Origin of the sequence: Pseudomonas sp. ARP3 (assembly GCF_001029595.1) — a bacterium.
GTDB classification, from domain to species: Bacteria; Pseudomonadota; Gammaproteobacteria; order Pseudomonadales; family Pseudomonadaceae; genus Aquipseudomonas; species Aquipseudomonas rhodesiae.
This window is the reverse complement of record NZ_LEKF01000027.1, coordinates 1-87,241: the sequence shown is the minus strand read 5'-3', so window position 1 is coordinate 87,241 and position 87,241 is coordinate 1. Positions and strand designations below refer to the sequence as shown.

General features: G+C 60.2%; 80 protein-coding genes, 4 tRNA genes and 1 riboswitch. Of the genes, 65 read left to right on the top strand and 19 right to left on the bottom strand.

Translation table 11 applies throughout. The annotated features are described in order from the left end of the window. The coding region (locus tag ABX75_RS24525) for a ribonucleotide-diphosphate reductase subunit beta (RefSeq protein ID WP_047882824.1) at positions 1-805 on the bottom strand (805 nt) is incomplete at its 3' end. Positions 806-1,315: 510 nt separating this feature from the next. After that, on the bottom strand, positions 1,316-1,585 hold the full coding sequence (locus ABX75_RS24520; RefSeq protein WP_034099955.1) for a DUF2790 domain-containing protein: 270 nt from the start codon (positions 1,583-1,585) through the stop codon (positions 1,316-1,318). 399 nt (positions 1,586-1,984) lie between these two features. On the opposite strand from ABX75_RS24520, the gene acs reads away from it, so the two are divergent. The 7 genes from acs (at position 1,985) to argR (ending at position 9,989) form a co-directional block, all read left to right on the top strand. After that, positions 1,985-3,940, top strand: coding sequence for an acetate--CoA ligase (acs, locus tag ABX75_RS24515; RefSeq protein ID WP_034099953.1), 1,956 nt, complete (start codon positions 1,985-1,987; stop codon positions 3,938-3,940). Between the two features lie 694 nt (positions 3,941-4,634). Beyond that, positions 4,635-5,420 (top strand): ABC transporter substrate-binding protein, encoded by a 786-nt coding sequence (locus ABX75_RS24510; protein ID WP_034099951.1) that lies wholly within the window; start codon positions 4,635-4,637, stop codon positions 5,418-5,420. A gap of 91 nt (positions 5,421-5,511) precedes the next feature. After that, a complete protein-coding gene (locus ABX75_RS24505) occupies positions 5,512-6,201 on the top strand; it encodes an ABC transporter permease (protein ID WP_003193627.1) in 690 nt (229 codons plus the stop codon). Further along, positions 6,198-6,896 carry an ABC transporter permease gene (locus tag ABX75_RS24500; protein WP_034099949.1) on the top strand — a complete coding sequence of 233 codons (699 nt, stop codon included), beginning with the start codon at positions 6,198-6,200 and terminating at the stop codon, positions 6,894-6,896. The genes ABX75_RS24505 and ABX75_RS24500 overlap by 4 nt, the downstream gene beginning before the upstream one ends. Position 6,897: 1 nt before the next feature. Continuing rightward, on the top strand, positions 6,898-8,010 hold the full coding sequence (locus ABX75_RS24495; protein WP_034114875.1) for a succinylglutamate desuccinylase/aspartoacylase family protein: 1,113 nt from the start codon (positions 6,898-6,900) through the stop codon (positions 8,008-8,010). A gap of 27 nt (positions 8,011-8,037) precedes the next feature. Then, positions 8,038-8,802: an ABC transporter ATP-binding protein gene (locus ABX75_RS24490; protein WP_010208310.1), complete on the top strand. Its 765-nt coding sequence runs from the start codon at positions 8,038-8,040 to the stop codon at positions 8,800-8,802. 206 nt (positions 8,803-9,008) lie between these two features. Then, on the top strand, positions 9,009-9,989 hold the full coding sequence (argR, locus tag ABX75_RS24485) for a transcriptional regulator ArgR (protein WP_034099944.1): 981 nt from the start codon (positions 9,009-9,011) through the stop codon (positions 9,987-9,989). An 8-nt stretch (positions 9,990-9,997) separates the two neighbouring features. Here argR and ABX75_RS24480 read toward each other — a convergent pair whose 3' ends face one another. Beyond that, complete coding sequence (locus tag ABX75_RS24480; RefSeq protein WP_047882823.1) at positions 9,998-15,928, bottom strand: dermonecrotic toxin domain-containing protein; 5,931 nt, start codon at positions 15,926-15,928, stop codon at positions 9,998-10,000. A gap of 304 nt (positions 15,929-16,232) precedes the next feature. Between ABX75_RS24480 and ABX75_RS24475 the strand changes: the two genes are divergently transcribed. The 7 genes from ABX75_RS24475 (at position 16,233) to astE (ending at position 24,053) form a co-directional block, all read left to right on the top strand. Next, complete coding sequence (locus tag ABX75_RS24475) at positions 16,233-17,453, top strand: aspartate aminotransferase family protein (RefSeq protein WP_034099940.1); 1,221 nt, start codon at positions 16,233-16,235, stop codon at positions 17,451-17,453. 206 nt (positions 17,454-17,659) lie between these two features. Next, on the top strand, positions 17,660-18,679 hold the full coding sequence (aruF, locus tag ABX75_RS24470; protein ID WP_034099938.1) for an arginine/ornithine succinyltransferase subunit alpha: 1,020 nt from the start codon (positions 17,660-17,662) through the stop codon (positions 18,677-18,679). A 48-nt stretch (positions 18,680-18,727) separates the two neighbouring features. Beyond that, positions 18,728-19,753 carry an arginine N-succinyltransferase gene (gene astA, locus ABX75_RS24465; protein ID WP_034099936.1) on the top strand — a complete coding sequence of 342 codons (1,026 nt, stop codon included), beginning with the start codon at positions 18,728-18,730 and terminating at the stop codon, positions 19,751-19,753. Then, positions 19,750-21,219, top strand: coding sequence for a succinylglutamate-semialdehyde dehydrogenase (gene astD / locus ABX75_RS24460; protein ID WP_177329711.1), 1,470 nt, complete (start codon positions 19,750-19,752; stop codon positions 21,217-21,219). The genes astA and astD overlap by 4 nt, the downstream gene beginning before the upstream one ends. Before the next feature lie 156 nt (positions 21,220-21,375). Further along, positions 21,376-22,722 carry an N-succinylarginine dihydrolase gene (gene astB / locus ABX75_RS24455; protein ID WP_034099933.1) on the top strand — a complete coding sequence of 449 codons (1,347 nt, stop codon included), beginning with the start codon at positions 21,376-21,378 and terminating at the stop codon, positions 22,720-22,722. Between the two features lie 23 nt (positions 22,723-22,745). Continuing rightward, positions 22,746-23,036, top strand: a complete 291-nt coding sequence (locus ABX75_RS24450; protein ID WP_034099931.1) for a hypothetical protein — start codon at positions 22,746-22,748, stop codon at positions 23,034-23,036. Positions 23,037-23,048: 12 nt separating this feature from the next. Beyond that, positions 23,049-24,053, top strand: coding sequence for a succinylglutamate desuccinylase (gene astE / locus ABX75_RS24445; protein ID WP_047882821.1), 1,005 nt, complete (start codon positions 23,049-23,051; stop codon positions 24,051-24,053). A 120-nt stretch (positions 24,054-24,173) separates the two neighbouring features. Here astE and ABX75_RS24440 read toward each other — a convergent pair whose 3' ends face one another. Next, positions 24,174-24,683 carry a 6,7-dimethyl-8-ribityllumazine synthase gene (locus ABX75_RS24440; protein WP_003193604.1) on the bottom strand — a complete coding sequence of 170 codons (510 nt, stop codon included), beginning with the start codon at positions 24,681-24,683 and terminating at the stop codon, positions 24,174-24,176. A 114-nt stretch (positions 24,684-24,797) separates the two neighbouring features. Next, positions 24,798-24,967, bottom strand: a riboswitch (FMN riboswitch). 190 nt (positions 24,968-25,157) lie between these two features. Between ABX75_RS24440 and ltaE the strand changes: the two genes are divergently transcribed. The 8 genes from ltaE (at position 25,158) to mgtE (ending at position 32,898) form a co-directional block, all read left to right on the top strand. After that, positions 25,158-26,162, top strand: a complete 1,005-nt coding sequence (ltaE, locus tag ABX75_RS24435) for a low-specificity L-threonine aldolase (RefSeq protein WP_047882820.1) — start codon at positions 25,158-25,160, stop codon at positions 26,160-26,162. A gap of 146 nt (positions 26,163-26,308) precedes the next feature. Further along, positions 26,309-28,927, top strand: a complete 2,619-nt coding sequence (gene alaS / locus ABX75_RS24430) for an alanine--tRNA ligase (protein WP_040269234.1) — start codon at positions 26,309-26,311, stop codon at positions 28,925-28,927. Positions 28,928-29,022: 95 nt separating this feature from the next. Beyond that, positions 29,023-30,264 (top strand): aspartate kinase, encoded by a 1,242-nt coding sequence (locus ABX75_RS24425; protein ID WP_034099923.1) that lies wholly within the window; start codon positions 29,023-29,025, stop codon positions 30,262-30,264. Positions 30,265-30,450: 186 nt separating this feature from the next. After that, a complete protein-coding gene (gene csrA, locus ABX75_RS24420; RefSeq protein ID WP_003175645.1) occupies positions 30,451-30,639 on the top strand; it encodes a carbon storage regulator CsrA in 189 nt (62 codons plus the stop codon). Between the two features lie 62 nt (positions 30,640-30,701). After that, positions 30,702-30,792 (top strand) — tRNA-Ser (locus ABX75_RS24415). 108 nt (positions 30,793-30,900) lie between these two features. Further along, positions 30,901-30,977 (top strand) — tRNA-Arg (locus tag ABX75_RS24410). A gap of 72 nt (positions 30,978-31,049) precedes the next feature. Then, a tRNA-Arg gene (locus tag ABX75_RS24405) sits at positions 31,050-31,126 on the top strand. A 329-nt stretch (positions 31,127-31,455) separates the two neighbouring features. Next, complete coding sequence (gene mgtE / locus ABX75_RS24400) at positions 31,456-32,898, top strand: magnesium transporter (RefSeq protein WP_034099922.1); 1,443 nt, start codon at positions 31,456-31,458, stop codon at positions 32,896-32,898. 128 nt (positions 32,899-33,026) lie between these two features. Here the strand turns inward: mgtE and ABX75_RS24395 are convergent, their stop codons facing one another. From ABX75_RS24395 to ABX75_RS28790, 3 genes are all read right to left on the bottom strand, one after another. Then, on the bottom strand, positions 33,027-33,353 hold the full coding sequence (locus ABX75_RS24395; protein ID WP_017849200.1) for an Arc family DNA-binding protein: 327 nt from the start codon (positions 33,351-33,353) through the stop codon (positions 33,027-33,029). 399 nt (positions 33,354-33,752) lie between these two features. Then, positions 33,753-33,932 carry a PA3371 family protein gene (locus tag ABX75_RS24385; RefSeq protein WP_047882818.1) on the bottom strand — a complete coding sequence of 60 codons (180 nt, stop codon included), beginning with the start codon at positions 33,930-33,932 and terminating at the stop codon, positions 33,753-33,755. Positions 33,933-33,942: 10 nt separating this feature from the next. Further along, a complete protein-coding gene (locus ABX75_RS28790; protein WP_082136203.1) occupies positions 33,943-34,173 on the bottom strand; it encodes a hypothetical protein in 231 nt (76 codons plus the stop codon). 324 nt (positions 34,174-34,497) lie between these two features. Between ABX75_RS28790 and ABX75_RS24380 the strand changes: the two genes are divergently transcribed. Together ABX75_RS24380 and ABX75_RS24375 are read left to right on the top strand one after the other, a co-directional pair. Next, positions 34,498-34,574: transfer RNA gene (locus ABX75_RS24380), tRNA-Arg, on the top strand. Between the two features lie 286 nt (positions 34,575-34,860). After that, entirely contained in the window at positions 34,861-36,240 is a 1,380-nt protein-coding gene (locus ABX75_RS24375; RefSeq protein ID WP_047882817.1) for an MFS transporter, read from the top strand. A 58-nt stretch (positions 36,241-36,298) separates the two neighbouring features. On the opposite strand, the gene ABX75_RS24370 is transcribed toward ABX75_RS24375, so the two are convergent. The 4 genes from ABX75_RS24370 to flgA all read right to left on the bottom strand — a co-directional run bounded on the left by ABX75_RS24370 (position 36,299) and on the right by flgA (position 38,879). Further along, positions 36,299-37,048, bottom strand: coding sequence for a flagellar brake protein (locus ABX75_RS24370; RefSeq protein ID WP_034099917.1), 750 nt, complete (start codon positions 37,046-37,048; stop codon positions 36,299-36,301). Between the two features lie 95 nt (positions 37,049-37,143). Next, on the bottom strand, positions 37,144-37,614 hold the full coding sequence (locus tag ABX75_RS24365; RefSeq protein WP_034099916.1) for a flagella synthesis protein FlgN: 471 nt from the start codon (positions 37,612-37,614) through the stop codon (positions 37,144-37,146). A gap of 48 nt (positions 37,615-37,662) precedes the next feature. Next, on the bottom strand, positions 37,663-37,983 hold the full coding sequence (gene flgM, locus ABX75_RS24360; RefSeq protein ID WP_034099915.1) for a flagellar biosynthesis anti-sigma factor FlgM: 321 nt from the start codon (positions 37,981-37,983) through the stop codon (positions 37,663-37,665). Between the two features lie 140 nt (positions 37,984-38,123). After that, positions 38,124-38,879, bottom strand: a complete 756-nt coding sequence (gene flgA, locus ABX75_RS24355; RefSeq protein ID WP_034099914.1) for a flagellar basal body P-ring formation chaperone FlgA — start codon at positions 38,877-38,879, stop codon at positions 38,124-38,126. A gap of 81 nt (positions 38,880-38,960) precedes the next feature. On the opposite strand from flgA, the gene ABX75_RS24350 reads away from it, so the two are divergent. From ABX75_RS24350 to ABX75_RS24320, 7 genes are all read left to right on the top strand, one after another. Then, positions 38,961-39,893: a chemotaxis protein CheV gene (locus ABX75_RS24350; RefSeq protein ID WP_034099913.1), complete on the top strand. Its 933-nt coding sequence runs from the start codon at positions 38,961-38,963 to the stop codon at positions 39,891-39,893. Positions 39,894-39,934: 41 nt separating this feature from the next. After that, positions 39,935-40,762: a protein-glutamate O-methyltransferase CheR gene (cheR, locus tag ABX75_RS24345; protein WP_034099912.1), complete on the top strand. Its 828-nt coding sequence runs from the start codon at positions 39,935-39,937 to the stop codon at positions 40,760-40,762. A 295-nt stretch (positions 40,763-41,057) separates the two neighbouring features. Beyond that, entirely contained in the window at positions 41,058-41,465 is a 408-nt protein-coding gene (gene flgB, locus ABX75_RS24340; RefSeq protein ID WP_003175633.1) for a flagellar basal body rod protein FlgB, read from the top strand. A gap of 3 nt (positions 41,466-41,468) precedes the next feature. Further along, positions 41,469-41,912, top strand: a complete 444-nt coding sequence (gene flgC, locus ABX75_RS24335) for a flagellar basal body rod protein FlgC (protein WP_024076985.1) — start codon at positions 41,469-41,471, stop codon at positions 41,910-41,912. Between the two features lie 15 nt (positions 41,913-41,927). Next, positions 41,928-42,653: a flagellar hook assembly protein FlgD gene (flgD, locus tag ABX75_RS24330; protein WP_034099911.1), complete on the top strand. Its 726-nt coding sequence runs from the start codon at positions 41,928-41,930 to the stop codon at positions 42,651-42,653. A gap of 31 nt (positions 42,654-42,684) precedes the next feature. Further along, positions 42,685-43,995 carry a flagellar hook protein FlgE gene (gene flgE / locus ABX75_RS24325; RefSeq protein ID WP_034099910.1) on the top strand — a complete coding sequence of 437 codons (1,311 nt, stop codon included), beginning with the start codon at positions 42,685-42,687 and terminating at the stop codon, positions 43,993-43,995. A gap of 143 nt (positions 43,996-44,138) precedes the next feature. Then, positions 44,139-45,245: a hypothetical protein gene (locus ABX75_RS24320; protein ID WP_047882816.1), complete on the top strand. Its 1,107-nt coding sequence runs from the start codon at positions 44,139-44,141 to the stop codon at positions 45,243-45,245. A gap of 91 nt (positions 45,246-45,336) precedes the next feature. Here the strand turns inward: ABX75_RS24320 and ABX75_RS24315 are convergent, their stop codons facing one another. Next, on the bottom strand, positions 45,337-48,231 hold the full coding sequence (locus ABX75_RS24315) for a ribonucleoside-diphosphate reductase subunit alpha (protein ID WP_034099909.1): 2,895 nt from the start codon (positions 48,229-48,231) through the stop codon (positions 45,337-45,339). A gap of 786 nt (positions 48,232-49,017) precedes the next feature. On the opposite strand from ABX75_RS24315, the gene ABX75_RS24310 reads away from it, so the two are divergent. Together ABX75_RS24310 and ABX75_RS24305 are read left to right on the top strand one after the other, a co-directional pair. Then, on the top strand, positions 49,018-49,743 hold the full coding sequence (locus ABX75_RS24310) for a response regulator (RefSeq protein ID WP_034114870.1): 726 nt from the start codon (positions 49,018-49,020) through the stop codon (positions 49,741-49,743). Continuing rightward, a complete protein-coding gene (locus ABX75_RS24305; protein ID WP_047882815.1) occupies positions 49,740-51,356 on the top strand; it encodes an ATP-binding protein in 1,617 nt (538 codons plus the stop codon). The genes ABX75_RS24310 and ABX75_RS24305 overlap by 4 nt, the downstream gene beginning before the upstream one ends. On the opposite strand, the gene ABX75_RS24300 is transcribed toward ABX75_RS24305, so the two are convergent. Beyond that, on the bottom strand, positions 51,357-52,082 hold the full coding sequence (locus tag ABX75_RS24300) for a 4'-phosphopantetheinyl transferase (RefSeq protein ID WP_034099906.1): 726 nt from the start codon (positions 52,080-52,082) through the stop codon (positions 51,357-51,359). Positions 52,083-52,217: 135 nt separating this feature from the next. Between ABX75_RS24300 and ABX75_RS24295 the strand changes: the two genes are divergently transcribed. Genes ABX75_RS24295 through ABX75_RS24285 form a run of 3 tightly spaced genes read left to right on the top strand, consistent with a single transcriptional unit; the run spans position 52,218 to position 54,565 of the window. Continuing rightward, complete coding sequence (locus ABX75_RS24295; protein ID WP_047882814.1) at positions 52,218-52,526, top strand: hypothetical protein; 309 nt, start codon at positions 52,218-52,220, stop codon at positions 52,524-52,526. A gap of 18 nt (positions 52,527-52,544) precedes the next feature. Further along, on the top strand, positions 52,545-53,222 hold the full coding sequence (locus ABX75_RS24290; RefSeq protein ID WP_034099904.1) for a response regulator: 678 nt from the start codon (positions 52,545-52,547) through the stop codon (positions 53,220-53,222). Next, entirely contained in the window at positions 53,219-54,565 is a 1,347-nt protein-coding gene (locus tag ABX75_RS24285) for an ATP-binding protein (protein ID WP_034099903.1), read from the top strand. The genes ABX75_RS24290 and ABX75_RS24285 overlap by 4 nt, the downstream gene beginning before the upstream one ends. Before the next feature lie 99 nt (positions 54,566-54,664). On the opposite strand, the gene ABX75_RS24280 is transcribed toward ABX75_RS24285, so the two are convergent. Beyond that, positions 54,665-55,663, bottom strand: a complete 999-nt coding sequence (locus ABX75_RS24280; protein WP_034099902.1) for an AraC family transcriptional regulator — start codon at positions 55,661-55,663, stop codon at positions 54,665-54,667. A 340-nt stretch (positions 55,664-56,003) separates the two neighbouring features. Between ABX75_RS24280 and ABX75_RS24275 the strand changes: the two genes are divergently transcribed. The 3 genes from ABX75_RS24275 to ABX75_RS24265 all read left to right on the top strand — a co-directional run bounded on the left by ABX75_RS24275 (position 56,004) and on the right by ABX75_RS24265 (position 59,039). Further along, positions 56,004-57,335, top strand: a complete 1,332-nt coding sequence (locus ABX75_RS24275) for a dicarboxylate/amino acid:cation symporter (RefSeq protein ID WP_034099901.1) — start codon at positions 56,004-56,006, stop codon at positions 57,333-57,335. Between the two features lie 136 nt (positions 57,336-57,471). Continuing rightward, positions 57,472-58,458 carry an XdhC family protein gene (locus ABX75_RS24270; RefSeq protein ID WP_034114868.1) on the top strand — a complete coding sequence of 329 codons (987 nt, stop codon included), beginning with the start codon at positions 57,472-57,474 and terminating at the stop codon, positions 58,456-58,458. Next, on the top strand, positions 58,455-59,039 hold the full coding sequence (locus ABX75_RS24265) for an NTP transferase domain-containing protein (protein WP_047882813.1): 585 nt from the start codon (positions 58,455-58,457) through the stop codon (positions 59,037-59,039). Before ABX75_RS24270 ends, ABX75_RS24265 begins: the two co-directional genes overlap by 4 nt. Positions 59,040-59,098: 59 nt before the next feature. Here ABX75_RS24265 and rne read toward each other — a convergent pair whose 3' ends face one another. After that, complete coding sequence (gene rne, locus ABX75_RS24260) at positions 59,099-62,299, bottom strand: ribonuclease E (protein WP_082136202.1); 3,201 nt, start codon at positions 62,297-62,299, stop codon at positions 59,099-59,101. Between the two features lie 767 nt (positions 62,300-63,066). Here rne and rluC point away from each other — a divergent pair. The 3 genes from rluC to ABX75_RS24245 are packed head-to-tail and all read left to right on the top strand — an operon-like array spanning position 63,067 to position 65,680. Beyond that, positions 63,067-64,026 carry a 23S rRNA pseudouridine(955/2504/2580) synthase RluC gene (gene rluC / locus ABX75_RS24255; protein WP_034114867.1) on the top strand — a complete coding sequence of 320 codons (960 nt, stop codon included), beginning with the start codon at positions 63,067-63,069 and terminating at the stop codon, positions 64,024-64,026. Beyond that, a complete protein-coding gene (locus ABX75_RS24250) occupies positions 64,013-64,675 on the top strand; it encodes an HAD-IA family hydrolase (RefSeq protein ID WP_034114866.1) in 663 nt (220 codons plus the stop codon). The genes rluC and ABX75_RS24250 overlap by 14 nt, the downstream gene beginning before the upstream one ends. A 21-nt stretch (positions 64,676-64,696) precedes the next feature. Then, the gene (locus ABX75_RS24245) at positions 64,697-65,680 is read left to right on the top strand and encodes a S49 family peptidase (protein ID WP_034099896.1); all 984 of its coding nucleotides are present in this window, start codon (positions 64,697-64,699) and stop codon (positions 65,678-65,680) included. Between the two features lie 133 nt (positions 65,681-65,813). Here ABX75_RS24245 and ABX75_RS24240 read toward each other — a convergent pair whose 3' ends face one another. Beyond that, entirely contained in the window at positions 65,814-66,392 is a 579-nt protein-coding gene (locus ABX75_RS24240) for a nucleoside triphosphate pyrophosphatase (RefSeq protein ID WP_047882811.1), read from the bottom strand. A gap of 105 nt (positions 66,393-66,497) precedes the next feature. On the opposite strand from ABX75_RS24240, the gene ABX75_RS24235 reads away from it, so the two are divergent. From ABX75_RS24235 to ABX75_RS24140, 20 genes are all read left to right on the top strand, one after another. Continuing rightward, on the top strand, positions 66,498-67,028 hold the full coding sequence (locus tag ABX75_RS24235) for a YceD family protein (protein WP_034099894.1): 531 nt from the start codon (positions 66,498-66,500) through the stop codon (positions 67,026-67,028). Between the two features lie 13 nt (positions 67,029-67,041). Continuing rightward, complete coding sequence (rpmF, locus tag ABX75_RS24230) at positions 67,042-67,224, top strand: 50S ribosomal protein L32 (protein WP_003179396.1); 183 nt, start codon at positions 67,042-67,044, stop codon at positions 67,222-67,224. 4 nt (positions 67,225-67,228) lie between these two features. Beyond that, on the top strand, positions 67,229-68,239 hold the full coding sequence (plsX, locus tag ABX75_RS24225; RefSeq protein WP_082136201.1) for a phosphate acyltransferase PlsX: 1,011 nt from the start codon (positions 67,229-67,231) through the stop codon (positions 68,237-68,239). A gap of 127 nt (positions 68,240-68,366) precedes the next feature. Next, entirely contained in the window at positions 68,367-69,305 is a 939-nt protein-coding gene (fabD, locus tag ABX75_RS24220; RefSeq protein WP_047882809.1) for an ACP S-malonyltransferase, read from the top strand. Positions 69,306-69,336: 31 nt separating this feature from the next. Then, positions 69,337-70,080 (top strand): 3-oxoacyl-ACP reductase FabG, encoded by a 744-nt coding sequence (fabG, locus tag ABX75_RS24215; protein ID WP_034139026.1) that lies wholly within the window; start codon positions 69,337-69,339, stop codon positions 70,078-70,080. Between the two features lie 193 nt (positions 70,081-70,273). Continuing rightward, complete coding sequence (acpP, locus tag ABX75_RS24210; RefSeq protein ID WP_016973676.1) at positions 70,274-70,510, top strand: acyl carrier protein; 237 nt, start codon at positions 70,274-70,276, stop codon at positions 70,508-70,510. Positions 70,511-70,638: 128 nt separating this feature from the next. Further along, positions 70,639-71,883 (top strand): beta-ketoacyl-ACP synthase II, encoded by a 1,245-nt coding sequence (gene fabF, locus ABX75_RS24205; protein WP_034099890.1) that lies wholly within the window; start codon positions 70,639-70,641, stop codon positions 71,881-71,883. Next, positions 71,883-72,698 carry an aminodeoxychorismate lyase gene (gene pabC, locus ABX75_RS24200; RefSeq protein ID WP_047882808.1) on the top strand — a complete coding sequence of 272 codons (816 nt, stop codon included), beginning with the start codon at positions 71,883-71,885 and terminating at the stop codon, positions 72,696-72,698. The genes fabF and pabC overlap by 1 nt, the downstream gene beginning before the upstream one ends. Before the next feature lies 1 nt (position 72,699). After that, positions 72,700-73,809, top strand: a complete 1,110-nt coding sequence (gene mltG / locus ABX75_RS24195) for an endolytic transglycosylase MltG (protein WP_034099888.1) — start codon at positions 72,700-72,702, stop codon at positions 73,807-73,809. Positions 73,810-73,828: 19 nt separating this feature from the next. Further along, entirely contained in the window at positions 73,829-74,461 is a 633-nt protein-coding gene (gene tmk, locus ABX75_RS24190; RefSeq protein ID WP_047882807.1) for a dTMP kinase, read from the top strand. Continuing rightward, positions 74,454-75,443, top strand: a complete 990-nt coding sequence (locus ABX75_RS24185; RefSeq protein WP_034099886.1) for a DNA polymerase III subunit delta' — start codon at positions 74,454-74,456, stop codon at positions 75,441-75,443. The genes tmk and ABX75_RS24185 overlap by 8 nt, the downstream gene beginning before the upstream one ends. Positions 75,444-75,508: 65 nt before the next feature. Further along, the gene (locus tag ABX75_RS24180) at positions 75,509-76,294 is read left to right on the top strand and encodes a TatD family hydrolase (protein ID WP_034099885.1); all 786 of its coding nucleotides are present in this window, start codon (positions 75,509-75,511) and stop codon (positions 76,292-76,294) included. A 443-nt stretch (positions 76,295-76,737) separates the two neighbouring features. Beyond that, complete coding sequence (locus ABX75_RS24175; protein WP_034099884.1) at positions 76,738-77,397, top strand: TetR/AcrR family transcriptional regulator; 660 nt, start codon at positions 76,738-76,740, stop codon at positions 77,395-77,397. 107 nt (positions 77,398-77,504) lie between these two features. Beyond that, positions 77,505-78,473 (top strand): GTP 3',8-cyclase MoaA, encoded by a 969-nt coding sequence (locus ABX75_RS24170; RefSeq protein WP_047882806.1) that lies wholly within the window; start codon positions 77,505-77,507, stop codon positions 78,471-78,473. 87 nt (positions 78,474-78,560) lie between these two features. Further along, a complete protein-coding gene (locus tag ABX75_RS24165; protein WP_025854156.1) occupies positions 78,561-79,166 on the top strand; it encodes a DUF4823 domain-containing protein in 606 nt (201 codons plus the stop codon). A 27-nt stretch (positions 79,167-79,193) separates the two neighbouring features. Then, complete coding sequence (locus tag ABX75_RS24160) at positions 79,194-79,754, top strand: DUF1285 domain-containing protein (RefSeq protein ID WP_034099882.1); 561 nt, start codon at positions 79,194-79,196, stop codon at positions 79,752-79,754. 70 nt (positions 79,755-79,824) lie between these two features. Then, positions 79,825-80,538 carry a GntR family transcriptional regulator gene (locus ABX75_RS24155; RefSeq protein WP_040269210.1) on the top strand — a complete coding sequence of 238 codons (714 nt, stop codon included), beginning with the start codon at positions 79,825-79,827 and terminating at the stop codon, positions 80,536-80,538. Then, positions 80,535-81,536, top strand: coding sequence for an ADP-ribosylglycohydrolase family protein (locus ABX75_RS24150; RefSeq protein ID WP_047882805.1), 1,002 nt, complete (start codon positions 80,535-80,537; stop codon positions 81,534-81,536). The genes ABX75_RS24155 and ABX75_RS24150 overlap by 4 nt, the downstream gene beginning before the upstream one ends. 102 nt (positions 81,537-81,638) lie before the next feature. Continuing rightward, positions 81,639-83,105 carry a cytosine permease gene (locus ABX75_RS24145; protein ID WP_047882804.1) on the top strand — a complete coding sequence of 489 codons (1,467 nt, stop codon included), beginning with the start codon at positions 81,639-81,641 and terminating at the stop codon, positions 83,103-83,105. After that, the gene (locus tag ABX75_RS24140) at positions 83,098-84,015 is read left to right on the top strand and encodes a PfkB family carbohydrate kinase (protein WP_047882803.1); all 918 of its coding nucleotides are present in this window, start codon (positions 83,098-83,100) and stop codon (positions 84,013-84,015) included. Before ABX75_RS24145 ends, ABX75_RS24140 begins: the two co-directional genes overlap by 8 nt. Positions 84,016-84,066: 51 nt before the next feature. Here the strand turns inward: ABX75_RS24140 and ABX75_RS24135 are convergent, their stop codons facing one another. The 3 genes from ABX75_RS24135 to ABX75_RS24125 are packed head-to-tail and all read right to left on the bottom strand — an operon-like array spanning position 84,067 to position 85,148. Next, positions 84,067-84,447 carry a termination factor Rho gene (locus tag ABX75_RS24135; protein ID WP_047882802.1) on the bottom strand — a complete coding sequence of 127 codons (381 nt, stop codon included), beginning with the start codon at positions 84,445-84,447 and terminating at the stop codon, positions 84,067-84,069. A gap of 50 nt (positions 84,448-84,497) precedes the next feature. Continuing rightward, positions 84,498-84,764 (bottom strand): hypothetical protein, encoded by a 267-nt coding sequence (locus tag ABX75_RS24130; RefSeq protein ID WP_034114858.1) that lies wholly within the window; start codon positions 84,762-84,764, stop codon positions 84,498-84,500. Between the two features lie 51 nt (positions 84,765-84,815). Then, on the bottom strand, positions 84,816-85,148 hold the full coding sequence (locus tag ABX75_RS24125; protein ID WP_034114857.1) for a hypothetical protein: 333 nt from the start codon (positions 85,146-85,148) through the stop codon (positions 84,816-84,818). Positions 85,149-85,367: 219 nt separating this feature from the next. On the opposite strand from ABX75_RS24125, the gene ABX75_RS24120 reads away from it, so the two are divergent. The 3 genes from ABX75_RS24120 to ABX75_RS24110 form a co-directional block, all read left to right on the top strand. Continuing rightward, the gene (locus ABX75_RS24120; protein ID WP_034099874.1) at positions 85,368-85,847 is read left to right on the top strand and encodes a GNAT family N-acetyltransferase; all 480 of its coding nucleotides are present in this window, start codon (positions 85,368-85,370) and stop codon (positions 85,845-85,847) included. Between the two features lie 167 nt (positions 85,848-86,014). Beyond that, positions 86,015-86,836, top strand: coding sequence for an SDR family oxidoreductase (locus ABX75_RS24115; protein WP_034139010.1), 822 nt, complete (start codon positions 86,015-86,017; stop codon positions 86,834-86,836). A 38-nt stretch (positions 86,837-86,874) separates the two neighbouring features. Next, on the top strand, positions 86,875-87,241 hold a 367-nt coding region (locus tag ABX75_RS24110), incomplete at its 3' end, for a substrate-binding domain-containing protein (protein ID WP_047882801.1).

The following is an 87,241-nucleotide window of genomic DNA, read 5'->3' as shown; positions in this document are numbered from 1 at the left end:
AGCCGCAATAGAAGAAGATGCCTTCCAGTACGCAGTAGTAGGCGACCAGGTTGCGCAGCAGTTCTTTGTCGGTGTCGACGGTGCCGGTTTCGAACTTCGGATCGGAGATCGAACGGGTGTACTTCAGGCCCCAGGCGGCTTTCTTCGCCACCGATGGGATCTCGTGGTACATGTTGAAGATCTCGCCTTCATCCATGGCCAACGATTCGATGCAGTACTGGTAGGCGTGGGTGTGGATCGCCTCTTCGAAGGCCTGGCGCAGGATGTACTGGCGGCACTCCGGGTTGGTGATCAGGCGGTACACGGCCAGCACCAGGTTGTTGGCGACCAACGAATCCGCAGTAGAGAAGAAGCCCAGGTTACGCATGACGATACGGCGTTCGTCGTCGGTAAGGCCTTCGGGGTTTTTCCACAGGGCGATGTCGGCGGTCATGTTGACCTCTTGCGGCATCCAGTGGTTGGCGCAGCCGTCGAGGTACTTTTGCCAGGCCCAGTCGTACTTGAAGGGCACGAGTTGGTTGAGGTCGGCGCGGCAGTTGATCATGCGCTTTTCGTCGACGGCGACGCGGGCGGAGGCGCCTTCGAGTTCGGCGAGGCCTTCGGCGATGTCGAGTTTGTCCAGGGCGGCCTTGGCGCGCACGATGGCGGCGGAGTCATTGGCGGTGACGGCGCGGGCTTCAATGGCGGCGGCGGCGCCGGCACCGTCGAGGCGGTCCATGTTGGCTTCGGTGGCGTGGCCGGCGTTGGCGCCTTTGGTGGCTACTTCGCCTTCATCTTCTTTGTCGAATTCGTCCCAGCTCAGCATGACGTGTCGTCTCCTGCGTGAGGGCTCCAAGGTGCCCGTGTGAAACCGGATGGTTGGGTATTCACACGGCCCGAGGGCCGCGGTGGATCTTAAGGAATCGTTTCTTGCAACAGCTCGCGCAGGCATTAAACGGAAATTGCGTAACGGGTGCGCTGCGTGAGGCTTGAGGGGCGGAGCGGTCGGTGCTGGCTCCGGCGATGGCCTCAGGTCTGGCTCTTCGTCCCTGTGTAAAGGGATATTGCAGGCCCGATTTACCCGCGCATTATAGGGAAAAAATCGGCTTTGTGTTGCGGCGGATGGTCACGATTGGCCGCTGTGAGGCCATGGTTTTCGGTCAAAGCGCGTGTTTGCAAGGCTTTGCTGGGGTAGGAATTTTTTGACGGGCGGTGGGATGTTTTGGGTAGGCGAGGGTGAGGGCGCAGAGTAGGGCTTTGTAAGGCAGGTTCTTGGCCGCAGAAACGATTTTCTGCGGCGGCCAAGATCCGAGTTTATATCTGAATAATTATGTTATTAGCCGTTAGAGCAGCCATTGCCCATTACATGGTAATTAAGAATATGACGCTGACCTTGGGAGTCTTCATATTCCATTTTTACCGGTACAACTTCGCAGACATTCGGCACGTTGCTCATGGACAGTACTTTGGCGATGTCCAAATGAGTGCTGTAGGTGTAGTCCTCGACAATCGGTGCGTTCTTGCCGGCCAGTTCGGTCGGGGCTTCGTCGGCCAGGGCGGCAGTGGCACACACGCTGCTGAGGGCCATCACTACTAACGCTTTCATTACTTTATTTACCTTCTTCAGGGCGAAAGGGGTCACGGGGCCCTTGTGAGGCCGCGTGTGTAACTTAAAAGTTGGGAAGTTCGGATTAACGTTGCCTTCGTGGGGGCTGTTGCGTTGTTAATCACAGTGCCTTGTTGGCGGAGTTGATTTTAGGCGTGCCGGTTATATTCATATACCCGTGCTTTTGATAAACACTTTTGGCGGTTTTTGTAACAATCGCAAGGTGAAGGATTTTTCATAGGCCGGTAAAGCCCCGTAGGCTGCGGGCCAGAGCGGTGTAAGGGGATAGCAGGGCAATTTGTAGGGTCTTGTTACTACCATCGTCGAATGGTTCTATAGGCTCACCCCGGCTAAAACAGGGGCCATACAAAAACAACTATTGTCACCGAGGTAAGAAAGATGAGTGCGGCTTCCCTGTACCCCGTTCGCCCCGAAGTAGCAGCCAACACGCTGACCGACGAGGCGACCTACAAGGCCATGTACCAGCAGTCGGTGGTCAACCCTGATGGTTTCTGGCGCGAGCAAGCCAAGCGTCTTGACTGGATCAAGCCTTTCACCACGGTGAAGCAGACGTCGTTCGACGATCACCACGTCGACATCAAGTGGTTCGCCGATGGCACCTTGAACGTTTCCTACAATTGCCTGGACCGTCATCTCGCCGAGCGCGGCGATCAGGCAGCCATCATCTGGGAGGGCGATGACCCTGCCGAGAGCCGTACCATCACCTACCGCGAGCTGCACGAAGAAGTCTGCAAATTCGCCAACGCCCTGCGTGGCCAGGATGTGCATCGCGGCGACGTGGTAACCATCTATATGCCGATGATTCCCGAAGCCGTGGTCGCCATGCTGGCCTGCGCGCGCATCGGTGCGATCCATTCGGTGGTGTTCGGTGGTTTTTCGCCGGAGGCCCTGGCCGGTCGCATTATCGACTGTAAGTCGAAGGTGGTGATCACCGCTGACGAAGGCATCCGCGCCGGTAAGAAGATTCCGCTCAAGGCCAACGTCGACGACGCCCTGACCAATCCGGAAACCAGCAGCATCCAGAAAGTTATCGTGTGCAAGCGCACCAACGGCGCGATCAAGTGGAACCAGCATCGCGACATCTGGTACGAAGACCTGATGAAAGTGGCAGGCGCGGTCTGTGCACCGAAAGAGATGGGTGCCGAAGAAGCTCTCTTTATCCTCTATACCTCCGGCTCCACCGGCAAGCCCAAGGGCGTGCAGCACACCACCGGCGGTTACCTGCTGTATGCGGCCCTGACCCATGAGCGCGTCTTCGACTACCGCCCAGGTGAGATCTACTGGTGCACCGCCGACGTCGGCTGGGTCACCGGCCACACCTACATCGTCTACGGCCCACTGGCCAATGGCGCGACCACGCTGCTGTTCGAAGGCGTGCCGAACTACCCGGACATCACCCGAGTGGCAAAGATTGTCGACAAGCACAAGGTCAATATCCTCTACACCGCCCCGACCGCGATTCGCGCGATGATGGCCTCGGGCACCGCCGCCTGCGAAGGCGCCGACGGCAGCAGCCTGCGTCTGCTCGGTTCGGTGGGCGAGCCGATCAACCCGGAAGCCTGGGACTGGTACTACAAGAACGTCGGTCAATCCCGTTGCCCGATTGTCGACACCTGGTGGCAGACCGAAACCGGCGGCAACATGATGAGCCCGCTGCCGGGCGCCCATGCGCTCAAGCCGGGTTCGGCGGCGCGGCCGTTCTTTGGCGTGGTGCCGGCGTTGGTGGACAACCTCGGCAACCTGATCGAAGGCCCCGCCGAAGGCAACCTGGTGATCCTCGACTCGTGGCCAGGCCAGGCCCGTACCTTGTACGGCGACCACGACCGTTTTGTGGATACCTATTTCAAGACCTTCCGTGGCATGTACTTCACCGGTGACGGCGCGCGCCGTGACGAGGATGGCTACTACTGGATCACCGGGCGCGTGGACGACGTGTTGAACGTCTCCGGCCACCGCATGGGCACCGCCGAGATCGAAAGCGCGATGGTCGCCCACCCTAAAGTCGCCGAAGCGGCGGTGGTGGGTGTGCCGCACGACATCAAGGGGCAGGGCATTTATGTCTACGTCACCTTGAATGGCGGCGAAGAACCGACCGAAGCCCTGCGCCTGGAGCTGAAAAACTGGGTGCGCAAAGAAATCGGGCCGATTGCTTCGCCGGATGTGATCCAGTGGGCACCGGGCCTGCCGAAAACCCGCTCGGGCAAAATCATGCGCCGCATCCTGCGCAAGATCGCCACGGGCGAGTACGACGGGTTGGGGGATATCTCCACCCTGGCGGACCCAGGTGTGGTGGCGCATTTGATTGAGACGCACAAGACCATGAACGTCGCGTAAAGCGGGGTAGATGGGAACAGCCCCATTCGGCGTAAGCCGAGTGGGGCTTTTTTATGATCTCTCAAAACCACTGAGAACCAATGTGGGAGGGGGCTTGCCCCCGATGCCGGTAGGTCAGCTAAAGATTAACTGAATGATAAGTTGCTATCGGGGGCAAGCCCTTTCCCACATTTGGAGTGCAGTTCAAGGCGGGCATGGCGGAGGGGCTGACGGCCCGACATAAGCACCAGACCAATAAATATCGATTTATTGTGTAGGAGGTTTCTGAATGTTACCGAGCGGTGCAAATGTGTAACCCGCTGCCCACACCTGAGGCGAACGGCTACGCGAATGCCCCGAAAAACCGCGTTTTAGACACCCCTGGAAATAAGATTAAACGCTAGACTTGCCGTGCTAGAAGGGTTTGCGAATAATAGGCCCGCAATTTGCAGCATCAACAGGTTTAATATCTTTTGTCTCTGCATAAATTTCAGGGGCTGTCAATGAGCTGGAACCGCTTTCTCGGTGCTTCTGTAAATTGTTGTCGCATTGAGGAAATATCGGCTTCCGGCCTGTCGTTAGAATGCCGATCACTCGCTCGTCGTCGCAGGTAGTCACCGGCGTAGGACGCTGCAACGCTATTCGGTTTTACTCAATCGCATCATGGGCCATGGCTCATACTGCTGTTTCTGCCCTATACCGATGGAGTCCCAAGATGAAGAAACTCGTGCTGTTGGGCGCCCTGGCGCTGTCCGTGCTGTCCATGCAGGCTTTCGCTGAAGGCAAGCCACTGAAAATTGGTATCGAAGCAGCTTACCCTCCGTTTGCGTCGAAAGCGCCGGATGGCAGCATCGTCGGTTTCGACTACGACATCGGCAACGCGCTGTGCGAAGAGATGAAGGTCAAGTGCACCTGGGTTGAGCAGGAATTCGACGGTCTGATCCCAGCACTCAAAGTGCGCAAGATCGACGCGATCCTGTCGTCCATGTCCATTACCGAAGACCGTAAGAAGTCTGTGGACTTCACCACCCGCTACTACCTGACCCCAGCACGCCTGGTGTTGAAGGAAGGCACGACCGTCAGCGACAGCCTGGAAGAGTTGAAAGGCAAGAAGATCGGTGTGCAGCGCGGTTCGATCCACGATCGCTTCGCCAAGGAAGTGCTGGCCCCTAAAGGCGCCACCGTGGTTCCTTACGGCACCCAGAACGAAATCTACCTGGACGTGGCCGCCGGTCGCCTCGACGGTACCGTGGCTGATGCGACCCTGCTGCAGGACGGCTTCCTGAAGACTGACGCCGGCAAAGGTTTCGCCTTCGTGGGCCCTGCATTCACCGACGTCAAATACTTCGGCGACGGCGTAGGCATCGCGGTGCGCAAAGGCGACAAGGAAAACCTGGACCGCATCAACGCGGCTATCGCGGCGATCCGTGCCAACGGCAAATACAAGCAAATCCAAGACAAGTACTTCGACTTCGATATCTACGGCGCCGACGCCAAGTAAATCGTCGCAGCTGTCTGTCCAGAATGGCGCAAGCAACAGAATTCCTGCGGTTTGCGCCATTTTTTCATCCCCCTTTTCGAGGACCTGAATCATGTTGAAAGGCTACGGGGCCGTTATCCTCGATGGCGCATGGTTGACGCTTCAGCTCGCCTTGTCGTCCATGGCCTTGGCCATTGTTCTGGGTCTGATCGGGGTCGCCCTGCGCCTGTCGCCGGTGCGCTGGCTGGCTTGGCTAGGTGACTTGTACTCCACGGTGATCCGCGGGATCCCCGACCTGGTGTTGATACTGCTGATTTTCTATGGCGGTCAGGACCTGCTCAATCGCGTCGCGCCGCTGCTTGGCTTCGACGACTATATTGACTTGAACCCCTTGGCCGCCGGCATCGGCACCCTGGGTTTCATCTTCGGCGCCTACCTGTCGGAAACCTTCCGCGGCGCCTTCATGGCCATCCCCAAAGGCCAGGCCGAAGCCGGGCTGGCGTATGGCATGAGTTCGTTCCAGGTGTTTTTCCGGGTCATGGTGCCGCAGATGATCCGCCTGGCGATCCCCGGGTTCACCAACAACTGGCTGGTACTGACCAAGGCCACCGCGCTGATCTCGGTGGTGGGCCTGCAAGACATGATGTTCAAGGCCAAGCAGGCGGCCGACGCCACCCGCGAACCTTTTACCTTCTTCCTCGCAGTGGCGGCGATGTACCTGGTGATCACCAGCGTGTCGTTGCTGGCCTTGCGTTACCTTGAAAAGCGCTACTCGGTAGGCGTAAGGGCGGCTGATCTATGATCTTCGACTACAACGTCATCTGGGAGGCCATGCCGCTGTACCTCGGCGGTCTGGCAACCACCCTGAAACTGCTGGCCATCTCGCTGTTCTTCGGCTTGCTCGTGGCGGTGCCCCTGGGTTTGATGCGGGTGTCCAAGCAGCCGCTGGTCAATGGCGTGGCCTGGCTCTATACCTACGTGATCCGTGGCACGCCGATGCTGGTGCAGCTGTTTTTGATCTACTACGGTCTGGCCCAATTCGAAGTGGTGCGCGAAAGCTTTATGTGGCCGCTGCTGTCCAGCGCCACGTTCTGCGCGTGCCTGGCGTTTGCCATCAACACCAGCGCCTACACCGCCGAAATTATTGCCGGCAGCCTCAAGGCCACACCTAACGGTGAGATCGAAGCGGCCAAGGCCATGGGCATGTCGCGCTACAAGCTGTACCGCCGCATCCTGCTGCCGTCGGCCCTGCGCCGCGCGCTGCCGCAGTACAGCAACGAAGTGATCATGATGCTGCAGACCACCAGCCTGGCCTCCATCGTCACCTTGATCGACATCACCGGCGCCGCGCGCACCGTGAACGCGCAGTATTACCTGCCGTTCGAAGCCTACATCACTGCTGGCGCGTTCTACCTGTGCCTGACCTTTATCCTGGTGCGCCTGTTCAAGTTGGCCGAGCGCCGCTGGCTGAGCTACCTGGCTCCACGGAAGCACTGATATGCAACGTATCGATCACCTGTTGCCCTGGGGCCACCTGGGCTGCGAGCGCCAGTTGAGCGTGTTCCGTTTCGGCAGCGGCGAGCGCAAGGCTTATATCCAGGCCAGCCTGCACGCCGATGAACTGCCGGGCATGCGCGCCGCCTGGGAGCTGAAAAAACGCCTGACCGAACTGGAGCAGCAAGGCGCCCTCAACGGCGTGATCGAGCTGGTGCCGGTGGCCAACCCGATGGGCCTGGGCCAGTTGCTGCAAGGCAGCCATCAGGGGCGTTTCGAAGTGGGCAGCGGCAAGAATTTCAACCGCGATTTTGTCGAGTTGAGCGAGCCGGTCGCCGCGCTGCTGCACGGCAAATTGGGCGATGATCCTCACGCCAACGTGCGCTTGATCCGCCAGGCGATGGATCAGGCGCTGGACGCACTGCCCGAGCCCAGCAGCCAGTTGCAAGGCATGCAGCGCGTGCTGCTCAAGCATGCGTGCAGCGCCGATATCGTGCTCGACTTGCACTGCGACGCCGAAGCCGCGCTGCACATGTACGCGCTGCCTCAGCACTGGCCGCAGTGGCGCTCACTGTCGGCGCACCTGAATGTCAAAGTCGGCCTGCTCGCAGAAGATTCCGGCGGCAGTTCGTTCGATGAGGCTTGCTCACTGCCGTGGCTGCGCTTGTCGCGGGCGTTCCCCGAGGCGCAGATCCCGCTGGCGTGCCTAGCGACCACCCTGGAGCTGGGCGGGCAGGCCGATACCGGTCGCGCTGAGGCGATCTTCCACGCCGAGGGCATACTCGCGTTCCTCGCCGAGCAAGGCCTGATCAAGGGCCAATGGCCGGCGCCGCAGCACGAGCCGTGCGAAGGCGTGCCGTTCGAAGGCACCGAATTGCTGTTCGCGCCCCATGCCGGGGTGATCAGTTACCTGCGCAAAGCCGGGGACTGGGTCGACAAAGGCGAGCCGATTTTTGAAGTGATTGATCCCCTGACCGACCGCGTGAGCATTATCTGCGCGGGGACGTCGGGGGTGTTGTTTGCCGTTGAACGGCTACGTTATGCCCAAGCGGGTTTCTGGCTGGCCAAGGTGGCGGGGCGCGAAGCGCTGCGACACGGGCGCTTGCTCAACGACTGACCACCTGTTTTTGTGAGAACCGACCGCATGTACAAGCTTGAAGTCCAAGACCTGCATAAACGCTATGGCAGTCATGAAGTGCTTAAAGGCGTATCCCTGGCCGCTGCCGCCGGTGATGTGATCAGCATCATCGGTTCCAGCGGTTCGGGCAAAAGTACCTTTTTGCGCTGCATCAACCTGCTGGAGCAACCCCACGCCGGCAAGATTCTGCTCAATAACGAAGAGCTGAAACTGGTGGCCAACAAGGACGGCGCCATGAAGGCGGCCGACCCCAAACAGCTGCAACGCATGCGTTCGCGCCTGTCCATGGTGTTCCAGCATTTCAACCTGTGGTCGCACATGACCGCGATTGAGAACGTGATGGAAGCCCCGGTGCATGTGCTGGGCGTATCGAAGAAAGAGGCCCGTGAAAAGGCCGAGCACTACTTGGCCAAGGTCGGCGTGGGCCATCGCAAGGATGCGTTCCCCGGCCACATGTCCGGCGGCGAGCAGCAGCGCGTGGCGATTGCTCGTGCCTTGGCGATGGAACCGGAGGTAATGCTGTTCGACGAACCCACCTCGGCGCTCGACCCGGAATTGGTCGGCGAAGTGCTCAAGGTGATGCAGGACCTGGCTCAGGAAGGCCGCACCATGGTGGTGGTGACCCACGAAATGGGCTTTGCCCGTGAAGTGTCCAACCAGTTGGTGTTTTTGCACAAAGGCATCGTCGAAGAGCGCGGCAACCCCCGTGAAGTGCTGGTGAACCCGCAGTCCGAGCGTTTGCAGCAGTTCCTTTCCGGCAGCTTGAAGTAGCCACTCCTTGTGAGCGCTGCTTTATGTGGGAGGGGGCTTGCCCCCGATAGCTGAGTGTCAGTCAGCACATCTGATTCTGATACGCCGCAATCGGGGGGCAAGCCCCCTCCCACATTGGATGTTCATCGTTTTTGAGATTTGTGTTCATTTACGGGCTAGCATTGGCCCACGGCTTCTTTCACTGTTTTTGCTTCGGATAGCCCTCCATGACTGCCCATCGAATTGGTTTCCTGATCTGGCCCAGCACAAAAGCACTCACGCTTGCGCTGGCTGAGGAGGCCTTGCGCGTGGCCCAGCGGGTGCATCCGGAGGTGGTGTACGAACTCTCGTTTTTGCAGGCAGAACCGCCAGTCGACGGTGCCTGGCAACTACCGGGTGAGCCCTGGGCCGGTAAGCTGGAGGGCTTTCAAAAGTTGTTCCTGCTGGCGGACGAGCCACCGGCCGTCATCGCTTCCCAACTCAGCACCGCCCTCAAGCAACTGGTGCGCACCGGCTGCGTGATCGGTGGGCTGTCGGCCGGGGTTTATCCATTGGCCCAGCTCGGCCTGCTCGACGGCTACCGCGCCGCCGTGCATTGGCGCTGGCAGGACGATTTCGCCGAGCGTTTCCCCAAGGTCATCGCCACCAGCCATTTGTTCGACTGGGATCGTGACCGCCTGACCGCTTGCGGCGGCATGTCGGTGCTCGATCTGCTGTTGGCGGTGCTGGCCCGTGATCACGGCGCCGAACTGGCCGGTGCGGTGTCGGAAGAGCTGGTGGTCGAGCGTATCCGCGAAGGCGGCGAGCGTCAGCGCATTCCGCTGCAAAACCGCCTGGGCTCCAGCCATCCGAAGCTGACCCAGGCGGTGCTGCTGATGGAAGCCAACATCGAAGAGCCGCTGACCACCGATGAAATCGCCCAGCATGTCTGCGTGTCACGACGACAACTGGAGCGCATCTTCAAGCAATACCTCAATCGCGTTCCCAGCCAGTACTACCTGGAACTGCGCCTGAACAAGGCGCGCCAGATGCTGATGCAAACCAGCAAATCGATCATCCAGATCGGTCTCTCCTGCGGCTTCTCCTCGGGGCCGCACTTCTCCAGCGCCTACCGCAATTTCTTCGGCGCCACCCCACGCGAAGACCGCAACCAGCGCCGCAGCAGCAGCCCGTTCGAGCTGTCCTCGGTGCCGGCCGAACGCGGCTGAAAACTACCTCACGTCTCCATCGGCTCCGGTGTCCCCGGCGGCGGCAGCGGCACGCCATGCTCGTCGAACATCGCCGCTTCCACGCCGAGTTCGTAGCCAGTCTGCTGATAATACTGGCGCAGCAACTCGATGCTCTCGTCCGACAATGGGTTGCCACTCAGGTCGGAGTCGTCGTTAATCGGCAGAGGCATTTCCAGCAGATCGCTGGGCAGGTGCTCGATTAGGTTGTCGCTGGCATCCAGAATGCGCAGTCGCCCAAGGTTGAACACGCCGATTGGCACTTCGGTCAGGCCACAGTTGTGCAGGTAAAGGGTGGTCAGGCGCTGCAGGTTGCGCACATCCGGTGTGATGCCCAGGGTGTTGTCGCTCAAGTCCAGATAAATGAGATTTTCCAGACTGGCCAGTTGGCCCGCGCTCTGTGGGGTCAGGCGGATCATGTTTTCCGTCAGCGTCAGGTTACGCAGCGAATGCAAGGCGAACACCGGCGCGGGGATGTCGCCCAGAACATAGCGTTCGATCACCAGATGCTTGAGATTAGGGAAGCACCGCAACAGGCCGTCGACGCTTTGGCTGGTGCCTTCGCCGATCAATTCAAGCAAGGTGACGTGGCCGAAGTGGGCGCGTAGCGTCGGCAGCGGCCCGAGTAACTGGCCGTGGAACACCAGTTTGTAAGTGTGATACGGCGGGACGTTGCCCGCTTCATCCGGTTCGACTTCCCGGCGCCAGCAGCTTTCCAGCAGCGTTTTGAAGTGCATGCGCCGCAGTTGTTCTTCGGCGCGGGCACCCACGTCCAGTACCGTATCGAGCAGCGGATCGCGGGTGGGCACATTGAGTGCCCATTCCTGCAACTGGCTGCGCAGCTGTTCGTACTCTTGGCCCAGGCGCGTGATCTGGTGAACGGCGCCATCGATGTCGCCAGGCAGATCGAAATAGATGCGTGCTTGTTCGGTGTCCGAGATTGCCGGATATAGCGCCCTGATCCGTTGCAGGTCCTCGGCGGGCGGAGTCGCCAGCCAGAACTCTCCGGTGGCCTGGTAGTAGGCTTTGATGCGGCGCAACGCTGGGCGCGACAGCGGGTTGGCGGACAGATCGACCCTGGCCGCTACGTTGACGGGCAGGGTGAAGGCTTGATCCGGCAGGTTCTCCAGGGCGTTGTGGCTCAGGTCCAGATAGGTGCGGGGCGGCAGCGACAGCAGGTCGGCGGGAATCTCGGTCAGGCCGGTATTGCTCAGTGACAGTCGGGTGAGCCGCGTCAGACGGCGCGTATCGGGAATATGTTCGAGGGGGTTGTCGCTCAAATCCAGCTGTTCCAGGTTGACCATCCCCGACAGTGCATTGGCGGCCAATGGGGTCAGGCGCAGCCGCGTGCGGTTCAGGCTCAATTGGGTGAGCTGGCGCAGGTTGGTGATGCTCAAGGGCAGCGCGTCCAGGGAGTATTGCCGCACGCTCAGCCGTTTCAACGCGGGGAAAGCTTGCAGGAACGCTCCCAGGCGCAGCTCGGCACCGGCACCGTGCAGGCTGAGCGCTGTGACGTGGTCGAAGGTGGTATGCAGGCTTGGCAGTGTGCCGCTGACCGGTTTGCGCAGGGTCAGTTCATAGCCGGTGGTAAGGCCCTGGTGCTGCGCATCGAGGGGGATTTCGCGCCGCCAGGCCGCCTCCACGTCCTGCAGAAACAGGTTGCGGTAGGTGCGCTCGGCCGTGGACAGCAGGGGCGCGTCGGCCCAGTCCTGCATGTCGCCACGGATGCCCAGGTACTCAAGTTCGAGACGGGTCAGGGTGATCCTGCCGGCCTCCAGATTGCCAGGCAGGGCAAAAATGAAGCGATTGATTTCGTCGCTGCTGAAAGTGGGGTACAGCTGTTGGGCCTGGGCCACATCCGCCGGATCGGCGCTGATGCCCCAGTGCCGGGCGGTGCGTTGGAAATGCGCCTTGACCCGCTCCAGCGACGCGCGCGACAGGGGGTTTTCGGACAGGTCGAGCTTGTCGCTGATGCGCGCGGGCGCATCGAACAGCTCGGCGGGCAGTGTCTGGATACGGTTGTGCGACAGCAGCGCCAGGGTCAGGTCCTGGCGAGTCAACAAGCCCGCAGGCAGTTCGGTGATGCCGGTGTGGTTGAGGTCAAGGTATTTCAGGTTCGGCATGTGCTCGACCGTGGGGGTGCGGCCCAGCGGGTTGTTGTACAGGTCCAGCGTGACCAGGCGGCTCAGAGCGCTGAGGCGGCCATAGGCTTCCTGGTTCAGACGCAATTGGCAGTCGCTGAGGATCAGCTCGTTGAGGTTGGGCATCGCGGCGATGGTTTCCGGAAGCCCCTCAAGCGCCAGGTGGCGAAGGGTCAGGTTGCGCAGCCGGGGAAACAGTTGCAGGAACGTATTGATCTGTAACGGCTGGCCGTCGCCGACCACTTCCAGGCGCGAGATGTGTTCCATGCGCGCCGACAGGCGCGGCAGTTCACCGATGATCGGCGCGGTCAGTTTGAGTACATGGCCGTTGCGCGACATGGCTTCGTAGTACTGATCCACCTCGGTTTCCTGGCGCCATGCGCGCCGGATTTCTGTGGCCCACAGCTCACGGTTGCGCCGCGCGTAGTCATACTCGGCTTCACTCATTGGGGCTTCGCTGACCGCGCGAAAACGTGGGGTGCTGGACACCCACAGCGACAGGCCGACATCCAGCCTCATGTATTCGTTTTTCAGCGTCACCAGGGTGGCCAACGCTCCGCCGGGTCGGTTCTCCAGGGTCTGTACCAGATCGCGTACCTGTTCGGCGGACAGCGTCGGCAGTAAGTCGTGGGCGCGTTGTTCGAGGGTCAACTCCTGGCTGGAGCCGGGTTGCGGCGCATCGGCGGGCCGATAGCCGTCCATGCCGCCACGCAGGCGCATAAAGGCTGGGTTGTAGGGTGGCTTGATCAGCGGATCTGCGTGCAACAGTCGGCGCAAGGGTTCGCGCCCGAGTGCGTGGGCGGCAATCGCCTGCTTGAGCCGTTCGCCTTGACCGATATGGATGTTCAGCGCATCGCGGCGGGCGTCCGGCAGGGCCTGGAGGAGGGCGGTGTAAAAGTCGCTGCTGCCAAAGAGCGCGTTCTGCTGATCATAGGGAACGTAGTCGCCTTCCACGGTGTGCACCAGGACGCGGCGCACTTCGGCATCCTCGGGACCGATGGCGTCAAGCAGCGTGCCGTTGACCTGGTAGCGGCGAACTTCCAGGCGCGTACTGGCCTGCCATCCTGGCAGGTTTTCCAAGGAGTGCAGGGCCAGCCTGGGGGTGTCTGGGCTGTCGCTGGCTTCCAGGTACAGGCCTTCGTAGGCGCGGGTGGTCCTGACTTGCAGTTGCGCCCAGTCGGCCAGTTCTTTCAAGCGGGCGGGCACGGTGGCCCGGTCCAGTGCGCGCAGCTCGTCGCCGTCGGCACCGGCGAGGATTTCTTCGGCGACGCTGGTGGGCAAGCCGGGGTTCGGTGCGGCGTCGATGATGCGCTGCACGCGGGCATTGCGCGCGGTTTCCAGGCCGCGATAGTGGGCGTCGAACAGCGCAAAGCGCTTATTCCATGCTAGCCGCGCGAGGCGTTTGCGCCACGCGTTCGCACGGGTTTGCGCCGAAGACGGCGGCGTGCCGAATGGCTCCTCCAGCAGGCTTTTGCGCTCAGATTCGTCCAGGCTTTCGATCAGTACCCGCAGCAGGTCACCGTTCTCCAGTTGCGCCTGATGCACCTGCACCACGCTGGCCTCACCGTTGCGAGCAAACTCCCACAGGGTGTTGCCCCGAGGATCGAGGAATCGCAGGGTTCGGGTTTGCGGCCACGGTTCGTAGGTGACCACCAACTGCAGTTGGATACGCGGATCGGCCTGTCGATAGACCGCCGGGTCGTCGCTGTTCATCTGGGTGACGAAGTCTTGCAGGCGCTGGTCGAGGGTGAAGCGCTTGAGGCTGTCGGCCAGCAGCGGCGGCGGGGGTTGCTGGTTGATGTGCATGTGGCGCAGCAGGTTGTCGTGGGTGGCGCTGATGTCCTGGGCCTGTTGCAGGCGCGTATCGCTGAGGTTGTCGACCTGATGACCCAAGCGCCTGAGCAGGGTGGGCGTGTCCCAACTCAGCGGGCGTTCCAGCTCGGTGAGCCAGGCGCCGTGGCCATTGGTCATGACGCTGGGGCGATAGGCGTCGGCGCGCGTGGGATGCTCAAGGGTATGGCGCCCGGATGTCGCGTCTGTGCGCAACTGGTAGTACCCATCGCCAAGGCGCAGCACGGGCTTGCCGTGGTGCCAAAGGATGCCTTGTGCGTCCGGGCGCAGGTCCTTGGGAATGCTCAGGTCATGGCGATAGGGCGCCAGGTCGGGCTTCCACAAGCGGGTATCGCCGCTGGGCCTGGTGACCGGACTGAGCGCGTCGATAAAGCCCAACACATTGGCCGGCAGGGACGCGCGCAGCAGGTCGGCTGCAATGGGCAGGCCGACGCCGAACATCCCCAGTTGCACCAGTTGCTCGGAAAACGACAACGCGTGGCCAAGCGCCTCGCGCCTTTGGCCTTCGGCCCAGTCGACAATCCCCTCAAACGCGTCGTCGAGTAGTTGATAGGCGCTGTAGCCCAGTACCAACGCTCCCAGCGGCGGCACGAACGGCGTGGCGATAAACGCGAGGATTTGCAGCAACGTGCTGCCGATCTTTTGCAGCACCGCCCAGCGTTCCCAGCGCGCTTGCTGATCGACACTGGCCGTGGACACCGCCTGGGTGCGCGCATCGTTGAGCAGTTTATTGAGCTTGACCTTATACAGGTGCTCAAACAGATCGCCGGCGATGGGCATCGGACGAAACTGCAGGTTCGGCCGGACCACTGCGGTTTCGCGCCAGCTGGCGGTCGATTCGCCAGGGATGTGCGCATGCCAGGTGACCTGGGTAAGGCGTTGGTTGAGGTCGGCAAAGAACGTACCGAGGTCCTCGTGAGCGACAAAGCGGCTGAAAAAGCGCTGGTAATCCGGATCGCGCAATTGCTCGCACAGCGCGCGCATAAACGCCTGGCCGCTGGGGTAGTGCTTGATCGGGTGCTGCGGGTCATCCGGGATCCAGGCGATCACCGGCACCACGCTGCGGCTGGTCGCCAGATCGTCGGCGAACAGCACGATGCCGGCCAGTCGGGTGGACAGGATACTCAGCTCATACCGCAACAGAGGCTGGCAACCGTTAGCGCCGTGGGCTTGGCCATTGAGCAGGCCGATAACGCTGTCATAGCCACTCTGCGGCAGGTCTTGCTTGAGCAGGGCCATGTACAGCGCGCGTTTCAGGGCGCTCATGTGGCTGTGTTGGAGACGTTGCCGCAGGCGGGCCTGGGCCACGGCGTTATCCAGGTCAAGGTAGTCGCGCAGGTAGCGCTGATACGCCGCGCCGATGTCGAGCTGGCGGCACAGCGCCGTGAATTGCGCGACTGTGATCTGCGCGGCTACCCCAGGCAGCGCTTCAAAGTGCCCGGCGGCCGTGGGTCGGGTGCTGAAGGTGGAGGCGCTGTCATAGGCATCGACTGTGGTTTCGCTGGCTTCAAAGTTGTGCAGCGCCGCCTCGATCAATGACACCGACCAGGTGCGCGCGGCGCCGGGCTTGACGGTTAAGCCGGCGATTTTCAGCGGGATATAAAGCTGCAGCCAGGTGCTCCTCACGTCGATGCTCACGCCGTATTGCGCCTTGAGCGCCGCTTGCAGGCGCTCGGCGCCAAAAGCCTGGGGGCTTTTGAGCTGCGCCATGGCAGTGTCCACCGAGTTCTGGGCAATCCAGGCCTGGTCATTGAGGCGCTTGAGCGTTCGATGCTGCGCCGCGTTGGCATTGTTGTACCAGTCGGCGACTATCGATTCGGGCTGGGCCAGGTCGCTGCGTCTGTCGGGTGTGATGTCGGCCAGCCATGGGGGCAGGGCGTTTTTCAGGATGTCGTAGTGGGGAACGGAGGAGGTGGGGAGTTCAGTCACAAGGGCTCCAGGGCAAGGTCAAGAAGCCCTCAGCAAACCAGTTCGCGTCGTGCAGCCTGTGGTAGCCGGTTAGGGCTGCGCGAAATTTGCCGATGGGCCGTGATCGAACCTGCCCACGGAGCGGGCGCACGGTTTAAACTGCGCCATTGCGACGCTATATGTCGCATTGCCGTAAACCCGCGTAAAACCGGGGTTGGCGCTATAAGAAGTTGTCGCTTGGCGGCAAGGTCGCGCTGAAAACTGTCCTTACAATCCCTGCATCGCCCGCCAGTTCCAGGCAGGCGTTCCTCTTCAGGAGACTCCGATGTCCGTTGAGCAAGCCCCGGTGCAACGTGCCGATTTCGACCAGGTCATGGTTCCCAACTACGCACCTGCCGCGTTCATCCCTGTGCGTGGCAAAGGTTCCCGCGTCTGGGACCAGGCCGGTCGCGAGCTGATCGACTTTGCCGGCGGCATCGCGGTCAACGTTTTGGGCCATGCCCACCCGGCACTGGTCGGCGCGTTGACCGAGCAGGCCAACAAGCTGTGGCATGTCTCCAACGTATTCACTAACGAGCCGGCGCTGCGCCTGGCCCATAAGCTGATCGACGCCACCTTTGCCGAGCGCGTGTTCTTCTGCAACTCCGGCGCCGAGGCCAACGAGGCCGCGTTCAAGCTGGCGCGCCGCGTGGCGTTCGACCGCTTCGGCAGCGAGAAGTACGAGATCATCGCTGCACTCAACAGCTTCCATGGCCGTACCCTGTTCACCGTCAACGTCGGTGGCCAATCCAAGTACTCCGATGGTTTCGGGCCTAAAATCACCGGCATCACCCACGTTCCTTATAACGACCTGGCTGCACTGAAAGCCGCCGTTTCGGACAAGACCTGCGCCGTGGTGCTGGAGCCGATCCAGGGCGAAGGCGGTGTGCTGCCGGCCGAGCTGGCCTACCTGCAAGGCGCCCGCGAGCTGTGCGATGCACACGATGCGTTGCTGGTGTTCGACGAAGTGCAGACCGGCATGGGCCGTAGCGGCCATCTGTTCGCCTACCAGCACTACGGCGTGACCCCGGACATCCTCACCAGCGCCAAGAGCCTGGGCGGCGGTTTCCCGATCGCGGCGATGCTTACCACTGAAGCGCTGGCCAAGCACCTGGTGGTCGGCACCCACGGCACCACTTACGGCGGCAACCCGCTGGCATGTGCAGTGGCCGAAGCGGTGATCGACGTGATCAACACCCCTGAAGTGCTGGCGGGCGTAACGGCCAAGCACGCACTGTTCAAGGCGCGCCTGGAGCAGATCGGCAAGCAGTACGGCATCTTCACCGAAGTGCGCGGCATGGGCCTGCTGATCGGTTGCGTATTGAGCGATGCATTCAAGGGCAAGGCCAAGGACGTGTTCAATGCGGCCGAAAAAGAAAACCTGATGATCCTGCAAGCCGGCCCCGACGTGGTGCGTTTCGCCCCGAGCCTGGTGGTGGACGAAGCAGACATCAACGAAGGCCTGGATCGTTTCGAGCGTGCGGTTAAAACGCTGACCCAAGCCTGATACACATCTGTCTGTCGGACCGGATCAAGTGTGGGAGGGGGCTTGCCCCCGATGGCGGTGTATCAGTCATAGATGTATCAACTGACAGACTGCTATCGGGGGTAAGCCCCCTCCCACACTGGAATATGCCCACTTGAAGATATGTGGTGTTCCTGACCTGTTCGGTATTTTTTTTTCTGTGAGTTCTAGAGTTAAGGAGTGACACCATGCTGGTGATGCGCCCCGCGCAAATGGCTGACCTGGGCGAGGTACAGCGTCTGGCTGCGGACAGCCCGATTGGTGTCACCTCCTTGCCGGACGATGTGGAACGCTTGAGCGACAAGATCGCCGCCAGCGAAGCCTCCTTCGCGGCCGAGGTGAGTTTCAACGGTGAAGAAAGCTATTTCTTCGTGCTTGAAGACACCGAGACCGGCAAGCTCGTCGGGTGTTCGGCTATCGTCGCCTCGGCCGGCTATTCCGAGCCGTTTTATAGTTTTCGCAACGAGACCTTCGTGCACGCCTCCCGCGAGCTGAAGATCCACAACAAGATCCATGTGCTTTCCCAGTGCCACGACCTGACCGGTAATAGCCTGCTCACCAGTTTCTACGTGGTGCCGGAGCTGGTCGGCTCGCCGTGGTCGGAACTCAATTCCCGCGGGCGCCTGCTGTTCGTCGCCAGCCACCCGGAGCGCTTTGCCGATTCGGTGGTGACCGAGATCGTCGGCTACAGCGACGAGAACGGTGACTCGCCGTTCTGGGACGCCATCGGGCGCAACTTCTTCGACCTCAATTACGCCGCCGCCGAGCGTCTGTGCGGGCTCAAAAGCCGCACCTTCCTCGCCGAGCTGATGCCCCATTACCCGATCTACGTGCCGCTATTGCCGGACGAAGCCCAGGAAGCCATGGGCCAGGTGCACCCGCGTGCGCAGATCACCTTCGACATCCTGATGCGCGAAGGCTTCGAGACCGACCATTACATCGACATCTTCGACGGCGGCCCGACGCTGCACGCGCGGGTCTCGGGCATCCGCTCGATTGCCCAGAGCCGCGTGGTGCCGGTGAAGATCGGTGAGATGGTCAAGGGGGCGGGCCGCCAGTATCTGGTGAGCAATGCGCAGTTGCAGGATTACCGCGCGGTGATGCTGGAGCTGGACTACGCGCCCGGCAAACCGGTGACCCTGGACCTGGCCGCGGCCGAAGCCCTGGGTGTGGGCGAGGGCGCCAGCGTGCGTCTGGTCGCGGTTTAAAAGCAGAGTTTCGCGGGTGGCCCACGGCGGCCCGTTTGAGGAGATAGCATGATCGTTCGTCCCGTACGCAGCAGCGATTTACCGGCGCTGATTGATCTGGCGCGCAGCACCGGCACCGGCCTGACCACCTTGCCGGCCAACGAAGAGCGCTTGACCCACCGGGTGGGCTGGGCGGAAAAAACCTTTCGCGGCGAGGCCGGTCGCGGCGACGCCGACTACCTGTTCGTGCTGGAAAACGACGAAGGCCGCGTGGTGGGCATTTCTGCGATTGCCGGTGCCGTGGGCTTGCGCGAGCCCTGGTACAACTTTCGGGTGGGCCTGACCGTCAGCGCGTCCCAGGAGTTGAACATCTATCGCGAGATTCCGACGTTGTTCCTGGCCAACGACCTCACCGGCAACTCCGAGTTGTGCTCGCTGTTCCTGCACGCCGATTACCGCAACGGCCTCAACGGCCGCATGCTGGCCAAGGCGCGCCTGCTATTTATCGCGGAGTACCCGCAATTGTTCGGCAACAAGATCATTGCCGAGATGCGCGGCGTGTCCAACGAGGCCGGGCGCTCACCGTTCTGGGAAAGCCTGGGTCGACATTTCTTCAAGATGGAATTCAGCCAGGCCGACTACCTCACCGGCGTGGGCAACAAGGCATTTATCGCCGAGTTGATGCCGAAGTTTCCGCTGTATAGCTGCTTTTTGTCCGAGGACGCGCGCAATGTGATCGGCAAGGTCCATCCGGACACCGAGCCGGCGTTGAGCATGCTCAAAAGCGAAGGGTTCAGTTACCAGGGCTATGTCGATATTTTCGACGCCGGCCCGGCGGTGGAGTGCGAGACCACCAAGATTCGCGCGGTGCGTGACAGCCAGTCACTGGTGTTGGCCATCGGCACACCGGGGGACGACGCCACGCCGTTCCTGATCCATAACCGCAAACGCGAAGATTGCCGCATCACCGCCGCGCCCGCGCGCCTGGCTGCCGGCACGCTGGTGGTCGACCCGTTGACCGCCAAGCGCCTGCAATTGGTGGTCGGCGATCAAGTGCGTGCCGTACCGTTGTCCGCTGCTCGGGAGTCGAAATAATGAATTCGCTGTATATCGCAGGTAGCTGGCTGGCTGGCCAGGGTGAGCTGTTCGAATCGCGCAACCCGGTGACCCAGCAAGTGCTGTGGGCCGGCAACGGCGCCACCGCCGAGCAAGTCGAGTCCGCCGTGCAGGCCGCACGCCAGGCGTTCCCAGCTTGGGCCCGGCGTACCTTGGAAGACCGCATCGCGGTGCTGGAAGCCTTTGCTGCCACCCTCAAGCGCCGCGCCGATGAAATCGCCCGCTGCATCGGCGAGGAAACCGGCAAGCCGTTGTGGGAAGCGGCGACAGAAGTCACCAGCATGGCCAACAAGATCGCCATCTCGGTGCAAAGTTACCGCGAACGCACTGGCGAGAAGAGCGGCCCGCTGGGCGACGCCACCGCAGTGCTGCGCCACAAGCCGCACGGCGTGGTGGCGGTATTCGGCCCGTATAACTTCCCCGGTCACTTGCCCAACGGGCATATCGTGCCGGCGTTGCTGGCGGGTAACACCGTGCTGTTCAAACCCAGCGAGCTGACGCCGAAAGTCGCCGAGCTGACCGTGCAATGCTGGATCGAAGCCGGGTTGCCGGCGGGCGTGTTGAACCTGCTGCAAGGCGCGCGGGAAACCGGAATCGCCTTGGCGGCCAATCCAGGCATCGACGGCTTGTTTTTCACCGGCTCCAGCCGCACCGGCAACCATCTGCACCAGCAGTTCTCCGGGCGCCCGGACAAAATCCTGGCCCTGGAGATGGGCGGCAACAACCCGCTGGTGGTGGATGAAGTGGCCGACGTGGACGCGGCGGTCTACACCATCATCCAATCGGCGTTTATTTCGGCCGGCCAGCGCTGCACCTGCGCCCGTCGCCTGTTGGTGCCGCAAGGCGCCTGGGGCGATGCGTTGCTGGCGCGGTTGGTGGCAGTCAGTTCGACCATTGAAGTCGGCGCGTTCGATCAGCAACCGGCGCCGTTCATGGGCTCGGTGATTTCCCTCGCCGCTGCCAAAGCCTTGATGGACGCCCAGGAATTGTTGCTGGCCAACGGTGCCGTGGCGCTGCTGGAAATGACCCAGCCCCAGGACCAGGCCGCCTTGCTGACTCCGGGCATCATCGACGTGACCGGCGTGGCCGAGCGCGAAGACGAAGAACTATTTGGCCCGCTGCTGCAAGTGATCCGCTACAGCGATTTCGAAGCGGCGATAGTCGAGGCCAACAACACTCAGTTCGGCCTGGCCGCTGGCTTGTTGTCCGATTCCGAAGCGCGCTACCAGCAGTTCTGGCTGGAAAGCCGCGCCGGGATCGTCAACTGGAACAAACAGCTGACCGGCGCCGCCAGCACCGCGCCTTTTGGTGGGGTAGGGGCCTCGGGCAATCATCGCGCCAGTGCGTATTACGCGGCGGATTATTGCGCGTACCCGGTGGCATCGCTTGAGACCCCAAGCCTGGTGGTTCCGGCCACGCTAACCCCCGGCATTACGCTGATCTAAATGTGGCAGGGGGCTTGCTCCCGATGGCGGTGTGTCAGGCACCTGATTTATCAACTGACCAACTGCTATCGCAGGCAAGCCTTCTGCCACACTGGATTTGCGGTGTGTTGAAGACTTTTGATGCCTATAAAAACAGATGTTCGTGGAGCCTCGCCGATGAAATCCTATGAAGTCAATTTTGACGGTCTAGTGGGGCCGACCCATAACTACGGCGGTTTGTCCTACGGCAACGTCGCGTCCCAGAGCAACAGCCAGCAGTCTTCGAACCCGAAGGAAGCGGCGTTGCAGGGCCTGCAAAAAATGAAGGCCCTGATGGATATGGGCTTCGTGCAGGGCGTGCTGGCCCCCCAGGAACGTCCCGACGTGGCCGCATTGCGTAACCTCGGTTTCAGCGGCAGCGATGCCCAGGTGATCCAGCAGGCGGCCCAGCAAGCCATGCCGTTGCTGGTCGCCAGTTGCTCGGCGTCGAGTATGTGGGTGGCCAACGCCGCCACCGTCAGCCCCAGCGCCGACACCGCGGATGGCCGTGTGCATTTCACCGCCGCCAACCTCAACTGCAAATACCACCGCAGCATCGAGCACCCGACCACCAGCCGCGTGCTGGGCGCCATGTTTGCCGATCCGCAGCACTTCGCCCACCACGCCGCGTTGCCGGCGGTGGCGCAGTTCGGTGACGAAGGCGCGGCCAACCACACGCGTTTTTGCCGCGAATACGGCGAGGCGGGCGTGGAGTTTTTCGTGTTCGGCCGCAGTGCATTCGACACCCGCTACCCGGCACCGCAGAAGTACCCGGCGCGCCAGACCCTCGAAGCGTCACAGGCTGTCGCCCGCCTGCACGGCCTGAAGGACGACGGCGTGGTCTACGGCCAGCAGAACCCGGCGGTGATCGACGCGGGTGTGTTCCACAACGACGTGATCGCGGTGGGCAACGGCGAGGTGCTGTTCTATCACGAGGATGCGTTCCTCAATACCGAACAGATGCTCGGCGAACTGCAAGCCAAGCTGGGCAAGCTGGGCGGCAATTTCCAGTCGGTGTGTGTACCGCGCGCCCTGGTCAGCGTCGAGGACGCGGTGCGTTCCTACCTGTTCAACAGCCAGTTGCTGACCCGCGCCGACGGCTCGATGCTGCTGATCGTGCCGGAAGAGTGCCGCGCCAACGAACGTGTCTGGCACTACTTGCAGGGCCTGACGGCCTCCGGTGGGTTGATCCGCGAAGTGAAAGTCTTCGACCTCAAGCAAAGCATGCAGAATGGCGGTGGCCCGGCGTGTCTGCGTCTGCGCGTGGCGTTGAACGAAACCGAACTGGCGGCGGTGAATCCAGGCGTTATCATGACCGCGCCGTTGTACGACACGCTGACCCAATGGGTCCACAAGCACTACCGCGACAGCCTGCGCGAATCCGACCTGGCTGATCCGCAATTGCTGCTTGAGTGCCGGACGGCACTGGATGAACTGACGCAAATCCTTAAACTGGGCGCGGTTTATCCTTTCCAGATCAATTAACGCCGCACGGCTGAGAGCATTTTATGAGCACCGATACCCTGAAACTGATCCTTGAAGACACCGACGGCACCCAGCTGGAAACTTCCTGCACCCGCGTTGCCGTGGTGTGGCAGGGCAAGGAGATCTGGATCCAGCACGACGGTCGCGGCCAACTGCTGATCGGTGTGGACGTCGAAGAAGGCGACGCCGAGTACGCCAACCTGCTGATGCGCCCATTGGCCACCAACCTGATGAGCCTGCAGCTGGAAATGGAACCGGCCGACATGGAAGGTGATGATGACGATCACGTCCACGGTCCTGGCTGCAACCACTAAGGAAGCTTGCGTATGCTCGCCCTCGGCAAACTGCTTGAACTGACCCTCGCCGGTCGCGAACCGGCGCAAAAAATTCAACTGACTGTCGACGGCGTGCAGATGCGCTGGCTCAGCGAGGGCGCGCTGGAAGTGCGTCCGCCGCAAGCCTCGGACAATGGCAGCGACCTGCTGCTGTCGTCCGGCATCCATGGCAACGAAACCGCGCCGATCGAATTGCTCGACCGCCTGTTGCATGGCATCGCCCGTGGGGAGATCAAACCCCGCACCCGTACTCTTTTCCTGTTCGGCAACCCCGAGGCCATGCGCCGCGGCGAGCGTTACCTCGAACTGGACATCAACCGGCTGTTCAACGGCCGTCATGAAAGCAACATCGGCCCCGAAGCCATGCGCGCCGCGGAGCTGGAACAACTGGCCCGGAGTTTTTTCAGCAAGCCCGAGCGCTCGCGCCTGCATTACGACCTGCACACCGCCATCCGTGGCTCGAAGATCGAGCAGTTCGCGCTGTACCCGTGGAAAGACGGGCGCCAGCATTCGCGACGCGAGCTGGAGCGGCTGCGTGCGGCCGGGATGGAAGCGGTGCTGCTGCAGAACAAAACGTCCATCACCTTCACGGCCTTCACCTACGAGCAACTGGACGCCGAGGCTTTCACCCTGGAATTGGGTAAGGCGCGGCCGTTCGGACAGAACCAGGGAGTGGACGTCTCACGCCTGGAGGCGCGCCTGACTCAGATCATCGAAGGCAGCGAGCCTGAGGCGGACAGCCTGGATGGGTTGAAACTGTTCGCCGTGTCGCGGGAAGTCATCAAGCACAGCGATGCGTTCCTGCTGCACTTGCCCGCGGACGTGGAAAACTTTTCTGAGTTGGAAAAGGGTTATCTGCTGGCCGAAGACGTGGCCAAGACCCGTTGGGTGATTGAGGAGGAGGGCGCGCGCATCATCTTCCCCAACCCGAAGGTGAAAAACGGTTTGCGGGCAGGGATATTGATTGTGCCGACCACGGACGTGGGCCTGGCATAGACCTGGACCGAATGTGAGAGGGGGCTTGCTCCCGATAGCAGTGTGTCAGTCAGCTCATCTGGAGCTGAGACACCGCCATCGGGGGCAAGCCCCCTCCCACATTTTGTTTTGCAGTATTGCTTAGACTGCTACCGCCCGTGGCTCGCTGCGGCGGATCGCCCGCACTTTGTGCAGGGTGTCGGCGCACGTACGCGCGGCTTCCTGACCCTTGTGCACGAAGTGCTCATAGAAGAATGTGGTGTGTTCACTGCCGGCGTGGAAGTGATGCGGGGTCAGGGACACCGAGAACACCGGCACTTCGGTTTCCAGCTGCACCTGCATCAGGCCGCTGACCACCGATTGGGCAACGAATTCGTGGCGGTAGATGCCGCCGTCCACCACCAACGCGGCGGCAACGATGCCCGCGTAGCGACCGGTCTTGGCCAGCAGTTTGGCGTGCAGGGGCATTTCAAAGGCACCGCCGACTTCGAAAAAGTCGATGTCCGATTCCTGGTAGCCCTGGGCGATCATTTCGGCGAGAAAGCCCTTACGGCTCTGGTCGACAATATCCTTGTGCCAGCAGGCCTGGATAAACGCGACGCGCTCGCCGTGATGGTTTTTGCTTTTGCTGTCGATAGCGGTGGGTTGCATGTTCTGACTCCTGTTTAAGAAAAAAACAGGGCGTTATGAATCGAATGGGATTTCAAGGGTATGCAACGCGTGGGCATGCGGGCATGCGGTCAACGTGCGGCCCTTGGGTGCCAATCCCGTTCTCTCTTCATCCGGACTATGACCGTCGGCCCCGGGATCACACCGGGTCTGCTGACCTTGCCGCTGGCCTGCGTAAGCAGTCCAAGGCGCCAAGCGCTCGCGGGCTATACACATTGCGTGTAATTACCGCCGGTGGGGAATTACACCCCGCCCTGAGAACGTTGCCGCCAGAACCCTGGCGGCGCAGAGTTTTTAACACGGTTTTTCAGAAACTGCACGGACGTCGTATCGATTAGCTATATCGGTTTGTTTGGTTGGTATTCGATTGAATGCACACGGGGCTTGATATTGCGCGGCTTTGCCCGCAGTAATCGTCAATACGACAAAACGCCCCACCTGCCCGAGGCCAGTTAGATGACCGTGATAGACCTTCGCAGCGACACCGTGACCCAACCCACCGCCGGCATGCGCGATGCCATGGCCAGCGCCGCCAGCGGCGATGACGTCTACGGTGAAGACCCTAGCGTCAATCGCCTGGAAGCCGAGCTGGCCCATCGCCTGGGGTTTGCCGCTGCGTTGTTCGTGCCCACCGGCACCATGAGTAACCTGCTGGCGCTGATGGCCCACTGCGAACGCGGCGAGGAATACATCGTCGGGCAGCAGGCCCACACCTACAAATACGAAGGCGGCGGTGCGGCGGTGCTGGGCTCGATCCAGCCACAGCCGCTGGAGGTGCAGGCGGACGGTTCTCTGGATCTGGATCAAGTGCTGGCGGCCATCAAACCCGACGACTTCCACTTCGCCCGCACCCGCTTGCTGGCTCTGGAAAACACCATGCAGGGCAAAGTGCTGCCCATGGAGTACTTGGCCAAGGCGCGAGCGTTTACCCGTGAGCATGACCTGGCCCTGCATCTGGATGGCGCGCGTCTCTACAACGCCGCGGTCAAGCTGGGGGTGGATGCGCGGGAGATCGCCCAGCATTTCGATTCGGTGTCGGTGTGCCTGTCCAAGGGCCTCGGCGCTCCGGTAGGCTCGGTGTTGTGCGGGTCTACCGCGCTGATCGCCAAGGCGCGCCGTTTGCGCAAGGTGGTGGGCGGCGGCATGCGCCAGGCCGGTTCATTGGCGGCGGCGGGTCTGTATGCCCTGGATCATCAAGTGCAGCGCCTGGCCGAAGACCACGCCAATGCCCAGTGGCTAGGGGATGAACTGCGCAAGGCCGGTTACAGCGTAGAGCCGGTGCAGACCAACATGGTCTATGTGCAGGTGGGCGATCAGGCCCAGGCATTGAAGGCGTTTGCCGCCGAGCGCGGGATCAAGTTGAGCGCGGCGCCTCGTCTGCGCATGGTCACCCATTTGGATGTTAATCGGGCGCAGATGGCACAGGTGCTGGAAACATTCGTCGAATATTCGCGTAAATGAACGTGCAGACCGTCTAATTGAACCTCTCTATCGCATAAACACGCTGTACCACCGGCAAAGGGCCGATATAATGCGGCCCTTTGCCGTCGCTCCGTCTGATGATGTTGCGCACTGGCCTTTGGCCGCAGCCTCCGTGGAAGAACCTAATGAAAAGCGCAGAAATCCGTGAAGCCTTCCTTCGCTTCTTCGAAGAGCAAGGTCACACCCGTGTCTCCTCCAGCTCCTTGATCCCAGGCAATGACCCTACCCTGCTGTTCACTAACGCGGGGATGAACCAGTTCAAGGACTGCTTCCTGGGCCAGGAAAAGCGCGCCTACACCCGCGCGGTCAGCAGCCAGAAGTGCGTGCGCGCCGGTGGTAAGCACAACGACCTGGAAAACGTCGGCTATACCGCCCGTCACCACACCTTTTTCGAAATGCTCGGCAACTTCAGCTTTGGCGATTATTTCAAGCAAGACGCGATCAACTTCGCCTGGACCTTCCTGACCGGCGTGCTGAAACTGCCGAAGGAAAAACTCTGGGTCACCGTCTACGCCAGCGATGACGAGGCGTACGACATCTGGACCAAACAAGTGGGCGTGCCGGCCGAGCGCATGGTGCGTATCGGCGACAACAAAGGCGCACCTTACGCGTCCGACAACTTCTGGACCATGGGCGATACCGGCCCATGCGGCCCTTGCACCGAGATCTTCTACGACCACGGCGCCGATATCTGGGGTGGCCCGCCGGGCTCGCCGGAAGAAGACGGCGACCGTTACATCGAGATCTGGAACAACGTTTTCATGCAGTTCAACCGCACCGCCGATGGTGTGTTGCATCCGCTGCCGGCACCGTCGGTGGACACCGGCATGGGCCTGGAGCGGATCAGTGCGGTGATGCAGCACGTTCATTCCAACTACGAAATCGATCTGTTCCAGAGCCTGCTGGCTGCGGCCGCCAAGGCCATCGGTTGCAGTAATGATGACCAAGCCTCGCTCAAAGTGGTGGCCGACCACATCCGTTCCTGCGGCTTCCTGATCGCCGACGGCGTACTGCCGTCCAACGAAGGCCGTGGCTATGTGCTGCGTCGCATCATTCGTCGCGCTTGCCGTCACGGTAACAAGCTGGGCGCCAATGGCAGCTTCTTCTACCAGATCGTCGCGGCCCTGGTCGCCGAGATGGGCGATGCCTTCCCGGAACTCAAGCAGAACCAGGCGCACATCGAGCGCGTGCTCAAGGCCGAAGAAGAGCAGTTCGCCAAAACCCTGGAACAGGGCCTGAAGATCCTCGAACAAGACCTGGCCAACCTGTCGGGCAACGTGGTGCCGGGCGACGTGGTGTTCAAGCTCTACGACACCTACGGCTTCCCGATGGACCTGACCGGCGACATCGCCCGCGAGCGCAACCTGACCCTCGACGAGGAAGGTTTCGAACGCGAGATGGAAGCCCAGCGCGTACGCGCACGCTCGGCCAGTTCCTTCGGCATGGACTACAACAGCCTGGTCAAGGTGGATGTGGCCACCGAGTTCACCGGCTACAAGGCCACCAGCGGCTCGGCCAAAGTGGTCGCGCTGTACAAGGAAGGCCAGTCGGTCGACGTGTTGAACGAAGGCGACGAGGGTGTCGTGGTGCTGGATCAGACCCCGTTCTATGCCGAATCCGGCGGTCAGATCGGCGACTGTGGTTTCGTCAAATCCAGCTCCGGTCGTTTCGACGTACGTGATACCACCAAGACCGGCGGCGCCTTCCTGCACCACGGTGTGCTGGCCTCAGGCAGTCTGACCGTAGGCTCCCCGGTGGACACCCAGGTAGACGCCGACGTGCGCCACGCCACGTCGCTGAACCACTCGGCCACCCACTTGCTGCATGCCGCCCTGCGCCAGGTGCTGGGTGAACACGTTCAGCAGAAAGGTTCGTTGGTCGACAGTCAGCGCCTGCGTTTCGACTTCAGCCACTTCGAAGCGATCAAGCCAGAGCAGATCAAGGCACTGGAAGACATCGTCAACGCCGAAATCCGCAAGAACACCCCGGTTGAAACCGTCGAGACCGATATCGAGACGGCCAAGGCCAAGGGCGCCATGGCATTGTTCGGCGAGAAGTACGGCGACAGCGTGCGCGTGCTGAGCATGGGCGGCGATTTCTCGGTGGAACTGTGTGGCGGTATCCACGCCAACCGTACTGGCGACATTGCCTTGCTCAAGATCATCAGCGAAGGCGGCGTGGCGTCCGGTGTACGTCGTATCGAAGCGGTGACCGGCGCTGCGGCCCTGGCATACCTGAACGCGGCGGAAGAACAACTCAAGGAAGCGGCCAGCCTGGTCAAGGGCAGCCGCGACAACCTGATCGACAAGCTGTCCGCTGTCCTGGAGCGCAACCGTGCCCTGGAGAAACAGCTGGAACAGTTGCAAGCCAAGGCTGCCAGCGCAGCGGGCGACGATCTGTCGGCTTCGGCCGTTGACGTCAAGGACGTGAAAGTCCTGGCCGCACGCCTGGACGGTCAGGACGGCAAGGCGTTGTTGGCCCTGGTCGATCAGTTGAAAAACAAGCTCGGCCGCGCAGTGATCCTGCTCGGCGGTGTCCATGAGGAAAAGGTCGTACTGGTTGCCGGTGTAACCAAAGACCTGACTGGCCAACTCAAAGCCGGTGATTTGATGAAGCAAGCCGCTGCGGCAGTGGGCGGGAAGGGCGGTGGTCGTCCTGACATGGCACAAGGCGGTGGTGTAGACGCCGGTGCCCTGGATGCGGCCCTGGCCCTGACCGTGCCGTTTGTCGAGGCTGGCATTTAAGGCACTGTGAATCGGCCCGTGGTCTAGTCGCGGGCCTGATCAGTGCTGGTTGATTGGATATTTAGGCGCCCCTTTACGGGCTGAGGCGGCTGGAAATGGCTTTGATCGTACAGAAATTTGGAGGCACCTCGGTCGGCTCTGTCGAAAGAATCGAGCAGGTGGCCGACAAAGTTAAGAAATTCCGCGACGCTGGCGACGACCTGGTGGTGGTGCTTTCGGCCATGAGCGGCGAGACCAATCGCCTGATCGATCTGGCCAAGGCAATCAGTGGCGACCAGCAACCGTTGCCGCGCGAACTGGATGTGATCGTGTCCACCGGCGAACAGGTGACCATTGCCCTGTTGGCCATGGCCCTGAACAAACGCGGCGTGCCGGCTGTGTCCTACACAGGCAGCCAAGTGCGCATCCTCACCGACAGCGCTCATACCAAGGCGCGTATTCTGCAGATCGACGATCAGAAAATTCGCGCTGATCTGAAAGCCGGGCGTGTGGTAGTTGTAGCGGGCTTCCAGGGTGTGGACGAGCAGGGCAACATCACCACCCTTGGCCGTGGCGGTTCGGACACCACCGGCGTGGCACTGGCGGCAGCTCTCAAGGCTGATGAATGCCAGATCTACACCGATGTGGATGGCGTCTACACCACGGACCCGCGTGTGGTGTCCGTGGCGCAGCGCCTGGACAAGATCACCTTTGAAGAGATGCTGGAGATGGCCAGTCTCGGTTCCAAGGTGCTGCAAATCCGCGCGGTGGAATTCGCCGGCAAGTACAACGTTCCGCTGCGCGTATTGCACAGCTTCAAAGAGGGTCCGGGCACCCTCATTACTATTGATGAAGAGGAATCCATGGAACAGCCGATCATTTCCGGCATCGCTTTCAACCGCGATGAAGCCAAGCTGACGATCCGTGGCGTGCCAGACACCCCGGGCGTGGCATTCAAGATCCTGGGCCCTATCAGTGGCGCAAACATTGAAGTCGACATGATCGTGCAGAACGTTTCGCACGATAACACCACCGATTTCACCTTCACCGTGCACCGCAACGAATACGACGCGGCTGAGCGTATTCTGCAGAACACTGCAAAAGAAATCGGCGCCCGTGAAGTGGTGGGTGACACCAAGATTGCCAAGGTCTCCATCGTAGGCGTGGGCATGCGTTCCCACGCCGGCGTTGCCAGCCGCATGTTCGAAGCCCTGGCCAAGGAAAGCATCAACATCCAGATGATCTCCACCTCGGAAATCAAAGTCTCGGTGGTGATCGAAGAGAAGTACCTGGAACTGGCTGTACGCGCGCTGCATACCGCTTTTGAGCTGGACGCTCCAGCCCGACAGGGCGAGTGACGTAATGCCAGAAAGGCGCGGTTTACCGCGCCTTTCATTTTTTTGTGGGCTGCGTGTGTAGGACCTGTTCTTTTGCGCGCGCTCGACAATACTTAGGCGGGTAGGGCTATGGCTTTCGGGTTGTAGGTCGAAGGCCTTTTTTTTGCAGACTGTTGTTCCTGAACTGAAATGCGTGAGGAGAAAGGCATGCTGATTCTGACTCGTCGTTGCGCAGAAAGCCTGATTATCGGTGATGGAGAAATCACCGTGACCGTGCTCGGCGTTAAAGGCAATCAAGTGCGTATCGGGGTTAACGCTCCGAAAGAGGTAGCGGTCCACCGCGAGGAAATTTACCTGCGGATCAAGAAAGAGAAGGACGAAGAACCAAGCCTTTAATTTTTATCGTTTTTTATGTTTGCAAACGGGGATGAACGTGGTTAATATACGCCCCGTGTTGCGGAGAGCTGGCCGAGTGGCCGAAGGCGCTCCCCTGCTAAGGGAGTACACCTCAAAAGGGTGTCGGGGGTTCGAATCCCCCGTTCTCCGCCATTATTTGCTTAGTACGTTGCAATCTGGATTTATCGGTAAGTTGTTGAAATTACTCGAAAAAATCGCTTTACATAGAGATTGAACGGCCTATAATGCGCGGCAACAAATGCACTCGTAGCTCAGCTGGATAGAGTACTCGGCTACGAACCGAGCGGTCACAGGTTCGAATCCTGTCGAGTGCACCATTTAAGAGTTAGCTGCAGCGATGCAGGTAGCTTGGCTTCAACCAGTTGTGATCTGGTCTAAAAACACAATCTGCACTCGTAGCTCAGCTGGATAGAGTACTCGGCTACGAACCGAGCGGTCACAGGTTCGAATCCTGTCGAGTGCACCATACAAACAAAAAGCCCGCCTAGCGCGGGCTTTTTGCCGTCTGGGGTTTTATCTTTTTTCTCTCGGCCCATGTGTTTTCCTTTCCGTCTGCGTCGTCGCAGTTCATAGATGCGGCCAATACTCAACTTTGGCTCGCAAGCGCTTGTTCTTTCCAGTTTTTTAACGTTAAAAGCGGACGCAAGGTGTATCATTGCGCCCGTCAGCCCCGCCGGGGCTTGTGGAATACCTCCATGGACTTACCCAGTAGTTACTCAGTGCCCCGTTTCACCAATCATGAATTGACTGATTGATCCTTCCGGCGTGCCCCGCTGCTGGGAGTGGAGTTCGCCTATGACCGAAGTTGAAGTAAAGAAAACTCAAGAAAGCCTGCAGGATCGCCTTGCTCAAGTTATCGAGCTGCTGCAGCGCCAGCGTGTGGTCGAAGACCTAACGCACCGCCAGGAAGGTCCTCACCACGACCGCGTCGAAAACCTGGTGCACCGGCAAAACCTCGTCGAGCTGCAACGCAAGCTCGATGATCTGCACTCTGCCGACGTCGCCTACATACTTGAAGCCCTCCCGCTCGATGATCGACTGACCCTGTGGCAGTTGGTCAAGGCCGACCGTGATGGCGACATCCTGCTCGAAGTGTCGGACTCGGTGCGTGAAACCCTGATCGCCGACATGGACGATCACGAACTGTTAGCGGCGGCCAAGGAGATGGACGCCGACGAACTGGCCGACCTGGCGCCGGAATTGCCGCGTGATGTTGTCCACGAGCTGATGGAGGCCCTTGACGGTCAGCAGCGCGAGCGCGTGCGCTCAGCGTTGTCCTACGATGAGGATCAAGTCGGCGCCCTGATGGACTTCGAGATGGTCACCATCCGTGAAGACGTCAGCCTGGAAGTGGTACTACGCTATCTGCGTCGATTGAAAGAATTGCCAAGCCACACCGATAAGCTGTTCGTGGTGGATTACGAAGGTATTCTCAAGGGTGTGCTGCCGATCAAGCGGCTGCTGGTCAACGACCCTGAGAAAAAAGTGGCCGATTTGATGGCTAGCGACACGGTGAGCTTTCATCCTGACGAAGATGCTTACGAGGCGGCTCAGGCCTTCGAGCGTTACGACTTGATTTCGGCTCCCGTGGTCGATAAGAACGGCAAGCTGATTGGTCGTCTGACTATCGATGAAATCGTCGACCTGATCCGTGAAGAGAGTGAGACCGAAGTCCTCAACATGGCGGGTCTGCGTGAAGAGGAAGATATTTTTGCCTCGGTTTGGCGTTCGCTGCATAACCGCTGGGCGTGGCTTGCAATCAATCTGATTACTGCGTTTATCGCATCCCGCGTGATCGGATTGTTCGAAGGCTCCATCGAGAAGCTGGTGGCGTTGGCGGCGCTGATGCCGATTGTGGCAGGCATCGGCGGCAACTCAGGCAACCAGACGATTACCATGATTGTGCGTGCGATGGCACTGGATCAGGTGAGTACTGCCAACTCCTCGCGATTGCTGCGCAAAGAATTGGCGGTGGGCTTGATCAACGGATTGGTATGGGGCGGCGTGATCGGCGTCGTGGCTTACTTGCTGTATGGCAGCTGGTCGCTTGGCGTAGTGATGACTGCCGCCATGACCCTTAACCTTCTGTTGGCGGCGCTGATGGGGGTGTTGATACCCATGACCTTGGCACGCCTGGGACGCGACCCTGCCATGGGTGCCAGCGTGATGATCACGGCCATGACCGACAGCGGCGGCTTCTTTATATTCCTGGGCCTGGCGACGATCTTTCTCCTCTAAGCCAACTCGATGCGCGGCTGCCCGGCCGCTACGCCGCAAGAGCGAGCAGACTTGCTCTTGCGGTTGTCTTCACAAATCCCACGCAAAAAAAAGCCAGCACTAGGCTGGCTTCTGCTTTCAGTTGCAATTCATTCGGCTTCTGCGGCCGCCTCAACGTCGTGCGCGATCAGCGAGACGAGAGCATTTTGCTGGCGATGGGAGAGCTGACGAAAACGCTGCAGCAGTTCGCGTTCGTGCAGCGACAGCTCAGGACTGTCCAGGCGCATGCTCAACTCTTCACCCAACGCACCTTCCTGAATAAGGCTCTGTTCCAGGCGCGCGATGATTTCGGAGTTCATGCTGCGGTGATGATTGCGAGCCACCTCGGCAATGCGTTCCCGCATTCCGTCTGGCAGACGTACGACGAACTTGTCAGCCGTACGGCTGGAATAAATTGCCTGTTTCAATGGGCGCATATATTTAACCGGTTAGTTCAGGGGAGCGGTTTCTGGAATTGGCCGCAAGATGAGTGTTAAGACAAGACTCACGACCAAAGTTCAACCCGAATTGCAAAGAGGCCGCATCATGCCTCACATTTGCCAGTTCCTTGGCGTCAATTCTGTGACAAATATTGAACTGCCTGGAGGCTTTATGCCAGCACTGATTTGCATTTTTGCGGACTGGTTGGAAAACATTCACTTGAGGGGCTACCCAGATGGAACTATCCCGAAAACCCAGTCGCAGCAGGGTTTGAGGCCGCACATCCTATAGCAAAGTGGCCTTTTGCCCTTATCCTTTAGACTAGTGGCAAACGGCCAAATGAGTAGGTTGAGGCGACGTAAGGTAGGGGTGAATGAAAGGAAGAGGAGGAGCTGTCAGCGCAGGATCGGATCGAATTTGATCCGACGGCCTACGAAAAGGGTTAGTAAGAAAAAGCAGGCGGATATGCCGCTGATAATTAAAGCGGTGCTTTGCTCATCTTTTGTATACGTCTCTAAGCCATACAGGCCGGTGGCGGTGGTCAAGCACAAAAAAAGCCAGGCAGATTTGCTCATTATTAAATTCTCAGAAAACCCAGTGTTCGGATGTAGGTGCGGCCTGGGTGCCCTGGCTCAGGCGTACGGGAGATTGCGCGGTTGGCGTCATCACTGCCAGTTGCGGGCGTTGCTGCAAGTGGTGTGGAACAGCGTGTTGGCTGATCTGCGCTGGGTCCTGCGCATTTGACGATTGAAAGTGAAACATCACCAGTGCAGCCAGGGCGACAGAATTGAGAGCTAACAGAAGGGCGCTGTTCATGGGCATGTTCTCCGTTTACCGCCTGGCTGAGTGGTGGGGTATAAGAACAGTATTGCAGGTGTCGTGCCAAACCATTAACTCAATAAAATCAATGGCTTGTAAGCGTTTATGCTGCTTCTCAGGTTGCAATTTGCAACGCGACCAGTTTGGGGGAGTGCATTTTGCACGACTTAGACCAAGTGCCTATGTTTACGGGGCGAAACCGAATTCGCTGTAGTCAGGATCGGCTTACGGGCAAAAAGCCTAAGGACGACATGACAAAACCCACCTCCGCCGTTAACATGCACGCCGTCCATCGCCGCCATGGCTTGATGGCTGTCATTAGTCCCAGTAGCTCAATTGGATAGAGCATCCCCCTCCTAAGGGGAAGGTTGGCCGTTCGAACCGGCCCTGGGACGCCATATTCAAAGCCCCGTACGGAATATCCGGCGGGGCTTTTTTGTGCGCGCTTGAACTTTTGCAACACGGGTCGAACCTTGGCGTCAATCGAGGTTCACAGCAGGGCTTAGCGTGTATTTGTGGCAACGGTGTACCTCGCACCCCACTGAGCATCGTCTGAACAGCAGTCAATTGTTTTGTAAAAATTTATCCCCGGAAGCTGCCTGTATTGCCTGTCCGGAACCGACCACCGGGGACTATCATGCCGATAGCCCTGTTTCTCACTGCAAGGAGCCGCTCGGAACGCCGATGCGACAGATCTGGAAATCTTTTCGAGCCCTTTATTTCGCCTCCTTGATGATGCTGATCGGCTCTGGCTTGCTCAGCACCTACCTGGCTCTGCGCCTGGCGGCTGATAACGTTGACAGCCTGTGGGTCGGTGCGCTGATGGCCGCCAACTATTTTGGTCTGGTGCTGGGCGGCAAGATTGGACACCGCCTGATTGCCCGAGTCGGGCATATCCGCGCGTATGCGACCTGTGCCGGAATTGTCGGTGCGGCGGTGTTGGGTCATGGCCTGGTCGATTGGCTGCCGGCCTGGATCGTGCTGCGGGTGATCGTGGGTCTGGGCATGATGTGCCAGTACATGGTCATTGAAAGCTGGCTCAACGAACAGGCGGACGCCAAGCAGCGTGGTGTGGTGTTCAGTGGCTATATGATCGCCTCTTATCTGGGTCTGGTACTGGGTCAGTTGATTCTGGTGATGCATCCCCAGCTCGGCCTGGAACTGTTGATGCTGGTCGCGTTGTGCTTTGCGCTTTGTCTGGTACCGGTTGCCATGACTCGGCGCATTCACCCGGCGCCTTTGCGGCCGGCTCCGATGGAGCCGCGCTTCTTCATCAAGCGCGTGCCGCAGTCGCTGAGTACAGTGTTGGGCGCGGGGCTGATCGTCGGTTCTTTCTACGGTTTGGCGCCGCTGTATGCGTCCCAGCAGGGGTTGACGACCGAGCAGGTCGGCCTGTTCATGGGTAGCTGCATCTTTGCCGGGTTGGTGGTGCAGTGGCCGTTGGGCTGGTTATCGGATCGTTATGATCGCGCGCTGCTGATCCGTTGCTTCGCGCTTTGCCTGGCCGTGGCGTCATTGCCGTTGGCGATTCTCACTCAGGTGCCGCTGGAGGTGTTGTTCATCGCCGGGTTCCTGTGCTCGTTGGTGCAGTTTTGCCTCTACCCGCTGGCGGTGGCGTTTTCCAACGACCATGTCGAAGGTGACCGCCGGGTATCTTTGACGGCCATGCTGTTGGTTACCTATGGCGTCGGCGCCAGTGTCGGGCCTTTGTTGGCGGGTGTGGTGATGAAGTTGTTCGGCAGTCAGATGCTGTACGCGTTTTTCACCTTGTGCGCGCTGATCCTGGTGTGGCGGATTAGGCCCAAGGCTGTCACTAATCTGCATCAGGTGGACGACGCGCCTTTGCATCACGTAGCGATGCCCGACAGTATGTCCAGTTCGCCGTTGGTCGCGGCGCTCGATCCGCGGGTGGATGAGCAAGTGGTGCAGGATCAGATGCAAACGAGCCCCGAGTCCGAAGTCGAGCCGCCGCAGCCGCCGGTCGAGGAGCCCGGTACCGAGGCGCCTGCCGAGCAGCCGGACTCCGACGAGCATCCCAACGGCTTGAGCGGGGCGCGTCCCTAACAACGAAAAACGGGCAGACCCCTGAGGGCTGCCCGTTTTTTATTGCGACCTGTGGCGCTTAAAAGTCGTCGTCTTTGTCGAAACGACGTGCTTCGCGCTGCAATTGGTAAACGAAACGCTCGACCTGTCGCTGCACCAGCCCGCTCATATTATGGAAGCGTACGCCGGCGAAAGTGGTGTTGATCTTCTCTTCGAAGTGCAGGTAGCGCAGTTCGACCGAGGTGGTCATGCTGCCGAAGGGCAGGGCGGCGATAAATCGGTCATAGACCTGGCCCAGTTGCAGGCGCTCAGTGATGTCTCCCTCGAAGCGCAATTTGCAGCCGGTGGCGGAAATATCCAATAGCTTGCCGTTGATCGGTGCCTTGAGCTTTTCACCACCCAGCTCGATGTTCACCAACTGTGCCAGCTTCAGGGCTGCACGAAAGGCATTCCTGCGTTGGTGATACACAACTTCATTGGGCATGCTGCCGGTGTAGATGCGGTGACCATTCTTTTCGCTGATGGTCATGCCACCGTTGCTTTCCCACGCGACGCGCACGCCATCGTGGAAGCCTTCGATGCGGAACGGCTCGCCATTTTCAAGATAGCGCTCACCGTCGCGGGGGATCATTTCGTCCATGACCAGCGTGTTACTGTCCCGATCGACATCCACCAGATAACTCTGGAAACGCTGGCTGCGCTCGTGAAACGTAATGATCAGCGGGTCATGGCTTTCTTGCAGCATTCGCAAGTTGCCGGCGATTTCCAGAGGCGTGGTGAGGACCTTGGGGGGCTGCGGAGCATCTTCCGCATTAAGAGCGTTGAACACGGTTCTTCCATCTCCAGACAAATACGACTACACGCAAGAACCGGCATTTTGCCAGCATGTAGCGCGCCTTGGATAGGGCGCGCGGTAAACCGGTGTCAGGCTTGGCTGCGGGTGCTAGGCTTGACCAGACGCGAGGTGGAGCCCTGAGCGTTATACAGCGCCGGTGGCTCGCCGCCGTGGAGTATACGCAACTGGTTGGCCGTCGTAGCTTGCTGAAGCTGAATCGACTGGCCGTTGAGTTGATTGGCTTCCTGGCACTGGCTGAGCAATTGATTGAGTGCTTTGCTCTGAGTGAGCAGATGGTCGCCCACCGAGGAGTGGCTGGCCAGCTGTGCCAGGCCGTCATGGTCTGCGGGCAGACCCAGGCTGATAAGGATCTGGCTGCGTTTCTTGCCATGCTGTTCCAGTAGGACGATCAGCGACTGCTTGCGCGCCAGGATTTCCTCAAGGAGCGGCATATCCCGGCCATAGAGCGCCAAGGATTCTTCTTTTAGCAGCTCGAGCAACTGTTGCGTCGGCGCTAGATCATCGATGATCAGTTGAAGCAGGGTTTCGTCGTGATGCATGGCTGGCCTTGGGTTTTAAGCGTCCAAAAGCCCGGCGCAGGCCTTTGCCTAGCGCTCGGCTTCGAAGTTAAGCAGCTTGCTGGCTACACGGTTGCTGTCGACTTTGTAGCTGCCATCAGCGATTGCCTGTTTCAATTCGGCCACGCGGGCTTTATTGACCACCGGTTGATCGCGCAGCGAGTCAGTGACCTTCTGCAACTGTTGAGCCTCATTGCTCAGGTGTACCGATTCCCCGCTCTGGCTGGCGCTGGTCTGTTCCGTCTTGGCAGGCGCTGGGGCCTTGGTTTCCGCACTTTCTTTGGCACCCGTGGTGCGAGCAGTACCAGACGTTGCCGGGGAGTTATTTAAACGATTGAAATCAATGACCATGATAAAAAACCTCTGGGTATTTGGACGCTTGCCATGTTTTCGGCCATACCCGGATAAACTTTAGGCGCGAATGACAATAAATCTCCACACGGGACTTCTCGTGCACAGTGTAGGAAAACCCAGCGTCCTCTACCAGCGATCTATAAAGCCACCTCCACTTGTCCTGGGGCGGTCACGCGCGCTTTGATCACGCGGTTTGAATTGAGGTTCTTAACCCGGATCTGCTCGCTCATGCCGCCGTTGGACAGTGCTTCACCGGGCATTTTCACATTCAAAGCGCCGCTACTGGCTGAAATCACCACCTGATCGCCCTTACGGATAACCTCGGCCTGCTCTAAATGAACCAGCGTGAGAACCTGATCGGTGACCACTGGTCGGGTTAATCTCTGCCCGATGGCCTGGTCGACGCTCGTCAGATAGCCCTGACTGATCTGACTGATGTCACGTTCACGTAAGACGACATCCTCAAAAGCGATGATCCCGGTGCGCTTCAGTGGCCTCGCCACCACCACCACATCGCGGAATAGTTTGACCTGCGCCGGCACAAACACGGTCCAGGGCGAGGCGCCGTCGCACCGGACCCTTACAGTCACACGGCCGATGGGCTGGGCAGGACTTTCCAGGGTGGCTGTCAATTCCTTGTCGCACATCGGCATGCGCAGGCGAGGGTCCAATTGGTTGACTTGGATTTCATAACGACCCAGCGTCTGTGTAGTTGCCAGATAATCTTCTACAGTGAACTCAAGAAAGCCTTGAGTGACGCCGATAAGGAGATCAGGCAAGGTGACGTTCTCTGCGCGGGCCGTGGTGCCCAGGCAGAAAGCCAGCAATGCCATCGAGACGCTGAGCAATCTGCGGTGGCGGGGGTGTCGGGAAACTGTCGTTTTCATATCCATAGCCAACAAATAGCAAAGCTCGTGCCGTTTAGTGTCGGGTGCGCGTCGTACCCCCGAAGGTTTTAGCGTAGGAGTCTGGGCATGGCAGGTGTAATGGATTCAGTAAACCAGCGCACACAGCTGGTAGGGCAGAATCGCCTGGAGTTGTTGCTTTTCCGCCTCGATGGCAGGCAGCTGTATGGCATCAATGTGTTCAAAGTGCGGGAAGTGCTGCAATGCCCCAAACTGACGATCATGCCCAAATCCAGTCCGGTGGTATGTGGTGTGGCCAATATTCGCGGCGCCACTATCCCGATTCTTGATCTGGCCCTGGCGACAGGCTCGTCCGGTCTTCAGGACCGTGAAAGTCCGTTCGTGATCATCACCGAGTACAACACCAAGACCCAGGGTTTCCTGGTGCGCTCGGTGGAGCGCATTGTCAACATGAACTGGGAAGAGATCCATCCACCACCCAAGGGCACCGGCCGCGATCACTACCTCACGGCGGTGACGCGGGTCGATAACCAGTTGGTGGAAATTATCGATGTGGAGAAGATCCTCGCCGAAGTTGCCCCTACCTCTGAGACCATTTCGGTGGGCGTGGTCGATGCCGAGACGGCGCACAAAGCGGTGTCCTTGCGTGTGCTGACGGTGGATGACTCTTCCGTGGCGCGCAAGCAGGTGACCCGTTGCCTGCAAACTGTCGGTGTGGAAGTGGTGGCGCTCAACGATGGCCGCCAGGCGCTGGATTACCTGCGCAAACTGGTGGATGAGGGCAAGAAGCCGGAAGAAGAATTCCTGATGATGATCTCGGATATCGAGATGCCGGAAATGGACGGCTACACTCTCACAGCCGAGATACGTAGCGACCCGCGTATGCAAAAATTGCATATCGTCCTGCATACTTCATTGTCGGGTGTATTCAACCAGGCCATGGTCAAAAAGGTCGGGGCGGATGATTTCCTGGCCAAATTCCGTCCTGATGACCTTGCATCGCGGGTTGTCGACCGGATCAACGCAGCAGATCACGGCTAAGGTTTAACCTTGGCGATCATACGATTTTAGAGGCGGTATCAGTGTCGACAGGTAATTTGGATTTTGAACAGTTCCGGGTCTTCCTGGAAAAGGCCTGTGGCATATTGCTCGGTGAGAACAAGCAGTACCTGGTATCCAGCCGTCTCAACAAGCTGATGGAGCAGCAGGGTATCAAGTCCCTGGGCGAGTTGGTTCAGCGGATCCAGAGTCAGCCGCGCAGTGGGCTCAAGGAGATGGTGGTCGATGCCATGACCACCAACGAAACCCTGTGGTTTCGCGATACGTATCCCTTTGAAGTGCTTAAGAGCAAGGTGTTGCCGGAAGCCATCAAGGCCAGTCCCGGACAGCGCTTGCGCATCTGGTCGGCGGCCTGTTCGTCGGGGCAGGAACCGTACTCGATTTCCATGGCTATCGACGAGTTCGAGCGGACCAACATGGGCCAGTTGAAGGCTGGGGCACAGATTGTCGCCACTGACCTGTCCGGGACCATGCTGAACAACTGCAAGACCGGCGAATACGACACCCTGGCACTGGGTCGCGGTTTGTCTCAGGAGCGTTTGCAACGTTACTTTGACTCCAAGGGAGCAGGGCGTTGGGCGGTAAAGGCGCCGATCAAGAGCCGAGTGGAGTTTCGCTCGTTCAACCTGCTCGACAGTTACGCCAGCCTGGGCAAGTTCGACATGGTGTTCTGCCGCAACGTGCTGATCTACTTTTCGGCCGAAGTGAAGAAAGACATCCTGTTGCGTATCCATGGCACGCTCAAGCGTGGCGGCTACTTGTTCCTCGGAGCGTCTGAGGCGCTTAACGGCCTGCCGGATCACTACCAGATGGTGCAGTGCAGCCCTGGCATCATCTACCAGGCCAAGTAAACAAGGCCTGTACAGTCAAAAATGTGGGAGGGGGCTTGCCCCCGATAGCGTCGGATCAGTCACCTATCCATGACTTGATACACCGCTATCGGAGGCAAGCCTCCTCCCACTTTTAGTTTTGCGGCAATCCCCCATTGCCGCTTTACTGGCGCCAAGCGGAAGCCGCTTGCCGCTTTTCTGGCATTGCCGCCGGTAATTTCTGCTTAAGTCCTTGATATATGGGGGCTGAAAAAATTGGCATGCACCTTGCTATACCTCTGTCAACGAACAGCAGGTCAGCCTAAAGGTTTCCGCCATGAGCATCAGCTTCGATAAAGCGCTCGGTATCCATGAACAAGCCCTGGGCTTTCGCGCCCAGCGTGCCGAAGTCCTGGCCAACAACATTGCCAACGCCGATACCCCGAACTACAAGGCTCGGGATCTGGATTTCTCCGCCGTGCTCGCTGCACAGCAGGACAAGACCAAAAACGGCACCTTTGCCTTGAATATGACCAACAGCCGTCATATCGAAGCGCAAGGCCTGAGCAGTGGTGACGAGTCGCTGCTGTATCGCACGCCGATGCAGCCATCCATCGATCAGAACACCGTCGACGCGCAGCTGGAGCAATCTGCCTATGCCGAGAACTCGGTGAACTTTCAGGCCAGCTTCACCCTGCTCAACAGTAAATTCAAAGGGCTGATGTCAGCCCTGCGTGGAGAGTAAGCCATGTCCCTGTCCAGTGTTTTCAATATTGCCGGCAGTGGCATGAGCGCGCAGACCACGCGCTTGAACACCGTCGCCAGTAACATCGCCAACGCCGAGACCGTGTCTTCGAGCATTGACCAAACCTACCGCGCCCGTCACCCGGTGTTCGCCACCATGTTCCAGGGCGGCCAGAGCGGTGGCAGCGATTCGCTGTTCCAGAACCAGGACGCCGCGGGCCAGGGTGTGCAGGTACTCGGCGTAGTCGAGGATCAAAGCAACCTGGAAGCCCGTTACGAGCCCAACCATCCGGCGGCGAACGAAAAAGGCTACGTGTACTACCCGAACGTCAATGTGGTCGAGGAAATGGCGGACATGATTTCGGCCAGCCGCTCGTTCCAGACCAACGCGGAAATGATGAACACCGCCAAAACCATGATGCAGAAGGTCCTGACCCTGGGTCAGTGATAAGGGGCGCCAACCATGGCCATTGTCGATACGTCTAATAACACGGCGGTTCAAGACCTTTTCAACTCGAAGGTCAAGACGGCGTCGGACAACACTAACTTAGCGGATGCTTCCAAGGCCGCGACCGGCAGCCAGTCACTGGGCAAGGACGCATTCTTGCAGTTGCTGGTCACCCAGCTGAAAAACCAGAACCCGCTGTCGCCCCAGGACAACGGCGCGTTCGTTGCCCAACTGGCGCAATTCAGCAGCCTGGAAGGCATCAACACCCTCAATGACTCGGTGAATTCGATTTCCAGCAACTTCAGCTCCTCCCAGGCGCTGCAGGCTTCGTCGCTGGTAGGTCGTTCGATCATCACCCAGACCGACAAGGCTTTGGTCGATACCAGCAAGAGCATGACCGGTTCGGTGGCGGTGACGGCGGCGACGGGCAACGTCTCCGTCAAGATTACCGACAAGGACGGCAACGTGGTCCGCACCATCGATATGGGCGCCCAAAGCGCCGGCACGTCCGACTTCATCTGGGACGGCAAGAACGACAAAGGTGAGGTGGCGGCAGCGGGTACTTATACCTTCGCGGCCACGACCAAGAACGACAAAGGCGACTCGGTGGCCCTGGCGACTTCGCTGCCGGCAACGGTGACCAGCGTGACGCTGAGCAAGACCGGCGGCGAAATGCTGCTGAACCTGGCGGGCGGCATGGGCAGCGTCAAGCTGTCGCAAATTCAGACTATCGGTACATAGAGCCGGCTAAATACGGCAGAAGGAGAGAAACATGTCTTTTAACATCGGCCTTAGCGGCCTCTATGCAGCCAACAAACAACTGGACGTGACGGGCAACAACATCGCCAACGTCGCGACCACTGGCTTCAAATCCTCTCGTGCGGAATTCGCCGATATCTACGCTGCCTCCAAGCTGGGCACCGGTCAGAACAGCATTGGTAACGGTGTGAACCTGGCGGCGGTGTCACAGCAGTTCACACAAGGTGACGTCAATGGCAGCGGCGGTATCCTGGATATGGCGATTCAGGGCGGCGGCTTCTTCGTGCAGAAAGGCAGCGACGGCTCCCTGGAGTACACCCGTTCCGGTGCGTTCCGTGCCGACAAGGACGGCTACATCACCAACAACACCGGCACCTCGCGTCTACAGGGTTACGCAGCGGATGAAGACGGCAAGATCATCAAGGGCGGCCTGACCGACCTGCAACTGAACCTGTCGAATCTGCCGCCCAAGGCGTCTACCAAAGTGGACTCCACCAGTAACCTGAACTCTTCTGAGCCGGTGATCGACCAGACGCTCAAGCCGTTCAACCCTACCGATACCAGCACCTTCACCACCCAGTACAGCACTACGTTGTACGACTCCCAGGGTAATGCGCACCCGATGGTGCAGTACCTGGTGAAAACCGACGGCAACAAGTGGAACGCCTACACCCTGATCGACGGCCGCAACCCGAACGGTTCGGCGCCTACCGGCACACCGTCCACGCCGCCTGTTCCGTCGACCCTGAGCTTTGATGGCGCGGGCAAACTTACCGGTATTCTCACCGGGACTGTTTCCAGCACGACTCTGAACATCACCGGCTGGGTGCCAGGCACCGTGACCAATGGTGTGTGGAAGGCAAATGGTGCGGATGCCAACCCGACCGGTATCGCCATCAACATGGCCAACATCACGCAGTACAACTCCGCCACTTACCGTAACCCACCGGTGACCGACGGTTATGCGACTGGCCAGATCACCGGCCTGAAAATTGACGGCAGCGGTGTACTGTTCGCCACGTTCAGCAACCAGCAGAGCAAGGCCATCGGCCAGATATCTCTGGCCAGCTTCAACAATGAGCAGGGGCTGCAGCCTTCCGGCGGCACTTCCTGGCGTGAAACCTTTGCTTCGGGCCAACCGGGTTACGACACCCCTCAGGCCGGTACCTTGGGTTCGATCGTGGCCAACTCGCTTGAGAACTCCAACGTCAACCTGACCAACGAACTGGTAGACCTGATCAAGGCCCAGAGCAACTACCAGGCGAACGCCAAGACCATCTCGACCCAGAGCACCATTATGCAGACCATCATTCAGATGACCTGATGCCATGGCGTTATGCGTTTGACTTAAAGCCCCTCCATCGAGGGGTTTTTTTTTAATCAATATCATCTGGAACGCCCTACACCCCCAATACCACCCAGGAAGCGGCGAGCCGTTGAGTGTGTGATTTTGGTTGGGGGAGAGCGATGGGAAATCAGTGGCAGGTGGGTCTTGTCGGGACCGGAGCGCATTTTCCTGCTGGAGCGGCACCGCTTTATTTGAGCGAAAAAGGCGCGACAGTCAATATTAACGATGACGTGAGCGCAAATAAGAGCGCCGTCGCAACACTGCTCAAGGAGCTTGACGACGCGCAAATTACCGGCAAGAGCCAGACCGTCCGGGAGCTACGCGACAAACTTAATGAGAAGCGCAAAGCGCTTGGCGACGAGGAGTTCAAAAAAATCCTTGAGCAACTCAAGGAAGAATGGCCGAGACGGTGGCTGGATCTTTTGAAGATGCTGTTTCCGGATTTGTTCCCTGATGAGCCTTCTCCTTCTCCGCAGCCATCACCTGGTGGTGGTGGTGGTGGTGGTGGTGGTGGTGGTGGCAGGGTCAACCCTACGGACTTCGGTCCCGTGCAGGCTATGACCAACAAGCCGTTTACTGAAGGCGCCAAGTACACTGATTATAAAATCGACAAAAGCAATCCGGGGCAAAAACCTGGCATGTCTAGAGAGGCCGGCAATATCTGGAGCGGTTTCAAGCAAGGTCCTGATGGGAACTGCACCACAGTGGCTGCAATAAAGGCTGCAATGATGAAGTTTGGTCAGAAACCCACCGATATTTTCAAGGACGTGACAGCCAATGGCGATGGTTGGGATATACAGATGCGAGATGGGTTCCAACTCCATCTAAGCAAGAGCGAACTGCAGCAGGCCGCCCAGCAGGCTCGGTTCATGGGTGATGATGCGGGCATGATGACCGATGCCAACTTCTTATACGCAGCAAGTGCAAAGCGGGCTCATATGGAGGGCAATCAGGGATGGGGATTTGGTAATGACGCTAATGCACGCAGAAGCTTCGCAGATGCGTTGGTCAGTTTGAATGACGGTGAAATGCTCTCCGAGGGACTTGATCGCCTGGGGTTGAAAGGTTTGTACCGGCAATCTTCAAGTTCTGAGCTTGCGAGCGGCGTGCTTGGCGTCGTGGCTTATGGCGGCCATGCGATGGCATCCATTGGCGGACATGTGGAGCTATGGGGCGGACGAGGCGGCCAGCCTCAGAATGGTGGCGAGGCGTATGCATTCAAATAATGGCAAAGACCGTTCAGGATTCGTGGCGCTGTAAAAACAAAAAAGCCCGTCAATCCAAAGGGATGACGGGCTTTTTAGTCATGAGCTCAGCTTATTGGCAAGCTTCGCAATCCGGCTCGTCGATAGCACAGGCCTTTGGCACTGGCGCTGGGCCGGCCGGGGCGGCGAGTACCGAATCATCACCGTGGTTGCCGCTGGACACTGCGTTCAGCTTACCGGTGTTGATGGTCGACTTCTCGGTGCTGGTTGCGGCCAGGGCGCGGAGGTAATAGGTGGTTTTCAGGCCACGGTACCAAGCCATGCGGTAGGTCACGTCCAACTTCTTGCCCGAAGCGCCGGCGATGTACAGGTTCAGGGACTGCGCCTGGTCGATCCACTTCTGACGACGGCTGGCAGCGTCAACGATCCACTTGGTGTCCACTTCGAAGGCAGTCGCGTAGAGCTCTTTGAGTTCTTGCGGGATGCGCTCGATCTGCTGCACGGAACCGTCGTAGTACTTCAGGTCGTTGATCATCACCGAGTCCCACAGGCCGCGGGCTTTCAGGTCGCGAACCAGGTACGGGTTGATCACGGTGAATTCGCCCGACAGGTTCGATTTCACATACAGGTTCTGGTAAGTCGGTTCGATCGACTGCGACACGCCGGTGATGTTGGCGATGGTGGCGGTCGGTGCGATGGCCATGATGTTGGAGTTACGAATACCTTTCTGCACACGGGCACGTACCGGCGCCCAGTCTAGGGTTTCGTTCAGGTCAACGTCGATGTACTTCTGGCCACGGGCTTCGATCAGGATCTGTTGCGAGTCCAGCGGCAGGATGCCCTTGGACCACAGCGAACCCTGGAATGTCTCGTAGGCGCCGCGCTCGTCGGCCAGGTCGCAGGAAGCCTGGATCGCGTAGTAGCTGACCGCTTCCATGGACTTGTCGGCGAACTCGACCGCAGCGTCCGAACCGTAAGGAATGTGCTGCAGGTACAACGCGTCCTGGAAGCCCATGATCCCCAGACCCACTGGGCGGTGCTTGAAGTTGGAGTTCTGCGCCTGTGGCACCGAGTAGTAGTTGATGTCGATCACGTTATCGAGCATGCGTACGGCGGTGTTGACGGTGCGCTCCAGCTTGGCGGTGTCCAACTTGCCGTTGACGATGTGGTTCGGCAGGTTGATCGAGCCCAGGTTGCAAACGGCGATCTCGTCCTTGTTGGTGTTCAAGGTGATCTCGGTGCACAGGTTGGAGCTGTGGACCACGCCCACGTGCTGCTGCGGGCTGCGCAGGTTGCACGGGTCCTTGAAGGTCAGCCACGGGTGGCCGGTTTCGAACAGCATGGACAGCATCTTGCGCCACAGGTCTTTGGCCTGGATGGTCTTGAACAGCTTGACCTTGCCTGGGTACTCGGTGAGGGCTTCGTAGTACTCGTAGCGCTCTTCGAAGGCCTTGCCGGTCAGGTCGTGCAGGTCCGGTACTTCGGAGGGCGAGAACAGGGTCCACTTGCCGTCATCGAAGACGCGCTTCATGAACAGGTCAGGAATCCAGTTGGCGGTGTTCATGTCGTGGGTACGACGACGGTCGTCACCGGTGTTCTTGCGCAGCTCGATGAACTCTTCGATGTCCATGTGCCAGGTTTCCAGGTAGGCACACACAGCGCCTTTGCGCTTGCCACCCTGGTTAACGGCGACGGCGGTGTCGTTCACCACTTTCAGGAACGGTACGACGCCCTGAGACTTGCCGTTGGTGCCCTTGATGTAGGAGCCCAGTGCACGCACCGGCGTCCAGTCGTTGCCCAGGCCACCGGCGAATTTGGACAACATGGCGTTGTCGTGGATCGCGTGATAGATGCCCGACAGGTCGTCCGGCACGGTGGTCAGGTAGCAGCTGGACAGCTGTGGGCGCAGGGTGCCGGCGTTGAACAGCGTCGGTGTCGAGGACATGTAGTCGAAGGACGACAGCAAGTTGTAGAACTCGATGGCGCGGTCTTCTTTGTGCTTCTCTTCGATCGCCAGGCCCATGGCCACGCGCATGAAGAACACTTGCGGCAGTTCGAAGCGGATACCGTCCTTGTGGATGAAGTAACGGTCGTACAGGGTTTGCAGACCCAGGTAGGTGAACTGCTGGTCACGCTCGTGGTTGATGGCCTTGCCGAGCTTTTCCAGGTCGAAAGTGGCCAGGACCGGGTTCAGCAATTCGAATTCGATACCCTTGGCGATGTACGCAGGCAGGGCCTTGGCGTACAGGTCGGCCATTTCATGGTGGGTGGCGCTTTCGGCGACTTTCAGGAAGCCCAGGCCTTCGGCACGCAGGGTGTCCATCAGCAGGCGTGCGGTCACGAACGAGTAGTTCGGCTCGCGTTCAACCAGGGTACGGGCAGTCATCACCAGCGCGGTGTTGACGTCGGTCAGGGCCACGCCGTCGTACAGGTTCTTCAGGGTTTCGCGTTGGATCAGGTCGCCGTCGACTTCTTCCAGGCCTTCGCAGGCCTCGGTGATGATGGTGTTCAGGCGGCCGAGGTCCAGCGGCGCAAAGCTGCCGTCGGCCAGGGTGATGCGGATCGACGGGTGCGCTTGTACCGCTGCTTCTTCGGCGGGAGTGCGCACGGCACGTTCCTTGGCGCGCGAATCGCGGTAGATCACGTAGTCGCGGGCGACTTTCTGTTCGCCGGCACGCATCAGGGCCAGTTCGACCTGATCCTGGATTTCTTCGATGTGGATGGTGCCGCCCGAGGGCATGCGACGCTTGAAGGTTGCGGTGACTTGTTCGGTCAGGCGGGCAACGGTGTCGTGGATACGCGACGAGGCGGCAGCGGTGCCGCCTTCAACTGCAAGAAACGCTTTGGTGATGGCGACGGTGATTTTGTCATCGGTGTAAGGAACGACAGTGCCGTTACGCTTGATCACGCGCAGTTGGCCAGGTGCAGTGGCGGACAGATCCATAGTCGAATCGGCGGCCTGCGGCACGGAGCCCTGCGGGTTCTCGCGAGTTGTGTCGGTTTGCATGGGGGGGTGTCTCCACATTCTATATTTATTTGGGCACCATCACGGTGCCCACCGTTCCGTCCTGAAGCACTTACAGCAGGCCTGGGCCTGGCATAACAACTTCGGGACAGTAGGAAGGGGGCTGTTCGCGCCGCTTCCATGCCGAAGTCTTCGGTTCGGGGCTCAATGCCCGTGGCCGTATTCCTGGTAGGTGACAGTTGCCGGATTCAAGCACTGCAACACCCATACCGTTTTACGCTGTTGAAGCTTGAAAACGGTCGCCATCCGCGTGCGCGGTTTGGGCTTTCAAAAATTGCTTTGGTTCAACCAAACGGGAGCAAGAAATGACTTGAGTTTCTTGTCTGATCTGTGTTTGGTGGTTTCGCTTAAAACCCTACATGTAGGGGTTTTTTAGCGCCGAGCTACAAGATAATGCGTTTTGGAGGGCTTAGCAACGCACGGCCTGTGGATAACGCTGTGGGTAAAATGTGTATGAAACGTGGAACGCCCGCGTAGGCCGCAGCACTGCTGGATTCAGCCGTTTGTCACTGAATATTCCAAGATGAAAACAGCCGGTTGGATTTTTGAGGGCGCGAACCCTATCACAAAAAAAGGTGATCACCGAATGGATTTCCTGGCTTGTGTTTGAAGGCTGGCCCATGGCTACAATCGGCGGTAGTTTGCCCTTGCCAGATGACAGCTGTAGGAGCGCGCCTTCCTGCAGACGAGCTCGGCGATCACCCTGGCATCTTGCATAGACGCGGGCCCCTTGGGCTTCTCCAACAATAAATACAACCGAGGTAGCGGATGGAGCATGACGCCTGGCAAATCCTGATCGTCGAAGACGACGAGCGATTGGCCGAGTTGACCCGTGATTACCTGCAAAGCAACGGTCTGAGGGTTGCGGTGGAAGGCAATGGAGCGCTGGCGGCTGAGCGCATCATCGACGAGCAACCGGACCTGGTGATCCTCGACCTGATGCTGCCTGGCGAAGACGGCCTGAGCATCTGCCGCAAAGTGCGCGAACGCTATGACGGCGTGATCCTGATGCTCACCGCGCGCACCGACGACATGGACCAAGTGCTCGGCCTCGACCTGGGCGCCGACGATTATGTGTGCAAACCCGTGCGTCCGCGCTTGTTGTTGGCGCGTATCCAAGCGCTGTTGCGCCGCAGCGAGCCGGCAGAACCGGCGACGGTGGAGCTGCAACGGCGCCTGCAGTTCGGCCCGCTGGTGGTGGACAACGCCCTGCGCGAAGCCTGGCTGCATGACACCGGTATCGAGCTGACCAGCGCTGAGTTCGACCTGCTGTGGCTGCTGGTGGCCAACGCCGGGCGCATCCTGTCCCGCGAAGAAATCTTCATCGCCCTGCGTGGCGTCGGCTATGACGGCCAGGATCGCTCCATCGATGTGCGCATCTCGCGGATTCGCCCGAAAATCGGCGACGACCCGATCCACCCACGCCTGATCAAGACCATCCGTAGTAAAGGCTACCTGTTCGTCCCCGAAGCCGCCGCTGACATGCCGCTGTGAACTCGATCTTCCTGCGTATCTACGGCGGCATGTGCGCCGCGCTGATCCTGGTGGCGTTGCTTGGCGTGCTGGCGCTGCACCTGCTTAATGAGGTGCGCAGTGGTCAGTATCGCGAACGCTTGGCCCACGGCACGTTTGCCTTGATGGGCGACAACCTGCAGCCCATGAGCGCCATTGAACGTCAGCGCGCCCTGGCGGTATGGGAACGTCTGTTAGGCATTCCTCTGGAGTTGCGCACCCTCGCCGAAGCCCGCCTGGACCTCAGCCAGCGCACGCGCCTGCAACGCGGCCAAGTTCTGGTGGAACAGACCGGCCCCCACGCGGCGCGGGTGGTGCGCCTGGTCAGCGAGCAGGAACAACTGGTGCTGACCGGCGAAGTGCAGCAGATCAGCGAGCAATTGGCCCGCGCGACTATTTATTTACTGGCCGATGAGCTGGTGCGCTATCCCGAGGCCGAGCAGCCGCAGCGGCTGGCGGATATCAAAGAAGCCAAGGGTTTCGGCTTCGACATGCATTTGATGACCCTCGACCAGGCCGACATGGACGATGATCAGCGTCGGCGCGTGTCCGAGGGCGACACGGTGATGGCACTAGGCAAGGGCGGCGATTCGATCCGCGTGTTCGCCGGTATGGTCGGCACGCCGTGGGTGCTGGAAATCGGCCCGTTGTACCAAATGAACCCGTACCCGGCGCAATGGCTGATCCTGATTGCGTTGATCGGCCTGACCCTGATCGGCTTAATCGTCTATTTCTTAGTCCGTCAGTTGGAGCGCCGGCTCAAAGGGCTGGAAGCGGCGGCTACCCGTATCGCCAAGGGCAATCTGCAAGTGCGCGTACCGGCCCGTGGCGCGGACTCGGTGGGGCGCTTGGCGGCGGCGTTCAATGGCATGGCCGAGCACTTGCAGCAATTGCTGGCGATCCAGCGCGAACTGGTGCGTGCGGTGTCCCATGAACTGCGCACGCCAGTGGCGCGCCTGCGCTTTGGCCTGGAGATGCTAGGCGATGCCGCCACGCCGGAAGCGCGACGCAAGTACCTGGACGGTATGGACAGCGATATCCAGGATCTGGATGGACTGGTGGACGAAATGCTCACCTACGCACGCCTGGAGCAAGGCTCGCCGGCGCTGAATTTCCAGCGGGTGGACCTCAATGCGTTGCTCGATCAGGTGATCGGCGAATTGTCGCCACTGCGCCCGCAGATCACCGTCAGTCGTGGCATTTGTCTGTCATCGGTGCATTGGGATGATGCCTGGGTCGATGCCGAGCCGCGTTATCTGCATCGCGCGTTGCAGAACCTGGTGTCCAATGCCATGCGTCATGCCCAGGGGCAAGTGTTGATCAGTTATCAGGTGGGCCAGGTACGTTGCCGCATCGACGTGGAGGATGACGGCCCCGGCGTGCCGCAAAGCGCTTGGGAGCGTATCTTCACGCCGTTCCTGCGCCTGGACGACAGTCGCACCCGCGCTTCGGGAGGCCATGGTTTGGGCCTGTCTATCGTACGACGCATCATTTATTGGCACGGCGGGCGGGCGTTGATCGGTAAGAGCAACAACCTGGGCGGGGCGTGTTTCAGCCTGAGCTGGCCGCGGAGCCAAGAAAAACCGGCAGATTGATCAATGGGGCTGGTTGGATACCGCGACGACGCTCAAGAGCTGACCATCGTCAAGCGCAAACTGCCCCTGCAACTCTTTGCCCTGGCACCACTCATGGGACAGGTCCGTCAGCAACCGCAGGCGCACCTGGCCTGTTTCGGACCACTCCAGCAACTCGGCGTGCTCAAAGTAAAAGCGCTTCTGCACAATCGGATAGAGCGCCTTGAACAGGCTCTCCTTGATGGAAAACGTCAAGGTCACCAGCAGGGCGACCTGCTCTGGCGCCAGGGCGACCATGCGTTGCAACTCATCGGCGGTCAGGATTTCCGCGGCCAGGCGTTGCGCCCGCTCCAGGCTCAGCAGGTTCTCCAAGTCCATCCCCAGGCCGCGCCACTGCGCCTTGTGCCCGACAATCGCGGCGGCGTGGCCGGTGCTGTGGGTGATGGAGCCGCTGATAGACGCGGGCCATACCGGCGCGCGGTCTTCGCCAATGGCCGGGATGCAGTCGCGGTGACCGAGCTGATGCAGCGCGGCGCGGGCGCACACACGGCCGGCGAGGAACTCGGCCTGACGCTTGGCGACCGAACGCTGGATACTGGCCGGCGGCGGCACGGCGCAACGTTGGAAATCATCCGCTACCAGTGACGCAGGATCGAAGCGGGTGCTGAGGAATACCGTGCCCGGCAAGCGTTCGGGTAACGGCCAGCGGGCGTCAAGTGGGGTGCAGCAAGCGGGTAGAGGATTCATGGGCGCTATTTTGCCCAGTTGCCGCGCCACAGGATAGCCCGCGCCGGTTCAGGTTGGGTTCAGAGCCTGTTCAGGGGGAGTTCAGGGGCGCTTGCGTAGTCTGGCTCTACAGCCAAACGCGTATGAGGTAACACCATGACTGCGATCAAAAAGCTGATGCTGGCCTTGACCTTGCTGAGTGCCACCGCTGGCGCCCAGGCATCCGAAGGCGCTTTCGCCGAATTCGGCAGGGAGAAAACCAGGAAGCCCAGTAGCCTGATCCATCGTGTGAACTTCGAAGAGGTCAGCAGCCAGGTCTCGCCCTGGGGCCAGCCCTTGGCCGCCACCGCCGCGCAGCCAGCCTACCGCGTCGGTTATGCGCACCTGACCGGCCAATTCAATGGCATTAAACTGCGCCCGCAAGACCTGCAGGGCCGCTATGATGTCACCCAGTCGGACAGTTGATTTGCTTTGGAGAGCCTTATGAAATTGCTGGTGGTGGAAGATGAGGCGCTGCTGCGCCATCACCTGTTTACCCGCCTGACCGACAGTGGCCATGTGGTCGAGGCTGTGGCCAACGCCGAGGAAGCCTTGTACCAGACCGGCCAGTTCAATCACGACCTGGCCATCATCGACCTGGGCCTGCCCGGCATGGGCGGCCTGGACCTGATTCGCCAGTTGCGCGCCAAGGGCAAGACGTTCCCGATCCTGATCCTCACCGCGCGCGGCAACTGGCAGGACAAGGTCGAAGGCCTGGCCGCCGGCGCCGACGACTACGTGGTCAAACCCTTCCAGTTCGAAGAGCTGGAAGCGCGGATGAATGCGTTGTTGCGCCGCTCCAGCGGGTTTACCCAGTCCACCATCGTCGCCGGGCCGTTGCTGCTGGATATCAACCGCAAGCAAGCCTCCCTCGACGAGCAACCCCTGGCGCTGACCGCCTACGAATACCGCATCCTCGAATACCTGATGCGCCATCACCAGCAAGTGGTGGCCAAGGATCGTTTGATGGAGCAGTTGTACCCGGACGACGACGAGCGCGACCCGAATGTCATCGAAGTGCTGGTCGGCCGCCTGCGCCGCAAATTGGAAGGCCCGGCCGGGTTCAAGCCAATCGACACCGTGCGTGGCCTGGGCTACCTGTTCAATGAGCGCTGCCGTTGATTCGCTCGTTACGTGTGCGTTTGATGCTGGCGGCCGCCACCCTGGCCGTGCTGTTTATGCTCGGTTTGCTGCCGGCAATGCAAGGCGCCTTCAGCCTGGCGTTGCAGGATTCCATCGAGCAGCGCCTGGCGTCGGACGTCACCACGCTGATCTCCGCCGCGCGGGTGGAAAACAACCACTTGCTGATGCCTGCGCAATTGCCCGATGAGCGCTTCAACCTCGCCGACAGTCGGCTGCTGGGTTACATCTACGACCGCGAAGGCCATTTGGTATGGCGCTCGCGCGCGACCCGCGAAGAAAACATCAACTACAAACCGCGCTATGACGGACGCGGCAATGAGTTTGCGCGGATTCGCGAAGACAACGGCCAGGAATTCTTCGTGTATGACGTCGAGGTCAAGTTGCTCGGCGGCAAGAGCGCGGCGTTCAGCATCGTGGCCCTGCAACCGGTGCGCGAATACCAACTGACCCTCGAAGGCCTGCGCGAAAACCTCTATCTGGGCTTCGGCGCGGCATTGCTGGTGTTATTGACTCTGTTGTGGCTGGGCCTGACCTGGGGCTTGCAGGCGCTACGGCGGTTGAGCCAGGAACTGGACCAGATTGAAGGCGGCACCCGCGAGAGTTTGTCCGAGCAGCACCCCCGCGAGCTGCTGCGCCTGACGGGCTCGCTCAACCGCTTGTTGCACAGCGAACGGGAACAGCGGGCGCGTTACCGCGACTCCCTCGACGACCTGGCCCATAGCTTGAAAACCCCGCTGGCGGTCTTGCAGGGCGTGAGCGAAGACATGGCTCAACGCCCTGCGGACCGCGACCAGGCCAGGGTGCTGCAAACACAGATCGAGCGCATGAGCCAACAGATCAGCTACCAGTTGCAACGCGCCAGCCTGCGTAAAAGCGGCCTGGTGCGCCATCAGGTGCGCCTGGAGCCGGTAGTGCAAAGCCTTTGCGATACCCTGGGCAAGGTGTACCGCGACAAAGCGGTGACGGTGTCTTTCCAGCTACCAGAGGAGTGTGACGTGCCCATCGAGAAGGGCGCCTTGCTCGAACTACTTGGCAACCTGCTGGAAAACGCCTACCGCCTGTGCCTGAGCCAGGTGCGCGTCAGCCTGGTGGAAAGCGACGACGGCACCGAGTTGTGCATCGAAGATGACGGCCCCGGTGTGCCGCCGGACCAACGTGCGCGCATCCTGCAACGTGGCGAGCGTCTGGACCGCCAACACCCGGGTCAGGGCATCGGCCTGGCGGTGGTCAAAGACATCATCGAAAGTTACGGCGCGCGCTTGACCCTGGACGATTCACCCCTGGGCGGCGCGGCGTTCAGGATTCACTTTCCGGCCGTGTGATCAGTTGTAGCTGGTTCGCTCGCCCGCATTTTTGATGCGCGAACCCGTACAAATGGGGAAGGGAGCTTGCTCCCGATGAGGCGCACCAACACCGCCTCTCTAACTCTCCTGCTCGCGATAGGCGCCCGGCGTCAGCCCCGTCCACTTCTTGAACGCCCGATGAAACGCCGAGGGTTCGGAGAATCCCAACTGTTCGGCAATTTCCTGCAATGACAAGTCCGCCCGTCCCAAGTGAAAAATGGCGATGTCTCGCCGCAGTTCATCCTTGAGTGCCTGGAAACTGGTGCCTTCTTCGCGCAGATGTCGGCGCAGGGTCTGCGGGCTGATGTGCAGGTGCTGGGCAACCGCTTCAAGGTCCGGCCAAGGCGTGCGGTCGCGGCTCAGCAGGCGGCGCAACTGGCTGCTCAGGCTGTCGCCTTCGTCCGGGCGTGAGAGCAGGTCGGCGGGGGAGCGTTCGAGGAAATGCTTGAGGGTACGCTCGTCCTGCAGCAGTGGCAGGCTCAAATAGCGCACCGGAAACACCAGGCTGCTGTTCGGTGCACCGAATACCTGAGGGCACGGGAACAGCAGATCATATTCGCTGGCGTGGGCCGGTTTCGGGTAGGCGAAGGTGGCCTGGTGCAGTCGAATGCGCTGGCCAATCAGCCAACTGCCCAGCCGATGCCAGATGACCAGTAGGCATTCACTGAGGAAGTGGTCCGGGTCCCAGAGTTGGGTGTGGTCCAGGCTTAAGTGCGCCATTTCCCCTTCACGCGTCAGCTGCCAGCGGGGCCCCTGCGGGAACAGGCTATAAAACAACAAGCCGCGTTCCAGAGCCTTCTCCAAGGTACGGCAGTGGATCAGCGCGTGGCACATCATGGCGAAGGTGCCGCGTTTGCTGGGGCCTTCAGCAAACCCCAGGTATTCGTCGTCCAGCGCCAACCAGAGCAATTGCAACAGTCGGGTAAATTGTTCCGGTGCGATGCGTGCGCGTGGTTCGCTCAACAGCTCCTGGGCAATGCCCACCTGCTGCAGCAGGGCCGAATAGTCGTAACCGACCCGCCGCGCACCGCCCAGGGCTGCGCGGGCAAAGTGGCTGGCGATGGTACGTTCGCGCATAGGGGGCCCTCGTCCATAGAACGGCCGATGGTAGCCACCACCTAGGGGGAGCGACAAGGCGGATATCCGCCAAATTGCAGGATGCTATCGGTCGGTACGGCGGAAATCCGCCATGTGCTCGTCTACTTGGAGGGGCCGCTTGTAAACGCAGGGCCCGCTGTCTTAAGGCATAAAGCGGATTTGCGCAAAGTGGCACGACGTTTGCGATAGGTAAGACAGCGCAGGACTTATCTCACAGCCCTCGCAAACAACAAATCCCTCCAGTGCAGGAGGGTTCGCAATTCAAGTGTCGTGGGCAATGGCGGATATTTGCCACACGGGACGATTGAGGAATTTTGCAATGACGACTCGTCAGCCACTCTACAAATCCCTGTATTTCCAGGTGATCGTTGCAATCGTTATCGGTATTTTGCTCGGTCACTTCTACCCGCAGACCGGCGTGGCCCTCAAGCCATTGGGTGACGGGTTCATCAAACTGATCAAAATGGTCATCGCCCCAATCATCTTCTGTACCGTTGTCAGCGGCATCGCCGGCATGCAGAACATGAAATCGGTGGGCAAAACCGGTGGCTATGCGCTGCTCTACTTCGAAATCGTCTCCACCATTGCCCTGCTGATCGGCCTGGTCGTCGTCAACGTCGTGCAACCGGGCGCCGGCATGCACATCGACGTGTCGACCCTGGACGCGTCCAAAGTGGCTGCTTACGTCACCGCCGGTAAAGACCAGAGCATTGTCGGCTTTATTCTTAACGTGATCCCGAACACCATCGTCGGCGCCTTCGCCAACGGCGACATTCTGCAAGTGCTGATGTTCTCGGTGATCTTCGGCTTTGCCCTGCACCGCCTGGGCGCTTACGGCAAGCCGGTGCTGGACTTTATTGATCGCTTCGCTCACGTGATGTTCAACATCATCAATATGATCATGAAGCTGGCGCCGATCGGTGCCCTGGGCGCCATGGCGTTCACCATCGGTGCCTACGGCGTGGGTTCCCTGGTGCAACTGGGCCAGTTGATGATCTGCTTCTACATCACCTGCGTGCTGTTTGTGGTCCTGGTGCTGGGCGCCATCTGCCGCGCTCACGGTTTCAGCGTGCTGAAATTGATCCGCTACATTCGTGAAGAGCTGCTGATCGTTCTGGGTACATCCTCCTCCGAATCCGCGTTGCCACGCATGCTGATCAAGATGGAGCGCCTGGGTGCGAAGAAATCCGTAGTAGGTCTGGTGATCCCGACCGGCTACTCCTTCAATCTCGACGGTACCTCGATCTACCTGACCATGGCGGCCGTGTTTATCGCTCAGGCGACCGACACCCATATGGACATCACCCACCAGATCACCCTGCTGCTGGTGCTGCTGCTGTCCTCCAAAGGTGCTGCGGGCGTGACTGGTAGTGGTTTCATCGTACTGGCTGCAACCCTGTCGGCCGTTGGCCACCTGCCGGTTGCCGGTCTGGCGCTGATTCTGGGTATCGACCGTTTCATGTCCGAAGCCCGTGCGCTGACCAACCTGGTGGGTAACGCCGTTGCCACCATCGTTGTGGCCAAGTGGGTGAAAGAACTGGATACCGACAAGCTGCACAGCGAACTGGCATCGGGCGGGACCGGTATTTCCGAAACCCGTGAACTCGATGACCTGGGTGTGGCCGAAGGTCCTGCACCGGTGGTCAAGTAAGCCGCTGATGGCGTGAACTGACGCCCCCAGCTCTGCGCAAACGCCCCGACTTGTTCGGGGCGTTTGCGTTTCTGGCGCGCGGCACCCGGGTTATTTTTTGGTTACAGTAAGCGCGATATTGCCCGCGGGAGGCTTGATGGACAGTGTGGATCTGAATGTGCTGCGCAGTGTGCTGGAGTGGCGTCGTGCCGGGCAGCGAGTGGTGTTGTACAGCGTGGTCCAGACCTGGGGCAGCGCGCCGCGTCCACCGGGCGCCATGTTGGCGCTGCGCGGCGATGGTATCGTCATCGGCTCGGTGTCTGGTGGTTGCATCGAAGATGACCTGATAGCCCGCTTGCACGACGGCCGCCTGACGGACGACGGGCCGCCGGTGCAGTTAGTGACCTACGGCGTGACCCAGGACGAGGCCGCGCGTTTTGGCCTGCCCTGCGGCGGCACCTTGCGCCTGACCGAAGAGCGGGTGCTGGACTGGCAATGGGTCGCCGACCTGTTGGCGCGTTGCGAAGCCCATGAGATCGTCGCGCGGGAACTGAACCTGGCCACGGGCGAGGTTACCTTGAGCAGCGCCACCAAGACCGATGGCCTGAATTTCGACGGTGAACGCTTGCGCGCCATCTATGGCCCGCGCTGGCGTCTGCTGCTGATCGGCGCCGGGCAATTGTCGCGGTACGTGGCGGAAATGGCGCGCTTATTGGATTTCGAAGTGCTTATCTGCGACCCCCGCGAAGAGTTCGTCTACGGTTGGGAGGCGCAACACGGGCGCTTCGTGCCCGGTATGCCCGATGAAGCGGTACTGTCTATCCAGACCGACGAGCGTACGGCCATCGTTTGCCTGACCCATGACCCGCGCCTGGACGATATGGCGCTGCTGACGGCGTTGGATTCCCGGGCGTTCTACATTGGCGCGCTGGGCTCGCGGGTCAACAGTCAGAAGCGCCGGGAGAACTTGTCGGCGCTGGGCCTGTCGGCGCAGGCGATAGCGCGGCTACATGGGCCGATCGGCTTGCATATCGGCAGTCATACGCCGTCGGAAATCGCACTGTCGCTGATGGCGGAAATTGTCGCGATCAAAAACGGTGTAGCACCGATGCAGAAAAAGCCGCTGCCGGTGGTGGCCGAATGACCGTCACCGCGATTGTGCTGGCGGCGGGGCAGGGCAGTCGTTTCCGCGCCGAGGCGGGAGCTGATCAGGATAAATTGCTGGCGCCTTGCCTGGGGCTGGACGGGGTGACGCGGCCGGTGATCGAGCAGGTGTTGGTGAATTTGCCGACGTGCGTGGTAGAGCGCTGGCTGGTGACGTCGCCGGAGCGTGCCGAGGTGATTCAGTTGGCCGAGGCACATGGGTGTAAGGTTTTGCAACTGACGTCGGCAGGCATGGGCGACAGTATCGCAGCGGCGGTAGCGGCCAGCGCTACGGCCGAAGGTTGGTTGGTGGTACTGGGGGATATGCCCTTTATCCAGTCATCCAGCATCGAGCAAGTGATTCAGGGGCTGCCGGAGCAGGGCATTCGCGTGCCAGTGCAGGATGGCCGTTATGGTCACCCTGTGGCGTTTGGGCGTGACTTCGGGCCGGGGTTGAAGACGCTAGCGGGTGATCGAGGTGCCAGGCTCTTGTTTACACCGACGGCTGTGAGGGAGGTGCCGGTGAATGACCCAGGCGTGTTATGGGATGTGGATGTACCAGAGCGACTGAATTACCGCTGATCCGATATAAAAAAGCCCCGCCTGATCACTCAGGCGGGGCTTTTTAGTAGCGGTTGGAATCAGACGAGAGGTTTAGGCTCGTGTTCTTCTTCCTGAACTTTGCGCTCGGCCACTTCTTCGACAGCAGAGTGCTCAGTCACGGTTTCTGCAGCCGGGGCTGGCGCCTCGACAGCTTCAACCACAGCCGGTGCAGCAGCTGCCGCAGCGGCGGCCGCCTCGGCTTCCTTGCGACGACGACGCACTTCACGCGGGTCGTTCGGCGCACGGCCGTTTTCGGTCAAGGCGCTGGCCGGTGCCGCTTCAACTACCGGCGCGGCGACTTCGGCAACCACGGGCGCTTCAACCACAGGCGCAGGTTCAACCACCGGAGCGGCCTCCACCACGGGTGCAGGCTCGGCAACTACCACTTCGGCAACCGGTGCCGGTGCTTCTTCCGCCGCCGGCGCAGGCGCTTCAACCGGCGCAGCAGGTTCGGCGGTCCACTGGAAGGCGGTCTGTTCTTCACGAACTTCGCGCACTGCCGGGGCGGCTTCTTCTACAGCCGGCGCTTGTGCAGCGGCTTCAACCACGGGTTCAGGCTCAGCCACTGGCGCCACTTCAACCGCAACCACGTCGGTCACTGGCTGGGCGTCGCGAACCGGTGCGACTTCCACTTCCGGTACCACGGGGGCTTCGATCGGAGTTGTTGCTTCTACTACCGGCGCTTCAACTGCTGGGGGCTGCACGACAGGCGTTTCGGCGACAACGGTGTCCTCGACAGCGGCGGTAGCGCGTTCAGCCTGCTGATGAGCCTGGGCTTCAGCCGGTGCACTGATAACCGAGCTGGCAACCGCTGCGGTAACGGCCAGACCTGCAGCCAGTTCAGTAGTGGTCGGCTCGTTGTTGGCGCCTTCGGTGTTCTCGCCGGTCTCTTCCGAGCCTTCGATCACATTGCCGTTGGCATCACGCTGACGCTCACGACGGTTGCTGCGACGACGCTGGCCACGGGAGCGGCGGCGTGGACGATCGCCTTCGGCGTTGTCCTGACCGTCTTCCTGCAGCTGCTCTTCGCCGGTCAGCACTTCCTCTTCGCTTGCGGCAGCGGCCTGCTCGGCGCGCGGTTGACGCTCTTCACGCGGGGCACGAGGCTGGCGTTCTTCTCGTGGCGCACGCTCTTCGCGAGGCGCACGGGCTGGGCGTTCTTCGGTGGCAGCAGCAGCGGCAACGGCCGGGGCGGCATCCAGAGGCTCGCGCAGTTCACGCACACGCTCTTCACGCTCACCGCGAGGCTTGCGATCTTCACGCGGGGCACGCGGCGTACGTGGCGCGCGCTCTTCACGCGGTGCACGCTCTTCGCGGGCTACGGTCGGAGTGTCTTCGCGGGCTTCACGAGGCTGACGCTCTTCACGCGGCGCACGTTCTTCACGCGGTGCACGCTCTTCGCGAGGCTTGCGCTCTTCGTCACGGCGACCGTTGCGGTTACGGCTTTGCTGGCGACCGTTGCGACGCTCTTCGTTGCGCGCTGGGCGCTCGGCGGCAGGTTTTTCGACGACGACCGGTGCGACAGGCTCTTCCTTGGTGGCGAACAAGCTAACCAGGGATTTCACCAGGCCTTTGAACAGGCTTGGTTCAGGCATCGCGGCTGGTGCGGCAACCGGTGCAGCGGCCTCAACCGGAACCGGTGCGTTGGCACGGGCTGGAGCGGTCTTCACGGCGGCTTCCTGGCGGACCAGGGTGCGGGTTGCGGCGGCTGGCTGGACTTCTTCCACCTCGGCAGCGGCAGCAGCGATTTCGTAGCTGGACTGACCGCTGTGGGCTTCCGGGCTGTCATCACGCAGACGCTGCACTTCGAAGTGCGGCGTTTCGAGATGGTCGTTCGGCAGGATCACGATACGAGCGCGGGTACGCAGTTCGATCTTAGTGATCGAGTTGCGTTTTTCGTTGAGCAGGAACGCGGCCACCGGGATCGGCACCTGGGCGCGGACTTCGGCGGTACGGTCCTTCAGGGCTTCTTCTTCGATAAGGCGCAGGATTGCTAGCGACAGCGATTCAACGTCACGGATGATGCCGGTGCCGTTGCAACGCGGGCAGACGATGCCGCTGCTCTCGCCCAGGGAAGGACGCAGGCGCTGACGGGACATTTCCAGCAGGCCGAAGCGCGAGATGCGGCCCACTTGCACGCGGGCACGGTCGGCTTCGAGGCATTCGCGGACTTTTTCTTCCACGGCGCGCTGGTTCTTGGCCGGGGTCATGTCGATGAAGTCGATCACGATCAGGCCGCCGATGTCGCGCAGGCGCAGCTGGCGGGCAATTTCTTCGGCCGCTTCCAGGTTGGTCTGCAGGGCGGTTTCTTCGATGTCGCTACCTTTCGTGGCGCGCGCCGAGTTGATGTCGATGGACACCAGGGCTTCGGTCGGGTCGATCACGATGGAGCCGCCGGAAGGCAGTTCGACCACGCGCTGGAAAGCGGTCTCGATCTGGCTTTCGATCTGGAAACGGTTGAACAGTGGGACGCTGTCTTCGTACAGCTTGATCTTGCTGGCGTACTGCGGCATGACCTGGCGGATGAAGGTCAGGGCTTCGTCTTGGGCTTCGACGCTGTCGATCAGCACTTCGCCGATGTCCTGGCGCAGGTAGTCGCGGATGGCGCGGATGATTACGTTGCTTTCCTGGTAGATCAGGAACGGCGCGGAACGATCCAGCGAGGCTTCCTTGATGGCAGTCCACAGTTGCAGCAGGTAATCGAGGTCCCACTGCATCTCTTCGCTGCTGCGACCCAGGCCGGCAGTGCGCACGATCAGGCCCATGTCGGCCGGTGCGATCAGGCCGTTGAGCGCTTCACGCAGTTCGTTGCGCTCTTCGCCTTCGATGCGGCGGGAGATGCCGCCGGCACGCGGATTGTTCGGCATCAGTACCAAGTAGCGGCCGGCCAGGCTGATGAAGGTGGTCAGGGCGGCGCCCTTGTTGCCACGTTCTTCTTTTTCCACCTGAACGATGACTTCCTGGCCTTCGCTCAGGACGTCCTTGATGTTCACGCGGCCTTCTGGGGCTTTCTTGAAGTATTCGCGGGAGATTTCTTTGAGGGGCAGGAAGCCGTGGCGCTCGGAGCCGAAATCGACAAAGGCAGCCTCAAGGCTTGGTTCGATGCGAGTAATACGGCCTTTATAGATGTTGGCCTTTTTTTGCTCGCGTGCACCGGATTCGATGTCCAGGTCGTAGAGGCGTTGGCCATCTACCAGTGCAACACGCAACTCTTCGGGTTGAGTTGCGTTAATCAGCATTCTTTTCATGTTGTACCGTCGGTTTCCGGGCTGCCGGAAACGGCGTTCGGCACACACGACTTCTCACGGTCGGTGTCAGGTGCGTCAAGAGTGGTTGGCCACTCCAGTGTCCAGCAAAACCTGCCAATTGGGCGGGAGTCGCGACGGACGCGTCCTGCTTGTTAGCGGCGGTGACAAAGGCACCGCTTCAACAAAAGCTAAGGTCAGGAGGAGGAATCAACCGGCGACTGTGGACGAGATGAAGCGTCTAAATATAAGCCTAGTGCTACACGGTCCGACGGTTGTGCATCTCCACCCTACACGTATCCCTGATAATTCGGGTGCTGCCGCGCGCAGAATCCGCAGCGGGTTGGCATTTACCGTGTTCTCCAATGGGGAGTCCACGCTCATGGCTAAACAGGCCTGAATGAAAACGACTGCGCTCTCACTCAGCTCTTAACAGGCGTTGTTTCCGAAGCATTCGCCATGGTCTGGCTCAAAACTGACTGCACTTTGTGAACTGGCCGTAAATATCGGCGCCAAACGCGAGTATTCACTCTGCTTTTGGCACTCGCTTCAGGCCTCATGTCACCTGCGCTTGTTACAACTTTGAGCTTTCCAGGGTGGCAAACGCCCCGTAGGACGGCCTTGCGTCCTGATGAATTGCGATGGTCAGGGCCGGCAGTCTGCCGCAAGTCCTCTGGCCAGGCCGCTTTTGGCGGCGTTCGCGACTATAGCAGTAATGATTAAGTGCTTCAATTCCATAAAAAATTGTTATCATCGCCGCCATGACAACTACCGCCCCCCCGACCCCCAGCGTTCAGCTGCTTGAGGTCTCGCCGGAATATGCCGGCCAACGCATCGACAATTTTCTCCTGGCCAGGCTCAAAGGCGTGCCCAAGACCTTGATTTACCGCATCTTGCGTAAAGGCGAAGTGCGCGTGAACAAGGGGCGGATCAAGCCCGAGTATAAATTGCAGGCGGGCGATATCGTCCGTGTGCCGCCGGTTCGGGTGCCTGAGCGCGACGAGCCGGTGCCGCTGGCACAAGGCCTGCTGCAGCGCCTAGAAGCATCGATAGTTTTTGAAGACAACAAGCTGATTGTGATCAACAAGCCCTGCGGCATTGCGGTGCACGGCGGCAGCGGCCTGAATTTCGGCGTGATCGAAGCCTTTCGTCAGTTGCGCCCGGATGCCAAGGAGTTGGAATTGGTGCACCGTCTGGACCGCGACACCTCTGGCCTGCTGATGATCGCCAAAAAACGCAGCATGCTGCGTCATCTGCATACCGCTCTGCGCGGCGATGGCGTGGATAAGCGCTACATGGCGCTGGTGCGGGGCCACTGGGCCAGTTCGATCAAGAGCGTTCGTGCGCCGTTGCAGAAGAGCAACTTGCGCTCCGGCGAGCGCATGGTGGAGGTGGACGAGGAGGGCAAAGAGGCGCTGACTCTGTTCAAGGTGCTGCGCCGCTTCGGCGACTTCGCCACACTGGTGGAGGCCAAACCCGTTACCGGTCGTACCCACCAGATCCGCGTGCACACCTTGCACGCTGGTCACTGCATTGCCGGTGACACCAAGTATGGCGATGAAGATTTTTCCAAGGAAATTCGCGATCTGGGCGGTAAACGCCTGTTCCTTCACGCCTATATGCTGACCGTGCCGCTGCCCGATGGCGGTGAGCTCAAGCTGCAGGCGCCGGTTGATGAGATGTGGGCCAAGACCGTGGAGCGTTTGAGTGTCGCACCGTGACTACAAACTGCTGATTTTCGATTGGGATGGGACCCTGGCCAACTCCATTGGTCGCATCGTCGAATCGATGCACATGGCCTCGACCCGCTCGGGGTTCGAGCTGTGCAGCGACCTGGCGGTCAAAGGCATCATCGGCCTGGGCTTGCCTGAGGCGATTCGTACCTTGTATCCGCAGATCGCCGATCAAGAGTTGCTCGCATTCCGTGAGCACTACGCCGATCACTACATTGCACTGGAGGCCGAGCCTTCGCCTTTGTTCGAGGGTGTGCGCCAATCCCTGGAGGCGTTCCGTGCCGATGGCTACCACTTGGCTGTCGCCACCGGAAAGGCCCGTCGCGGTTTGGATCGGGTACTCAAGGCCCACGGTTTTGAAGATTATTTCGATATCACCCGCGCAGCCGATGAAACCGCCAGCAAGCCTCACCCTCTGATGTTGGAGGAGATTCTGGCCCATTGCGCTGTTTCCCCGCGTGAGGCGTTGATGGTGGGGGATGCGTCCTTTGACCTGATGATGGCGCGCAATGCGGGTATGGACAGTGTGGCCGTCAGTTACGGCGCGCAGTCGCCCGAGGCGTTGCAGCAGTACGAGCCCAGGGTCACGATCGATCATTTTTCTGAATTGCACGCCTGGCTCAATCGGGCTCAATAAGTCTTTGCTGGGGTTTATGGCATGAGTGACGAGTGGAAAGCGCCCGAAAAGGCTGAAAGCAGCGACGACAAAAGCTGGAAACTGCTGGAGAAAACCCTGCTGGCCAGTGTGCAGGAGCAGCGTCGCTCGCGGCGCTGGGGGATTTTCTTCAAGCTGCTGACCTTCACTTACTTGTTGATCATGCTGGCGCTGTTCAGTCCATTAATGGATATGGAGAAAAGCGCGACCCGTAGTGCCAACTACACCGCGCTGATCGAAGTGCGTGGGGTGATTGCCGATAAAGAGCCTGCCAGTGCAGACAATATTGTCAGCAGTCTGCGCGCCGCGTTCGAAGACACCAAGGTCAAGGGTGTGATCCTGCGCATCAATAGCCCGGGCGGCAGTCCTGTGCAGTCGGGCTATGTGTATGACGAGATTCGTCGTCTGCGCGCTCTGCATCCGGACATCAAGCTGTACGCGGTGATCTCTGATCTTGGCGCCTCCGGTGCCTACTACATTGCCAGCGCGGCTGACCAGATTTACGCCGACAAGGCCAGTCTAGTGGGCTCCATAGGCGTGACGGCGGCCGGTTACGGGTTTGTCGGCACCATGGAGAAGCTTGGCGTGGAGCGCCGTACCTACACCTCGGGTGAGCACAAAGCGTTTCTTGACCCGTTTCAGCCGCAGAAGCCCGATGAAACGCAGTTCTGGCAGAGCGTGCTTGATACCACTCATCGCCAGTTCATTGCCAGCGTCAAGCAGGGCCGAGGCGATCGTCTGAAGGACAAGGAGCACCCTGAGTTGTTTTCCGGCCTGGTCTGGTCCGGCGAGCAGGCGTTGCCGTTGGGCTTGATCGACGGCTTGGGCAGTGCCAGTTCGGTGGCGCGGGATGTGATTGGTGAGAAAGAACTGGTGGACTTCACCGTTGAGGAATCGCCATTCGATCGGTTTTCCAAAAAGCTCGGCGCCAGCGTGGCTGAAAAACTGGCGCTCTATATGGGCTTTCAAGGTCCAACGTTGCGTTGAGATAGTCAGGCTGACATAGCCAAGATGTGGGAGGGGGAGGGCTTGCCCCTGATTGCTGTGGTGCTACAGACAGATTGGCTGATCCAATCCTGTCGGGAGAAAGCTCCCTCTCACAATGGGTTTTGCGGTGTTCTTAAGGGACCTGCACCCCTTCGCTGAGCAGCATGTCCACCAGTCGAATCAGGGGTAAACCGACGAGGCTGGTGGCATCCGGCCCTTCGGTGCTCTGGAACAGGCTCACGCCCAAGCCTTCAGCTTTGAAGCTGCCCGCGCAGTCAAATGGTTGCTCGATGCGCAGGTAGCGCTCGATGCGCTCAATGTCCAGCTCGCGCATATGCACGGTAAAAGGCACGCAGTCGACTTGGCAGCGCCCGGTTTCGCTGTTGAGCAATGCCAGTCCGGTAAGAAAGCTGACACGCTTGCCGCTTGCCGCCAGCAACTGCTCGCGGGCGTTCTCGAATGTATGCGGCTTGCCGATGATCCGGCCGTCGAGCGCGGCCACCTGGTCCGAACCGATAATCAAATGCCCCGGATAGCTGGCGGCCAACGCTCGGGCCTTCTCTTCTGCCAGGCGTTTGACCAGCTCCACCGCCGGCTCATTTGGACGATGGCTTTCATCGATATCCGGAGAGCTGCAGATGAACGGTAGGTGCAGGCGGTTCAACAATTGCTGGCGATAAACCGAGCTGGATGCGAGTAATAAAGGCAGCATGGGCGACTCCTCAGGGCAGGCCGGGATTCTAGCGGGGTGACCGGCTGACGCACAGGGCTGAATTTCCTTTGACATGGCCGGGTGCATCCCTATAATGCTGCGCCTATGTTGAATGACCCGATTCCACCTCACGTTGACCCGCGCAAATTGGCTGATCGTGGCACCTCCCTTCAAGGTGAAGTGCTGCTGGCCGATTTGGAGAGACTCTGCGACCCGCTTTCCGACACTGTCGGTACGGTGCAGGCCAAATTCGTTTTTGAACGAGATGAACGTAAATCTGTGGTCATTCACAGCTTTATCGACACCGAAGTCAAAATGGTTTGCCAGCGTTGTCTTGAGCTGGTCACCCTGCCGATCCACAGCGAATGCAGTTACGCCGTGGTGAAGGAGGGTGCGAATACCCAGTCGTTGCCGAAAGGTTATGACGTGCTGGAACTGGGCGAAGATCCTTTGGATCTGCATGCACTGATCGAGGAGGAGCTTCTGCTCGCCTTGCCCATTGTGCCTGCTCATCATCCGGAAGAATGCCAGCAGCCGGCGGGCCTCGATGACGAGCCCGAACCGAGCGAGGACGAGGTAACGCGGTCCAACCCGTTCAGTGTATTGGCGCAGTTAAAGCGTGACCCAAACGTTTAGGAGTTAATCAATTATGGCTGTTCAGCAGAACAAAAAATCCCGCTCCGCTCGTGACATGCGCCGTTCGCACGACGCTCTCGAGGCAAGCACTCTGTCCGTGGAAAAGACCACTGGTGAAGTTCACCTGCGTCACCACGTATCGCCAGAAGGCGTATACCGTGGCCGTAAAGTGATCGACAAGGGCGCTGACGAGTAATCACTTGTCTGCTCTCGTCATCGCGATTGACGCAATGGGCGGGGACTTCGGTCCCCGCAGCATTGTTCAGGCCTGCGTTGCCAGCCTGTCTGCAACACCCTCGCTGCACCTGACCCTTGTCGGTCAACCCTCCCTTCTTGAAGAACTGATTGCCAGCCATCCGGCGGTGGATCGCGCGCGCCTGAGCATTGTGCCGGCCAGCGAAACCATCACGATGGATGAAAAACCGGCGGCGGCCCTGCGCGGTAAACCTGACTCTTCGATGCGGGTGGCCCTGGAATTGTTGCGCGACGGCAAGGTGCAGGCCTGTGTCAGCGCCGGCAATACCGGGGCCTTGATGGCGTTGTCGCGGCATGTGCTCAAGACTTTGCCTGGGATCGACCGGCCTGCCATGGTGGCGGCGATTCCCACGCAAACAGGCTATTGCCAGTTGCTGGACCTCGGGGCAAATGTGGATTGCACTGCTGAGCACTTGTTCCAGTTCTCTGTGATGGGCTCGGTGGCGGCGGAGGCCCTGGGAGTGGCCCGCCCGCGCGTGGCGCTGTTGAACATCGGCACCGAAGACATCAAGGGCAACCAGCAGGTCAAGCTCGCCGCGGCCTTGTTGCAACAAGCGCGGGGCTTGAATTACATCGGTTTCGTCGAAGGTGACGGTTTGTACCGGGGCGAAGCGGACGTGGTGGTGTGCGACGGCTTTGTGGGTAACATCCTGCTTAAATCCAGCGAAGGGCTGGCGACTATGATTGCCACACGCATCGAGTCGTTGTTCAGACAGAGCCTGGTCTCGCGTCTGGTGGGCGCTTTGGCGCTGCCATTGATGCGTCGCCTGCAGGCTGATCTGGCGCCGGCGCGGCATAACGGTGCGAGTTTTCTGGGCTTGCAAGGCATTGTGGTGAAAAGTCACGGTTCGGCGGGGGTGGAAGGTTTTCAGAGTGCGATTGCCCGCGCGGTGATCGAGATCCAGGAAAACCTGCCGCAACGCCTGCACGGCCGTCTCGGGGATCTGTTGCCTTAGGCGAATTGGTCCAGGAATGCTTAAATGTGACCGACCAGTTCAATTGACCATCCAATCTGTCAGTTTCGTGCGCTCCCACCGTAGGAGCGATCATTTTCCGACGACCAGATCATTAGGGGCTTGTTACATGTCTACATCCCTCGCATTCGTCTTTCCAGGGCAGGGTTCGCAGTCCCTCGGCATGTTGGCCGAGCTGGGCGCGCAATACCCGTTGATCCTGGACACTTTCAAGGAAGCTTCCGATGCCCTGGGTTACGACCTGTGGGCACTGACCCAACAGGGGCCGGAAGAGCAACTCAATCAAACCGATAAAACCCAACCGGCGATTCTGACTGCCTCGGTTGCCCTGTGGCGCTTGTGGCTGTCAGAGGGCGGCGCGCGTCCCGCATTCGTCGCCGGTCACAGTCTGGGCGAATACAGCGCGCTGGTGGCGGCGGGCAGCCTGACCCTCGGTGAAGCGGTCAAGCTGGTCGAGCGTCGTGGCCAGTTGATGCAAGAGGCCGTTCCGGCCGGGCAGGGCGGCATGGCCGCTATCCTGGGTCTGGACGACGCGGTGGTGATCGAAGCCTGCGCCGAAGCCGCTCAGGGCGAAGTGGTCAGCGCTGTCAACTTCAACTCCCCTGGCCAGGTGGTGATTGCCGGTGCCAAGGCCGCCGTCGAGCGCGCCATTGAGGGTTGCAAGGCGCGTGGTGCCAAGCGTGCGCTGCCGTTGCCGGTGAGCGTGCCGTCCCATTGCGAGCTGATGCGCCCGGCGGCCGAGCGTTTTGCCGAGTCCATCGCTGCGATCAACTGGCAGGCGCCGCAGATCCCGTTGGTACAGAACGTCAGCGCAGCGGTAGTGGCCGACCTCGACACCCTCAAGCGCGACCTGCTGGAGCAGCTCTACAAGCCGGTGCGTTGGGTTGAGTCGGTCCAGACCCTGGCTGCCAACGGCGCTACCGAGCTGGTTGAGTGCGGTCCGGGCAAGGTCCTGGCTGGTCTGAACAAGCGCTGCGCCGATGGCGTCTCGACGTCCAACCTCAATACCCCGGATGCCTTCGCTGCCGCTCGCGCGGCACTGGCCTGAACCCTGAATTCCGAACTTAGGAGAAGCCTGCATGAGTCTGCAAGGTAAAGTTGCATTGGTTACCGGCGCCAGCCGTGGCATTGGTCAGGCGATCGCCCTGGAACTGGGCCGTCAGGGCGCCGTCGTGATCGGCACCGCCACTTCCGCTTCGGGTGCCGAGCGTATCGCCGCGACCCTGAAGGAAAACGGCGTTCAGGGCACCGGCCTTGAACTGAACGTGACCAGCGATGAGTCTGTGGCTGCTGTACTGGCCGAGATCACTGCACAGTTCGGTGCGCCGTCGATCCTGGTAAACAACGCCGGTATCACCCGCGACAACCTGATGATGCGCATGAAAGACGACGAGTGGTACGACGTGGTCGATACCAACTTGAACAGTCTGTTCCGCCTGTCCAAGGGCGTTTTGCGCGGCATGACCAAGGCGCGCTGGGGCCGAATTATCAATATTGGTTCCGTAGTGGGTGCCATGGGCAACGCAGGCCAAGTAAACTACGCAGCCGCCAAGGCCGGCCTGGAAGGTTTCAGCCGCGCACTGGCGCGTGAAGTCGGTTCGCGCTCAATTACGGTCAACTCGGTAGCCCCAGGGTTCATCGACACCGATATGACACGCGAACTGCCGGAAGCACAGCGTGAAGCCTTGCTGACGCAGATTCCGCTGGGCCGTCTGGGCCAGGCTCAAGAGATCGCGAATGTGGTCACTTTCCTGGCATCTGACGGTGCGGCATACGTGACTGGGGCTACAATCCCGGTGAACGGCGGGATGTACATGAGTTAAATTGTGACGGATCGCTTCAAAAAAATGTCATACGAGCTGTCTAAAATCCGTTATAAAGCTGCAACTTAATTTATAGGCAGAGGGTCGTTCGGGGTACAGGGTGAAGCTTTCAGTTGAAAAGCTGAAAAGGCTTTCTATACACTTACCCACTGGCCAGCTGCCTGAATTTGTCCATTAGGAGTGAAAACAAGGTATGAGCACCATCGAAGAGCGCGTCAAGAAAATCGTTGCCGAGCAACTGGGTGTTAAAGAAGAAGAAGTGACCAACAGCGCTTCCTTCGTTGAAGACCTGGGTGCCGACTCCCTTGACACCGTTGAGCTGGTGATGGCTCTGGAAGAGGAATTCGAGACCGAAATCCCGGACGAAGAAGCTGAAAAAATCACTACTGTTCAAGCTGCTATCGACTACGTTACTGCCCACCAGGCGTAATAGTTTGTAGTCGTCGCTTGCTGTCAGGGAAAAACCGCACTGCTGTAACGGCGTGCGGTTTTTTCTTTAGCTCCAATGAAAAGTGAGCGCTGAAGCAAAGTGTCGTCATCAAGAAAAAGGAGAGTGCTGTGTCGCGTAGACGCGTCGTAGTCACCGGTATGGGTATGTTGTCGCCACTGGGTACAGATGTGCCGAGCAGTTGGCAGGGCATTCTGGCTGGCCGCAGTGGTATTGGTCTGATCGAACACACAGACCTTTCTGCCTATTCCACCCGTTTTGGCGGCTCGGTAAAGGGGTTCAACGTCGAGGAATATCTCTCGATCAAAGAGTCCCGCAAACTCGACCTGTTCATTCAATACGGTTTGGCCGCTGGTTTTCAGGCAGTGCGTAATGCTGGCTTGGAAGTCACTGACGCCAACCGTGAGCGTATCGGCGTAGCCATGGGTTCGGGCATTGGCGGTTTGACCAATATCGAAGAAACCAGCCGCACGCTGCATGAGACGGGCCCACGTCGGATTTCGCCGTTCTTCGTGCCAGGCTCGATCATCAATATGATTTCCGGCTTCCTGTCCATCCACCTGGGCGCACAGGGACCCAACTACGCAATTGCCACGGCCTGCACCACGGGCACCCACTGCATCGGCATGGCGGCGCGCAACATTGCCTATGACGAGGCGGACGTGATGATTGCCGGCGGCGCCGAAATGGCCGCCTGCGGCCTTGGCATGGGTGGCTTCGGTGCCTCTCGTGCGCTGTCGACCCGCAACGATGAGCCGACCCGCGCCAGCCGTCCCTGGGATAAGGGCCGTGATGGCTTCGTGCTGTCCGACGGTGCCGGTGCCTTGGTATTGGAAGAGCTGGAGCACGCCAAGGCGCGTGGTGCCACCATCTATGCCGAACTGATTGGCTTTGGCATGAGTGGCGACGCCTACCACATGACTTCGCCACCGTCCGATGGTGCTGGCGCCGCGCGCTGCATCACCAATGCGTTGCGTGATGCAAAGGTCAATGCCGACCAGGTGCAGTACATCAACGCTCATGGTACCTCGACCCCGACCGGCGACCTGGCGGAAGCCGAGGCCATCAAGTCGGTGTTCGGCGAGCACGCCTACAAGCTGGCGGTCAGCTCCACCAAGTCCATGACCGGTCACCTCTTGGGTGCGGCGGGCGCGGTTGAGGCGATCTTCAGCGTGATGGCCATCAAGGATCAGGTCGCACCGCCGACCATCAACCTGGATGAGCCGGACGAAGGCTGCGACCTGAACTTCGTGCCTCACGAAGCCCAGCCGATGCCGATCGATGTCGCCATCTCCAACTCGTTTGGCTTTGGTGGCACCAACGGCTCCCTGGTGTTCCGCCGGTTCGCCGAGTGATGCACTGCTGGGTCGACGGTCAGCCAGCGGACACCGTGCCCCTGAAAGACCGGGGCCTGGCATACGGCGATGGTCTATTCGAGACCATTGCCGTCAAGGCCGGGCGGCCCGTGCTGCTCGACCGGCATCTGCAGCGCCTGGAAGAGGGTTGCCGGCGCCTCGCTTTAAAGGTCGACCACCGCCTTGTGCGCAATGAAGTGCTGGCCTACGCCGCCGGCCTCGGCGAAGGCGTTCTCAAGTTGATTCTCACCCGTGGCGACAGCCTGCGCGGTTACGGCATGAACCCCGACGCAGCGGTGCGTCGCATTGTGCAGGGCAGCCCGCCCGCCTCCTATCCCCTGGTCCATGGAATCGACGGCATTCGTTTGTTTTCGTGTGCTACTCGTCTGGCCGAGCAACCGCTATTGGCCGGTCTCAAACACCTGAACCGGCTGGAACAAGTGATTGCCCGTGCCGAATGGCAGGACCCCGAGCATGCCGAAGGCTTGATGCTGGATATGTCCGAACGTGTCATCGAAGGCGTGTTCAGTAATTTATTTATCGTAAGCAACGGTTTGTTACTAACCGCCGATCTGAAGCGTTGCGGGGTTGCTGGCGTCATGCGTGCCGAGATTCTGGCTCAGGCCGAAGCGCTGGGCATCCCGGTGGCCGTGGCCGACATCAATGTCGAGCAGTTACGGCAGGCGGACGAAGTCTTCGTCTGCAACAGCGTTTATGGCATTTGGCCGGTGCGTGAGTGCGCGGCGATGAGCTGGTCGGTTGGCCCGCTCACCCGTAAACTGCAGGGCATTGTTCGCGCCCTATTGGATATTTGAGTTGATACGAAAACTGGTTGTACTGCTGCTGATCGGTCTGTTTTCCGCCGGTCTGCTGTTGGGCTTTTCTGCCTGGAAACTCGACTCTGCCCTCAAGCAGCCCTTGAAGCTGACCCAGGAGCAATTGCTTGATGTACCGGCCGGGGCAACCCCCACCGGTACCTTCAATCGCCTCGAAGCCGACGGTGTGCTCGACGACGCCTTTTGGTTGCGCTTGTACTGGCGCTTCAACCTGGACGGCCAACCGCTGCATAGCGGTGAATATCGCATGACCCCCGGCATGACTGCCCAGGGGCTGATCGGTTTGTGGCAGCGTGGCGAAGTGGTGCAATACAGCCTCACGTTGGTGGAAGGCTGGAACTTTCGTCAGGTGCGGGCGGCGTTGGCCAAGCACGAAAAGATCGTACAGACCTTGGCGGGCCTGACCGACAGCGAAGTCATGGATAAGCTCGGTCATCCTGGTGTATTCCCCGAAGGGCGATTCTTTCCCGATACCTACCGCTTTGTGCGGGGCATGACTGACGTCGAATTCCTGAAAAAAGCCTATAACCGCTTGGACGATGTCCTGGCTCAGGAGTGGAGTAAGCGCGCCGCTGATGCGCCCTACACCGATCCTTACCAGGCGCTGATCATGGCGTCTTTGGTGGAGAAGGAAACCGGCGTACCGGAGGAGCGCGGTCAGATTGCCGGTGTGTTTGTGCGCCGCTTGAAGATCGGCATGTTGCTGCAGACCGATCCCACGGTGATCTACGGCCTGGGCGAGCGCTACAACGGCAAATTGACCCGCGCCCATCTCAAGGAAGCCAACCCCTACAACACTTACATGGTGGCCGGGTTGCCGCCGACACCGATCGCCATGGTCGGCCGTGAGGCGATCCATGCGGCGTTGAACCCCGCACCGGGCAGTAGCCTGTATTTTGTCGCGCGTGGCGATGGCAGCCATATTTTCTCGGATGATCTGGATGCGCATAATGCGGCCGTGCGCGAGTTTCAGCTCAAGCGTCGGGCCGATTACCGCTCCAGCCCGGCACCGGTGGTGAAGCCGCCGGAAGAGGCGGCACCTCCGGCCGAGGCGGTGCCGGACACCGCCGCGCCGCAAAGCCCGCAATGACTCTGACTAAGGACCGCCTGTGACTGGCTTGTTTATTACCCTGGAAGGCCCGGAAGGCGCCGGCAAAAGTACCAACCGCGACTACTTGGCCGAGCGCTTGCGCACCGAAGGGATCGAGGTGGTGTTGACCCGTGAGCCTGGCGGTACGCCTCTGGCCGAACGCATCCGTGACGTGCTGTTGGCCCCGGGCGAAGAACAGATGAATCCGGACACCGAGCTGCTGCTGGTATTCGCCGCCCGCGCCCAGCATCTTGCCGAAGTGATCCGTCCGGCCCTGGCCCGCGGCGCCGTGGTGATCTGCGATCGTTTCACCGATTCGACCTACGCCTACCAGGGCGGTGGTCGCGGCTTACCCCTGGAGCGCATAGCCACGCTGGAAACCTTTGTACAGGGCAGCCTGCGCCCGGACCTGACCCTGTTGTTCGATCTGCCGGTGGAAGTGGGCATGGCGCGCGCCAGTGCCCGTGGCCGTCTGGACCGTTTCGAGCTGGAAGGCCAGGTGTTCTTCGACGCCGTGCGTCGCGCTTTCCTCGCGCGCGCCAAGGCCGAACCTGCGCGCTATCACCTGCTGGATGCGGCGCAACCGTTGGCCAATGTGCAACAGGCCATCGATGCGCTGTTGCCCGCGCTGCTGGAGCGCGCCCGTGGCTGAAGCCTATCCGTGGCAAGACAGCCTTTGGCAGCAGTTGGCCGGACGTGCCCAGCATGCCCATGCCTATTTGCTGCATGGGCCGGCGGGCATCGGTAAGCGCCATCTGGCCGAGCGCTTGATGGCCAGTCTGTTGTGCCAACGGCCGGTCAATCTGGAGGCTTGCGGCGAGTGCAAATCCTGCTTGTTGCTCAAGGCGGGCAGTCATCCGGATAACTACCTGCTCGAACCGGAGGAGGCCGACAAGGCGATCAAGGTCGACCAAGTGCGCGATCTGGTCAGCTTCGTGGTGCAGACCGCGCAGATGGGCGGGCGCAAAGTGGTGCTGATCGAGCCGGTGGAGGCGATGAACATCAATGCTGCCAATGCCCTGCTTAAAAGCCTCGAAGAGCCTTCCGGCGACACTGTTCTGTTGTTGGTGAGTCACCAGTCCAGCCGCTTGTTGCCCACCATTCGCAGCCGCTGCGTGCAGCAGGCTTGCCCTCTGCCAAGCGAGGCGATGAGTGTGCAATGGCTGGCGCAGGCCCTGCCGGATTGCTCCGCTGAGGAGCGCGTGGAGTTGCTGACCCTGGCGGCCGGCTCGCCATTGGCGGCCGTCAAGCTGCAGGCCCAAGGCGTGCGTGAGCAGCGGGCCCTGGTGGTCGATGGAGTGAAGAAACTGCTCAAGCAGGAGCTGTCCGCCACTCAGTTGGCCGAGACGGCCTGGAAGGATATCCCTCTGCTGCTGTTGTTCGACTGGTTCTGCGACTGGTCCAGTCTGATCCTGCGCTACCAACTGACCCAGGACGAAGCCGGCCTGGGTCTGCCGGATATGCGCAAAGTGGTGCAATACCTCGCGCAGAAAAGCCCCCAGGCCAAGGTGCTGACTATCCAAGACTGGATCCTTGCCCAGCGCCAGAAAGTCCTCGGCAAAGCCAACCTCAACCGTGTGCTGCTGCTTGAAGCGCTGCTGGTGCAATGGGTTGGCCTGCTCGGGCGCCGTTGATCCTTCGATGGCCGACGGGTGTATCGTTGGTCAGACATTTACCGTGACTTTAGTCGTACCTTCTTATGCTCGTAGATTCCCATTGCCACCTTGACCGCCTTGACCTCGCCCAGCATGCCGGGTCCCTTGACGCTGCGCTTGAAGCCGCGCGCCAGCGCGGGGTAGGGCATTTCCTGTGCATCGGCGTCAGCGCCGAAAACGCCGCTGATGTCAAAGCCCTCGCCGAGCGCTACGCCGATGTGGATTGTTCGGTGGGTATCCACCCGCTGGACCTCAAGCCTGGTGAAGCGCCAGCGCTCGATTGGCTGCTGACAGAGCTCAATCATCCACGCGTGGTGGCCATTGGCGAGACCGGCCTGGATTACCACTACGAGCCCGAAGCCGCCGAGTTGCAGCAGGCGTCCTTCCGTTTGCACCTGCAAGCCGCCCAGCAGACCGGTAAACCGGTGATCGTCCATACCCGTGGCGCCCGTGCCGACACATTGACGCTGCTGCGCGAAGCCGCCTTGCCCCAGGCCGGTGTGCTGCATTGCTTCACCGAGGACTGGGACATGGCCAAGGCCGCCCTGGACCTGGGTTTCTATATCTCCTTGTCGGGGATTGTCACGTTCCGCAATGCCGATGCCCTGCGCGACGTGGCGCGACAAGTACCGGCCGACCGTCTGCTGGTGGAAACCGACTCGCCGTATCTGGCCCCTATCCCCCATCGCGGTAAGCCGAACCTGCCGGAGTACGTGCGTGATGTAGCGGATTACCTGGCGATGCTGCGCGGTGTGCCCTACGAGCGGTTCGCCGAACAGACCACCGAGAACTTCAAACGTCTGTTCCCGTTGGCTCATGTCGCCGCTTGAGGGACCAAATCCCAGGCAAAAAAAACCCGGGTTCTGGGGGGTGAATCCGGGCTAAGACCATTAGGAGTAAACAAGGGTACGCAGTCCGTCGGTACCCAGATCGGCGTTTCACTTGGGGGAGATGTCACGCCGACAGTTGAAGTATTGATCAGTATCCGATTCAGTCCAGTCGCCCCTGATCGTTTTTTAAACAGATTTGGAATACGTGCGCTTCAGTTGAGTTCTCATCGACGCCATGGTCATGGGTGCGTGTTGCGTATTATTTCTGACTGATAACCGCTGATTCGTTGGCATGCTGTCATTAAAGTGCAGAGTGGGTTCACATAGGCGTTGCCCAACGACCGTTCAGTCGGGATAATCCCTCGCATCGGCTAAATCGTATCGCCACGTATCCGTGGCCTTGCATGGCCCTCCCTCTACCGACCTCTGCAGACCTCTTCCTCATGCACAAAGAACCCCGTAAGGTCCGTGAGTTTCGCCGCCGAGAGCAGGAAATTCTCGACACCGCGCTCAAGTTGTTCCTCGAACAAGGTGAAGACAGCGTCACCGTCGAGATGATTGCGGATGCCGTGGGTATCGGCAAAGGCACCATCTACAAACATTTCAAGTCCAAGGCCGAGATCTACCTGCGCCTGATGCTCGACTACGAGCGCGATTTGAACGAGTTGCTGCATTCGGCCGACGTGGACAAGGACAAGGAAGCCCTGTCCCGCGCCTACTTCGAATTCCGTATGCGTGACCCCCAGCGCTACCGCCTCTTCGACCGTCTGGAAGAGAAGGTGGTCAAAGGCCATCAGGTACCGGAAATGGTTGAGGAGTTGCACAAGATCCGCGCCTCGAACTTCGAACGCCTGACCCTCCTGATCAAAGGCCGTATCAGCGAAGGCAAGCTGGAGGATGTACCGCCGTATTTCCACTATTGCGCCGCCTGGGCGTTGGTGCACGGCGCCGTGGCGCTGTATCACTCGCCGTTCTGGAGCAATGTGCTGGAAGATCAGGAAGGGTTTTTCCAGTTCCTGATGGATATCGGTGTGCGTATGGGCAACAAGCGCAAGCACAGTTCCGAACCGGCGCTTGAAGCCACGCCCGCCAGTCAAGATTAGCTGCCAGGCGCAGTAACCCAGGAATATACTCAGGCAAGGATCTTGCTAAAAGCTGATTTATAGGTCAGCTTTCAGTGCGCCCGAATTATCCTCTGCCGGAGTGATCCATGATCGTTGATCGTCAAGGCAGGCGTTTTCGCAATTTGCGAATCAGCCTGACCTCAGCCTGCAATTACGCGTGTACCTACTGCGTGCCTGATGGCAAGCGGCTGGTGGCTGCCCAGGACGAACTCTCGGCCGAGGCCATGGCCCGTGGCGTGGCGTACCTGATTGAAGCGGCCGGCATCGAGCGTTTGCGCATCACCGGCGGTGAGCCGCTGGTCAGTCCCAAGCTGGAAGCTTTCCTCGGTGCCGTGGGCCAGTTGGGGCTGGGCGATATCAGCCTGACCACCAATGGCCAACTGCTCGCTCGCAAATTGCCGCTGCTGGTGGATGCCGGCATCCGTCGTATCAACGTCTCCCTCGATACCCTGGACGCCGGCGCGTTCCGCAGCATTGCCCGTGGCGGCGACCTGGCCACCGTGCTCGATGGCATGGATCAGGCTCGCGCCGCCGGGCTCAAGATCAAGGTCAATATGGTGCCATTGCGCGGCCAGAACCTGGATCAGGTGATGCCGCTGCTCGATTACTGTCTGGAGCGCGGCTACGAGTTGCGCTTTATCGAGTTGATGCGCATGGGCCACCTGGCCAAGGATTCCAATGCCTTTCTGCAGCAGTTCGTCAGCCTGCAACAACTGTTGAGCCTGATCGGCGAACGCTACGAATACTTGCAAGCCAATGCCCCAGTGGACGCCACGGCGGTGCGCTATGAAGTGCCGGGCAAAGGCCATTTCGGCGTGATCGCCAACGAAAGCGTGCCGTTCTGCCGTACTTGCTCGCGGTTGCGGCTGTCGTCCACCGGTTGGTTGCATGGCTGCCTGTCGTCGAGCAACCGCCACTATGTCGGCGACTTGCTCGACAAGCCCCGTCATCAGGCGCTGCCGGCCTTGCAGGGTTTGTTGATGAAAGCCCTGGGTGATAAGCAGGAAGTGGCGTTCTCCGGCGGCGCAACCATCATGAAAATCATCGGCGGCTAATGCCGCATGCGCGCGCCTCCCCTGGCCCAGATTCTGCATCTCGTGCCCATTCGCCGGTTTTCCGTCACCGGCTTCTGGAGGAATAGGATGCGTAGTCTGGTTTTGTTGCTGGCGTCGTTGACGCTGAGTGGTTGCATGACCGTCAGCGATATGGCCGAAGGCACCCGCTATCAGATGAGTGACGCCGGGTTGCTGGATCACAGCGACACTCGCCGCACGGCGTCGATTCGTGTGCAGCCGGATTCCTTTATTTTTATCGCCCAGGGCGCGTTTGTGCCGCCGGGCAGTGCCTATCCGCGTCCGAACGTGGTGGCTGAGGAAGCCTTCAATGGTTTCGTCGAATATTTCCCCATGGTGCGTCGCGCCCGCCAACCTGAAGGCCTTGAGCAAGCCATGGCCGAAGCCCGTGCGGCGGGCGCTCATTACCTGCTGTACTGCCGCTTCGCCAAGGCCGACGACCGTATCGGTAATGCCGATGAGTGGGCCGATCAAGAGGCGCTCGACCGTGTTGGCCTGGACAGCGGCGTTATCCAGATCATGTTGATCGAGACCAGCACCCAATATTTGATTGATACTGCACGTATTCGCAGTCGTGGCGGTTTACTGACATTCCACGACAACAAGCCACAAGACCTGATTGCCCGCCCCCTGGCGCAGTACGCACGAGGCTTGCTGGGGATGAGTGATCAGTAGGTCCGGCACGTAAACAAGGGAGAACCCATGACCGATTCCGCCAAGGCCAACGATCTGTTGGCGCAACTGCCTAAAGGCAAGGGCCCGGCACCGGTGCATCTGTGGAACCCGGATTTCTGCGGCAATATCGACATGCGCATCGCCCGCGACGGCACCTGGTTTTACCAAGGTACGCCGATCGGGCGAAAGCCGATGGTCAAATTGTTCTCCAATATCATTCGCCGCGATGGCGATGATTACTTCCTGGTTACCCCGGTGGAAAAAGTCGGGATCGTGGTCGACGACGCGCCGTTCGTTGCGGTGACATTGGAGGTGGAAGGCGAGGGCGAAAGTCAGCGGCTGCGCTTGACCACCAACGTCGACGAGCAGATCGAGGCGGGGCTCGAACATCCCCTACGGGTGGTGATTGACCCGGTCACCGAAGAGCCATCGCCTTATCTGCGCGTGCGCGCTAACCTCGAAGCCCTGGTGCATCGCAACGTGTTCTATCAATTGGTCGAGTTGGCGGTGAGTCGTCCGATCAACGGGCGAAATTGGCTGGGTGTGTGGAGCGGCGGGGAGTTTTTCCCGATTGGCCTGGAGCCCTGAGGCCGCTTATTACCAAGCCCTGACATAATTCGCTTGCCGCTCACCGGGCCTTTCGGTTATCAATTTGTACATGATTAGACATGTGCGATTCGATAAGAAAAAACGCGTCGTCGACGAACTCATCCGCCGCATTGAAGGTGGCATGATGGCCGACGGTTTCCTGCTGCCGGGCGAGCACCAATTGGCCGAAGAGTTCGGGGTCAGCCGAGGCACCTTGCGCGAGGCTCTGGCCGAGCTGAAGCGCCGTAATTACATCGCCACCCAGAGCGGGGTCGGCTCCATTGTCACCTTTGACGGCATGGTGCTCGATCAAGCCAGCGGCTGGGCGCAGGCCCTGGCCGATACGGGGGCGTTGATCACCACTGACGTCCTGCGCCTGGAAGCGGTAACCCGCCCGGACTTGCTCAACCGCTTCGGCAGCGATCAGTTCATCGCCCTCGACCGTCGCCGTCGGACCACCGATGGCACTGCCGTGTCCCTGGAACGCTCGTTGATGCCCGCCTCTGGCAGTCTTGAGAGCCTGCCCCGGGTCGGCCTGATCGACAATTCTCTGACCATTACCCTGGCGGCCTATGGCTATGTCGGCGCTGATGGCGACCAGTGGATCGGTGCCGAGCCATTGAGCGACGAAGACGCCGAGCTGCTGGGGCGCCCAGTCGGCACGGTGTTTTTGAAGGCGTCGCGAACCACTTTCGACCGTCGCGGACGTTTTATGGAGTACGTCGAAAGCGTGCTTGACCCTGTGCACTTTCGCCTGCACCTGCAATTCGGAACCGCCAAATGACCCCGCATAATCGCGCCCTCGGCGCCTTTTACGGCCTGGCCCTGGGCGATGCCCTCGGCATGCCGACCCAGTCGCTCAACCGCGAGCAGGTACGCGCGCGTTTCGGCGCGATCACGGCGCTGGTCGATGCCCACGCCGACCAACCCATTGCCCCCAACATGCCCGCCGGCTCGGTCACCGATGACACCGAGCAAGCGATTCTGGTGGGCGAGTTACTGGTGCAGGGCCAGGGCACGATCGAGCCTGCGATCCTCGCCCAGCGCCTGATCGACTGGGAAGCGAGCATGCGCGCCAAGGGCTCCCAGGACTTGCTCGGTCCCTCCACCAAGCGCGCGATCGACATGATCCTCGCCGGCCATACTCCAGAGGAATCCGGGCGTTATGGCACCACCAACGGCGCGGCCATGCGTATCACCCCCGTGGGCATTGCCGCCGATGTCAACGACTCGGTTCGATTTGTCCAGTCGGTGATTCAGGCGTGCCAAGTCACCCACAACACGACCCTGGGCATCTCCAGCGCGGCAGCGGTGGCTGCGGTGGTTTCGGCCGGTATCAACGGCGTGGATCTGGGCGAAGCGTTAAGCATCGGCACCCAGATTGCCCAACAAACCGAGAGCCATGGTCATTGGGTGGCGGGTGGGCGGATTTCCACGCGCATCAGTTGGGCCCGCACCTTGAGCGTTGGCAGCGGCGATACCGCGCTGTTCGCTGACCTGTTGTATGAGTTGATCGGCACCTCCGTGGCCTCCCAGGAGTCGGTGGTGGTGTCGTTCGCCCTCGCGCAGCGGGTGGCGGTGGGTGAGCTGACGGCGCTGGACGCGTTGTGCCTGGCCGCCAGCCTGGGCGGCGATACCGACACCATCGCAGCGATGCTGGGCGCCATGCTTGGCGCTTGTCTGGGCATGCAGTGCTGGCCACCAGCGATGATCGAGCAGATCAAACGGGTCAATGGGCTGGATTTGCAACCCTTGGTCCAGGGGCTTCTCGCCTTGCGTTAAGCGCGCGTTGCGACGTGCGTTGCTGAACACAGTCAGGATGACGGGTTAACCCTTTAACTATTTGCCATTACCACAACAAATACAGGCATCAGGAGCAACACCATGAGCAGCACGTCCGCCGGCCAAAACGCCGGGCAATTGGAAACACGCGGTATCGAACCGGTCCCCGAAGCGGAGTGCAATGGCCATCCGCTGCAGCTGTTCTGGGTGTGGTTCGCCGCCAATATCAGCATCCTCGGCCTGCCGCTGGGTGCCACGTTGGTGGCGTTTCGCGGCTTGGCGATCTGGCAGGCGGTGATCGTGGCGATGCTCGGCGCCGCCGGTTCCTTTGCTGTGGTGGGCATCATCTCCATCGCCGGCCGACGCGGCCGCGCACCCAGCCTGACGCTGTCGCGCGCCATCTTCGGCGTGCGCGGTAATATCGGTCCGACTTTGGTTTCGCTGATGTCGCGCCTGGGCTGGGAAACCGTCAACACCACTACCGCTGCGTTTGTGCTGCTGTCGCTGTGCTCAATCCTGTTCGGCTCGGCGGTCGAGGCCAAAAGCGCGCCGGTGCTGACCCTGATCTTTATCGGCATTTTCGTGCTGCTGACCCTGGCGGTCTCCGGCCTGGGCCATGCCACGTTGTTGGTGATCCAGAAATGGGCCACTTACGTGTTTGGCGCGCTGAATATCCTAGTGGGTGGTTTTCTCTGCGCCACCATCGACTGGAACGCCGTGTTCAATGCCACGCCGGCACCCCTGAGCGCGATGATCATCGGCATCGGCACCATGGCGGCCGGTACCGGTATCGGCTGGGCCAACGCCGGTGCCGATATGTCGCGTTACCAGCACCGCAGCGTCAAGGCCGCGCGACTGGTGGCGTCCGCCGCCTTTGGCGCGGGCATTCCGCTGGTGCTGTTGATCACCCTGGGCGGCCTATTGTCGGTGGGCAATAACGACCTGGCGGCGGCCACGGACCCGATCATCGCGATCCGCGACATGCTGCCCACCTGGATGGCGGTGCCGTACCTGATCACGGCGTTCGGTGGGCTATTGCTGTCGAATAACCTGTCGGTGTATTCGGCGGGGCTGACCACCCTGACCCTCGGTTTGAAGGTCAAGCGCGTACATGCGGTGATCGTCGATATCGTGGCGATCTTCGCCGGTTCGATTTACTTCATGCTGATTGCCGACAGTTTCTACGGCCCGTTTATTACCTTCATTTCGCTGCTGGCGGTGCCGATTACCGCGTGGGTCGGCATTTTCGTGGTCGACTTGATCCACCGTCACTACTACAGCGCCCAGGATCTGCTGGACGTCAGCCCCAGCAGCGCCTACTGGTATCGCGGCGGCGTGGAATGGCGCGCATTCGGCGCGTGGGCCGTGGCGATCGTGCTGGGTTTCAGCTTTACCACCATCGGCACTACCGCTGACAACATATGGTTTGCCGGGCCGTTGTCCGACTCCTGGCTGGGCCATAACGGCCTGGGTTGGATTGTCACGTTCTTGGTCGCGGGTGGGATCTACGCCGTGCTGGGTGGTGCATCTGATCGACGCCCGGCGCTGGTCGAGGGCGCACATGTCTAGATTGCTGCACACGGGGCAGGTCATCGTCGACCTGGTCATGGCCCTCGATACGTTGCCTGCCACGGGGGGCGACGTACTGGCCCAATCGGCCAGTTTCGAAACCGGCGGCGGCTTCAATGTGATGGCCGCCGCGCGACGCAACGGCATGCCGGTGGTGTACTTGGGGCGCCATGGCACCGGGCGCTTCGGCGATCTTGCCCGAGCGGCGATGCAGGCGGACGGCATCGACATGGCCCTGGCACCGAGCAGTGGAAAGGACACAGGCCTATGCGTGGCCCTGACCGAGGCGTCCACGGAGCGCACTTTTATTTCACGCCTTGGGGCAGAGGGCGAACTGAGCGCCGAAGATTTGGCCTGCGTGGTGCCATGCGCCGATGACTACGTGTATGTCAGCGGCTACAGCCTGCTGCTGGAAGGCAAGGCCCAGCCGCTGATCGACTGGCTGCTGGCCTTACCGCGGTCCATCGCGGTGGTGTTCGATCCGGGGCCGCTGGCCAAGGGGCCGAATTCGGCGCTGATGCTTGCCTTGCTGCCGCGCATCGATATCTGGACCAGCAACGGGCCAGAAGCGCTGGCATTCACCGGGGCGGCGGATATTTCGCAGGCGTTGACCGACCTCGCTCGCCACTTACCCGCTGACACGCTGTTGGTGGTACGCGATGGTCCGAATGGCTGCTGGGTGGGGCGTGGGGCTCGGATCGAACATGTGCCGGGGTTCACGGTGCAGGCGGTGGATAGCAATGGCGCCGGGGACGCGCACGCGGGGGTGATGATTGCCGGTTTGGCCCAAGGCCTCGAACCGGTGGAATCGGCGCGCCGTGCAAATGCGGCGGCGGCGTTGGCGGTGACGCGCTGGGGCCCGGCCACTGCGCCGACCGGTGCTGAAGTCGACGCCTTCCTCAAATCATGACAACCAACGGTGGCAGGACGCGGACGTCCTCCCACCGTTGTCAGGCAGGGGTCAACTTGCCTTCTTCAACGCTTCGATTAACTGATCTTTACGCATGCTCGAACGCCCGCGGATATCTTTCGCCCGGGCTTCCTTGAGCAGGCTTTCCTTGGTCTGGGTGCTTAAGGACACACGGCTGTTGCGCGGATGCCCTTCACGGCTGGCGGCAGCCCGCTTGGCCGAGTCGTGACGATCCTGGGCCTTCTTCGCCGGGGCCTTGCGCTGACCCGAGCCGCCGGCCTTTTCGCCCCCGCCGGACTGCTTGTTGACGGTGGCCCACGCACGGGCTTCGGCTTCGGATTTGGGCACGCCGTTGTCCTCGTAACTCTGTTCGATACGGGAGGCTTTGCGCTTCTGTGCGGCGGTGTATTTGGCTTTGCTTCCAAGAGGCATTGCGATACTCCTACTGGCCCTGTCGCCAGGGCCAGACCAGACAAAATGAATTACTGAGGGTCGGCACTTTCCAGCTTGCGCGCCTCATCGACACCCGACGCGGTCAGCTTGATCGGCAGGTTCAAGGCATATTCACCGGCAGCGTCGGTGGTCACGTGACCGTCCTTGATAAGCCCACGGTCTTGAAGGAACGCCAAGGCACTGGCGACTACTTTCTCGCCGCGGTAGTTGTCCAGCACCTCCTTGCCCAAACCATGGGGATGGGCGTGCAACAGGCGGGTGAGGACTTCTCTCTCAAGGTTCTTATCGACGTTCATGCGTACCTCTTCATGGGAAAATGATCGGGTGTTCGTCTCGCGTGCGATGAATCAAGGTGCAGTTTGTTTCGGCGCGCCCGGCAGGTTCGAGTCGTCGCCTTTGTTGACCTTGGGCTCATCGACCGACGGGCCCATCTTGCCGTTACCTACCGCAGCCGGTGCCTGGCGCTGGGTGTCATGGCCTTGAGTGTGCGGGTCGGCCGCGTTGGTGTTATCGATCACCGCGCCACCATTGGTGTCCAGGCCAGTGCCCATGGACTTCTGCGACTCGGTGGTGGCGTCCGGGTTGGTCGGGCCGGTGGACGAGGTCGCGGCGAAGCTGCTCAGGGAAACCGCGGACAGCAGACCGGCGAGGGCGAGGGCAGCACATTTGGAATGGTTCATGAGGGTGTCTCCTTATGATTAATGTCCTTACCCTTTGTTGGTCAGCCGACGTTTATTGATCGTGCCTCGATGGCGACGAACGGTATCAAGTTGCCTGTAAAAATTTGTGTGTCAGCGCACCGGGCCACGTCGACGCCACCTCGTAGCCCATAAAATTGCGCTGCAATCAGTCATCAAAGCGCCTTAGTATGTGGGCTTTGACATTGCCAAGGCTCGCCCATGACCATCGAGATTCGTCCCGCCGTGCCCAGTGACGCTGCGCAGATCCTGACTTTTATAACCGAGCTTGCGGAGTACGAAAAAGCCCGGCATGAAGTGATCGCCAGTGTGGTGGACATCGAACGTAGCCTGTTCAGCGAGGGCGCCACCGCCCATGGTCTGATTTGCTCGCGGGACGGCGTGCCCATCGGTTTTGCAGTGTTCTTCTTCAGCTACTCCACCTGGCTTGGCAGTAACTGCCTGTACCTCGAAGACCTCTACATCAACCCGGAACAACGTGGCGGCGGGGCGGGCAAGAAGTTGTTGCGCCACCTGGCCAAGATCGCGTTCGACAATGGCTGCGGGCGCTTTGAGTGGAGCGTGCTGGACTGGAACGAGCCGGCGATTGCCTTCTACAAATCCATTGGCGCACAACCGCAGGAAGAGTGGGTGCGGTATCGCATGGAAGGCGATGCGTTGCGTGACTTTGCCTTGGGTTAAGGCTGAAAGTCGTCCATGGCTTGATCAATAACCGGCATGAATGTGCCGGTTTTTTTACATCTTTTCTCACAATATGGGATGTAAATTTATATATTGAGATGTTTCAAGTTCTAGGTTTATAGTCGGCGGCATCAGCACTCACTACCAAAAATAAAACAGGTGAAGCGATGCAGGCACAACCGTTGTCGTTGCCCAGGGTGCCCGAGCCTACTTACGGCGAGCGTCTCAAAGGCAAGGTGGTCGTGATCACCGGTGCCGCCCAAGGCATTGGCGAGGCGATCGTCGCGTGCTTTCAAGCCCAGCAGGCGCAGTTGGTGATCGGCGATATCCAGGGCGACAAGGTCGAGGCCGTTGCCGCTCACTGGCGCGAACGCGGCGCCCAGATCCATGCACTCCCTATCGATATCACCGCCAAGGAACAGTGGCAGGCGCTGGTCAACCTGGCCATCGAGCGCTTCGGGCGTGTGGATGTGCTGGTCAATTGCGCCGGGGTCAATGTGTTCCGCGACCCGCTGGAAATGACCGACGAAGACTGGCGCCGCTGCTTCGCCATCGATCTCGACGGTGCCTGGTTCGGCTGTCGCACGGTGTTGCCGCACATGATCGAGCAGGGCATCGGCAATATCATCAACATCGCCTCCACCCATTCCAGCCACATCATTCCCGGGTGCTTTCCGTACCCGGTGGCCAAACATGGCCTACTCGGCCTGACCCGCGCTCTGGGTATCGAATACGCGCCCAAAGGCATCCGCGTGAATGCGATTGCGCCGGGCTATATCGAAACCCAGCTGAATGTCGATTACTGGAACGGTTTCCCCGACCCCCACGCCGAACGCCAGCGCGCCTTCGACCTGCACCCGCCCAAGCGCATCGGCCAACCGGTCGAGGTGGCGATGACGGCGCTGTTCCTGGCCACCGACGAAGCGCCTTTTATCAATGCCACCTGCCTGATGATCGATGGCGGGCGGTCTGTGATGTACCACGACTAGAACCTGCCGCTCTCCAATAACAACAAGAGGTGCCGTTCATGAAAAAAGCCTTACGTGTTCTCGCTACCGCCGTGGCGTTCAGCAGCCTCAGCTCCTTCGCCCTGGCCGCTGATACAGTCAAAATCGGCTTCCTGGTCAAACAAGCCGAGGAACCTTGGTTCCAGACCGAGTGGGCCTTCGCCGAAAAAGCCGCCAAGGACAAGGGGTTTGAGTTGATCAAGATCGCCGTGCCCGACGGCGAGAAAACCCTGTCGGCCATCGACAGCCTGGCCGCCAACGGCGCCAAGGGTTTTGTGATCTGCCCGCCGGATGTGTCCCTCGGCCCGGCGATTGTGGCCAAGGCCAAGCTCAACGATATGAAAGTCATGGCGGTGGACGACCGTTTCGTCGACGCCAAGGGCAAGT

Excerpts from the sequence above, each read along its gene's own strand:
- flgM (WP_034099915.1), bottom strand. The coding sequence starts at position 37,983 with ATGGTCATTGATTTCAATCGTTTAAATAACTCCCCGGCAACGTCTGGT.
- ABX75_RS24315 (WP_034099909.1), bottom strand. The coding sequence starts at position 48,231 with ATGCAAACCGACACAACTCGCGAGAACCCGCAGGGCTCCGTGCCGCAG.
- ABX75_RS24425 (WP_034099923.1), top strand. The coding sequence starts at position 29,023 with ATGGCTTTGATCGTACAGAAATTTGGAGGCACCTCGGTCGGCTCTGTC.
- astA (WP_034099936.1), top strand. The coding sequence starts at position 18,728 with ATGATCGTTCGTCCCGTACGCAGCAGCGATTTACCGGCGCTGATTGAT.
- ABX75_RS24520 (WP_034099955.1), bottom strand. The coding sequence starts at position 1,585 with ATGAAAGCGTTAGTAGTGATGGCCCTCAGCAGCGTGTGTGCCACTGCC.
- argR (WP_034099944.1), top strand. The coding sequence starts at position 9,009 with ATGACTGCCCATCGAATTGGTTTCCTGATCTGGCCCAGCACAAAAGCA.
- ABX75_RS24365 (WP_034099916.1), bottom strand. The coding sequence starts at position 37,614 with ATGCATCACGACGAAACCCTGCTTCAACTGATCATCGATGATCTAGCG.
- ABX75_RS24270 (WP_034114868.1), top strand. The coding sequence starts at position 57,472 with ATGGACAGTGTGGATCTGAATGTGCTGCGCAGTGTGCTGGAGTGGCGT.
- rluC (WP_034114867.1), top strand. The coding sequence starts at position 63,067 with ATGACAACTACCGCCCCCCCGACCCCCAGCGTTCAGCTGCTTGAGGTC.
- ltaE (WP_047882820.1), top strand. The coding sequence starts at position 25,158 with ATGACCGTGATAGACCTTCGCAGCGACACCGTGACCCAACCCACCGCC.
- csrA (WP_003175645.1), top strand. The coding sequence starts at position 30,451 with ATGCTGATTCTGACTCGTCGTTGCGCAGAAAGCCTGATTATCGGTGAT.
- acpP (WP_016973676.1), top strand. The coding sequence starts at position 70,274 with ATGAGCACCATCGAAGAGCGCGTCAAGAAAATCGTTGCCGAGCAACTG.
- astE (WP_047882821.1), top strand. The coding sequence starts at position 23,049 with ATGCTCGCCCTCGGCAAACTGCTTGAACTGACCCTCGCCGGTCGCGAA.
- ABX75_RS24440 (WP_003193604.1), bottom strand. The coding sequence starts at position 24,683 with ATGCAACCCACCGCTATCGACAGCAAAAGCAAAAACCATCACGGCGAG.
- pabC (WP_047882808.1), top strand. The coding sequence starts at position 71,883 with ATGCACTGCTGGGTCGACGGTCAGCCAGCGGACACCGTGCCCCTGAAA.
- ABX75_RS24145 (WP_047882804.1), top strand. The coding sequence starts at position 81,639 with ATGAGCAGCACGTCCGCCGGCCAAAACGCCGGGCAATTGGAAACACGC.
- ABX75_RS24490 (WP_010208310.1), top strand. The coding sequence starts at position 8,038 with ATGTACAAGCTTGAAGTCCAAGACCTGCATAAACGCTATGGCAGTCAT.
- flgA (WP_034099914.1), bottom strand. The coding sequence starts at position 38,879 with ATGGATATGAAAACGACAGTTTCCCGACACCCCCGCCACCGCAGATTG.
- ABX75_RS24395 (WP_017849200.1), bottom strand. The coding sequence starts at position 33,353 with ATGCGCCCATTGAAACAGGCAATTTATTCCAGCCGTACGGCTGACAAG.
- ABX75_RS24375 (WP_047882817.1), top strand. The coding sequence starts at position 34,861 with ATGCGACAGATCTGGAAATCTTTTCGAGCCCTTTATTTCGCCTCCTTG.
- ABX75_RS24170 (WP_047882806.1), top strand. The coding sequence starts at position 77,505 with ATGATCGTTGATCGTCAAGGCAGGCGTTTTCGCAATTTGCGAATCAGC.
- ABX75_RS24450 (WP_034099931.1), top strand. The coding sequence starts at position 22,746 with ATGAGCACCGATACCCTGAAACTGATCCTTGAAGACACCGACGGCACC.
- acs (WP_034099953.1), top strand. The coding sequence starts at position 1,985 with ATGAGTGCGGCTTCCCTGTACCCCGTTCGCCCCGAAGTAGCAGCCAAC.
- ABX75_RS24240 (WP_047882811.1), bottom strand. The coding sequence starts at position 66,392 with ATGCTGCCTTTATTACTCGCATCCAGCTCGGTTTATCGCCAGCAATTG.
- ABX75_RS24235 (WP_034099894.1), top strand. The coding sequence starts at position 66,498 with ATGTTGAATGACCCGATTCCACCTCACGTTGACCCGCGCAAATTGGCT.
- rpmF (WP_003179396.1), top strand. The coding sequence starts at position 67,042 with ATGGCTGTTCAGCAGAACAAAAAATCCCGCTCCGCTCGTGACATGCGC.
- ABX75_RS24160 (WP_034099882.1), top strand. The coding sequence starts at position 79,194 with ATGACCGATTCCGCCAAGGCCAACGATCTGTTGGCGCAACTGCCTAAA.
- ABX75_RS24175 (WP_034099884.1), top strand. The coding sequence starts at position 76,738 with ATGCACAAAGAACCCCGTAAGGTCCGTGAGTTTCGCCGCCGAGAGCAG.
- flgC (WP_024076985.1), top strand. The coding sequence starts at position 41,469 with ATGTCCCTGTCCAGTGTTTTCAATATTGCCGGCAGTGGCATGAGCGCG.
- alaS (WP_040269234.1), top strand. The coding sequence starts at position 26,309 with ATGAAAAGCGCAGAAATCCGTGAAGCCTTCCTTCGCTTCTTCGAAGAG.
- ABX75_RS24165 (WP_025854156.1), top strand. The coding sequence starts at position 78,561 with ATGCGTAGTCTGGTTTTGTTGCTGGCGTCGTTGACGCTGAGTGGTTGC.
- ABX75_RS24265 (WP_047882813.1), top strand. The coding sequence starts at position 58,455 with ATGACCGTCACCGCGATTGTGCTGGCGGCGGGGCAGGGCAGTCGTTTC.
- ABX75_RS24290 (WP_034099904.1), top strand. The coding sequence starts at position 52,545 with ATGAAATTGCTGGTGGTGGAAGATGAGGCGCTGCTGCGCCATCACCTG.
- ABX75_RS24245 (WP_034099896.1), top strand. The coding sequence starts at position 64,697 with ATGAGTGACGAGTGGAAAGCGCCCGAAAAGGCTGAAAGCAGCGACGAC.
- rne (WP_082136202.1), bottom strand. The coding sequence starts at position 62,299 with ATGCTGATTAACGCAACTCAACCCGAAGAGTTGCGTGTTGCACTGGTA.
- ABX75_RS24280 (WP_034099902.1), bottom strand. The coding sequence starts at position 55,663 with ATGCGCGAACGTACCATCGCCAGCCACTTTGCCCGCGCAGCCCTGGGC.
- ABX75_RS24130 (WP_034114858.1), bottom strand. The coding sequence starts at position 84,764 with ATGAACGTCGATAAGAACCTTGAGAGAGAAGTCCTCACCCGCCTGTTG.
- ABX75_RS24275 (WP_034099901.1), top strand. The coding sequence starts at position 56,004 with ATGACGACTCGTCAGCCACTCTACAAATCCCTGTATTTCCAGGTGATC.
- ABX75_RS24475 (WP_034099940.1), top strand. The coding sequence starts at position 16,233 with ATGTCCGTTGAGCAAGCCCCGGTGCAACGTGCCGATTTCGACCAGGTC.
- ABX75_RS24310 (WP_034114870.1), top strand. The coding sequence starts at position 49,018 with ATGGAGCATGACGCCTGGCAAATCCTGATCGTCGAAGACGACGAGCGA.
- ABX75_RS24295 (WP_047882814.1), top strand. The coding sequence starts at position 52,218 with ATGACTGCGATCAAAAAGCTGATGCTGGCCTTGACCTTGCTGAGTGCC.
- ABX75_RS24500 (WP_034099949.1), top strand. The coding sequence starts at position 6,198 with ATGATCTTCGACTACAACGTCATCTGGGAGGCCATGCCGCTGTACCTC.
- ABX75_RS28790 (WP_082136203.1), bottom strand. The coding sequence starts at position 34,173 with ATGAACAGCGCCCTTCTGTTAGCTCTCAATTCTGTCGCCCTGGCTGCA.
- ABX75_RS24125 (WP_034114857.1), bottom strand. The coding sequence starts at position 85,148 with ATGAACCATTCCAAATGTGCTGCCCTCGCCCTCGCCGGTCTGCTGTCC.
- mgtE (WP_034099922.1), top strand. The coding sequence starts at position 31,456 with ATGACCGAAGTTGAAGTAAAGAAAACTCAAGAAAGCCTGCAGGATCGC.
- ABX75_RS24300 (WP_034099906.1), bottom strand. The coding sequence starts at position 52,082 with ATGAATCCTCTACCCGCTTGCTGCACCCCACTTGACGCCCGCTGGCCG.
- ABX75_RS24510 (WP_034099951.1), top strand. The coding sequence starts at position 4,635 with ATGAAGAAACTCGTGCTGTTGGGCGCCCTGGCGCTGTCCGTGCTGTCC.
- flgE (WP_034099910.1), top strand. The coding sequence starts at position 42,685 with ATGTCTTTTAACATCGGCCTTAGCGGCCTCTATGCAGCCAACAAACAA.
- ABX75_RS24150 (WP_047882805.1), top strand. The coding sequence starts at position 80,535 with ATGACCCCGCATAATCGCGCCCTCGGCGCCTTTTACGGCCTGGCCCTG.
- flgD (WP_034099911.1), top strand. The coding sequence starts at position 41,928 with ATGGCCATTGTCGATACGTCTAATAACACGGCGGTTCAAGACCTTTTC.
- aruF (WP_034099938.1), top strand. The coding sequence starts at position 17,660 with ATGCTGGTGATGCGCCCCGCGCAAATGGCTGACCTGGGCGAGGTACAG.
- ABX75_RS24180 (WP_034099885.1), top strand. The coding sequence starts at position 75,509 with ATGCTCGTAGATTCCCATTGCCACCTTGACCGCCTTGACCTCGCCCAG.
- ABX75_RS24140 (WP_047882803.1), top strand. The coding sequence starts at position 83,098 with ATGTCTAGATTGCTGCACACGGGGCAGGTCATCGTCGACCTGGTCATG.
- ABX75_RS24505 (WP_003193627.1), top strand. The coding sequence starts at position 5,512 with ATGTTGAAAGGCTACGGGGCCGTTATCCTCGATGGCGCATGGTTGACG.
- astB (WP_034099933.1), top strand. The coding sequence starts at position 21,376 with ATGAAATCCTATGAAGTCAATTTTGACGGTCTAGTGGGGCCGACCCAT.
- fabD (WP_047882809.1), top strand. The coding sequence starts at position 68,367 with ATGTCTACATCCCTCGCATTCGTCTTTCCAGGGCAGGGTTCGCAGTCC.
- ABX75_RS24115 (WP_034139010.1), top strand. The coding sequence starts at position 86,015 with ATGCAGGCACAACCGTTGTCGTTGCCCAGGGTGCCCGAGCCTACTTAC.
- ABX75_RS24135 (WP_047882802.1), bottom strand. The coding sequence starts at position 84,447 with ATGCCTCTTGGAAGCAAAGCCAAATACACCGCCGCACAGAAGCGCAAA.
- ABX75_RS24495 (WP_034114875.1), top strand. The coding sequence starts at position 6,898 with ATGCAACGTATCGATCACCTGTTGCCCTGGGGCCACCTGGGCTGCGAG.
- flgB (WP_003175633.1), top strand. The coding sequence starts at position 41,058 with ATGAGCATCAGCTTCGATAAAGCGCTCGGTATCCATGAACAAGCCCTG.
- ABX75_RS24320 (WP_047882816.1), top strand. The coding sequence starts at position 44,139 with ATGGGAAATCAGTGGCAGGTGGGTCTTGTCGGGACCGGAGCGCATTTT.
- ABX75_RS24385 (WP_047882818.1), bottom strand. The coding sequence starts at position 33,932 with ATGAGCAAATCTGCCTGGCTTTTTTTGTGCTTGACCACCGCCACCGGC.
- ABX75_RS24350 (WP_034099913.1), top strand. The coding sequence starts at position 38,961 with ATGGCAGGTGTAATGGATTCAGTAAACCAGCGCACACAGCTGGTAGGG.
- ABX75_RS24155 (WP_040269210.1), top strand. The coding sequence starts at position 79,825 with ATGATTAGACATGTGCGATTCGATAAGAAAAAACGCGTCGTCGACGAA.
- ABX75_RS24120 (WP_034099874.1), top strand. The coding sequence starts at position 85,368 with ATGACCATCGAGATTCGTCCCGCCGTGCCCAGTGACGCTGCGCAGATC.
- fabG (WP_034139026.1), top strand. The coding sequence starts at position 69,337 with ATGAGTCTGCAAGGTAAAGTTGCATTGGTTACCGGCGCCAGCCGTGGC.